The sequence below is a fragment of the Streptomyces malachitofuscus genome, from assembly GCF_055571035.1.
The window spans coordinates 1-115,343 of the sequence record NZ_JBVIGA010000014.1 but is presented as its reverse complement, the minus strand read 5'-3'; the positions used below and the strand labels follow the sequence as shown (position 1 = coordinate 115,343).

Sequence of the window (115,343 nt, the reverse complement as noted above, 5' to 3'; positions counted from 1 at the left end):
ACCGCAGGAGCGGGGCCCGCGGACCCGGGGGCGGCACGGCGGTCGGCCTGGCCGACGGACTCCACCACCGACGGCAGCGCGAACGCGCAGGCCGCCGCGAAGCCCGCGAGGACAAGCGGACGAGCTCTTCGGAAGGCCCGGGCGCGGTCCCCGGCATGACGCGGCATGCCCCGGGAAGATAGCCGCCCGGGACGGCCGGCCGGGCGCGGCACGCGCCGGCAGCCGCTACATCTCGGGCGCGCTCACACCCGTACGGGTGAGGGCCTCGACCACGGCGTCCACCACGGCCTCGACACCGGGCACCCAGGGTGTGGCCGAACCGGGCAGCGGCGCGCGCTCCCAGCGGACCCCGCCCTGTGCGGTCTCGGACGGGGGCAGGACGAGATAGCCGCCCTCGCCGTGGAAGCGCAGGGAGCCGGGGACGAAGTCCTTGGCGTAGAGCAGCTCGCCCAGCTGTTCCATGGAGTACGGCTGCACGAGGATCGACCAGCGGTCGGGGGAGGCGACGACCGGCCCGAGCCGCATGCCCCGGCGGTCGAGCGCGGCCAGGGCCTGGGCGGCCGGCACGGCGGGCAGCGAGACCGCGCACGGGGCCCTGCCTCCGGTGGCGAGGACGACGGGCGCCGTCGGCCGGTTGCTCCACCACCAGCGCACCATGCGGGCGTCGGTGGTGGCGGCGAGGAGCCCGGGGTCGAACGGGTGGGCGCCCGGCACTGTGCACTCGGGGTCGGGGCAGCCGCAGCGGGACCGGCCCTGTGGGTCGGCCGCCACGCCGGGGAGTACGGGCCACTGCCACTGCGCGGCGTAGGTCAGGGCCGCGCCCATCAGCTCAGGCCCTCCGTCGCCGCGTCGGGACAGGAGCCTGCGTCGCCTTCCGAGGATCTCGCGCATGAGCGCTCGTTCCTTTCCGTTGCACGCCTGGCAACACCGTGGTCCACATCACGTCATGTGTCGATCACTTCACTGTGCGTACCTGTTGGCGCATCACACCCCCGCGCCGGGCAGGGGGAACCCCTATGGGCCGAGCTTGGGCTGCCTCCGCGGCCGTTCCACCCATACTGCGTCTATCAGAAGTACGGCGTGGCGTGGGGGTGGCGAAGTCTGGCGTTTACCGTCGCGCGTGTTTCTCTCCGCCTCCGCCACGGGAGGATGGGGCACGGTCGTCGGTGGTTAAGACGCCCGGGTCCGTCGCCAGGTTCCCGAGCGGTTTCCCACCACCCCTGGCCTTCACCGAGTACGTACCCATCACGACCGCTGTGACGCTTCCGTCGAGCAAGGCCAGTCGACCGCAATATGCCTCCCCCTGAGGCAGTTTCAAGCCAACTTCGCTTTTCGGCAAGGGGTCTGCGGGGAGTTCCCTTCAGTCCCACGGACACCAGGAATCCCAGCAGGACAATGCTGGACATCTCCTCACGAGTACGTGTACATGTGGAGACACTGCCGGCGACGCAGAATGACATGGGGGTTTGCGATGCTTTTGAGCAGTACGTACCGGTCGGAAAGCCGGACGCCATGAACGCCCCGCACCCTCCGAAAGTGGCCGGAATCGATTCTACGGTTCCCGCACCGGCACACACTGTCGCGCCCGTCCCAGGTACCTCACCGGCCCCTGCGGCAAACCCCCACCACGCGCCGGGCGCACTGCTCCAGGACCGTCTCGCCGGCTGGGTCTCCGACCTGACCACCCTCCACGAACTCACCGAACGCCTGGTCCGCGCCGGCACGCTCGACGACGCACTCCAGGAACTGCTGCGCGCCGGCGCCGCACTGGTCGGCGCGCGGCGCGGCCTCGTCGCCCTGGAACCCGCCGACGGACTCGGCCCGGTCACCACCATCGGCCTGGGACTGGCCCGCTCGGACCTCGGCCACATGGAGACGGTGCCGCGAGCCTCCCTGCCGTACGGCAGGATCCTCGACGGGCTGCCCGGCGCCGACGACGGCATCGCCGAGCCCGATCTGCTCGCCGAGAAGGGACTCGACCCGCGCCACCGCGAGGTCGCCGCCCGCCTCGGCTACGCCGCCAGCTTCGCCCTCCCCCTCGCCACCGCGGCCGCCGACCGCCTGGGCGCCGCGGTGTGGCTCTACGACGAGCCCGCCGAACCGTCGGAGCGCCAACGCCACCTCATCGGTCTGTATGCGCGCCACGCCGCCGAGCACCTGGCCCGGCTCCTCGAACTCGAGCGCACCCGCACGCGCATGGCCACGATGGCCGAGGAACTGCTGCCCTCCCGGCTCCCCCGCGTCGCCGGCGTCCAGCTCGCCGCCCGGCACCGCACCTCCCCGCGCGGGGGCGGCGACTGGTACGACGCGCTGCCGCTGCCGGACGCCGCGCTCGGCCTCGCGGTCGGGTCCGTCACCGGGTCGGGGCCCAGCGCCGTCACCGCGATGGGGCGGCTGCGGGCGTCGCTGCGCGCGTACGCCGTGATGGAGGGCGAGGATCCGGTCGCCGTCCTGTCCGACCTGGAACTGCTGCTGCGGCTCACCGAGCCGGCCCGGTCGGCCACCGCCCTGTTCGGCTACTGCGAACCCGCGCTGCGCCGGATCACGCTCGCCGGGGCCGGGCACAGTCCGCCGCTGCTGCTCGGGGAGCACCGCACGGAGTTCGTCGAGACCTCGGTCTCCGCCCCGCTGGGCATGCTCGCCTGCTGGGAGGCGCCGAGCGTGGAGGTCCAGGCGGAGCCGGGGGAGACGGTGCTGCTCTACACCGACGGGCTGCTGCACCGTACGGGCGACCCGACGGACCGTGCCTTCGCGCGGCTGCACGCCGCGGCGGCCGGGGTGCCCAGGGCGCTGCGCCGCGACCCCGGCGCCATCGCCGACCACGTCCTGCGCGCGGTGCTGCCGGAGGGGGCGGACACCGGCGACTCCACGGAGGACGTGGTGCTGCTGGCGGCACGGTTCGAGTAGCCGCGCACGGCCGCGGTCCGCCCGGCTCCCCCACGGCCTCGGTAACAGGCCCTTCACCGGTTCGTCCGTTTCCGCCCGACCGTACGATGGGGGGTGGTCCAGTGCCGTATCGAGGAGGATGACCGTGGCGGAGGAGCTGCCGGAGACCCCGGAGACTGCCGAAGAGGAGCCCGTCAAGCAGCGCAAGAACGGCCTGTACCCGGGCGTGTCCGACGAGCTGGCCGAGAACATGAAGAGCGGCTGGGCCGACACCGAGCTGCGCGGTCTGGCGCCGGTCGCGCAGGCCGCCGAGGCCGCCGCACGCCGCGCGGCGCTGTCCGCCCGCTTCCCGGGCGAGCGTCTGGTCGTCCCCGCGGGCAACCTGAAGACCCGCTCCAACGACACCGAGTACTCCTTCCGCGCGTCGGTCGAGTACGCCTACCTCACCGGCAACCAGACGGAGGACGGCGTCCTCGTCCTGGAGCCCACGGCCGACGGTCACCGGGAGACGATCTACCTCCTGCCCCGGTCCAACCGCGAGAACGGCGAGTTCTGGCTGGACGGCCAGGGCGAGCTGTGGGTCGGCCGCAGGCACTCCCTCACCGAGGCCGAGAAGCTGTACGGCATCCCCGCCTCCGACGTGCGCGAGCTGGCCGGGGCGCTGCGCGAGGCCACCGGCCCGGTCCGGGTGGTACGCGGGTACGACGCCGGGATCGAGGCGGCGCTGACCGACAAGATCACCGCCGAGCGGGACGAGGAGCTGCGCGTCTTCCTCTCCGAGATGCGGCTGGTCAAGGACGACTTCGAGATCGGCGAGCTGCAGAAGGCCGTCGACTCCACCGTGCGCGGCTTCGAGGACGTGGTGAAGGTCCTCGACAAGGCCGAGGCGACCAGCGAGCGCTACATCGAGGGAACGTTCTTCCTGCGCGCCCGGGTGGAGGGCAACGACGTCGGCTACGGCTCCATCTGCGCCGCCGGCCCGCACGCCACCACCCTGCACTGGGTGCGCAACGACGGTCCGGTGCGCTCCGGCGACCTGCTGCTGCTCGACGCGGGCGTGGAGACGCACACGTACTACACGGCCGACGTCACGCGCACCCTGCCGGTCAACGGCCGCTACACCGAGCTGCAGAAGAAGATCTACGACGCCGTGTACGACGCCCAGGAGGCCGGCATCGCGGCGGTGAAGCCGGGCGCCAAGTACCGGGACTTCCACGACGCCGCCCAGCGTGTGCTGGCCGAGCGGCTCGTCGAGTGGGGCCTGGTCGAGGGGCCCGTGGAGCGGGTGCTGGAGCTGGGGCTGCAGCGCCGCTGGACGTTGCACGGCACCGGTCACATGCTCGGCATGGACGTCCACGACTGCGCCGCCGCGCGGACCGAGACCTACGTCGACGGCACGCTGGAGCCCGGCATGGTGCTCACCGTCGAGCCGGGCCTGTACTTCCAGGCCGACGACCTGACGGTGCCCGAGGAGTACCGGGGCATCGGCGTCCGCATCGAGGACGACATCCTCGTCACCGAGGACGGCAACCGGAACCTGTCCGCGGGACTGCCCCGGCGGTCGGACGAGGTCGAGGCGTGGATGGCGGGCCTGAAGGGCTGACGCACCGCACGACGACGGCCGGGCACGCGCGCGCGTGCCCGGCCGTCGCTACACCGCCACCAGCGGCGCGTCCTTGCGCCACTTCAGGATCTTGTCGAAGCTCACCACCGCGCCGCCCCGTCCCGGCTTGTTGCCGAAGTGCACGTGGTCGGCCAGCTCCTGGATGAGACACAGCCCCCGGCCGTGCTCCGCGTCCGACGCCGCGGGACGGGCCGGCGGACGGGCGGGCGCCCCTGCCGCGGCGGGGAAACCGGGACCCGCGTCGGCGACCTCGATACGGCACTTCTCCCCGTCGAGATAGGCGGTCACCCGGTACGCCTCCGAAGTGCCGCCGCACGCGGCGTTCCCGCCGTGCTCGACCGCGTTCGCGCACGCCTCGCTGAGGGCGACGGACAGGTCGTAGGAGATGTCGGGGTCGACACCCGCGGTCTCCATGGTGCCGAGCAGCAGGCGCCGGGCGAGCGGCACACTGGCGGCATCGCGCCGCAGATGGAGTGACCACCAGATGCTCATGCTCCAGCCTCCTGGCTGCGGCTCGACATACCGTTACGTATTGCCCTGAGTCGTCGCTCGTAAGCGTGGAGTTGACGTGACACCGCCCATATGGCGGGTGTGCGACGGATCCGATCCGTGTATGTGGGACACCCCGTGGCAGAGGTGATCTACCGGTCGTACCGCATCTTGCGGACCTGCCGTACGGCGGCCGGGCGGGCGGTGCGATGATGAGGCCGCCATGTCTGCCCCCCACCGGCGCACGATGCGCTCCGGACGAGGACTCCGGATTCTGCGGGCCGCGGTGTTCGCCGCGGTCTGCGTCGTGCTGGCCGGGGCAGGTCACACGCTCGCCTCCTGCGACGCCGTTCCGCTGTGGACGCTGGGCGCGGGATTCGCCGGGGCGGTCGCGGTCGCCGCACCCCTCGCGGGGCGCACCCGGTCGCTGCCGGGCATCGCGGCGACGCTGGCGTTCGGCCAGACGGCACTGCACACGCTTTTCGGCCTGGGACAGCACGGCGCGCCCGGCACGGGTTCGTCGTCCGCACTCTCCGATGCCGCGCTGGTCGAACAGGCGGCGCGGCTGCTGTGCGGGACCACCGCGGCGGGGATCAGCCCCGCACGGGCCGAGCGCATCCTCACCGACGCGCGGATCCACCCCGGCGGAGCGGACGCCCACGCGGCGGACGCCCTGTCGGCCGCCGGGGAGTCCCCGGCGGCCCTGCTGCCGTCGCTTCCGATGCTGCTCGGCCACCTCCTCGCGGCGACGGCCGCGGGGTGGCTGCTGCGCCGCGGCGACCTGGCCCTGCTGCGCCTGGCCGAACTGTCGGCGCACGGTGTCGCCGAAGGCACCCTCGTACGGTCCCTCCGCGCGGCGCTCGCCCTGGTGCGTGCCCTGCGCGCCGGGCTCCCGGGAGCACCCGACGGGATGCCGCGCGCGGCGCGTACCGCACTGCTCGCGCCCCCCGTGCCCCGGACTCCCGTCCTCCAGCACACGGTGATCCGCCGGGGCCCGCCCGCCGCCGTCACCGCACTCGCTCTCGCCGCCTGACGCGACCACCACTCCGCCACTGCCGGATCCCCGGGGGGAGGAGCGGGGCGCCGGCGTCGGCACGCGCGGGTGCGTTCCGTCGCCGGTGTGCGTCCGGGGCGTCCTTGTAAGGACCCCCTGCGGTCGCACACGAGGCGCTTCCCTCACCGTCAGTGAAACCACCATCGAAGCGGAGTGCTTCTGCCATGAAGGCTTCCCGTATCGCCGCCGCCGGTGCCGTCGCCGGTGTCGCCGTCCTCGCCGTGTCCTCCCCGGCCCTCGCCCACGTCAGCGTGCAGCCCGAGGGCCAGGCGGCGAAGGGCGGTTACGCGACCGTCGGCTTCAAGGTCCCCAACGAGCGGGACGACGCCTCGACCACCAAGCTCGAGATCACCTTCCCCACCGACCACCCGCTGACGTCGGTGATGCCCCAGCCGGTCGAGGGCTGGGACGTCAAGGTCACCACGTCCAAGCTGGACAAGCCGCTCGAGATGCACGGCAAGAAGATCAACGAGGCCGTCTCCAAGGTCACCTGGACCGCCAAGGGCGACGGCATCCGGCCCGGCTTCTTCCAGAAGTTCCCGGTGTCCGTGGGCACGCTGCCCGAGGACGCCGACGAACTGGTCTTCAAGGCCCTGCAGACGTATTCCAACAAGGAGGTCGTCCGCTGGATCGAGGTGCCGCAGGAGGGCCAGGAGGAGCCGGAGCACCCGGCTCCCGTGCTCGCCCTCTCCGAGGCCTCCGGGGACCACCACGGCGCCTCGGGCGACGACAAGGCCACCGACGACGCCGGGCAGGCCGAGAACGCCTCCGCCGAGACCACCGGCGCCTCCGACGAGGGCGACTCCGGCGGCACCGACACCACCGCCCGTGTCCTGGGTGTCGTCGGCATCGTGGTCGGCGCCGCGGGCGTCGCCTACGGCGTCCTCGCCGGGCGCCGGCGCACGACCGCCTGATCCTCCTCCTCTCGTTCAACGGCGCGCACCGGGGCCGTCCACGGCCACCGTGGCCCCCGGTGTGCGCCGGAGCACTCACCTTCAGGAACATCCATGCGCAAGAAGACCTTCGCGGCCGCGGCCCTGCTCGCCGTCGCCTCCCTCACCCTCTCCGCCTGCGGCAGCGGCAGCGGCGACAGCGGCAAGCCCGTATCCGTGGTGTCCGAGGAGGCAGGTTCGGACAAGGCGGCCACGGTTCTCGACAAGCCCTTCGAGAAGCCGGACCTCGTCCTCACCGACACCCGGGGCAAGAAGTACGACTTCCGCGAGGAGACCGCGGGCCGGCCCACGCTGATCTACTTCGGCTACACCCACTGCCCCGACGTCTGCCCGCTGACCATGAACAACATCGCGGTGGCCAAGAAGCAGCTGCCCCAGGACCAGCAGGACGAACTGCGGATCGTGTTCGTCACCACCGACCCGGAGCGGGACACGCCCGCCGCGCTCGGCAAGTGGATCAAGGGCATCGACTCCCAGGTCGTCGGCCTGACCGGTGACTTCGACACCATCCAGGCCGGGGCCCGCAGCATCGGCGTCTCGATCGATCCGCCGCGCAAGGACGACAACGGCAAGACCGTCTCCGACCACGGCACCCAGGTCATCGCCTTCTCCCCGAAGACCGACGGCGGCTACGTCCTCTACGGAGAGGACGCCACCGTGGACGACTACACCAAGGACCTTCCCAAGATCATCAAGGGGGAGAACCCGTGAGGCGTCTGGCGGCCGCGGCCGTGGCCGTCGCCGGAGCGCTGGCCCTCGCCGGATGCGGCGGCTCGGACGGCTCAAGCTCCGGCGACGGCACGGCGGACCTGTCCGTGGGCTCGGCGTACATGCCCCAGCCGGTGTCGGACATGGCCGCCGGCTTCCTCACGATCACCAACGACGGCGACGCCGCGGACCGGCTGACCTCGGTCAGCAGCGATGTCGCCGACCAGGTCACCGTGCACGAGACGGTCGACGGCGCCATGCAGGAGGTCGAGGCCCTCGACATCCCGGCCCACGGCAGCCTGGTGCTGGAGAGCGGCGGCAACCATCTGATGTTCGAGCAGCTGAAGAAGAAGCCGAAGCAGGGTCAGCACGTCTCGGTCGAGCTGCGCTTCGAACGGTCCGCCCCCGTCACGGTCGAGATTCCGGTGAAACCGGCCACCTACACCCCGAAGACCGGACACTGAGGGAGACACCCCTGTGACCCAGACCATCGCCCCCCGCGTGCGGACCCTGGTGCTGCTGTTCCTGGCCGTCACCGGCGCGCTCCTCGCCGGAGCCGCTCCCGTGTCCGCGCACGCCGCGCTGACCGGCAGCGACCCCGAGCGGGGTGCGGTGGTCGACACGGCACCCACCCAGGTCTCGCTCACCTTCTCCGAGCAGATCGCGGTCAGCGACGACGCCGTGCGGGTGCTCGACCCCAAGGGCAAACGGGTGGACAAGGGCGACCCCGCCAACCCGAGCGGCACCACCTACACCGTGGGGCTGGTCGGCGGGCTCCCCGACGGCACGTACACCGTGGCCTACCAGGTGGTGTCGGCGGACAGCCATCCCGTCGCCGGGGCCTTCACCTTCTCCATCGGCGCGCCGTCCGAGACGTCCGTCCCGGTCTCGGCGCAGGGCTCCGACGACGGCCTGGTCGGCCTGCTGTACGGCTTCGGCCGGTACGTCTCCTACGCCGGCTTCGTGGTCCTGGCCGGCGGGGCGGCGTTCGTGCTCGCCTGCTGGGGGCGTGGTTCCGGGGTCCGGGCGGTGCAGCGGCTCGTGGTCTCCGGATGGCTGGCGCTCACCGCGGCCACGCTGGGCCTGCTGCTCCTGCGGGGCTCCTACACCACGTCCGGGGAGGCCGGCGACATCTTCGACCTGTCGCTGCTCGGGGACGTGCTCCAGACCAAGACGGGCGCGGCACTGGTCTCCCGGCTGCTGCTGCTCGCCGCGGCGGCGCTGTTCATCGCGGTCCTGTTCGGCGCCTACGACAAGCGGGAGGACGAGGAGAAGCGGGACCTCTCCTTCGGGCTCGCGATCGGGGGCACGGTGGTGGCGGCCGGGCTCGCTGCGAGCTGGGCCATGTCCGAGCACGCCTCCCAGGGGCTCCAGCCGGGTGTCGCCATGCCCGTCGACGTGCTCCACCTGCTGGCCGTCGCCGCCTGGCTCGGCGGGCTCACCGCGCTGCTCGTCGCCCTCTTCCGGGCGCCCGCCGAGACGCCGGTCGGCCGGGACGCCGTCCAGCGGTTCTCGCGGCTCGCCTTCGGCAGCGTGGTCACCCTGGTCGTCACCGGGATCTACCAGAGCTGGCGGCAGCTGGGCTCCTGGTCGGCGTTCACCGACACCCGGTACGGGCAGCTGCTCCTCGTCAAGATCGGGCTGGTGGTGGTGCTGGTGGGGATCGCCTCCGTCTCACGGCGGTGGACCGCACGGCTGGCGGAGGCACCCGCGGATGCCGTGCCCGCGCAGGCCGCGGAACAGTCCGACGGGGGGATGTCCGAGGCGCGGGCGGGTGTCGCCGCCGCCGGGCGGACCGGGAAGACCGAGGGCGCGAAGGCGGAGTCCGGGGACGGTGAGGCTTCGGGAGCGGGCTCCGCGCGGGCCGCTCAGCTCGCCCGGCAGCGGGCCGCGATGGAGACCGCCCGGCAGAAGCGGCTGCGGGACGCCGACCCTCACCGCTCCGGTCTGCGGCGCTCCGTCCTCGCCGAGGCGGGCGTCGCCGTCGTCCTGCTCGCCGTCACGACCGTGCTGACGCAGACCGAGCCGGGACGCACGGAGCAGGAGGCCAAGGCGGCCGCCTCCTCCTCGTCCTCCGCGTCCGCCCCCACCGGCCAGGGCACCGGAGCGGTGACCCTGACCATGCCCTTCGACACCGGCGGCAAGAACGGCAAGGGTGTCGTCTCGATCGACCTCGAGCCCGCCCGGGTCGGCGACAACGTCATGCACGTCCATGTCGACGGCCCGGACGGCCGTCCCGTCGACATTCCCGAGGTGAAGGTCGCCTTCACCCTCTCCGCCAAGGACATCGGGCCGCTGCCCGTCGTCCCCGACCACATCACCACCGGGCACTGGTCGACGAGCGGAGTGCAGCTCCCCATGGCGGGTGACTGGACGATCGAGGTGACGGTGCGCACCTCCGACATCGACCAGGTGACCGTCTCGAAGAACGCGCAGATCGGCTGAACCACCATGGCTGACCAGTCCATTCCGCAGACCCGTACTCCGGCGGCGCTCCCGGAGGAGTCCGGCCGGACCGCCCGGGAAGGCATCTCCCGGCGCCGGCTGCTCGGCACGGCGGGCGCCACCGGGCTCGTCCTGGGGGCGGCGGGCGGAGCCGTGGGATACGCGTCGGCGCCCGCCGGAGCCACTCCGCTGACCTCGGTGGGCGAGGGCCAGGTGCCGTTTCACGTGAAACATCAGCCCGGCATCACTCAGCCGCTCCAAGCCCGGGGCCACCTCATCGCCTTCGACCTGGCGCCCGGCGCCGGCCGCAAGGAGGCGGCCGCACTGCTGCGCCGCTGGTCGGACACGGCCCGCCGGCTGATGGCGGGCGAGCCGAGTGCACAGGCGGACACCGGCGTGGCCCGCGACGCCGGTCCCTCCTCTCTGACCCTCACCTTCGGCTTCGGACACAGCTTCTTCGGACGCACCGGGCTGGAGAAGCAGCGCCCGGCCGCCCTGGATCCGCTGCCGGACTTCTCCTCCGACCACCTCGACAAGGCGCGGAGCAACGGCGACCTGTGGGTGCAGATCGGCGCTGATGACGCCCTTGTGGCCTTCCACGCCCTCCGCGCCGTCCAGAAGGACGCCGGCTCGGCCGCCAGGGTGCGCTGGCAGATGAACGGCTTCAACCGCTCGCCGGGAGCCACCGCTCACCCCATGACCGCCCGCAATCTGATGGGGCAGGTCGACGGCACCCGCAATCCCAAGCCCGCCGACTCCGACTTCGACCGGCGAATCTTCGTACCGGAGAAGGGCGAGCCCACCTGGATGGCGAACGGCTCCTACGTGGTCGTACGCCGTATCCGGATGCTGCTGGACGACTGGGAGAAGCTGTCCGTCAAGGAGCAGGAGGGCGTCATCGGGCGCCGCAAGTCCGACGGGGCTCCGCTGTCCGGGGGCACCGAGACGTCGGAGATGGACCTCGAGAAGACCGACGCCCAGGGCAATCTGGTCGTGCCCATCAACGCGCACGCGAGGATCACCCGGCCCGACCAGAACGGCGGGGCGGCGATGCTCCGCCGCCCGTTCTCGTACCACGACGGCATCGGCACGGACGGGGTGCCGGACGCGGGTCTGCTGTTCATCTGCTGGCAGGCCGATCCGCTGCGCGGCTTCGTGCCGGTGCAGCGCAAACTGGACCGCGGCGACGCCCTGACCCCGTTCGTCCGGCACGAGGCGAGCGGGCTGTTCGCGGTTCCGGGCGGCGCGGCGGAGGGAGATTATGTGGGCCAGGCGCTGCTGGAGGGGTGAGAACGGCCCGGAGTCACCCCTGAGGGCTTTCCGGGGGCTGCCCTCGGCGCGGGCCCATTAGGGTGAGGACATGCCAGCGAGCTATGCGTATCTCGGCCCTGAGGGCACCTTCACCGAAGTCGCCCTGCGCACGCTTCCCGAGGCGGCGACCCGTGAGCTGATCCCTTACGTGTCCGTGCAGTCCGCGCTCGACGCGGTGCGGGCGGGCGAGGCCGAGGCCGCTTTCGTCCCCATCGAGAACTCGGTCGAGGGCGGGATCACCACCACCCTCGACGAACTGGTCGCCGGCGCCCCGCTGATGATCTACCGCGAGGTGCTGCTGTCGATCACCTTCGCGCTGCTCGTCCGTCCGGGCACCAAGCTGTCGGACATCAAGACGGTCACCGCCCACCCGGCCGCGCAGCCGCAGGTGCGCAACTGGCTGAAGGCGCATCTCCCGGACGCGGTCTGGGAGTCGGCCGCCTCCAACGCGGACGGCGCGCGCCTGGTCCAGGAGGGCCGGTACGACGCCGCCTTCGCCGGTGAGTTCGCGGCGGCCCGGTACGGCCTGGAGGCGCTCGAGACGGAGATCCACGACGCGGAGAACGCCCAGACCCGGTTCGTCCTGGTGGGCCGCCCCGCCCGGCCGGCGGCACCGACCGGTGCCGACAAGACCTCCATCGTGCTGTGGCAGCGCGACGACCACCCCGGTGGGCTCCGCGATCTGCTGGGCGAGTTCGCCACGCGGGGCATCAACCTCATGCTGCTCCAGTCCCGGCCGACCGGTGCCGGAATCGGCAATTACTGCTTCTGCATCGACGCCGAGGGGCACATCTCGGACCGCCGGATGGCGGAGGCGTTGACGGGGCTCAAGCGGATCTGCCTCCAGGTGCGCTACCTCGGTTCCTATCCGCGTGCGGATGTGCGGCCGGGGGAGGTGCGGCCTCCGTTCCCCGGGACGTCGGACAAGGAGTTCGGGGATGCGGCGGACTGGGTGGCGCGTTGCCAGGACGGCCGGTTCTGAGGGAGAACGGTGTCCCAGGGCGCCCGGTCCTACCTGCCGATTGTCGTTATCCACAGGAGTTATCCACAGGTCCGCTTCTCGACCTGGGGACAAGTCGACACCGAAGCCTGATTCGGTCGACAAATCACCCTTCAGGCGATGATCACGCTCATCGCGCCGCACTTCCCCTTCGTCCATCCTTTTCCTTTGGTCAACCCTTTGGAGGGAACTCTTTCCACTCAAAAGTAGGGCTGGAGGGGGTTTGTGCTGGGAATCCTCGGCAGGTGACCGGTGTTTCGGAGTGATCAATTCCGAAGTCCACAGACCTTCCCCACACCCTGTGGATAACTTTCGCCAGGGTGGGGACTCCTGTGGACAAGCGGGCCCCAAGTCCCGCTCCGCACAAGGGATTCCAGTCAACCGGAAGCCCTGCGACTGACCCGTTCCAGGGGAGGGGCGTCCTTTATTGACCCCTGCGGACACAATGTGCATTTTTCCCATAACGGACCGTGAACCGTCTTCTGGCAATAGTCAGTCGTGGGTGGTCATCCCGCACCGGTAGCCTTGACCGCGTGATTGACCTTCGCCTGCTTCGTGAGGACCCCGACCGTGTGCGCGCTTCCCAGCGCGCCCGTGGAGAGGACGTCGCGCTCGTCGACGCCCTCCTGTCTGCCGACGAACGGCGCAGGTCGTCCGGCGTCCGCTTCGACGAGCTGCGCGCCGAGCAGAAGTCGCTCGGCAAGCTCATCCCCAAGGCGGCCGGTGACGAGAAGGCCGAGCTGCTGAAGAAGGCCGAACAGCTCAAGGCCGACGTGAAGGCCGCCGACGCCGACCGCGACGCCGCCGCCACCGAGACCCAGGACCTCCTGCTCAGGCTGAGCAACCTCGTCCACCCCGACGTGCCCGTCGGCGGCGAGGAGGACTTCGTCACGCTGGAGACGCACGGCACCGCACGCGACTTCGGCGCCGAGGGCTTCGAGCCCAAGGACCACCTGGAACTCGGCCAGATCCTCGGCGCCATCGACGTCGAGCGTGGCGCAAAGGTCTCCGGCTCGCGCTTCTACTTCCTGACCGGCGTCGGCGCGCTGCTCGAGCTCGCCCTGGTGAACGCCGCGATGGCGCAGGCCACCGCGGCCGGCTTCACGCCGATGCTGACCCCCGCGCTGGTCCGCCCCCAGTCCATGGCGGGCACCGGCTTCCTCGGCCAGGCCGCGCAGGACGTCTACCACCTCGAGAAGGACGACCTGTACCTGGTCGGCACGTCCGAGGTCGCGCTGGCCGCCTACCACAGCGACGAGATCATCGATGCCGACCGGCTGCCGCTGCGGTACGCGGGCTTCTCGCCGTGCTTCCGCCGCGAGGCCGGCTCGCACGGCAAGGACACCCGGGGCATCTTCCGCGTGCACCAGTTCGACAAGGTCGAGATGTTCTCGTACGTGGCCCCCGAGGACTCGCAGGCGGAGCACGAGCGGCTGCTGGAGTGGGAGAAGCAGTGGCTGACGTCGCTGGAGCTGCCGTTCCGCGTGATCGACGTCGCCTCGGGCGACCTGGGCTCCTCAGCCGCGCGTAAGTACGACTGCGAGGCGTGGATCCCCACCCAGGGCAAGTACCGCGAGCTGACCTCGACCTCGGACTGCACGGAGTTCCAGTCGCGCCGGCTGTCGATCCGGGTGCGCGAGGACAAGAAGGTGCGGCCGCTGGCCACGCTCAACGGCACGCTGTGCGCCGTACCGCGCACCATCGTGGCGATCCTGGAGAACCACCAGCAGGCCGACGGCTCGGTCCGCGTGCCGGAGGTCCTGCGTCCGTACCTGGGCGGCCGGGAGCTCCTGGAACCGGTCACCAAGTGAGCGCCGGCTTCCCCTACCGGCTCGTCGCGACCGATCTCGACGGCACGCTGCTGCGGGACGACCACTCGGTCTCCCGCCGCACCCGTGACGCGCTCGCCGCGGCCACCGCGGCGGGCGCGGCGCACATCGTCGTCACCGGCCGCGCGGTGCCCTGGACGCGCCCCATACTCGACGACCTCGGCTACACGGGTCTGGCCGTCTGCGGCCAGGGCGCCCAGGTGTACGACGCCGGAGCGCACCGGCTGCTGACCTCGGTGACGCTGGACCGCCAGCTGGCCGGGGTGGCGCTCGCCAAGATCGAGGCGGAGGTCGGACCGCTGCACCTGGCGGCCAGTCGCGACGGCCTGAACGGCGAGGTGCTGGTCGGCCCCGGTTACGAGGTCGTGGGCGCGCTGCCCGCCACACCGTTCACGGACGCGTCGGACCTGTGGGCGGCGCCCCTCAACAAGCTGTACATCCAGCACCCGGACCTGACCTCCGACGAGCTCGCCGAGGCCGCCACCCGCACCGCGGGCGGTTTCGTCACCGTCACCATGGCGGGCGAGGGCATCGTCGAGCTGCTCCCGCTGGGCCTGTCGAAGGCCACGGGGCTGTCACTGGCGGCCCGCCGGCTGGGCGTGAAGGCCACGGAAACGATCGCCTTCGGCGACATGCCCAACGATCTGCCGATGTTCGCCTGGTCCGCGTACGGCGTGGCCATGGCCAACGCCCACCCGGACCTGCGTGCGGTGGCCGACGAGGTGACGGCCTCCAACGAGGACGACGGGATCGCGGTGGTCGTGGAGCAGTTGCTGGGCTGACGCCCGGCGCTGTGCGGAGGATGCACGGATCGAACGCGCGCGGGCTGTGAACCCGACCACGGTTGAGCAAACCGGTGCCTTACCACTCGGCCAATCCTCCGGGTGGGCGGCCCGCGCGACACGAATGCGCGCGCTCGAAGCGGCCGCCCCGGGCAGCTCCCCGTGCGGGGCGGACTCGACGGAGCAGTAGGGATTACTCCGGAGTCCGCCGCGGGCTGCCCTGACGGGAGCCGGACGTACTGCCGTGCATGGACATCGTCCCGCTCCCTTCCCGGCACATGGTCACCGGACGTTCCCGGCGATGCGGACACCCTCACTCTGCCCGGCGGACCGTGCGAACGCCACCGAATAAACCGCAGGCGGCGCCGCTGTCAGCGACGCCGCCACCCGCGTCGGCGGGCCGTACGGAAACGGACGCCTTCACTCCTCGCCGGCGAGCGTCAGCGAGCGCAGCTTCTGACCGGCGTACCAGGTGGCCAGCACGGTGACCGAGGCGAGCAGGACCGTCGCGGTCGTCAGGCCCACGTCCGACGTGACCAGGTCGCCCCCGGAGACCTTCTGCGCCACCGCGAGCGACCACTGCTGGACGCTCAGCGTGCGCGCGCCGGGCACCAGGGAGCCGAACAGCGCCTCCCAGACCAGCGCGTAGACCAGACCGAAGACCACCGCGTGCCGCGAGACCGTGCCCAGCAGCAGGAAGAGCGCCGCGTACGCGATGGAGGCGACCAGCGCGGCCACCGTGTAGGCGACGGCGACCTGCTGGCCGTTGCCGTTCAGGACGAAGCCCGCGATCAGCGTGGGCACCGCCGAGAACACCATGGTGACGGCGATGGCGACGATCAGCTTGGTGAAGATGATCGTGGGCCGCTTGATCGGCTTGGACAGCAGGTACACGACCGAGCCGTCGTCGATCTCGGGGCCGATCGCCCCGGTGCCCGCGATGACACCGATGATCGGCACCATGGTGGCGAGCGCGAGTCCGCCGAGGACGTCGGCGGCGGTCTGGTCGTCGGCGCCGGCGAGGGCGCGCACCGCCAGGGCAATCGCGATCAGCAGCAGGGGCAGCGCGCCCAGGATGAGGGCCCGGCGACGGCCGAGCAGGGCCCGGTAGGTGAGCCGGGCGACTGTGGGGTCGTACATCAGGGGCCTCCTACGCCGCGACGAGATACGAGAAGACGGACTCGAGGGACTCGTCGGACGGCGAGACCGTGAGCAGCCGGATGCCGTGGTCGCGTGCGACCTTGGGCAGCAGGGACGTGAAACGGCCGAAGTCGACGGCCTGGATGCGCAGCGCGCCCTCCGCCACGTCCACCTCGATGCCGGACGTCGACGGGTCCGCGATCAGCGCGGCCGCGAGCGCGCGGTCGTCGCTGGAGCGCACCAGGTAGCGGTGCGGGCGGTCCGTCATCAGGCGGCGGATCCTGCGGAAGTCACCGCTGGCCGCGTGCCGGCCGGCGACGACGACCTCGATGTGCCAGGCGAGCTGCTCGACCTCTTCGAGGATGTGGGACGAGAACAGCACGGTGCGGCCCTCGTCGCCCATGCGCCGCAGCAGGTCCATCAGCTGCATGCGCTGGCGCGGGTCCATGCCGTTGAAGGGTTCGTCCAGCAGGAGCAGCGACGGGTCGTGGACCAGCGCGGAGGCCATCTTCACGCGCTGCCGCATGCCCTTGGAGTAGGTGGCGATCCTGCGGTCCTGCGCGTACTCCATCTCGACCGTGGCCAGCGCCTTCTGGGCGGCCTTGGCGCCCAGGCCGTGCAGTTCGGCGTTGGCGACGACGAACTCGCGGCCGGTGAGGAAGTCGTACATCGCCTCGCGCTCGGGGACGATGCCGATGTGCTGGTAGATGGCCTCGTTGCGCCACACCTGCTGTCCGTCGAGCGTGACGGTGCCGGTGGAGGGGGCGAGGAAACCGCCCATCATGTTGATGAGGGTGGACTTCCCGGCTCCGTTGGGGCCGAGCAGACCGGTGACCCCGGGGCCGATGGTCATGGTGATGTCGTTGACGGCGACCACGTTGCCGAACCAGCGGGAGACGTGGTCGATGCTGAGCGTGGTCACAGTCCCACCTTCTTGTAGCGGCGCATCAGGAGGCCGTAGCACGCGGCGATCAGACCGAGGCAGAAGAGGACGTAGACGACGCCCTCGGCGTTGGTCGGGCCCACTCCGCCCGGGAAGGCCGAGGTCGCGCCCAGGAAGGCCGACTGCACACCGTCGATGAGGGTGATCGGCGAGAACAGGCCGATCCAGGCGATGCCGTCGCCGCTGTTCTGGACCTCCGCGATCGCCTGGAGGGTGGAGACGGCGCCGTAGGAGATGGTCAGGACGGCGATCACGGCCGCGATGCCGAAGCCGCGGCGCGGGGTGACCGACGCGATGACCAGGCCGATGCCGGCGAAGAGCAGCGAGAGCAGTGCCACGGAGACGAGTCCCTGTGCGAATCCCTTGGTCTGGTCGGAGAAGTCGAGCTTGGCCAGCAGCGCGCCGATGTACAGGACCAGCAGGGGAGCGGCCGTGAGGATGAACAGCGCCGAGGCCAGCGCGGCGAACTTGGCGCGCACGTAGTCGGCGGTCTCGATGGGCCGCGAGAAGTACAGCGGTACGGTCTTGAAGCGCAGGTCGCGCGAGACGGACTGGGGCGCCTGCGAGGCGACGTACAGGCTGACGACGGCCTGCATGATGATCGCGTAGCGCGTGTAGTCGACGGGCAGGTCGCCCGCCTTGGTGGCGACGGCGACGGCCACCATGATGGCGGCGGGCACGCACATCACCACGAACAGCAGCATCGGCAGCACCTTGGACTTCACCGAGCGGCCGAGGCCGTAGGAGCCGCGCAGGGACTGCGTGTACAGCGACAGCCGGGCGTAACCGCGGCCCAGTCGGGGGCCGTCGTAGGAGCGGTAGCCGATGTTGTGGATACGGGTGTCACCCGGTGCAGTGGCTGGTGTCTGCATGGACTGCTCAGCTGCCATGGCCGACCGCCTCCTTCCGCGCCTCGTCACTGTTCTCGTCGCTGTTCGTGAAGACCTCGGAGATGTGGTGCCGGCGCTGCTCCATACGCACCAGGCCGAGGCCGAGGTCCGCGATCACGTCGCGGACCAGGTCGTACGTCTCCTCGCCCTGCGCGGTGAGCAGCAGGACGTGGCCGGCGCCCGGCAGCCCGCTGCCGTCCTCGACGTCCACCCCGCGCGCGTGGAGCGCCTCGCGCACCGCGCGGGTGCCGTCCGGGTGCTCGTCGGTGTCGGTGACCTCGATGGCGAGGGTCGTGGTGGTCTGGGTGAAGTCCGTGGTGGAGCTGGAGCGCAGCAGCTTGCCGCCGTCGATGACGACGACGTGGTCACAGGTGCGCTCCAGTTCTCCCAGCAGGTGGGAGGTGACCAGGACCGAGATGCCGAAGTCGGTGTGGATCCGGCGGATCAGGCCGAGCATCTCGTCGCGGCCGACCGGGTCGAGGCCGTTGGTCGGCTCGTCCAGGAAGACCAGCTGGGGGTCGTGCACGAGGGCCTGGGCGAGCTTGACGCGCTGCTTCATGCCGGTGGAGTAGCCGCCGATGGGACGGTAGCGCTCCTCGTACAGGCCGACATGGCGCAGGGTGTCCGCGGTGCGCTCCCGCGCGGCGGTGGGCGGCAGGCCGGACATGCGCGCCATGTGGACGACGAACTCGGTGGCCGAGACGTCCGGGGGCAGACAGTCGTGTTCCGGCATGTAGCCGACCCGCTCGCGGATGGCGGCGCCCTTGGTGGCGACGTCGAGGCCGAGCACTTCGGCGCGGCCCTCCGTGGCGGGGGACAGACCCAGAAGGATCTTGATCAGTGTGGACTTGCCGGCTCCATTGGCTCCGACGAGTCCGGTCACACCGGGCCCGACGTCCACGGAGAGCCGGTCAAGAGCGGTCACCCTGGGGAACCGCTTGCTCAGGCTTTCGGTCGCGATCACAGTCACGTCCATGACACTAGTGACCCGTGCCACTCCGGTCGTCAGACCGGAGAGCCGTCTTGGCGTCCCCCTGGAGTCGTACGGGCCCGTAGGGGAAGCCCTGCCCGAGAGTTATGCACAGGGATCGAGGCACTGTTGACGGGCTCTCTAACAACTGCCAGATTCGCCGGTGTGACGGGACTGAAGGGCGCGCGGGAGCGCCGGGTGCGTACGGGCGGGGTCGAACTGTGTGTGGCCGAGCTGGGCGACCCCGGGCGGCCGACGGTCGTCCTGGTGCACGGGTACCCGGACAGCAAGGAGGTGTGGTCCGAGGTCTTGCCCCGGCTCGCCGGCCGCTTCCATGTCGTGGCGTACGACGTCCGGGGCCACGGCCGGTCCACGGCACCGCGTCCGCTGCGCGGCGGGTTCACCCTGGAGAAGCTGACCGACGACTTCCTGGCCGTCGTGGACGCGGTCAGCCCGGACCGGCCGGTCCATCTGGTGGGGCACGACTGGGGGTCGGTGCAGTCCTGGGAGTTCGTCACCGTCGGGCGCACCGCGGGACGGATCGCCTCCTTCACGTCGGTGTCGGGCCCGTCGCTCGACCACTTCGGGCACTGGATCAACCGCCGGGTGAAGCGGCCGACCCCGCGCCGGGTCGGCCAGTTGCTGGGCCAGGGCGCCAAGTCCTGGTACGTGTACCTGCTGCACACGCCCGTGCTGCCGGAACTGGCCTGGCGCGGGCCGCTGGGCAGGGCCTGGCCGCGCATCCTGGAGCGCGTCGAGAAGACGCCCGGGGACGGGTATCCGACCGCGTCCCTGCGGTCGGACGCGGCCCACGGGGCCTGGCTCTACCGGGACAACGTGCGGCGCCGGCTGCGCAGCCCGCGCGCGGACGCCTACGCGCACGCACCCGTGCAGCTCGTCACGCCCCTGGACGACGCGTTCCTCTCGGAGCGGCTCTCCGAGGATCTGGAGCAGTGGGCTCCGAGGCTGACCCGGCGGACGCTGCCGGCCCGGCACTGGGTCCCCCGCAGCCGCCCTGATCAGCTGGCGGCATGGATCTCCGACTTCGTGACGTCCGTGGAGGCGGGCCGGCCAAGGGCGTCCACCACGGGCCGGTACGCCGACCGGTTCGGCGGGCAGCTGGTCCTGGTCACGGGGGCGGGCAGCGGCATCGGGCGGGCCACCGCGCTCGCGTTCGCGGAGGCGGGCGCGCGCGTGCTGGCGGTCGACCGGGACGCGGAGGCCGCGGCCCGCACCGCCGGGGAGGCCCGCCGTCGCGGCGCGGCGGCGGCCTGGGCGGAGACGGCGGACGTGTCCGACGAGCAGGCCATGGAGAAGCTGGCCGAGCGGGTGACCACCGAGCACGGGGTGGTGGACGTCCTGGTGAACAACGCCGGCATCGGGCTGGGCGGATCCTTCTTCGACACCACCACGGAGGACTGGAAGAAGGTCCTGGACGTCAATCTGTGGGGTGTGATCCACGGCTGCCGGCTCTTCGGCAGACGGATGGCGGAGCGCGGACAGGGCGGCCACATCGTGAACGTGGCCTCGGCGGCGGCGTTCCAGCCGTCCAGGGCGCTGCCCGCCTACGGCACGTCCAAGGCCGCGGTGCTGATGCTGAGCGAGTGCCTGCGTGCGGAACTGGCGGGGAGGGGGATCGGCGTGTCGGCGATATGCCCCGGGTTCGTGAACACCGCCATCACGTCCACCGCGCGGTTCGCGGGCGTGGACGCCGACGAGGAGCGGCGCCTGCAGCGGCGGGCGGCACGCCTGTACGGGTTGCGCGGCTACCCGCCGGAGAAGGTCGCGGCCGCGATCCTGCGGGCGGTGGTGCGCGACGCGCCGGTGGTGCCGGTCACCCCGGAGGCACGGACGGCGTATGCCCTGTCGCGGTGGATGCCGGGCGCCTTGCGGAGGATCGCGCGGATGAAACCGCCGCTGCGCTGACGCCGTTGGGACGGCGGTTGTCCACAGAGTCTCCAAATCCCCTGTGGATAAACGCACTTGGCTGTGGATCAAACCTCCGAAGCAAAATCGATCGCGTGATGCGCGTCTCTCCCGGCACTCTGAACGGATGGACGAAAGACGCACCGTCAAGGTGTCGAAGTACCTCGCCAAGCATCTGCGCCACCAGCCCGACAGGATCGGGCTCACTCTGGACGAGGGCGGATGGGTCGAGATCGATGCGCTGATCTCGGCGGCGTCCACGCACGGCTTCCGGTTCACCCGGGAGGAGCTGGACCATGTCGTCGCCACCAACGACAAGCGGCGCTTCGCCGTCGAGGGCACCCGGATCCGCGCCAGCCAGGGACACAGCGTGGAGGTCGACCTCGGACTGCCGACCGCCACCCCGCCGCCGTACCTCTACCACGGCACCGTCGCCCGGAACCTCGAGGCGATCCGCGCCGAGGGGCTGCGCCCCATGAACCGTCACGCCGTGCACCTCTCCGCCGACCGCGGGACGGCGACCCGCGTCGGGGCCCGCCGGGGCAACCCGGTCGTGCTGTCCGTTGACGCGGGTGCCATGCACCGCGACGGCCACGTCTTCCATGTCAGCGCGAACGGCGTATGGCTGACACAGGCCGTACCGAGCCGGTACCTGCGTTTCCCCGGCAGCCGCTGACGTACATGATCGGTGGTATGAACCACCTGCCCAGCACCGAGGCCGCCGTCACCGCCCTCCGCGCGCTCGCCGACACCTACGAGCGCGAGATCGAGGTCACTCATGACATCGGCGCGGACCAGACCTCACGCCGCACCGCGGCCGGCGTCGGCGTCAGCACGGACCCCGACGGCTCCCTCCCCCACGAGGCCTACGTCGAGTTCGGCGGCCTGCCCCGGGTGAGCGTACGGCTCTACCCCGAGGACGACGCACTGATCGAGGTCGAGGGCGTGGAGTGCCCCGACGTCCCCCGGGACGACGTGCCGGCATTCCTGCGCTCCTTGTTCGACGGACTGGCGTACGTCAGGGCACGGCGCTTCCCTCCGGGCTATTTCCTGATCGTGCCCATGCCGGGAGACCGGACGCACAAGGAGTTCATCCCCATGATCCTGCTCACCCCCTGGCTGAGCGCACGGGTACGCTGACGGACTCGCGCGCAGGTGTTTCACGTGAAACCTGCGGCGGCGCATAGGCTCGGTGGCATGAGCCTGCGCCTGAGCACCGTGATCCTCCCCTACCGCCGCTGGCACGAGGGCAGCCGTACGGCATGGATGCGCGCCGAGGAACTCGGCTTCCACACGGGCTACACCTACGACCATCTGTCCTGGCGCAGCTTCCGGGACGGCCCGTGGTTCGGCGCCGTCCCCACCCTGACCGCCGCCGCGGCCGTCACCGACCGGATGCGCCTGGGCACGCTCGTGACCTCGCCGAACTTCCGGCACCCGGTCACCCTCGCCAAGGAACTGATCTCCCTCGACGACATCTCCGGCGGCCGGGTCACGCTCGGGGTCGGCGCGGGCGGCACCGGTTTCGACGCCACCGCGCTCGGTCAGGAGCCCTGGACCCCGCGCGAGCGGGCCGACCGCTTCGCCGAGTTCGTGCCGCTGCTCGACCGGCTGCTCACCGAGGACTCGGTCTCCTACGAGGGTGACTTCTACGCGGCGCACGAGGCACGCAACATCCCAGGCTGTGTACAGCGGCCCCGGCTCCCCTTCGCGGTGGCGGCCACCGGACCACGCGGACTGCGGCTCGCGGCGCGCCACGGGCAGGCATGGGTGACCACGGGCGACCCCCGGCTGTACGAGAGCGGCACGCCCGAACAGTCGGTTCAGGCCATTCGCGGTCAGGCGGAGAGGCTGGCCGACGCCTGCGCCGAGCTCGGCCGGGACGTGACCGGGCTGGACAAGATCCTTCTCACCGGATTCACCCCGGACCGCAACCGTCCGCTGGAGTCCCTGGACGCCTTCGTCGACTTCGCGGGCCGCCACATCGAGCTGGGATTCACCGAGATCGTCGTCCACTGGCCCATCCCGGACACGGAGTTCACCGCGGACCAGAAGGTCTTCGAACACATCGCCATGGAAGCACCGGCACAGTTGCGGTGAGCCAGGACGGGGGACCGCCCCGCCGCACCAACGAGAAGACCACTGGTGACGGTGGTAACCACTCAGATGTGCGGAGTCCCGCACGGTCGTGCGGGCATATGCGGGACAATGACCGGGTGACCTCAGCGACCCGACAGCCCGAGACCCCGGCAGCCCTCACTCCACCGCGGCTCATCGCGACCGACCTCGACGGCACCCTGCTGCGCGACGACAAGTCGGTCTCCCCCCGCACGATCGCCGCCCTGGCCGCCGCCGAGGAGGCCGGCGTCGAGGTCTTCTTCGTCACCGGCCGCCCGGCCCGCTGGATGGACGTCGTCAGCGACCACGTCCACGGCCACGGCCTCGCCATCTGCGGAAACGGTGCGGCCGTCGTCGACCTGCACGGCGGCCCCGGCGCCCACCGGTTCGTGAAGGTCCGCGAGCTGCCCCGCAAGAACGCCCTGGACGCGGTGCAGTTGCTGCGTGACGCCGCCCCCGGCACCGTGTACGCCGTCGAGCAGACCTACGGCTTCAACCAGGAGCCCGACTACCCGAAGCTGCACATGGAGGTCCCGGACACCCTGGCCCCCGCCGAGGACCTGCTGGCCCCGGACTCCCACACCGCCGGCGAACCGGTGCTCAAGATCCTCGCCTACCACCCCGAGCTCGGTCCCGACGCCTTCCTCACCCTGGCCCGGCTCGCCATCGGCGACCGCGCCAACGTCACCCGCTCCAGCCCCAGCGCCCTCCTGGAGATCAGCGGCCCGGGGGTGTCCAAGGCCAGCACGCTGGCCCTGTGCTGCGCCGAGCGCGGCATCTCCCACGAGGAGGTCGTCGCCTTCGGCGACATGCCGAACGACGTCGAGATGCTGACCTGGGCCGGCCGCTCCTACGCGATGGGCAACGCCCACCCGGACGTGCTCGCCGCCGCCTCTGGCCACACCGTCGCCAACAACGACGACGGCGTGGCCGTGGTGATCGAGCGGCTGCTCAACGGGCGGGTGTAGCAGCTCAGAGCGGCACCCCGTGCCGGGCCAGCCACGGCACGGGGTTCACGGCCGACCCCATCTCGGGAGTGACCCGCACCTCGAAGTGCAGATGCGGCCCCGTGGAGTTGCCGCTGGTACCGGACTGCCCGATCCACTGCCCGGGCGTGACCCGGTCGCCCTGGTCGACGGCGACCGCGGCGAGATGGGCGTACTGGGTGTAGTAGCCGCCCGCGTGCTGGAGCACGATCTCGATGCCGAAGGCCCCTCCGCAGGACACCTTCACCACCCTGCCGGTCCCCACGGCCCGCACCGGCGTGCCGATCGGCACCGCGAAGTCCTGCCCGGTGTGCCGGTTCGCCCACCGCGCCCCACCGCTGCCGTACGACGCGGACAGCTCGTACGTCTCCACCGGCGCCACCCAGCTGCTGTCGAACCGCGTCTCCGGCTGGTCGAGGCGGACCGCGCCGCGGCAGGCGCCCGCCGCGACCGAGGCGTCCGCCTGCCCCTGCAGCTTCCACCGCGCGGTTTCGAGCTTCGCCTCGATGCGCTGCTTCAGGTCGGCCAGTTCCGAGTTCCGTTTCTCCAGCCTCCGCCACGCCGCCGCGGCCTTCGCCTCGTCCCGGACCAGCCGGGCCTCCGCCCGCTCGCTCTTGTCGATCGCCTTGTCCAGGGTCACCTCGGCTTGAGCGACTGCCCGCTGACCGCGCATCAGCTCCTCGGGGTCGTCCGCGAGCAGCATGTGCGCGGTGAGGGGAAGCCCTCCGCCGTCCCGGTACTGGGAGCTGGCGATACGGCCCAGACCCTCGCGCAGGCCGGCCATCTCCTGCCGCTCCCGGTCCAGCCGCTCCTCCAGCCGCTGCGCCCTGGCCCGCTGCTCCTCCGCCTCGCGGCGGCCGGCCTCGTACCGTTCCGTGGCCGTGGCCGCTTCCTCGTACAGCCGCGCCACCTCCGCGCCGATGCCGGAAGCGGAACCGTGACCGGGGACATGGGAGCCGTCGCCGTCGGTGGGCCGGGCGGCGAGCACGGCGAGCGCGCACAGCAACACGGTGACGAGCAGCGGATGGCGGCGGGTGAAGCGCATGACTGCGATCCTGGACCCCGCCCCGGCGCGCGGTCCTGTTCATGTCGTACACATGGGGGAGCGGTCACCCCGGACGGCCCATCAATACCGCCGAACAGCCGCTTGACGCCCTGTCACGCACGACGGAACTCCTTCTGCCGTCACCCCTGACGGGTCGCCACCAGCAGTTCCGACTCCTCCTCCCGCAGCGCCATCTCCCGCAACGGGCCGTCCACGGCGGCGAGTTCCGCGTACGGCCCGCGCTGGACCACCCGTCCCCCGTCCAGCACGACGACCTCGTCCACCGCCTCCAGACCGGCCAGCCGATGGGTGATGAGAAGGGTCGTGCGGCCTTCGGTTGCTCCGAGCAGATCGGCGGTGAGCGCGTCGGCGGTCCGCAGGTCGAGGTGTTCCGCCGGTTCGTCCAGCACCAGCACGGGGAAGTCGGCGAGCAGCGCCCGGGCGAGCGCCAGCCGCTGCCGCTGTCCGCCGGACAGCCGCGCCCCGTGCTCACCGACGAGCGTGTCGAGCCCTTCGGGCAGGCCGTCGGCCCACTGCAGCAGCCGGGCCCGGCCGAGCGCGTCGCGCAGCTCGTCCTCGGTGGCGTCCTTCCGGGCGAGCAGCAGGTTCTCCCGTATCGAGCTGTTGAAGAGGTGCGCGTCCTGAGCACACAGACCGACCAGCCGCCGCACGTCGTCGCCGTCGAGGGCGCACGCGTCCACACCGGCCAGCGTGTACGAGCCCGCGCCCGGGTCCAGGAACCGCAGCAGCACCTGGGCGAGCGTCGTCTTGCCCGCCCCGGAGGGTCCGACCACCGCGATGCGGCGGCCCCGTTCCAGGGTCAGGTCCAGCCCGGCGAGGGCGTCCCGGCCCTGCCCGGCGTGCCGCGCGGACAGCCCCTTGACGACGAGCGGGAACGGGGACACCGGCGCCTGCCTGGGCGTTTCCGGCTCCCGTACGGGCACCGGGGCGTCCAGTACCTCGTACACGCGCTCGGCGCTCCGGCGCACCCGCTGCCGGTACTGCACGGCGAGCGGCAGTCCGAGGACGGCCTCGAACGCGGCCAGCGGGGTGAGGATCACGACGGCCAGGGCCACACCGTCCAGCCGTCCGGTGGCCACGGCCCCGACGCCGGCGAGTGCGGCGGCGGCGACGGTCAGCCCCGAGATCAGTGCGGTGAGCCCGTCGCCGAGCGCTGTGGCGGTGGCCGCGCGCGAGGCGATCCGGGTGAGTGCTCCGTCGGCCCGGCGTGCCTCGGCGGTCCGCGCGGGCAGGGCGCCCGCGACGGTCAGCTCGGCGGTGCCGGTGAGCACATCGGTCACCCGGGTCGCGAGGACGCCCCGGGCCGGTGCCAGCCTGCGTTCCGCACGGCGGGCCACGGCACCGGTCAGCAGGGGCACACCGGCGCCCGCCGCGAGGAGCCCGGCCGCGAGTACGGCCCCGGCCTCGGGCAGCAGCCACGCGGTGAAGCCGACGGACAGGGCGGAGACGGCCACGGCCGCACCGGCCGGCAGCAGCCAGCGCAGCCAGTAGTCCTGGAGGGCGTCCACGTCGGAGACCAGACGGGAGAGCAGATCACCCCGGCGGGAACCGCGCAGCCCGGCGGGCGCCAGCCGCTCGAGCCGCCGGTAGACCGCGACCCGGGTGTCGGCCAGCATGCGCAGGACGGCATCGTGCGACACGAGCCGCTCGGCGTAGCGGAACACGGCCCGCCCGATGCCGAAGGCCCGGGTAGCCGTCACGGCGACCATCAGATACAGCACGGGCGGCTGCTCCGACGCCCGCGAGATGAGCCACCCGGACGTCGCCATGAGCCCGACGGCGCTGCCCAGGGCGAGGCTGCCGAGCAGCAGCGCGAGCGTGATCCGCCCCCGCCGGGCGCCGGACAGGGCGCGGACGCGGGCGAGGACACCGCCCGGCACCGGGTCGGCCTCGGCGGGCTCGCCGGGCGGTGGGTCCAGGGCGTGGACACCGTCCTCGGCCGGCTCCGCTCCCGGTTCCTCCGGGAGGCCGGCCACCGGGCGCAGGGGTTCTCCGCGGCCCTCGGCGGTGCCCTGTTCCGCCAGCCGGACCACCCGGTCGGCGACGGCGAGCAGAGCCGGCCGGTGCACCACGAGCAGCACCGTCCGGCCGGCCGCCAGCCGCCGTACCGCCGCCACGACCTCGGCCTCGGTGGCGCCGTCCAGCGCGGCCGTCGGCTCGTCGAGCAGCAGGACGGGCCGGTCCGCGAGGAACGCGCGGGCCAGCGCGAGCCGCTGCCGTTGCCCGGCCGACAGACCCGCTCCGTCCTCTCCGAGCACCGTGTCCGTGCCCTCGGGCAGCGCGTCCACGAACTCCAGCGCCCCCGCGTCCCGCAGGGCACGCCGTACGGCGTCGTCGCCCGCCCCGGGCCGGGCGAGCCGTACGTTCTCCGCGATCGTCCCGGCGTACAGGTGCGGCCGCTGCGGCACCCAGGCGACGCGGCTGTGCCATGCGGCGAGGTCGAGCCCGACCAGATCGGCTCCGCCGATCCGCACCCGCCCCTCGGCGGGCCGGACGAACCCCAGCAGTACGTTCAGCAGGGTCGACTTTCCCGCCCCGCTCGGCCCCACGAGCGCGACCGTCTCCCCGGGGGCGACGGCGAAGGACACGCCGGTCACGGCGTCCGTGTCCCGGCCGGGATGGCGGACCGTCACGTCCTCGAAGGAGACGGCGCCCGTCGGCACCGCACCCGTTGCGGGGTCGGGGGCGGGTGTCTCCAGTACGGCGAAGATCTCCTCGGCCGCCCCGAGCCCCTCCGCCGCCGCGTGGTACTGGGCGCCCACCTGCCGCAGCGGCAGATAGGCCTCCGGCGCCAGGATCAGGATGACCAGGCCCGTGTAGAGGTCCATTTCGCCGTACACGAGCCGCATGCCGATCGTCACGGCGACCAGTGCCACCGAGAGCGTGGCGAGCAGTTCGAGCGCGAAGGAGGAGATGAAGGCGATCCGCAGCGTCCGCATGGTGGCCCGCCGGTATGCGGCGGTGATCCGCCGGATCGACTCCGCCTGGGCCTTGGCCCGTCCGAACACCTTCAGCGTCGGCAGCCCGGCGACGACATCGAGGAAGTGGCCGGAGAGCCGGGACAGCAGCAGCCACTGACGGTCCATCCGCGACTGGGTGGCCCAGCCGATCAGCACCATGAAGAGCGGGATGAGCGGCAGGGTGCCGACGATGATTGCCGCCGAGACCCATTCCTCGGTGACAATCCGCGCCAGCACCGCCACCGGTACCACCACCGCGAGACCCAGCTGGGGGAGATAGCGGGAGAAGTAACCGTCGAGCGCGTCGACTCCACGCGTCGCCAGGGTGACCAGCGATCCGGTGCGCTGTCCGGCCAGCCACTCCGGTCCCAGAGCCGTCGCCCGGCTCAGCAGCCTCCCCCGCAGCTCCGACTTGACCGCCGCGCTCGCCCGGTGCGCGGCCAGTTCGGTCAGCCAGCCGACCAGACCTCGGCCGACCGCGACGGCGGCGAGCAGGAGCAGGGGAGTGCTGAGGTCGCCGGCGGACAGACCGTCCTCGAACGCGCCCACCACGATCTCGGCGATGAGCATGGCCTGGGCGATGACCAGCACCGCGCCGAGGACCCCCAGGCCGACGACCGCCGCCAGGAAGCCCCGGGTGGCACGCGCGTACCGGAGCAGTCGCGGGTCGATTGGTTTCACGTGAAACACACCTCAGTGCACGGGATCGGCGATGTGCTGGGTGCCGATCCGCTTGCGGAACACCCAGTACGTCCAGCCCTGGTAGAGCAGCACCACCGGTGTGGCGATCACCGCCAGCCAGGTCATGATCTTCAGGGTGTAGGGGCTGGAGGAGGCGTTGGTGACGGTGAGGCTCCAGTCCGCGTCGAGCGTGGACGGCATGACGTTCGGGAACAGCGTCAGGAAGAGCATCGCCACGGCGGCCACGATGGTGATGCCGGACAGGGCGAACGCCCACCCCTCGCGTCCGGCCCGGTTCGCCAGCAGGGCGGCGACCAGTGCGGCGACCGCCACGGCCAGCGCGATCAGGCTGGTGGCGTCGCCCTTGTCGGCCTGCGTCCACAGCAGGAAGGCCGACGCCAGTACGGCGGTGACGAGCCCCACCCGCCGGGCCAGCCTGCGCGCCCGTTCCCGGACCTCACCGACCGTCTTGAGCGCCGTGAACACCGTCCCGTGGAAGGTGAACAGCGTCAGGGTCACCAGGCCGCCCAGGAGGGCGTACGGGTTGAGCAGGTCCCAGACGCTGCCCACGTACTCGAACTCGGCGTCGATCTTCACCCCGCGCACGATGTTGCCGAAGGCCACACCCCACAGGAACGCCGGGATCAGCGAGGTCCAGAAGATCGCCGTCTCCCAGTTGCTCTGCCAGCTCTCCTCCGGCCGCTTCGCCCGGTACTCGAAGGCGACACCGCGGATGATCAGGCAGATCAGGATGACCAGCAGCGGGAGGTAGAAGCCGGAGAAGAGCGTGGCGTACCACTCGGGGAAGGCCGCGAACGTGGCGCCGCCTGCCGTGAGCAGCCACACCTCGTTCCCGTCCCAGACGGGACCGATGGTGTTGATCAGCACCCGCTTCTCGGCCCGGTTCCGGGCCAGCAGCCGGGTGAGGATCCCCACCCCGAAGTCGAAGCCTTCCAGGAAGAAGTAGCCGGTCCACAGGACGGCGATCAGAACGAACCAGACGTCGTGCAGTTCCATGACAGTACGGCTCCCTCGGCCTAGTACGAGAAGGCCATCGGCTTGTCGGCGTCACGGACGTCGCCGCCGAGCTTCGTGGGCGGATTGAGGTCGGCGTCGCTGAGTTCGGGCGGGCCGGCCTTGACGTACTTGGCGAGCAGCCTGACCTCGATGACGGCAAGGACGGCGTAGAGCAGGGTGAAGACGGACATCGAGGTGATGACCTCGGCGGTGGACACACCGGGGGAGACGGCGTCCTCGGTCCGCATGACGCCGTAGACCACCCACGGCTGACGGCCCATCTCGGTGAAGATCCAGCCCCAGGCGTTGGCGATGAGCGGGAACGCCATGGTCCACAGCGCCAGGAGCCAGTACAGCCGGGTGAGCCGCGAGCCGAGCGGCTTCTTCAGCAGCACGAGGTGCGGCACCTCGTCCTCCCCGGTGCGGTGGGCGGCCGGCAGCAGGAACTTCTTCCGGGTGAGCCACAAGCCGAGGAGGCCGAGTGAGAAGGAGGCCATGCCGAAGCCGATCATCCAGCGGAAGCCCCAGTAGGCGACGGGGACGATGGGCTTGTAGTCACCGGGGCCGAACTTCTCCTGGAGGACCTCGTTGGTGTCGTTGATACCGGGCACGTAGGACTCGAAGTCGCTGTGGGCGAGGAAGGACAGCAGGCCGGGGATCTCCAGGGCGACCTCGTTGTGTCCTTTGTCGACGTCCCCGTAGGCGAACACGGAGAAGGGTGCCGGTTCCTCGCCGTCCCACAGGGCCTCCGCGGCCGCCATCTTCATCGGCTGCTGCTCGTACATGACCTTGCCGAGGGTGTCGCCGCTGACCGCGGTGAACAGCCCGCCGACCGCCAGGGTGACGAGGCCGAGCCGGAGCGACGTGCGCATCACCGGGATGTGCTTCCTGCGCATCAGGTGGAAGGCGGCGATGCCCACCATGAAGGCGCCGCCGGTCAGGAAGGCGGCCGAGAAGCTGTGGAAGACCTGGTTGAGGGTGGTGTTCTGGGTGAGCACCAGCCAGAAGTCGGTGAGCTCCGCGCGGCCCTTCTCCTCGTTGATCCGGTAGCCGACCGGGTGCTGCATCCAGGAGTTGGCGGCGAGGATGAAGTACGCCGACAGCAGGGTGCCGATCGAGACCATCCAGATGCAGGCCAGATGGATCTTCTTGGGGAGTCGGTCCCAGCCGAAGATCCACAGGCCGATGAAGGTGGACTCGAAGAAGAAGGCGATCAGGGCCTCGAAGGCGAGCGGGGCTCCGAAGACATCACCGACGAACCGGGAGTAGTCGGACCAGTTCATGCCGAACTGGAACTCCTGCACGATGCCGGTGACCACACCCATGGCGATGTTGATCAGGAAGAGCTTGCCCCAGAACTTCGTCGCCCTGAGGTACTTCTCCTTCCCGGTGCGCACCCAGGCGGTCTGCAGCCCGGCAGTGAGAGCGGCCAGCGAGATCGTCAGGGGAACGAAGAGGAAGTGGTAGACGGTGGTGATACCGAACTGCCATCGCGCCAGGGTCTCCGGCGCCAGAGCAAGATCCACGTCGTCGCTCCTTACTCAGCGGTGGTCACAGCGACCGCTTGATCCCGTTCGTCCCCGCACATCTCGGGAAAACGGGATGCGCTTGTGAACGCGTTCACATTCACAAGCAATTATGACCTACTGCTTTTCAGACCCGGAAGGGGGGTCCCCTGTGACGTCAACCCCTTCGCGCGGCCTTCCGGAACAGCGGCCTCGCGGACATACGCGGGCGGCCGACGGATGCCCGCCGGCCGCCCGAACCCACGCCCTGGTCAGAACTCCTTGCGGAAGTCCTCCGTGACCTTCAGGAAGATGTCGTTCGCCTCGGTCTCGCCGATGGTGACCCGCACCCCTTCTCCAGGGAACGGCCGGATGACCACACCCGCCTGCTCGCACGCCTGCGCGAACGGCACCGTGCGCTCCCCCAGCCGCAGCCAGACGAAGTTGGCCTGGGTCTCGGGCACCGTCCAGCCCTGGGCGCGCAGCGCGTCCATCACCCGGTTGCGTTCGCACACCAGCGAGCCGACCCGGCCGATCAGCTCGTCCTCGGCCCGCAGCGACGCGATCGCCGCGTCCTGCGCGATCTGGCTCACCCCGAACGGCACCGCCGTCTTGCGCAGCGCCGCGGCCACCGGCTCGTGCGCGATGGCGAAACCGACGCGCAGCCCCGCCAGGCCGTACGCCTTGGAGAAGGTCCGCAGGACACAGACGTTGGACCGCTCCCGGTAGATCTCGACGCCGTCCGGCACCTCGGTGTCCCGGATGAACTCGCGGTAGGCCTCGTCGAGCACCACCAGGACGTCACCGGGCACCCGGTCGAGGAAACGTTCCAGTTCGGCCCGCCGCACCACCGTGCCGGTGGGGTTGTTCGGGTTGCAGACGAAAATGAGCCGGGTGCGGTCGGTGATCGCGTCGGCCATCGCGTCCAGGTCGTGCACATCGCCCGGGGTCAGCGGCACCTGGACCGCGGTGGCACCGCTGATCTGCGTGATGATCGGGTACGCCTCGAAGGACCGCCAGGCGTAGATCACCTCGTCGCCGGGGCCCGAGGTGGCCTGCAGCAGCTGCTGGGCGACGCCGACCGAGCCGGTGCCGGTGGCCACGTGGGACACCGGCACGCCGAAACGCTCGGACAGCTCGGCCGTCAGCGCCGTACAGGCCATGTCCGGGTAGCGGTTGAAGGAGGAGGCCGCGGCCGCCACGGTCTCCATCACGCCCGGCAGCGGCGGATAGGGGTTCTCGTTGGAGGACAGCTTGTACGCCACCGGTCCCCCGGCCGCAGCCGGCTTGCCCGGCTTGTACGTGGGAATCCCCTCCAGCTCGGCGCGCAGCTTGGGGCTCGTCTCGCTCACCGCAGTCCTCCTCGCGAAGACCGGCGGCCCATGACCGCCGCCGACATCCAATACTGCTCACCTTATGAGGATTCGGCGCCGCTGCGTATAGGCGCGGTGGTCGCTCCCGTCCGCCTCCTGCGTCACCGTGGCAACAGGGGCAACATCACCCGTAGGGGTACGAACGGCGCGCGGGGCAGGGGCGCGCCGCACATATATCTATGCGCCGGTGGCTCGCGCCGTGGCGCGCATCCCCCGTGCAGGTGAGTTGAGACCTCTTCGCAACATCGCACCGTCGGCAGGCCCGCATGCGCCCACACGTCAGGTCCTGCCATTGGAACGTTCAACTCCCTTTATTTCCCAGGGCATTGATCATTAATGATCATGCAGAAACGTGCCTGTCAACGCGTGCATATGCGTCCGCCCTACCCCACCGCATGAGCCCTACTATCGGCTCGCCATGACAGCAGCAGGGAAGCACCAGGTGAGCCGCGCGGAAACCTCACGCCGAGGCAGCCGGCCGGGTCGAGCGGGCATCAGGGACGTGGCCGCCGCCGCCGGAGTCTCCATCACGACCGTCTCCGACGCCCTCAACGGCAAGGGCCGGCTCCCGGACGCCACCCGGCGCCACGTCCGCGAGGTGGCCGACAGACTCGGGTACCGCCCCTCGGCCGCCGCCCGTACGCTCCGCACCGGGAAGTCCGGACTCATCGGCCTGACCGTGACGACATACGGGGATGAACCTTTCACCTTCACGGAGTTCGCGTACTTCGCCGAGATGGCGCGGGCCGCCACCTCCGCCGCGCTCGCCCGCGGCTACGCCCTCGTCATCCTGCCCGCGACCTCCCGCCACGACGTGTGGTCCAACGTCGCCCTGGACGGCACGGTCGTCATCGACCCCTCCGACCAGGACCCGGTCGTCAGCGAACTCGTCCGCCAGGGGTTACCGGTCGTCTCCGACGGCCGCCCGGCCGGCTCGCTGCCGGTCACGGCCTGGGTCGACAACGACCACGAGGCCGCCGTCCTCGGCATCCTCGACCACCTCGCCGACTCCGGCGCCCGCCGCATCGGCCTGCTCACCGGCACGTCCACCGACACCTACACCCACCTGTCGACCACCGCGTATCTGCGCTGGTGCGAGCGCGTGGGCCAGGACCCGGTGTACGAGGCCTACCCGGCGCACGATCCGTGCGCGGGCGCCGTCGCCGCCGACCGGCTGCTGGCCCGCCCCGACCGCCCCGACGCCGTCTACGGCCTGTTCGACCCCAACGGCACCGACCTGCTCGCCGCCGCACGCCGCTACGGTCTGCGCGTCCCGGACGACCTGCTGCTCGTCTGCTGCAGCGAGTCCACCGTCTACGCCAACACCGAGCCGCCCGTCACCACGCTGTCCCTGAAGCCGCGCCGCATCGGCACGGCGGTGGTCCAGCTGCTGATCGACGCCATCGAAGGGGTCGACTCCGACCAGCCGGTGGAGCAGGTCATACCGACCGAGCTGATCGTGCGCACCTCCTCACAGCGCCGTCCGCCGCGCACGACGGTCAGCCCGCCGAGGTCGCCGAGGTCGCCGAAGGGGAGGTGAGCCCGGGCCGCCGCCGGGTCGTACGGCGGGCCCGGAGCGTGGAGCTCCCGCTTCCGGCAGACCGGAACGCGGGCTTCCAGCGAGAAGAACGGGCCGGCCCCCAGGTGAAGGCGGACCGGCCACCGGCAGCGAGCGCGCGACAGGAACGGCCACAGGGCGGCCGTGGACCGCCCGAAACGGGACGAATGCCACGGCGAACCGGGGTCTCGCTCCGATTCACCACCCCTGGGTCATCACACAGCGCGATCCGCATTCCTATGATGGGCCCACGACACCGCGGGCCGCTGCGACCAGGCAGTCCGAAGCGGTGCAGATGCGGCGCGATGGTGGAGGGGTCGATGACTCAGGGGGCCGGTCAGGGACCCGAGGTGGAGCGGACGGCGACGTTGCGCGACTTCCGGGTGCCCGCTTACGTCCACGAGACCGGTCCGTATGCCCAGAGCACGCACCCCGGCGACACCGTCCCGCCCTCCGAGGAGACCTACCCGGAGGGGTACACGCCCACCCAGCGGGACCTCCCCGTCATCAATCGGGGCGACACCGTCCAGGTGACCGTCGACCCCGTGTCCGCACCCGCTCCGCAGGCCACCACCGGTCAGGGACCGCTGTACGTGGTCGGCGACGTCCACGGCTACCTCGACGAGCTGATCGCCGCCCTCCGCGAGCAGGGCCTCGTCGACTCGGCGGGGCAGTGGTGCGCCGGCACCGCGCGGCTGTGGTTCCTGGGCGACTTCACCGACCGCGGCCCGGACGGCATCGGCGTCATCGACCTCGTGATGCGGCTGTCCGCCGAGGCCGCCGCGGCCGGCGGCTACTGCAAGGCCCTCATGGGCAACCACGAACTGCTGCTGCTCGGCGCCAAACGGTTCGGCGACACGCCCGTCAACTCCGGGGCCGGCACCGCCACCTTCCAGGCGGCGTGGCTGCTCAACGGCGGTCAGAAGACCGACATGGACCGCCTCCAGGACCACCACCTCCAGTGGATGGCCCGCCTCGACGCCGTCGAGGAGGTCGACGGCCATCTGCTGCTCCACTCCGACACCACCGCCTACCTCGACTACGGCCGCTCCATCGAGGAGGTCAACGACACCGTCCGCGAGACACTCACCCGCAACGACGCGGACGAGGTCTGGGACCTGTTCCGCAAGTTCACCAAGCGGTTCTCCTTCCGCGACGAGGGCGGCGCCGACGCGGTGCGCTCGCTGCTGGACACGTACGGCGGCACCCGGGTCGTGCACGGCCACAGCCCGATCCCGTACCTGCTGGGCGAAGTCGGCTCCGAGGACGGCGAGGACGACAGCGGTCCCGTGGTCGCCGGCCCGCACGTCTACGCCGACGGACTCGCCATCGCGATGGACGGCGGCGTCACCATGGCCGGAAAGCTGCTGGTCCAGCAACTGCCGCTGGGCGTCTGAGCGTTCCCCGGGCCGCGTTCCGGCGGCCCGCGACCGCACCGCGAGAGCGGCAATTTCGGTAAACCCCCTGTCACCGCGCGCCGTCACCGCTCTACCATCGGCTTATCCGTAGCAGGCTCCCCTCCGTTTCTGCCCGACGGCTCGTCAGCATGCCGAGCCCCAAGCCCTACGGAGCATCGGGGGATGCACATGAACAGCGTTCCGCAGCACCTGCTGAGCGAGGACCGCCAGGAATACGAGCGGATTCTCGATGAGGCGCTGCGCTCCGCACCACACAACCCGGAACTGGCCGCTGTCGGACAGCGGCTCAACTCGGAACAACTGCGCACGATGGCGCTCAACGCCACCGCGATCGTCACGGCGGCCGCGGCGACCGAGTACCAGCACTATGTGAAGGTCCGCGAGGAACTGCGCCGGCCACCGGCGGCGTCCGCCGCGACCGGCCGCGAGTCCGGCTCCGCCGAGCCGGGCACGGGCGCGGCGGGGCTCGCCGCCACCATGGGAGAGGTCGCCGAGACCGCCGGGGCGGGCGTCGTGGCCGTCGTGGCCGTCCTGGCGCCGGTGCTCGCCGGGACCGCGGCCGCGATCTTCCTGCTCGTCGGCTACATCCTGCGGATGCTGGACCCCGAGGCGGCGTTCGCCCGGACCATGCTCACCACAGGGTGGGTGTTCGGCGCGGTGACGGCGGTCGCCATCCTCGTCGCCGCCGTGGGTCTGCTGCTCACCGCGCTGCGCAACAAGCCTTCGGCGTTCGGCGGCGCCTACCGCGAACTCGACGGGGAGGTGAAGCAGGCCAGGGACGCCTGGCGGGAGGCGCTGCTGGAGCGGGGGATCATCCCGTTCCTGAGCGACGCGCTCGCCGACCCGGCGGCGGCCGCCGCGCTGCAGCACACGGCACCGCCCGCGCCGACCAGTCGTATGCCGCACCTCGGGTACGACCGGCCGGGCTTCTCCAGTCCCGACGCCGGCTCGGCCCGTGGCACGCGTCCGAGCTACTCCAGTCCGGACTACTCGAGCCCGGACTTCGGCGGGCCGGAGCACCAGCCGGAGTAGCCGGCCCGGCCCGGCCGGCTGTCCGGTGGCCCGTCCGTCGGCTTGCGCTTCCCGCATCGGGGGCGCGAGCCGGGTGGATGGGGCCGGCACGCGTGCGGTCCTCGTCGGGCCGTCGTCCGGTCCTGATCCGGCCGTCAGAGGATGCCCGCGTGCCTCGCCGCTTTGATCCACAGCGGGAACTCGGACAGCAGACGGTCGTACAGCTCCGGGTCCGGTACGGTGCCGATGTCGTCGACGGCGAAGAAGCCGACGTTGTCGACGCGGCGCCCGGGCAGGGTGTCGAACCGCTCCAGCACGCCGTAGTTGGACCTGCCCAGCCCCACGAACTGCCAGAAGACGGGTTCCTCCACCGCCTCCCGAAGCTCGCGTTCGATCTCCTTGTTGCGGTAGACACCGCCGTCGGAGAAGAAGAGGACGAGGGTCGGGGCGGACGCCGGGTTGCTCCGGACGAACGCGCGGACCTCGGCGATGACCTTCTGCTCCTCGTTCTGGATGCCGACGTCCCGCATGTCGACCTGACTCGGCTCCAGTCCCTTCTTCCTGCCCCGCCGGAAGAGGCCCACCTCCCCCACGCGCACGTGCAGCCGCAGCCACTCGGGAAGCTCGCCCAGCCTCAGATCCGGCAGCCGCGCCGGGTTGGAGGCGAACGTCCAGGCCTGCATCTCACCGTCGTCGTCCAGTTGCGCCGCGACCGCGGCCATCCGCTCGACGACATCGGAGACGGTGCCCTTGGAGTAGAGGAAGGACATCGACCCCGAGGCGTCCAGTACGAGGATGACGCGCGCGGTGATCCCGGCCGCCCCGTGTTTGCGCAGACTGACCGCCACCTGCTCCTTGCGCAGGGAGAGCCGCTTGCGCATGTCGACGGGCAGCCGCTCCTCGCCCTTGGTGAGCCTGGGGGCTCCCTGGTCGGAGTGCGGGGCGGGGGCCGGGCCGGGTGCGGACGCGGGCGCGGGGGGCGGAGACGCCGGAGCCGGCGGAACCGGGGCGGGCGCGGGGGCGACCGCCGCGGGGGACGGGTCGTCCACGGTGATACCGAAGTCCGTGGCCAGCCCGGCGAGCCCGGAGGCGTACCCCTGCCCCACCGCCCGGAACTTCCACTTCTCCTGCCGCCGGTACAGCTCTCCGCCGATGAACGCGGTCTCGGTCCCCGCGGCCATGTCGAACCGGGCGACCTCGGTCCCGCTTCCGGCGTCGAGAAGCCTGAGGACCAGCCCCGGTACCTGGCCGAACGTCCCGCCGTCGGCCGACGCGCACAGCACGATCCGGTCGACGACCGGTTCGACCAGGCCCAGATTCACCTCCATGGTGTCGGTCGCGGCCCCGGTGGCACTCCGCTTCCCGAGATGCGTCACGGCGGCGGACGCGTGACGAGGCTGGTTGTAGAAGACGAAGTCCCCGTCGTCCCGCACCCGCCCGGCCTCCGTGAGAAGCAGCGCCGAGGCATCGATATCGGGGACCGTGGGCCCCGCCGCCCAGGCGAGCTCGACACGTACCACGGAGGCATCGACGGAAAGATTGGACCCCTTGCTCATCGAACTCGCTGTCATGGGGCCAGTCTGCCCACCGGCTCCGGCGAAGACGAGGGAAACCGCCCCACGGGAGCGGCACCCGCGACGGGCACCGCTCCCGTGTTCCGCGGCCGGACGCTCAGTCCGCGATCGGCAGGTACACGCGATTGCCCGCCGCCGCGAACTCCCGCGACTTCTTCGCCATGCCCTCCTCGATCTCGTCCCGACTGCCCCCGTGCTCCCGGCGAATGTCCTGGGAGATCTTCATCGAGCAGAACTTCGGGCCGCACATCGAGCAGAAGTGGGCCGTCTTGGCGGGTTCCGCCGGAAGGGTCTCGTCGTGGAACTCACGTGCCGTGTCCGGGTCGAGGGCGAGGTTGAACTGGTCCTCCCACCGGAACTCGAAACGGGCGTCGGACAGCGCGTCGTCCCATTCCTGGGCGCCGGGGTGCCCCTTGGCGAGGTCGGCCGCGTGCGCGGCGATCTTGTAGGTGATGACGCCGGTCTTGACGTCGTCGCGGTTGGGCAGGCCCAGGTGCTCCTTCGGGGTGACGTAGCAGAGCATGGCCGTGCCCCACCAGGCGATCATCGCGGCACCGATGCCGGAGGTGATGTGGTCGTACGCCGGCGCGACGTCGGTGGTCAGCGGGCCGAGCGTATAGAACGGAGCTTCATCGCAGATCTCCTGCTGAAGGTCGATGTTCTCCTTGATCTTGTGCATCGGGACATGGCCCGGGCCTTCGATCATGGTCTGTACGTGGAAACGCTTCGCGATCGTGTTGAGTTCCCCGAGCGTGCGCAACTCCGCGAACTGCGCCTCGTCGTTGGCGTCCGCGATGGAGCCGGGGCGCAGGCCGTCGCCGAGCGAGTACGTGACGTCGTACGCGGCGAGGATCTCGCAGAGCTCCTCGAAGTTCTCGTACAGGAACGACTCCTTGTGGTGCGCGAGGCACCACGCGGCCATGATCGAGCCGCCGCGGGAGACGATGCCGGTCTTGCGGTTCGCGGTGAGCGGCACATACGCCAGACGCACGCCCGCGTGGACCGTCATGTAGTCCACGCCCTGTTCAGCCTGCTCGATGACCGTGTCCTTGTAGATCTCCCAGGTCAGTTCCTCGGCCCGGCCGTCGACCTTCTCCAGGGCCTGGTAGAGCGGCACGGTGCCGATCGGGACGGGGGAGTTGCGCAGCACCCACTCGCGGGTGGTGTGGATGTTGCGGCCGGTGGAGAGGTCCATGACCGTGTCCGCGCCCCAACGGGTCGCCCAGGTCATCTTCTCCACTTCCTCCTCGATGGAGGACGTCACCGCCGAGTTGCCGATGTTGGCGTTGACCTTCACCAGGAACCGCTTGCCGATGATCATCGGTTCGATCTCCGGGTGGTTGACGTTGGCGGGCAGCACCGCCCGCCCCGCCGCGATCTCCTCCCGGACCACCTCCGGTGAGACGTTCTCGCGGATCGCCACGAACTCCATCTCGGGCGTGATCTCACCGCGGCGCGCGTACGCCAGCTGTGTGACCGCCTGACCCGGCCGGCCCTTGCGCGGCAGACGCGGCCTGCCGGGGAAGACGGCGTCCAGGTTGCGCAGGCCACCGCGCGGAGACGTGTGCTTGACTCCGTCGTCCTCGGGACGGACGGGACGGCCCGCGTACTCCTCCGTGTCACCGCGGGAGATGATCCAGTTCTCCCGCAGCGGAGTGAGTCCTCGGCGGACATCGGTGTCGACGAGCGGATCGGTGTACGGGCCCGAGGTGTCGTACAGCGTGACAGCCTGCCCGTTGGTGAGGTGCACCTGACGGACCGGCACCCGCAGGTCGGGGCGCGAGCCCTCGACGTACGCCTTGTGCCAGCCGATGGACTTCCCGGCCCCTGCGTCCACCGACGTCTCCGTCGGGTTCTGCGTGGAGGCAGGCGTGCGCGCGTCCTTGTTGGTCATGAGACCTACTCCCTACGCCGGCATTACCCGGTAACAGGTTCGGCGGTCGACGCAGCGGTTTCCGTCTGACGACATTCCGTGTGAAACATCACCCGACTTCGGTGATGTTTCATGTGAAACATCGCTGGGACGGAGGTCAGCGCCCTCTCAGCCCGGTGCTCCGAGCTCCCGCGTGTACAAAAGGTGCCTCCACGCTAGCGTCATTTCTGGCGCGGTGAACAGAGGGCCCCCTTCGTTCTTGCGATGATCGGGCGGTGACCCCGACTCAGCCTCCTCCGTATCCGCCGCCCGAACCACAGCACGGCCAAGGCGCCGGCAGCGGACACGGGCACGGACACAGCCACAGTCATGGCCCCGCGGCCCCCGTGTCCCGGCATCTGCGCAGAGTCATCGCGGCGATCCTGATCCCGTTCGCCGCCGCGGTGCTGGTCGGACTCGCCGTGCTGTGGCCGGGCGGCGCCCCGGCGCACGAGCGCACCGGTGTCGGTTTCGACCGGCAGACGCAGCAGGCCACGGTCACCAAGGTGGTGGAGGTGAGCTGCCAGTCCGTGAACGCCTCCGGAGGCGTCCCGACCGGCGACACCTCCACCGCCGAGGGTTCCTCCGCCCAGCAGCAGGCGGACGGTACCTGCAAGCGGGCGACGATCAGGGTCGACACCGGCGACGACAAGGGCCGTACGTTCGACGAGATCGTGCAGCCGGACCAGTCCCGGCAGCTGAGCGAGGGTCAGGAGGTCGTGGTCGCCTACGAGCCCTCCGCCCCCGAGGACCTGCAGTACTCGGTCACCGACGTGAACCGGCGCTTCCCCATGGCGCTGCTCGCCGGTATCTTCGCGCTCGCCGTCGTGGCCGTGGGACGGATGCGCGGCGTCATGGCGCTCGTCGCCCTGGCCGTCAGCTTCCTGGTGCTGAACTTCTTCATCCTGCCGGCCATCCTGCAAGGGTCGAACCCGCTGGTCGTGGCGGTGGTGGGCGCGAGTGCCATCATGCTGCTCGCCCTGTACCTCTGCCATGGGCCGTCGGCACGCACCTCGGTGGCGGTGCTCGGCACCCTCATCTCGTTGCTGCTGATCGGCATCCTGGGCTCGGTCTTCATCGGTTGGGCCGCGCTCACCGGCAACACCGACGACAACACCGGTCTGATCCACGGGCTGTATCCCGGGATCGACATGAGCGGTCTGCTGCTGGCCGGCGTGATCATCGGGTCGCTCGGTGTCCTCGACGACGTGACGGTCACGCAGACGTCCGCGGTCTGGGAGCTGCACGAGGCCAATCCCTCGACGGGCCGGCGCGGGCTGTACCGCGCGGGAATCCGTATCGGCCGCGATCACATCGCGTCCGTGGTCAACACGCTGGTCCTCGCCTATGCGGGCGCCGCGTTGCCGCTGCTGCTGCTGTTCTCGATCGCGCAGAGCGGTGTGGGGACGGTCGCCAACAGCGAGCTGGTCGCGGAGGAGATCGTGCGCACGCTGATCGGTTCGATCGGCCTGGTGGCCTCGGTGCCGGTCACCACGGCACTGGCCGCGCTGGTTGTCTCCGCCGACCGCCCGACGGCACGGGCACAGGGGCAGGGCCGGAGCCCCGGGCTGGGCCGCCCGCAGGTACCGGATGCCCGGTCGGCCGCGGGGTCCGGCGGGAGGGGCAGGCGCCGCAAGCGCTGATGCCCGCGGAGGGGGCAGAACGCGCTGAAGCGTTCCGTCACCGGCCCACCCGACTGGCGTAACGCTTCAGCCGGCGCTCTGCTCCGCCAGGATCCGGTCCAGGGCGTCGTCGAGGTGGGCGTCGAAGTCGGCGAGCGCCCCTTCCTGGCCCAGCGGCACCAGCTTGTCGGTGCGGTCGAGGAAGGCCACCAGCGGTGCGGTCGACGACCGGAACAGCGCTTGGTCGGTGCCGACCTGAAGCCGGATCAGCACCTCGCCCAGCAGGTCGCCGTCGACCGGCGAGACGCGCACATCCCCCTCGCCGCACGGCCGGCCCACGCCGTCGATCAGCAGTTCCCGGCCGAATGCCCAGGTCACCGGGGCATCCCCGGGCAGGTGGAAGGTGAGCCGCACGGCGTAGGGATCACAGGTGTCGTACCGCAGCTCCACCGGGATGCGGAAGGACAGCTCCTCCGACACGAGAAAGCTCATCATGACCTCTGCCTGTACGGATTCGCGCATCGCCTACCCCGTCATTCGCCGCGGACTGGCCGGGCATGGACCCTGGCACCAGAGGGAATCTTGCTGAACGTACACAGCAGATCACAAGGAGTGAGTTTTCAGATACTGATAGACAGCGTGAGCGACCCGAGCAGACGCCCCAACTCGGCCTGCAGATGGCGCGCCGCGGGGAGGAGCCGGTCGACCTGGTGTGCGGGCAGGGAGATGGCCATCGACGCCGCCGTGGTGCCGACGGTGATCGGGATGGCCGCGCAGACGGTCCCGAGGGCGTACTCCTGGCGCTCCGTGACCAGCTCCGCGCGCCGGTTGCGGTCGAGGCGCCTGAGCAGGCTGTGGTCGTCGCGCACGGTGTACGGCGTGACGGGACGCACGGGGTAGCGGTCCAGGTGGTCGCGGCGGGTCTCCTCGTCGAGCTGCGAGAGCAGGCACTGCCCGATGGCGTGGGCGTGGCAGGTCTCCCGGAAGTCGGCCCACTCCTCGACCGCGGGGTTGCCCGGGGTGTCGGAGACGCAGATGACGTCGATCTCGCCGTCGCGGTACACCGCGTAGTAGACGGGGACACCGATCACGTCGCGCCAGCGGGCAAGGGTCTCGACGACCTTGCTGCGACGTTTCTGCTCTGCTCCGCTGCTGCTCAGCCGATCGGCCGCCTCCCCCAGGAAGAACAGTCCCTTGTCGCGGCGCAGATAGCCCTCGTGCACCAGGGTGCGCAGCAGGTGGTAGGTGGTGGGGAGCGCCAGCCCGGTCTCGCGGGCCAGCTGCTTGGCGGGGGCCCCGTACTCGTGCCCGGCGACAGCCTCCAGCAGCCGCATGGCCCGCTGCACGGATCCGATGAGGGTCGCCGTGGGCGCCGCTGCGGCCGCCGGCGAACGGGGTTGTGAGGGGACTGCGGTCAGATGCGCGGAGGCGGTGCCAGTCGTGGCCAAGGGTCACTCCCGAAACGCGAGGGGGCGGCCCGTGTGAGGTACACGGGTCGGGGGGTCGCCGCTCGCGGGGATCGTCCACCCCGCGTCGAGTTCCGGACTCTAACGGGCTGTCACCGCGCTCAGACGGCCCGCCGGAGAAATGTCCCCCGCCCGAGGGAACCGGCGATTCCTGTTACCGCCTCACCGGTCCCCTTCGGCTCACCAGTCGTTGCGTGAGGAGGAACTCGACGTGAACTTGCGTACGACGTAGATCAGTCCGCCGATCAGCGCCACGAACACCAGCAGCTTGAAGAGCAGCCCGATCACGAAACCGACCACGCTCGCTATCAGCCCGCCGAACACCACCAGAGCGATGACCGGCACCGCGATCCACTTCACCCACCACGGCAGTCCCGCGAAGATCTCTCGCATCGCCCTCGTCCTTACCTCTCCGCCCGCAGCGTGCCGGGTCGCGTCCATCATGTCGTCCTGCACTCGATGCTAGGGCGGCGGGTGGTCCGGCGGGGGCGTCGGATCCCTTGTCCTCCCCTGACCGATCCCCTAGGGAACCCCGAACGCCCGGCTCAGCTCTCGGGCGGAGAGAACACCACCAGAACCCGCAGGTCCTCGCTGATGTGGTGGAACTTGTGGGCCACACCGGCCGGCACGTACACGACACTGCCGCGTGCCACCTGCGTGGTCTCCATGCCGACGGTGATCGACGCCCGGCCGCTGACGACGAAGTACACCTCGTCCTGGCTGTGCGGCTGCTGCGGGTCCTGGGCTCCGGCGTCCAGCGCATAGAGGCCGACCGACATGTTCCGCTCCCGCAGGAACTGCAGGTACGCCCCGTCGTTGGCGGCGCGTTCCGCCTCCAGTTCGTCCAGCCGGAATGCCTTCATCTCCTGGTCCCGCCCCTACCTCACTGCTCAAGCCCGATCGTGTCTGCCACGATCAGACACATGATGAATTTCCTAGTCAAGACGATCGCCAACGCGGGCGCACTCGCCGTCGCGGTCTGGCTGCTCGACAAGATCACCCTGACCGGCGACAGCACGGACAAGGAGATCAGCACCCTTATCCTGGTCGCCCTGATCTTCGGTCTGGTGAACTTCCTGGTCAAACCGCTCGTGCAGTTGCTGAGCCTCCCCCTGCTCATCCTGACGCTCGGACTGTTCACCCTGGTGGTGAACGCGCTGATGCTGCTGTTGACCTCCTGGATCGCCGACCAGCTCGACCTGAGCTTCCACGTGGACGGCTTCTGGACGGCCGTCCTGGGCGGTCTGATCATCTCCGTCGTCTCCTGGGCGCTGAACGTCGTCCTGCCGGACGGGGACTGAGCGCGATGGCCTACCGCGTCTGCTTCGTCTGCACGGGCAACATCTGCCGTTCCCCGATGGCCGCGTCCGTCTTCCGCGCGCGGGTGGCCGAGGCCGGGCTCGACGGCCTGGTCGAGGTGGACAGCGCCGGCACGGGCGGCTGGCACGAGGGCGACGACGCCGACCCGCGCACGGTGACCGTGCTGCGGGAGAACGGATACGGCGCCGAACACACCGCCCGTCAGTTCGACCGCTCCTGGTTCGCCCGGCTCGACCTCGTCGTCGCGCTCGATTCCGGCCACCTCAGAGCGCTGCGCCGGCTCGCCCCGACGGACCAGGACGCGGAGAAGGTCCGTCTGCTGCGTTCGTACGACCCCGCCGCCGGCGACGACCTCGACGTGCCCGACCCCTACTACGGGGACTCCGAGGGGTTCGACGAGTGCCTTGAGATGGTGGAGGCGGCGAGCACCGGACTGCTCGCCGCGGTACGCGCGCACGTGGAAGGACACGCGGCATGAACGATGCGACGACGGACGCCGGCAACGGCCGGACGGTCCCCGACGGCACGGGTGACGGCACCCGCGCGGTGCGGGCCGGACTGCCCGAGCCGGTCAAGCACGAGCCGACCCTGCCCGGCCCCGTGTTCGCCGCCCACTTCCACCTGCCCGGCGACCCCACCGGCCCGTACACCTACGGCCGGGACGAGAATCCGACCTGGACCTTGCTGGAACGCGCCGTCGCCGAACTGGAGGCACCGGGGCAGGACGGTGCCGAGGCCCTGGTATTCGCCTCGGGCATGGCCGCGATCTCCTCGGTGCTCTTCTCCCAGCTGCGCGCCGGGGACGCGGTCGTCCTGCCGGACGACGGCTACCAGGCGCTGCCCCTGGTGCGCGCCCAGCTGGAGACGTACGGCATCGAGGTGCGCACCGCGCCGACCGGCGGCGATGCCCAGCTGGAGGTCCTCGAGGGCGCGAAGCTGCTGTGGATCGAGACGCCCTCCAATCCGGGGCTCGACGTGTGCGACGTGCGGAGGCTCGCCGATGCGGCGCACACGCAGGGGGCACTGGTCGCCGTCGACAACACCCTCGCGACGCCGCTCGGCCAGCGACCGCTGGAACTCGGCGCCGATTTCGCCGTGGCCAGCGGCACCAAGCAGCTCACCGGGCACGGTGATGTACTGCTGGGCTACGTCACCGGCCGCAACGCCGAGGCCATGGCCGCCGTCCGGCGCTGGCGCAAGATCGTCGGTGCGATTCCCGGGCCCATGGAGGCCTGGCTCGCGCACCGCTCGATCGCCACGCTGCAGCTGCGCGTCGACCGGCAGAACGCCACCGCTCTCGCGCTCGCCCAGGCACTGCGGGAACGGCCGGAGGTGACGGGCCTGCGCTATCCCGGGCTGCCCGACGACCCGTCGCACAAGATCGCTTCGCAGCAGATGCGGCGCTACGGCTGCGTGGTGTCCTTCACGCTGCCCACGCGCGCGCATGCGGACCGTTTCCTCGACGCGCTGCGGCTCGTGGACGACGCGACCAGTTTCGGCGGCGTACGGTCCACGGCGGAGCGGCGCGGGCGCTGGGGCGGGGACGCGGTGCCGGAGGGCTTCATCCGCTTCTCCGTGGGCGCCGAGGACCCGGAGGACCTGGTGGCGGACGTGCTGCGCGCCCTGACCGCATCAGCCTCCTGACCAGCCGCCGTACGAGACGACCGGACAGCAGGAGTACTGCGGCGGACGGTCCGAGCCTCCCCCCTCGTGGCTCGGACCGTCCTCGGTTCCGCGCGCGAAGAACCGCGCGACCAAGGCTAGTTGACTCAGTGTCAGTGTCCAATCACAGTAGCGACAGCAACCTATCGACTTATTTATAGTTGGCCATATCCGGCCTGCAGCGGGGGGCTGACAAGGGAGGGTGCGCCGTGGATCTGGCCTTGCTGCGGACCTTTGTGACCGTGCACCGGGCCGGCTCCTTCACCCGTGCGGCAGCCCTGCTCGGCCTCTCCCAGCCCGCTGTCACCTCGCAGATAAGGACGCTGGAACGGCAGCTGGGGCGCCCGCTGTTCCTGCGCCAGGCGCGCGGTGTGACACCGACGAGCATCGGCGACGAGCTCGCCCACAAGGCCGCACCGCATCTCGACGCCCTGGTGGAGATAGCGGAGTCCGGGCTGGAGGAGGACTCCTCCTTACGGACCTTGCACCTGGCCGGACCCCCGGAGTTCACCGCCGAGCGTGCGCTGCCCGCGCTCACGGAGCTGGCCGGTGAGGACGGTCAGGGCTTCGCCCTGCGGGCCTCCTTCGGCACCGCCGAGGAAGCCCTGGAAGGGCTCGCCGCCGGACATCATGATCTGGCCATCAGCACGGCCCGTCCACGCGGCGCCCTCCTCACGGCGACTGCGCTCTGCGACGAGGAGCACATCCTGGTCGCCGCCCCACGCTGGGCCGAGCGGATCGGCGCCGACGCGGTCGGCCGCACCGGTCCGTCCGCTCTCGAGCAGGTCCCGGTGGTCGAGGTGCATGAGACGCTGCCGTTCGTCGCCCGCTACTGGGCGTCCGTCTTCGACTCCCACCCCGTCGCCCCAGGCACCGTCATCGTTCCGGATCTACGCGCGGTGCTGGCCTGCGCCACGGCGGGAGCGGGGATGGCGGTGCTGCCGCGGTACTTGTGCACGGGTGCACTCGAGCGGGGTGAGGTGGTGGCCCTGCACGAACCGACCGTGCCTCCGCTGCGCACGTACTTTCTGGTGGTCCGCACCGGCACGCTGGCGATGCCCCACATCGCACGGGCCCACGAGTGGCTGGAACGGGCCGCCACCGACTGGTGCTGACCCGCCGGCGCGCGTCACGTCGCGCGAAACCGGCCGGTGGGGCCGTGCGATGTTTCACGTGGAACCAGCCGGGCCACATTTCCCCCATGACCGTCCGACCCGTGGTCAAGCGCACCGCCCGAGCCGTTCTGCTCGACGGCGAGAACCTGATTCTGATCAAGCGCACCAAACCCGGCATGGATCCCTACTGGCTCACCCCGGGGGGCGGAGTCGAGCCGGAGGACCCGACCGTCGTGGACGCCTTGCACCGGGAGGTGTACGAGGAACTCGGCGCGAAGATCACCGATGTGGTGCCCTGTTTCGTCGACACCGTGGAGCACATCGGCGAGGACGGCGGCGCCACCGGCGTAAAGGTGCAGCACTTCTTCGTATGCCGCCTCGAATCGATGGACCCGTCCCTGCGGCACGGTCCCGAGGTCGAGGAACCCATCGGCGAGTACGAGATCGTCCGAGTGCCGTTCACCCGGGTCGGCATCGCCTCCGTCCACCTCGTGCCGCTGTCGCTGCGCCATTACCTGGACGGCAACATCGAGGGTGTGCGCGCCATGCACGCGCCCGACCTCGGCTGACCTCCAGCCCTCACGGGCATGGCCAAAAGGTCGCACGAGTCCATGGAAACCGGTGGACGCCGACGGCTCCTGTCGGACAGCCTGACCTGCGTGCCGACGCCTTCCCTTGACTCTCTGCCCATCCGCCGTCTGACGCTCCGCGATCTCACCGCCTGCGCCGACTTGTCCGAGGACCGGGGGTGGCCACGGGAGGAGCACAAGTGGGGACTCCTGCTGGCGTCCGGGAAGGGGTACGGCATCGACGACCCCGGCGGCGGTCTGGTGGCCGCCTGTGTCGTCACCGAGTACGGGCCGCAGGAGCACCCCGTACTCGCGGCCATCGGCATGGTCCTGGTCGCCGAGCGGCATGCGCGCCGGGGCGTGGGGCGCCGGTTGATGCGCCACGTCGTCGCGGAGGCGGGAACCACGCCTCTCACCCTGCACGCGACGCCCTCCGGCCGACCGCTCTACGAGGAACTCGGCTTCAAGGTCACCGGCCGGGCCGAGATGCTGCGGGGCCGATTCGTCGGTACCGGCATTCTGCCGGAGGTCGCCACCCGTGCCGCGACCGCCGAGGACCTCCCGGCGATCCTCCGGCTCGACGCGGAGGTGTTCGGGGCGGACCGGACGCATGTCGTCACCCGGCTGCCCGCCTTCGCCGATCAGTTCCGCGTCGCCGAGGAGGACGGACGGCTCATCGGCTACGCGGCCGCCTGGCCCAACATGGACACCCATGTCGTGGGCCCGTTGATCGCCCGCGACACCACGACGGCCAAGGCGCTCCTCGCTTCCCTCGCCGCCCACACCGTCCGGCCCCTGCGCACCGACATCGACGTGCGGCACGAAGAGCTGCTGGACTGGGCGAAGGCTCACGGCCTTGCGTCGGTCGCGTTCAACGCCGTGATGACGTACGGGACCACGGAGCTGCCCGGGGACCGGAGCCGGCGGTTCGCCCCGGTGACGGTCGCGGCGGGCTGACGGCGACGCCGCGGACAGAGCGACGCCGGTCCCCGCACGCTGGGGACCGGCGTCGTCGTCCGTCGCGAGGCACGTCGTCAGACGAGGGCCTCCACGGCGGCGGTGGCGAAGGCATGGTCCTGCTCCGGAGCACCACCGCCGACGCCGATCGCACCGATCAGCCGGCCGTCGCGCCGGACGGGCACGCCCCCGGCGATGAAGAGCAGCGGCCGGTCGAGGGCGGTGGGCAGGGTGTGGAAGGGGCCTCCGGGCTGCACGGCGTCCACCAGGTCGGCGGTGGGCGCGTTCAGCTGGAGGGCGGTGTACGCCTTGCGGGTGCTGGTCTCACCGGAGATCAGCACGGCGCGGTCGTCCCTGCGGAAGGTGAGCAGATGCCCGCCGGCATCGACCACGGTGACGCTGACCGTGACACCGGCCGCTTCGGCGGCCCGTCGTGCGGTGGTGACGAGGGTTTCGGCGTCCGCGGTGCTGAGCGGGGCGACGGCGGTGGTGCTCATGAGGGGTCTCCTTGCGGTACGGGGGGACATCGATGGTGCGGGTGTGGCATCGGCGGGCGAGGGGACGGCCCTGGCCCCGCGCCTGTCGGTGCCGTGGTCAGCGGGTGAGGGCGGTCGGCCGCTCGGCGGGTGCCGAGCCGGTGACCGGAGTGCCGGCCGCGGTCCGAGCGGCGCTCGAGGGCGGCCGAGACGAAGGCGAGCACCAGGGCGGCCGCGGCGAGGACGGCGCCGACCCAGTTGGGGGCGGTGTAGCCGAGGCCCGCCGCGATCACCAGGCCGCCGAGCCAGGCGGACAGGGCGTTGCCGAGGTTGAAGGCGCCGATGTTGAGGGCCGAGGCCAGGGTGGGGGCCCCGTGCGCGTGGTCGAGGACCCGCTTCTGCAGCGGCGGCACCGTGGCGAATCCCAGAGCGCCGATGAGGGCGATGGTGACGGCAGCGGCGATCTTGTTGTGCGCGGTCAGGGTGAAGAGCGCGAGCACGACGGCCAGGGCGCCCAGGGACACGTACAGCATCGGCATCAGGGCCCGGTCCGCGTACCGGCCTCCGACGAGGTTGCCGCCCACCATGCCGAGGCCGAAGAGGACCAGCAGCCAGGTGACGGAGCCGTCGGCGAACCCGGCGACGTGCGTCATCATCGGCGCGATGTAGGTGATCGCCGCGAAGACACCGCCGAAGCCGAGGACGGTCATCGCCATGGCGAGCAGGACCTGGGCGTTCTTCAGGGCGGCCAGCTCATGGCGCAGGCGTACGCCCTGAGGCTTGGGCATGTCGGGGACGAGCCTGGCGACACCGGCCAGGCCGACGACGCCGATGACGGCCACGACGGCGAAGGTGACGCGCCACCCGATGGACTGGCCGACGAGCGTGCCCAGGGGGACGCCGACGACGTTGGCGACGGTCAGCCCGGTGAACATCAGGGCGATGGCTCCGGCTTTCTTGTCGGGTGCGACCAGTTCGGCCGCGACCACGGAGCCGATACCGAAGAAGGCGCCGTGGGCCAGCGAGGCGATCACGCGTCCGGTCAGCATGAGGCCGAAGGTGGGGGCCAGCGCCGAGAGCAGGTTCCCGACGACGAACAGCCCCATCAGCAGCATCAGCATCCGCTTGCGGGAGATCTTGGTGCCGAGCACGGTCATCAGGGGTGCGCCGAGCATGACGCCCAGTGCGTAGCCGGTCACCAGATAGCCGGCGGTGGGGATGGAGACACCGAAGTCGCCCGCGACCTCGGGCAGCAAGCCCATGATCACGAACTCCGTGGTGCCGATTCCGAAGGCCCCGATCGCGAGGGCCAGAAGCGCGAGAGGCATGAGGGGAGAAACCTTCCGAAGGTTGCATGAGCGCTTTAGGTGCCACCACAATAGTTGCAAGCGCGCTTTACTTGCAAGCGCTGACTATTGCGTCCTTGCTCTACTCTTGTGTCAGGAGCTCCTGGACGGAGGAAACGCCCATGACAGCCACGGATCCCGCGCTCACCGCTCTCGCTCAGGGCTGGTGCGCACTCTCCCTGCTGCACGGGAGGATCGAGGCGCACATCGAGCGCGCCCTTCAGACCCGGCACGACCTGAGCGTGCGGGAGTACTCCCTGCTCGACGTCCTGAGCCGACAGCACGACGGCGACGGCGGCCATCTGCAGATGAAGCAGGTGGCCGACGCGGTCGTGCTCAGCCAGAGCGCCACCACCCGTCTGGTCACCCGGCTCGAGGACCGAGGGCTGCTGGAGCGCTATCTCTGCCCCACCGACCGGCGCGGCATCTACACCAACGTCACCGAGTCCGGCCTCGAGCTCCTGGAACAGGCGCGGCCGACCAATGACACCGCCCTGCGTGAGGCGCTCGACGAGGCGGCGAAGAACCCGGAGCTGGCCCCTCTGGTCCGGGCGGTGGAGACGCTGAAGGCGCCGGTGCCCGCATAGGGTGCCGACATGGAAGATCTTGAGATACGCGCCGCGGTCGCCGACGACCTCCCCGCGATCGTCGGCATGCTCGCGGACGACCCCCTGGGCGCGGAGCGCGAGTCACCCGACGACCTCAGCCCGTATCTGACCGCGTGGAAGCGGCTCGTCGCCGACTCCAACCAGCACCTGGTCGTCGCGGTACGCGAGCAGCGTGTCGTCGGCACGCTGCAGCTCACCATCGTTCCGGGACTGTCCCGCCGTGGCTCCACCAGGTCGATCATCGAAGGAGTCCGCATCCATGCGGACGAGCGCGGCAGCGGCCTGGGCAGCCGGCTCATCGAGTGGGCGATCGAGACATCCCGCCGGGAGGGCTGTCGACTGGTCCAGCTCACCTCGGACAACACGCGCACCGACGCCCACCGCTTCTACGAACGACTCGGCTTCACGGCCTCCCACGTCGGTTTCAAGCTTCCGCTGTGACGAAGCGCTCAGGGCCGTGTTTCACGTGAAACACGGCCCTGTCGAGGCTTCCGGCGGCCGTCGGCTAACCGATGCCCCTCCATCCCCCGGGGTCCACTCCACCCGGCACCGGAGCCTCTTCGTCATACGGCCGCCGCGTGAACACGAACGACCCCAGGTCGAGATGGCTCACCTGCCCGTCCGAGCGCCGGACAGGATTCAGCAGTTCTCCGGCGTAGTAGCCCTCCAGCCCCACCCAGGTGCCGTCCCCGTTCGAGCGGAAGCGTGAGCGCCGGCCGCTGCCGGACAGCGGCTCCAGCGAAATGAACCCGTCGGCCGAGAGCCGCAGAGCGCAGGCATGCGTACCCCAGTACCACTGCCCCACCAGCTCCAGCACCGCCGGATCCACCTCCCTCAGCGGCTTCCAGGGAGCGGGGATACGCGGCTCTGCCTGGGCGACGATCCGGACCAGGTCGGCCGCGACCGTGAACGGCGCCGGTCCGGAGGTGCAGTTGGCCAGGACCACCGCGCCCACGTCGTCCGCCACGCTGATGGTGAGGCAGGCGAGGAAGCCGGGAAGTGATCCGGTATGCCCGGCGAGAGTCCGCCCGTCCTGGTGACGGAGCTCCATCCCCAGGCAGTACGCATAGCCGTCGGCCACGTCCGCCGCCTCGACCGGTGTGGCCGGCGTCCTCATCTCCCGCACGGCGTCCGCGCTCAGCACCCGCTCGTCACCCTCGGCCAGAAAGGCTGCGAAACGCCCCAAGTCCGCAGCCGTGGACCATAGTTGTCCGGCGGGCGCCATCACTCCGAGGTCCTCCGGCGGCTCAGGCAGCATCACATCGGCCCACGGATGCACCGCCCAGCCGCCCGCATGTGGCGCCTCGGGCCGCACGCTCGTGCGGCGCAGGCCCAGCGGTTCGAGCACTTCCCCCCGGAGCGCTTCCTCCCACGGGGTGCCACGCAGCTTCTCGACCAGCGCTCCGAGCAGCGCGTAGCCCGGGTTCGAGTAGTGGAACCGCCTGCCCTTGGGGTGCAGCAGCGGCCGTTCGCCCAGCACGTCGGCGAGACCGGGCCGCAGCGTCCCCGGGGTTCGCTCCCACCAAGGGCCGGGCGTCTCAGCGGCCAGCCCGCCGCTGTGCGAGAGCAGTTCGGCGATGGTCACCTCGCCCGCACCGGTGTCCGGCAGGTGCTTCTCCAACGGGTCGGAGAGATCCAGCGCACCCTCCTCACGCAGCCGGAGCACCAGAACGGCGGTGAAGGTCTTGGTGATCGAACCGATCCGGTACTGCACGTTCTCGTCCGGGGCATGGCCCTCCACCGAGGTCCGTGCCCCTGTCCACACCGCCTTCCCACCCCGCACCACGACCGCGGACAGCGAAGGCGCACGCCCCTCGGTCTGGGCGACGGCGATCCGGTGCAGCAGAGCACGCCGCGTCCCGGGCAGCAGTTCTTCCTCTGATGTCGTCATGCCCCCAGTCCAGCACGGGCGGCCGGGTCAGGTCTGTGCCATGTCCACGAAGCGCGAGTAGTGCCCCTGGAAGGCGACCGTGATCGTCGCCGTCGGACCGTTTCGGTGCTTCGCCACGATCAGGTCGGCCTCACCCGCACGCGGCGACTCCTTCTCGTAGGCGTCCTCACGGTGCAGCAGGATGACCATGTCGGCGTCCTGCTCGATCGATCCGGACTCACGCAGGTCGGACACCATCGGCTTCTTGTCGGTGCGCTGCTCCGGTCCACGGTTGAGCTGGGAGAGCGCGATGACCGGGATCTCCAGCTCCTTGGCGAGCAGCTTGAGGTTACGGGACATGTCCGAAACCTCCTGCTGGCGGCTCTCGGCCCGCTTGGAACCGCCGGACTGCATCAGCTGAAGGTAGTCGATGACGACCAGCTTCAGATCGTTGCGCTGCTTCAGACGACGGCACTTGGCGCGGATCTCCATCATCGACAGGTTCGGGGAGTCGTCGATGTAGAGCGGCGCCGCGGAGACATCCGGCATCCGACGGGCCAGACGGGTCCAGTCCTCGTCGGTCATCGTGCCGGAACGCATGTGGTGCAGGGCGACGCGCGCCTCGGCGGACAGCAGACGCATCGCGATCTCGTTGCGCCCCATCTCCAGCGAGAAGATGACGCTGGGCAGATTGTTCTTGATGGACGCCGCCCGTGCGAAGTCCAGGGCGAGCGTCGACTTGCCCATCGCCGGACGCGCGGCGATGACGATCATCTGTCCCGGGTGAAGGCCGTTGGTGAGCGAGTCGAAGTCGGTGAACCCGGTGGGCACGCCGGTCATCTCGCCACTGCGCGACCCGATCGCCTCGATCTCGTCGAGGGCACCCTCCATGATGTCGCCGAGCGGCAGATAGTCCTCGCTCGTGCGCTGCTCGGTGACGGCGTAGATCTCCGCCTGCGCCCGGTTGACGATCTCGTCGACGTCGTCGTCGGCCGCGTATCCCATCTGCGTGATGCGCGTACCGGCCTCCACCAGACGCCGCAGCACGGCGCGCTCGTGCACGATCTCGGCGTAGTAGGCCGCATTGGCAGCAGTGGGAACCGTCTGAACGAGGTTGTGCAGGTAAGAGGCCCCGCCGACCTTGTTGATCTCACCGCGCTTGGTCAGCTCCGCGGCGATCGTGATGGGGTCTGCGGGCTCGCCCTTCGCATAGACGTCGAGGATGGCCGTGTAGACGGTCTCGTGGGCCGGCTTGTAGAAGTCGTGGCCCTTGAGGATCTCGACGACGTCGGCGATGGCGTCCTTGGACAGCAGCATGCCGCCCAGCACGGACTGCTCGGCGTCGAGGTCCTGGGGCGGCACCCGCTCGAACGCGGAGCCTCCGCCGTCCCACCCGCCGCTTTCCCTGCCACGGTCGTGCTGCTCGTCGCGGCCTCTGCCGTGGTCATCACGACGGCGGGAGGCGGGCAGACGATCACTGGGACCGCTGTCGGCCCACGGGTCGTCCAAGGGCTCGGAAATGCTCACCGAGCCACCTCCTCCCGTCCGCCGAGCGGACCTCGCCGTGCCTCTCTGTTCTACGGCACGGCACTGACAAATAAGAGGCCCAACTCCGGTTGTCGCGCGCCGGATTTGTGGCGTTTCTAAAACCGGCGGACGGAGCGGGCGCCGGACCACCGTAGGCCCGTCGGCAGCGTCAGCCAATCTGGTTATCCACAGGCCATGTGGACGACGGGCCCAATGCTGTGGAGAACTCCGGGAAACCTGTGCACGAGGCGGTGGACAGGCCTGTGAACAAGCCCGGCACTCCCACTTGGAAAACCCCGTGACCTGCAGATTTACCGTCCACCGGCTGTGCAGAAGAAAAACTTGCTCAGCAGGATCAAGATCGCTTCATGGGGTGTACGCAAGCCCACACCCTGCGCCACAAAGTAAGACCCGCAGATGCTTTGCATCTCTTACCTGTGGACGATTAGATTGGTGCACATGACACAGGCCCCCGCGCGCCCCAAAGCCGTCCGCCGGCAGCACGACCGAGAGATCGTCATGCTGGCAGTCCCGGCCTTCGGCGCTCTCGTCGCCGAGCCACTGTTCGTCATGGCCGACAGTGCCATCGTCGGCCATCTCGGAACGGCACAGCTCGCCGGCCTCGGAGTCGCCTCGGCGCTCCTGATGACCGCGGTCAGTGTCTTCGTTTTTCTGGCCTATGCCACCACGGCCGCCGTCGCCCGGCGGGTCGGCGCGGGCGACCTCCCGTCCGCCATCCGTCAGGGCATGGACGGAATCTGGCTGGCACTTCTCCTCGGCGCCACGGTCATGGCCGTCGTCCTGCCAACCGCGCCCGCCCTGGTGAGCCTCTTCGGCGCCTCTGACACGGCGACCCCCTACGCGACCACGTATCTGCGGATCTCCGCGCTCGGCATACCCGCCATGCTCGTCGTACTCGCCGCGACCGGTGTCCTGCGCGGACTGCAGAACACCAGGACACCGCTCTACGTCGCCATCGCCGGCTTCATCGCCAACGCCGTCCTCAATGTCGCCCTGGTCTACGGCGCCGGTCTCGGTATCGCGGGGTCGGCCTGGGGCACCGTGATCGCGCAATGGGGCATGGCCGCGGTCTATCTGATCGTGGTGCTTCGAGGAGCGCGCAGGCACGGGGCCTCACTACGCCCGGACGCCGCTGGGATCAGGGCCTCGGCCCAAGCAGGCGCCCCCCTGTTGGTGCGCACTCTCTCCCTGCGGGCCATCCTGATGATCGCGACAGCCGTCGCCGCCCGCCTCGGCGACTCCGACATAGCGGCGCACCAGATCATCCTGTCGCTGTGGAGCCTGCTCGCCTTCGCGCTGGACGCGATCGCCATTGCCGGACAGGCCATCATCGGGCGCTATCTGGGAGCCGGAGACGCCCAGGGAGCCCGCGAGGCATGCCGTCGCATGGTCGAGTGGGGAGTCGCGGTCGGTGTCCTCCTCGGCGTCATGGTGATACTTGCCCGGCCGGTGTTCCTCCCTCTGTTCACCAGCGACGCCACGGTGAAGGACGCGGCGTTGCCCGCGTTGGCGCTCGTGGCGCTGTCCCAGCCGATCTGCGGCATCGTCTTCGTCCTGGACGGAGTCCTGATGGGCGCGGGAGACGGACCGTACCTTGCCTGGGCGATGCTGCTGACTCTCGCGGTGTTCACTCCGGCCGCCCTGCTGGTCCCCGCACTCGGCGGCGGACTCACCGCACTGTGGGCCACGATGACGCTCATGATGACCGTCCGCATGCTGACCTTGTGGGTGCGTAGCCGCTCGGGCCGCTGGATCGTCACGGGCGCGGCGCGCTGACTGTTTCACGTGAAACATGACCATGGGGGCCACATCCCGAAGGATGCGGCCCCCATGCTCACTGCTTCAGCAAGCCCGGCACTCAGCCGGCGACGACCTCGATGCTGACCTTGGCGTCAACCTCGGGGTGCAGACGCACGGACGTCTCGTGAGAGCCCAGCGTCTTGATCGGCGCACCCAGCTCGATGCGGCGCTTGTCGACCTCGGGACCACCGGCGGCCTTGATCGCGGAAGCGATGTCGGCCGGGGTGACGGAACCGAAGAGACGACCGGCGTCGCCCGACCGGACGGCCAGGCGGACCTTGACGCCCTCGAGCTGGGCCTTCACCTGGTTGGCCTGCTCGATGGTCTGGATCTCGTGGATCTTGCGAGCACGACGGATCTGCTCGACGTCCTTCTCGCCACCCTTGGTCCAGCGGATCGCGAGCTTCCGCGGAACCAGGTAGTTGCGAGCGTAACCGTCCTTGACGTCGACGACGTCGCCCGCGGCACCGAGGCCGGAAACCTCGTGGGTGAGGATGATCTTCATGAGTCGGTCACCCTTCCCTTATCGCGCGGTGGAGGTGTAGGGCAGCAGCGCCATCTCACGGCTGTTCTTGACGGCCGTGGCGACGTCACGCTGGTGCTGCGTGCAGTTGCCGGTCACGCGGCGGGCACGGATCTTGCCGCGGTCGGAAATGAACTTCCGCAGCATGTTCGTGTCCTTGTAGTCCACGTACGTGACCTTGTCCTTGCAGAATGCGCAGACCTTCTTCTTCGGCTTGCGCACAGGCGGCTTCGCCATGATGTTTCTCCTGTGTGATCAAGAAGTGTGGGTACGGCCCCGCTTAGAAGGGGGGCTCGTCCGAGTAGCCGCCGCCACTGCTGCCGCCGGAGCCACCGCCCCAGCCGCCGCCACCGCCCTGCTGGCCGCCTGCGGGAGCACCGGTCGCCCACGGGTCGTCGGCGGGAGCGCCGCCGCCCTGCTGGCCGCCGCCGGGACCGCCGCCCCAGCCGCCGCCACCCTGGCCGCCGCCACCGCCGCCGTAGCCGCCCTGGCCACCGCGGCCGGTGGTCTTGGTGACCTTGGCCGTGGCGTTGCGCAGACTGGCGCCGACTTCCTCGACGTCCAGCTCGTAGACCGTGCGCTTGACGCCCTCACGGTCCTCGTAGGACCGCTGCTTCAGCCGGCCCTGCACAATGACGCGCATGCCTCGCTGGAGCGACTCGGCGACGTTCTCCGCCGCCTGACGCCAGACCGAGCAGGTCAGGAACAGGCTCTCGCCGTCCTTCCACTCGTTTGTCTGACGGTCGAAGGTGCGGGGGGTCGACGCGACACGGAACTTCGCGACGGCCGCACCGGACGGGGTGAAGCGCAGCTCGGGGTCGTCGACAAGATTGCCGACGACCGTGATGACGGTCTCGCCTGCCATGGGGGAACCTCTCGGCGGGTTTGCTGCTGGCTGCTTGTGCTGCTACTCGAGTCCCGAGATCAGCTGAGCGGAAGAGCTCAGTGGGTTTCGGGGCGGAGGACCTTGGTCCGGAGGACCGACTCGTTCAGGTTCATCTGGCGGTCGAGCTCCTTGACGACCGCAGGCTCGGCCTGCAGGTCGATGACCGAGTAGATGCCCTCGGGCTTCTTCTTGATCTCGTACGAGAGACGACGACGGCCCCAGGTGTCGACCTTCTCGACCTTTCCGCCGCCATCACGGACGACAGAAAGGAAGTTCTCGATCAGCGGGGAGACAGCGCGCTCCTCGAGATCGGGGTCGAGGATGACCATCACCTCGTAGTGACGCATGTGGAACCCACCTCCTTTGGACTCAGCGGCCACGGTCGTTCCGTGGCAGGAGGGTCGTGATGCGTTGCGCAACGATGCCTGTCAGTAAAACAGCCGCCACTGACAATCGAGGTCGGGCGGCGGTTCCGGGCCGGCCGGGACGGGCCGTGGCCCCTCCCTGTTCCTGCCTGGCTCTGTCCGGACAGACGCCGGTGCAGACGCTACAGAGTACCCGCACAGCGGCTTGCGGTTGAAATCCGGCTGCGAGGACCCCCAATCTGTACACATCGGGTGTGTACGGCGCTACGATCCGCCGCCTTTCGCAGGAGGTGCCCCATGGCACAGGCAATGCGACCCAACACCGCCGGAGGCCTTTTCGCCACGGACGGCAAGCCCCATCCCGTCCAGGACACGCTGCTCGCAGTGACCCTGGTGCTGGGGATCACGTCCTTCATCACGGCGATGTTCCACCATCTGCACCTGCTCAGCTCCTGGACCGGCCTGGTGGGAATCCTCACCGGCGCGTACGGCCAGTGGATCTCGGTGACGACGCGCGAGCGCTTCGGGCTCGTCCTGGGCCTCGGTGCGTCGGCGGTCGGGTTCTTCCTGGGCATGGCGCACGGCGGCCTCTTCGGCGGAGTCGGCTGACCGGCTCCGGACACCACTCCTTCCGCACATCGTCCAGCGCCCCGGCCGGCACCAAGGCCGGGGCGAAGGTCCCGTGCGCCCAACCGGGGCGCACCCAAGGCGCAGTAGGCTTCGCGCGAGAGCCGGAGCCCCTGACCCATGGGGACACACCAGCCCGAGGAGCGCCCCGAATGAGCCTGACCCTGAGGACCATCAGTCGAGAGCAGCATCTGGCCTACATCCAGAGCCTGCCGTCGGCGAGTCACATGCAGGTCCCGGCCTGGGCTGATGTCAAGGCGGAATGGCGCTCGGAGAACCTCGGCTGGTTCGACGACCGGACCGGCGAGCTGGTCGGTGCGGGTCTCGTCCTCTACCGGCAGCTGCCCAAGATCAAGCGCTACCTCGCCTATCTGCCCGAGGGCCCGGTCATCAACTGGTTCGCACCCAACCTTCAGGAGTGGATCGAGCCCATGCTCGCGCACCTGAAGCAGCAGGGCGCCTTCTCTGTGAAGATGGGTCCGCCGGTGATCATCCGGCGCTGGGAGGCCGCGACCATCAAGAAGGGCATCCAGGACCAGGACGTGAAGCGTCTGCGCGACTTGGAGGCCGACTTCATCGAGCCCCGCGCCTTCGAGGTCGCCGACAAGCTGCGCCGCATGGGCTGGCAGCAGGGCGAGGACGGCGGCGCCGGCTTCGGTGACGTCCAGCCCCGCTACGTCTACCAGGTGCCGCTGGCCAACCGCTCCCTGGAAGAGGTCCACAAGAATTTCAACCAGCTGTGGCGCCGCAACATCAAGAAGGCGGAGAAGGCCGGTGTCGAGGTCGTCCAGGGCGGCTACAACGACCTGCCCGAGTGGCAGCGGCTCTACGAGATCACGGCCGTGCGCGACCACTTCCGGCCCCGCCCTCTGTCGTACTTCCAGCGCATGTGGACGGCCCTCAACACCGAGGACCCCAACCGCATGCGGTTGTACTTCGCCCGGCACAACGGCGTGAATCTGTCCGCGGCGACGATGCTGATCGTCGGCGGCCACGTCTGGTACTCCTACGGCGCCTCCGACAACATCGGCCGTGAGGTCCGGCCCTCGAACGCGATGCAGTGGAGGATGCTGCGGGACGCCTACGCGCTCGGCGCCACCGTCTACGACCTGCGCGGCATCTCCGACTCGCTGGACGAGACAGACCACCTCTTCGGCCTGATCCAGTTCAAGGTGGGTACTGGCGGCCAGGCGGCCGAGTACCTCGGTGAGTGGGACTTCCCGCTGAACAAGCTGCTCCACAAGGCACTCGACATCTACATGTCGCGCCGCTGAGCGGCTCTTCGTCACGGTCTTCGTCTTCGTAGCCCCGCGGGCTTCGTTGGCTCCCATACCTTTGATACACCGCAGCCACGAGAAAGGTTCCAGGTCCGGCCATGGCGCTCACGCTCTACGTCGACACCGCGCGCTGGCGGGCGCATCACAAGCACGTGCAGGAGCAGTTCCCGGGGCTGGTCCCGGTCTGCAAGGGCAACGGCTACGGCTTCGGCCACGAGCGCCTCGCCGAGGAGGCCACCCGGCTGGGCTCCGATGTCCTCGCCGTCGGCACGACGTACGAGGCCGCCCGGATCAAGGACTGGTTCGGGGGTGACCTGCTGGTGCTGACGCCGTACCGGCGCGGCGAGGAGCCGGTGCCGCTGCCCGATCGGGTCATCCGCTCGGTGTCGTCGGTCGACGGCGTGTACGGCCTGGTGGGTGCCCGGGTGGTCATCGAGGTGATGTCCTCGATGAAGCGACACGGAATCAGCGAGCAGGACCTGTCCCAGCTGCACTCCGCGATAGAGAACGTCCGGCTGGAGGGCTTCGCCATCCATCTGCCGCTCGACCGTACCGACGGCTCGGACGCCGTCGAGGAGGTCATCGGCTGGATGGACCGCCTCCGGGCGGCCCGCCTCCCGCTGCACACGATGTTCGTGAGCCACCTCAAGGCCGACGAACTCGCCCGGCTCCAGCAGCAGTTCCCGCAGACCCGCTTCCGCGCCCGGATCGGCACCCGGCTGTGGCTCGGTGACCACGAGGCCACCGAGTACAGGGGCGCGGTCCTGGACGTCACGCGCGTCGCCAAGGGGGACCGGTTCGGCTACCGGCAGCAGAAGGCCGCCTCCGACGGCTATCTGGTGGTCGTGGCGGGCGGTACGTCGCACGGAGTGGGCCTGGAGGCCCCCAAGGCCCTGCACGGGGTCATGCCGCGCGCCAAGGGCGTCGCCCGCGCCGGCCTCGCCACGGTCAACCGGAACCTTTCGCCCTTCGTCTGGGGCGGCAAGCAACGCTGGTTCGCCGAGCCGCCGCACATGCAGGTGTCGATCCTGTTCGTGCCGGCCGACGCACCGGAGCCGAAGGTCGGCGAGGAGTTGGTGGCCCACCTCCGGCACACCACCACGCAGTTCGACCGGCTCGTCGACCGCTGACCCGACGGAAAGGGCCGGGCACGCAACTTCCGTGCCCGGCCCTTTCCGTGTGCAAGGCGCCCTGCCAGCGAGCTGTTCGCTCAGAGCAAACCGCCGGTTGCCCCCGTCCTGCCCCACTCGACCCGGGGGCCCTCGAAGTGGGCCGCGTGCCGGGCGGGACGGGCCGCGGGACCGAACACGAAGACATCCTCGGCCCCGTCGAGCACACCGCCCGAAGGGTCGTCGTCACCGGACCGGCGCACAGGATCCCGCTCCGGCATCAGGATGTCGCGCACGACCATGACACACAGGTAGAGCGTCCCCAGCAGATGCATGCCGATGACCCAGTGGTAGCCGTCGGTCGGCAGGCCCTTGTGGGCGTCGCCGCTGGTCGTGTACGCGAGATACATCCAGATGCCCAGGAAGTACGCCACCTCGCAGGCCTGCCAGATGAGGAAGTCCCGCCACTTCGGCCGGGCCAGGGCGGCGAGCGGCACCAGCCACAGGACGTACTGCGGCGAGTAGACCTTGTTGGTGAGGATGAACGCCGCGACGATCAGGAAGGCGAGCTGGGCGAAACGCGGACGGCGGGGAGCCGTGAGCGCGAGTGCCGCCACACCCGCGCAGCACAGCAGCATCAGCAGGGTGGCGAGCGTGTTGACCGTGTCGGTGCTCAGCGGGTCGTCCGAGTTCTGCGCCAGGATCAGCCAGAAGGACCCGAAGTCGACGCCTCGCTCCTGGCTGAACGTGTAGAACTTCGACCAGCCGTCGAACGCGAACAGCATCACGGGCCCGTTCACGACGAGCCACGCGACAGCCGCGCCCGCGAGGGCCGTTCCGTACTGCCGCCAGCGGCCCACGCGCCAGCACAGCACCAGGAGCGGCCCCAGCAGCAGTACGGGATAGAGCTTGGCGGCCGTCGCCAGGCCCAGGAGGACGCCGAAGGCGAGGGAACGCCCCCGTGACCACATCAGCATCGCGGCGGCAGTCAGAGCGACAGCCAGCAGATCCCAGTTGATGGTCGCGGTCAGCGCGAAGGCCGGTGCCAGGGCGACCAGCAGTCCGTCCCAGGGCCGCCGTGCGTGCGTGCGGGTCACACAGACGGCGATGACGGCCGCGCACGCCATGAGCATCCCGGCATTGACCATCCAGTACCACTGCTCCTGGTCCTGGATGCTGCCGCTGCCGGGGGTGAGCCAGGCGGCGACCTCCATGAACACGCCGGTCAGCACCGGGTACTCGAGGTACTGCATGTCCCCGGGAAGCTTGTCGAAGTAGGGCACCAGCCCGTCGGCGAAGCCGCGCCCCTGGTAGAGGTGAGGAATGTCCGAGTAGCAGGCGTGTGTGTACTGGGAGCTGGCGCCGAAGAACCAGGCACCGTTGTAGCAGGGCGCCTTCTGCACCAGGCCGAGGGTGAACATGCCGATCGCCACGAGCGCGATCACCCGCACCGGTGTCCACCAGGACCTGCCGGTCAGGGCGCGCCGTCCGAGCGGGCCGCCGATCAGCTCGCTGCCGGCCGAGGCGATCCGGTCCTCCTCGGTCGGCCGCACCGGCTCCGGCTCGTGGACGCTCGCTTGCGTCGATTCTCCACTGGGCATGCCGCACATCCTGCCGTACGAGGCCGGGGATACGCCGAGGGCCGCCGTACCCGTCGGGTACGGCGGCCCTCGTGTTTCACGTGAAACACCCCATCCGGGCGATGGTCGGACTAACCGGTCGAGCCTCCGAAGAGACCGCCACCGTTGCCGTTGCCCCGACTGGTCCCGGTGTCACCACTCTCTGTGGGATCGGGCGAGTTGGTCACGCCGCCGTCCGTACCGCCGGAGTCCGTCCCGCCCGGCCCGGTGCCGCCCGTCTCCTCTTCGTCGTCGTCATTGCAACGGAAGTCGAAGGGCGCACACGTTTCGGTCTCCGTGGGCGGCGGCGGGGTGGTCTCGGTCTCCGTGGGCGGGGGCGGCGTCGAGGGAGTCGACTCCTGGGTCTCCGTGGCGGTCGGGGTCGGGGACGGCGCGCCGACCCCGTCGGCGATCTCGCCGATCTTCTCTGCCTCGGGGAACCCGGGGTCGTCCTTGCCCTTCAGCGCGGCCTTCATGTACTCGGTCCAGATCTGCGTGGGGACGTCACCACCGTGGATGGAGTCCTCACCCGCCGTGCCGTTCATGGAGAGCAGCTTGTGGCTCTTGGGGTCCTCGCGGAACATCGCGACCGAGGTGGCGAGCTGCTGGGTGTAGCCGACCCACCAGGCCGACTTGTTCTCGTCCGTCGTACCCGTCTTGCCGGCGGCCCTGCGCCCCAGCTCCTGCGCGTGGTAGCCGGTACCGTTCTCGATCACGTTCTCGAGGGTCTTCGTGACGTTGTTCGCCACGTTCTCGGGCATCGCCTGCTTGACCCGCGGCTTGTCGAAGCCCGGCAGCTCCGAACCCTTGTGCTTGACGGCCGTCACCGAATACGGGTCGGCCTGCTTGCCGGATGCCGCGAACGTCGCATAGGCATCGGCCATGCGGATCGCGCTGGGGGTTGAGGTACCCAGGGCGAACGACGCGTTCAGGCCGGCGAAGCTTTCCTTCAGGATGCCGGACCTCTCCGCGACATCCGCCACGTTCTTCATCCCCACGTCCATGCCGAGTTGGACGAAGGGCGTGTTGACGGACTGCTCCATCGCCTTGTGCAGGGTGATGTAGCCCCACGGGTAGTTGCTCTCGTTCTTCTGGAAGAAGGGCGTGTTGTCCTTCTTGAGTACGTACGAGCCGTCGTTGTTCCTGATCTTCAGGTTGTCGTCACCGTTGTACTTGCTCTGCGGCGAGACGCCTTCACCGTTCGTCTTGTACGTTCCGTGCTGCATCGCGGCGGCCAGGACGAACGGCTTCCAGGTCGAACCGACGGGGATACCCGAAGTGTCCGCGTTGTTGTTGAAGTGGCCGTTCTCGAAGCCGGCGCCACCGTAGAGGGCCACGATCGCACCGTCGTTGGGCTTCACCGACGCCGCGCCGAACTGGACGTGCTGGTCCTCCTTGCGCTTCTTCGGGTCGATCTTCTCCTTCTCGACCCGCTTGACCGCCTTGGCCAGCGCGTCGACCTTGTCCTTCTCGAAGGTCGTGTAGATCTGGTAGCCGCCCTGGTCGAACTGCGCCTCCGTGATGTCGGAGTTCTTCAGGACGTACCGCTTCGCCGTGTCGACGAGGTAGCTGACCTGGCCGGTCATGCCCTTGGTCGCCTTGCGTCCCTGCGGCATGGGGTACTTCGCGGTCGCCTTCTGGTAGTCGGCGTCGGACAGGTGCCCGTCGTTGTGCATCTGCTCGAGGATCCAGCCCCAGCGCTCCTCGGAACGCGCGAGGTTGGCCTCGGCGGTGGCGGCCTTGTCGAGGTTCTCGTTGCCCGCCGGGTCGTAGTACGTCGGGCCCTTGAGCAGCGCGGCGAGGAAGGCGCACTCGCTCGGCTTGAGGTCGACCGCGTCCTTGCCGTAGTAGGTCTGGGCGGCGGCCTGGATGCCGTAGGCGCCGCGGCCGTAGTACGAGGTGTTCAGGTAGCCCTGAAGGATCTCGTCCTTGGTGAGCTTCGTGCCCACCTTGATCGAGATGAACATCTCCTTGAACTTCCGGGAGAGCGTCTGCTCCTGGCTCAGGTAGGTGTTCTTCACGAACTGCTGGGTGATCGTCGAGCCGCCCTGGGTGTCACCACCGGTGGCCATGTTGCCGAGCGCTCGGGCGATACCCATGGGATCGATACCCGAGTCCTCGTAGAAGCTCTTGTTCTCAGCCGAGATCACCGCCCGCTGCATGGCCTCGGGGATCCGGTCGATCGTCACGTTCTGCCGGTTCTGGCCGGCCCCGGTGGCGACCATCTGGCTGCCGTCCGCCCAGTAGTAGACGTTGTTCTCGGACAACGCCGCGGCGTTCTCCTCACTGGGGACGCTCACCATCGCGTACCCGATGCCCGCCACGGCGACCAGGCTGCCGAAGAAGGCGAGGAACAGGCCGGAGACGAGCTTCCAGGACGGCGCCCAGCGACGCCAGCCGTCCTTGTCGTAGCGCGGATAGTCGATGATCCGCTTCTTGTCGGGCGGGGCCGCACGCCCTCTGCCGCGGCCGGGCGCGGCGGAACCCGCACGACGGGCACCTCCCCGCTGAGCCGCGCGTCGCGCCTCGGCGCGGCTGCCGTACGTACGGTCCTCGACCCCCGAGCCGCGGGACCCCGACCCATAGGCATCGGACGGAGATCCGGTGGCGCCTCGCGGTGCCGCGCGGCGGCCGGAGGACGAGCCGGACTGGCCGCGTCGGGCCGCGGCACGTCCGCCTCCCTGCGGCTGCGGCGGTTTGCGACGGTGCTCGCTCATCGAACGACTACTCCTCGGGCAGGCGCACCCTTGCGCGCCTGGAAACGGCGGCTGGTTTCCGGTCCCCCCGAAGTACGGATGCGGCGCTTCCCGCATTCACCCGTACTGCACCGGGGACAGAGACGCCCCCAGGCGTCACTCGGTTCCCGGTGGTGTGCATGGCGCACAGACTACGCACCGCCAAAACCTGCCGAGCACAGAAGTTCACCTCAAATCAGGCAACTTGCTCGCAACGAATCGACGATGTGATCCCGTTCACCCTTGACCCCCTTGTCGCTTCCGGAAGGTCGTTCTATCGTCGTGATGTATCGAGTCGATACATCAGCTCGGCATAAGGGCGGCGATGAGCCGTACACGAGGCCGTCATGGCATGACCGCGGCAGAGGGGAGGCGACGATGAGCCGGCGTTCCGGGATCCTCGAGTTCGCCGTACTCGGCCTGCTCCGCGAATCTCCGATGCACGGCTATGAGCTGCGCAAACGACTCAATACGTCACTGGGTGTGTTCCGTGCCTTCAGCTACGGGACGCTCTACCCCTGCCTCAAGACGCTGGTCGCCAACGGCTGGTTGATCGAGGAGCCGGGGAACACCACCGAGGACGCCCTCGCCGCTCCGCTCGCGGGGCGCCGCGCCAAAATCGTCTACCGGTTGACGGCGGAGGGTAAGGAGCACTTCGAGCAGCTGCTCTCCCAGACGGGTCCGGACGCGTACGAGGACGAGACCTTCGCCGCGCGGTTCGCATTCTTCGGGCAGACGTCGCGCGACGTACGGATGCGCGTGCTCGAGGGCCGCCGCAGTCGGCTGGAGGAGCGCCTCGAGAAGATGCGCGCCTCCCTGGCCCGGACCCGGGAGCGCCTCGACGACTACACGCTTGAGCTCCAGCGCCACGGGATGGAGTCCGTGGAGCGCGAAGTGCGCTGGCTGAACGAGCTCATCGAGAGCGAGCGGGCCGGGCGGGACCTGAAGGGGTCCGCCACCGGGGGGCCCGCTCAGCAGGACACCACATCTGGAGCGCCGGGCGGCCTGCCCCGGCCGGGGGACGACCCCCGGCCGGATTCGCCCGACGACACCGCCACGTGAGACCCGCTCAGGGCCTCACTCGTACACACAGGGAGCAACCGGAATGGGTTCGGTTCGCGTAGCCATCGTCGGCGTGGGCAACTGCGCCGCATCGCTGGTGCAGGGAGTCGAGTACTACAAGGACGCCGACGCGGCGTCCAAGGTGCCGGGCCTGATGCACGTCCAGTTCGGCGACTACCACGTCGGTGACGTCGAGTTCGTCGCCGCCTTCGACGTGGACGCCAAGAAGGTCGGCCTCGACCTCGCGGACGCCATCGGCGCCTCCGAGAACAACACCATCAAGATCTGCGACGTCCCCAGCACCGGTGTGACGGTCCAGCGCGGCCACACCCTCGACGGTCTCGGCAAGTACTACCGCGAGACCATCGAGGAGTCCGCCGAGGAGCCGGTCGACGTCGTCCAGGTCCTCAAGGACAAGCAGGTCGACGTCCTCGTCTGCTACCTGCCCGTCGGCTCCGAGGACGCGGCGAAGTTCTACGCCCAGTGCGCCATCGACGCCAAGGTCGCCTTCGTCAACGCCCTCCCGGTCTTCATCGCCGGCACCAAGGAGTGGGCGGACAAGTTCACCGAGGCGGGCGTCCCGATCGTCGGTGACGACATCAAGTCCCAGGTCGGCGCCACCATCACGCACCGCGTCATGGCGAAGCTGTTCGAGGACCGGGGCGTCATCCTGGACCGCACGATGCAGCTGAACGTCGGCGGCAACATGGACTTCAAGAACATGCTCGAGCGCGACCGCCTCGAGTCGAAGAAGATCTCCAAGACGCAGGCCGTCACCTCGCAGATCCCCGACCGGGATCTCGGCGAGAAGAACGTCCACATCGGCCCGTCCGACTACGTCGCCTGGCTGGACGACCGCAAGTGGGCCTACGTCCGGCTCGAGGGCCGCGCCTTCGGTGACGTCCCGCTGAACCTGGAGTACAAGCTCGAGGTCTGGGACTCCCCGAACTCCGCCGGTGTCATCATCGACGCCCTGCGCGCCGCGAAGATCGCCAAGGACCGGGGCATCGGCGGCCCGATCCTCTCGGCGTCCTCGTACTTCATGAAGTCCCCGCCGGTGCAGTACTTCGACGACCAGGCCCGCGAGAACGTCGAGAAGTTCATCAAGGGCGAGGTCGAGCGCTGAGACCTCCCTGCTGTGGGCAGTTGAGGGTCTCCGGGTCGTATGTCCCGGAGACCCTCTTCGTATGTGAGGCTGTGCCCCATGGCCGTCGTCCGTGACCTGCGCGTTCTGCTGCGCTTCCAGGGCTTCCGACGCCTGCTCGCCGTCCGGCTGCTCTCCCAGGGCGCCGACGGGGTCTTCCAGGTCGCGCTCGCCTCGTACGTGGTCTTCTCACCGGAGAGGCAGACGTCGGCCGCGGCGATCGCCTCCGCGATGGCGGTCCTGCTCCTCCCGTACTCCGTGGTCGGGCCCTTCGCCGGGGTCCTGCTGGACCGCTGGCGCCGCCGTCAGGTCTTTCTGTACGGCAATCTGCTGCGCGCCCTGATGGCGGCCGTGACCGCCCTCCTCATCCTCGGCCGGGTGCCCGACTGGCTCCTCTTCGTCTCCGCCCTGTGCGTCACCGGCGTCAACCGCTTCGTTCTCGCTGGACTGTCCGCCGCGCTGCCCCGCGTGGTGGACGGCGAACGGCTGGTCATCGCCAACTCCCTGTCCCCGACCGCGGGCACGCTCGCCGCGACCGCGGGGGGCGGCCTCGCCTTCGTGGTCCGTCTGGTCGTCGCCGACTCCGACGCGGCCGTGGTGCTCGTGGGCAGCGTGCTGTATCTGAGCGCGGCCGTGGCCTCGCTGCGCATGGCAAAGGAACTGCTCGGTCCCGACCGGGCGTTGCTGCGCCCCCGCCTCACCGAGGCGCTCACCGGAACCGCTCGCGATCTGAGGGCGGGAATACGCCACCTCGCCGCGCCTCCGCGCCGGGAGGCGGCCTGGGCGCTGACGGCGATGTCCCTGATGCGGTTCTGCTACGGCGCCATGCTGGTGCTGCTGCTGATGCTGTGCCGGTACGCGCTGACCTCGACCACCGACGAGGGACTTGCCCTGCTGGGGCTCGCGTTGGGAGCTTCGGGCGCCGGATTCTTCGCGGCGGCCGTCATGACGCCCTGGACTGCAGGACGGCTCGGTGCCGGACGCTGGATCGTGGTGTGCGCCGCGTCGGCCGCGGTGCTGGTCCCCGCCTTCGGGCTGCCGTTCGCCACCGGCCCGCTTCTGGCCGGGGCATTCGTCCTGGGGCTGACCACACAGGGCGCCAAGATCGCCACGGACACCATCGTCCAGGCCGCCGTCGAGGACGGCTTCCGCGGACGAGTCTTCTCCCTGTACGACGTCCTGTTCAACGTGGCCTTCGTCGGCGCCGCCGCAGTGGCAGCCCTGATGCTCCCGCCGGACGGCCGATCGGTTCCGCTGGTCGTAACGATCGCCGTTATCTACGGAGCAGTAGCTGTGGCTTTGGCCCGTTTCGGGCGCCAGTAAGTGTCACATCAGCGCCACAGAGCCTTATAGGGCTACGAAGTTGTCAGCGCGGGCCGGTAGCTTACGTGCGTCTTATCAGCGCAGCTTTTGCGCCACACGCCTATGTTCTAGGGGGACCCCCAAGTGACCACTCCGCCGCCCCAGGGCAACCCGTTCGCACAGGGCCAGCAGCAGCCCTACGGCCAGCCCCAGGGCCAGGCCCCCTACCCGCCCCAGAGCGGCTTCCCGCAGCAGGCCGGCCAGCCGGGCTTCCCCCCGCCGGGGGCTCCCGTTCCGCCACAGCAGGGTCGCAAGCTGAGCTTCAAGACGATCAAGAACATCGTCATTGTTCTGATCGTCGCGGGTGTGGCGATCGGCGGCTACATCGCCAGCCAGGACGACGCCAACACCGCCGCCGTCGGCGACTGCATGCACCGCGGCAGCACGAACGACAACGACCCGGACCTCGAGGTCGTCGACTGCGGTGACACGAAGGCGCAGTACAAGGTGATGGCAAAGATAGAGGGCGACTTCTCCGGCCTCACCGCTCAGAGCAAGTGCGAGGCGGAAGCCAAGGGCTTCCAGTACGTGTACACGGAGACCAACGGCAGCAAGAGCTTCCTGCTCTGCCTGAAGGACAAGTAGGACAGGACGCCGAAGGGCGGTGTTTCACGTGAAACACCGCCCTCGTCATGTTCAGCGGGGTCATGTTTCACGTGAAACATGACCCGTTTCGCGCTGTCAGCCCTGCTGCGCGGCCCACCACTCCTTGAGTGCCGCCACCGCCGCATCGCGCTCCATCGGACCGTTCTCCAGCCGGAGCTCCAGCATGTGCTTGTAGGCCTGCCCGACGGCCGGGCCCGGCTTGATACCGAGAATGTCCATGATCTCGTTGCCGTCGAGGTCCGGACGGATCGCGTCCAGCTCCTCCTGATCCTGCAGCTGCGCGATCCGCTCCTCCAGGCCGTCATACGCACGGGAGAGCGCGGCGGCCTTGCGCCGATTACGCGTCGTGCAGTCCGAGCGGGTCAGCTTGTGCAGTCGGCTGAGCAGCGGTCCAGCATCGCGTACGTAGCGGCGGACGGCGGAGTCCGTCCACTCTCCTGTGCCGTAGCCGTGGAAACGCAGGTGAAGCTCGACGAGACGCGAGACGTCCCTCACCAGCTCGTTGGAGTACTTCAGCGCCGTCAGACGCTTCTTCGCCATCTTGGCCCCCACCACTTCATGGTGGTGGAAGGAGACACGGCCGTCCTTTTCGAACCGGCGCGTGCGGGGCTTGCCGATGTCGTGCAGCAGGGCGGCCAGCCGCAGGGTCAGATCGGCACCCTCCTCCTCCAGCGCCATCGCCTGCTCCAGGACGATCAGCGTGTGCTCGTAGACATCCTTGTGGCGGTGGTGCTCGTCCCTCTCCAGGTGCAGAGCCGGCAGCTCGGGCAGGACGTACTCAGCGATCCCGGTGTCCACGAGCAGTGACAGGCCCTTGCGGGGGTGCGCGGACACGATCAGCTTGTTCAGTTCGTCGCGTACCCGCTCGGCGGACACGATCTCGATGCGCGCGGCCATCTCCTTCATCGCCGCGACAACCTCGGGCGCCACCTCGAAGTCGAGCTGCGCAGCGAACCGGGCGGCCCGCATCATCCGCAGCGGGTCGTCGGAGAAGGACTCCTCAGGCGTACCTGGAGTGCGCAGCACATGCGCCGCGAGATCGTCGAGACCGCCGTGCGGATCGATGAACCGCTTCTCCGGCAGGGCGACGGCCATCGCGTTCACGGTGAAGTCGCGACGGACGAGATCCTGCTCGATGGAGTCGCCGTACGACACTTCCGGCTTGCGCGACGTGCGGTCGTACGCCTCCGACCGGTACGTGGTGACCTCGATCTGAAAGCTTCGGTCGACGCCTCCGACACGCGCGTTCTTCTGCGCACCCACCGTGCCGAAGGCGATCCCGACCTCCCACACGGCATCCGCCCAGGGCCGCACGATCTTCAGCACGTCCTGCGGACGGGCGTCCGTGGTGAAGTCCAGGTCATTGCCGAGGCGGCCGAGCAGCGCGTCCCGCACCGAGCCGCCGACCAGGGCGAGGGAGAACCCGGCCTCCTGGAAACGGCGGGCCAGGTCGTCGGCGACAGGGGCGACCCGGAGCAGTTCATTCACGGCGCGGTCCTGCACCTGGCTCAGGGCACTGGTTTCTTCTTTGGCGTTCGGCACAACAGAAGAGGGTACGTGGCTCGAACGGCCGGAAGCTCCTCCATTACATGCGCGCGGACACCCCCGGCGATACACGGACAAGGCCCACGTCCCCCGATCTTGTGCGCCGGTCCGCGGCACTTCCCCTCAGCGCGCATCGTTACCATGCCTGGACGCACATTCCGACGACCACTGACGACGACGAGGGACGGGCGAGCGCGTGGCCGAGGCGGCAGACTTCCAGGGGACGAGTCCCTCACCTGCCCGCCGCTGGCTGCGGCGCACCGGAGTCCTGCTCGCCGGAGCACCCCTGCTGGCAGGGCTCCTCCAGCTGCCGTCCGCATCGTCGGCGGACGCCGCCGCCACGGACGCGTCGCAGACCCCGACCGGAGCGGGCTCGGTCTCCGTGTCGGTCGACTCCCTGAGCCCCGGCGCACCGACTGACGGCGACACCGTGACCGTATCCGGAACGGTGACCAACAAGGGCAAGCAGACCGTCACCGACGCCCACGTGGGCCTGCGCCTCGGGCCCCTGCTGAACACCCGCTCGGGTATCGACTCCATCGCCAGGAACAGCGACGACGTCCAGGGCACCGTCGGTCCGGAGATCGACGACAAGTACTCCGACAAGTTCTCCGAGCTCACCCCGGGTGTCTCGCAGCCCTTCACCATCTCGGTGCCGGTGGACGAGCTGAACCTGGGGCAGGACGGCGTCTATCAGCTGGCCGTCTCACTCGCCGGGGAGACCTCGGCCCAGCCGTGGGAACAGACTCTCGGCGTCCGGCGGACCTTCCTCCCGTGGCAGCCCGAGGACGCCGGCACAAAGACGAAGACGACGTTCATGTGGCCTCTGATCTCCACCGTCCACATGACGGCGGAGACGGGATCGGACGAGCAGCAGACGCCGGTCTTCCACGACGACGACCTGGCCAAGGAGATCTCTCCGGGCGGCCGGCTGGACCGGATGGTGGCGCTGGGCAAGGACCTGGACGTCACCTGGGTGATCGATCCGGATCTGCTCGCGACCGTCGAGGCGATGACCGACCGGTACGAGATCCCGGGTGAGGGTGACGACAACCTCGTCGGCGCTCACCAGGAAGTCGCCAAGCGGTGGCTCACCGAGGTCCAGGAGGCGGTGGCGGACAAGGAAGTCGTCGCGCTCCCGTTCGGTGACCCCGACCTGGCCTCCCTCGCCCACAACGGCACGTCCGTCACCGGGTCGCTGAGCCACCTCAAGGAAGCCACCGACGTCGCCTCCAGCACCGTGCAGTCGATTCTCCACGTGACGCCCACCACGGACTTCGCCTGGCCCGTCAACGGCGCCGTCGATCCCTCGGTCGTCAGGGTCGCCACGTCCGCCGGAGCGGACAAGGTGATCGCCCGCAGCGACACCTTCGAGGAGAGCGGCCTGACGTACACGACCACCGCGCCCCGCCCCATCGGCGGCGGCACCACGGCCGTCGTCGCGGACGCACGCCTGTCCACCGCGTTCCAGGGCGACATGACCAAGGCCTCCACATCGACGCTCGCGGTGCAGCGGTTCCTGGCCCAGAGCCTGACCCTCGGCCTGCAGACCGACCGGCAACGCAGCGTCGTGGTCGCACCGCAGCGCACGCCTTCCGCGAGCCAGGCGCAGACGATGGCCGAGGCCTTCGGAATCCTCCAGGACGGCACCTGGTCCGAGTCCCAGAACCTCACGGCGGCCGCCAAGGCCAAACCGGATCCGGCAGCCGCCACCAAGGTCCCTCCGGCCTCCTCCTATCCCTCGTCACTGCGCAAGCAGGAGCTCCCGAAGTCGACGTTCGAGCAGATCGCCAGAACGCAGCACAAGCTCGACAAGTTCAAGGTGATCCTCTCCGACCCCTCCCGGGTGGTGACCCCGTTCGGACGCGCTCTGAACCGGGGCATGGCCGTGTCGTGGCGGGGCCGCGAGTCCGAGGCCGCGATCTACCGAAGCGGTGTCGAGTCCTATCTGGACGTGCTCATCAGCCAGGTGAGACTCATCGACAAGTCGGAGACGAAACTCTCCGGCCGGAGCGCCACGATCCCCGTGACGGTCCAGAACAACCTGGTGCAGGGCGTCGAGCACCTGGTGCTGCGGCTCACCTCCACCAACCCGACCCGCCTGGAGATCGGCGGGGACGCCTACGAGGAGCAGCCCGTCACCGTCTCCGGCGGCCACAGCCAGTCGGTGAAGTTCACCACGTCGGCCAACGCCAACGGCCGGGCAACGGTGGTCGCCCAGCTGTACACGCAGGACGGCCAGAAGTACGGCGCCCCCGTCACGTTCGACGTCAAGGTCACCGAGATCACCGCCACAGTGATGCTGGTCATCGGGGGCGGCGTGCTGCTGCTCGTTCTCGCCGGCTTCCGGATGTACACCCAGCGCAAGCGCGCCGCGGCCCGCGACGCCGAGGATCAGGACGGGGAAGGCGAGGCCGACGAGGACACCGACGGCCCACAGAACTCCGAGGCACCCGAGGCGCGTCTCCCCCAGGAGTCCGCGACGGAATCACGGAATGAGGACCCGGAGCAGCCGAGTGACCCGGCGCCGGACACCGCACCGGAAAGCGCCGACCCGTCCGGCACGGGTGAGAGAGTGGACCGTTGAGGATGTCGTGGCCGTGGGCCCGGGACGATGAGGTGGGGTAACCATGAACGCGCCGTACGACGGTGACCGCGGCCATGCCGCGGGCAACTCGGGCCATCCCGAGTCGGACCCCTCCCAGGGTCCGCCGCCCGGGCACGACCAGGTGCCGCAGCCACCCCCCGACGTGTACGTCCAGGACGCCTACGACCAGGATCCCTACCGGGCGCAGGACATCGCCGCCCAGGACCCGGTCGCTGAGGCGCTGTACGACCGCGCCGCGCACCCGCCGCCCCCACCGGGCACCTACCCCCCTCAGCAGCCGCTGTACGGGCAGCCTCCCCAATCGCCGTACGCTCCCGACCCGCGGGTGTGGGCCCCGACGCCCGCGCCCGAGCCGGACGGCCCGACGCAGTACCTTCCGTACGGCGACGACCCGCGCACGACCCAGTTCGTGGGCGTGGACGACCTGGTCGGCCAGGCCGGCGACCAGCGCCACGAACCGGATGCCTTCGCCCATCTCTTCCGCGACCAGCAACAGAGCGGTGCCTTCCCGGATCAGCACCAGGGCGGTGGACACCCCCCACAGCACGGTGGTGGCCACCCTCCCGTGCATGGCGGGCAGCACTACGCACCGGTGCCGGGTCCGGCGTCCCCGTCGCCCGGCCACTACGCGGGTGCCACCCCGCCGCCCGCGGCCGAAGCACCCGTCCCCGAGGCACCTCCCGCCGCGGCGCCGAAGAAGGGCGGCCGTGCCGGAGGACTGCTGAAGTCGAGCGCCGTGATGGCGGCGGGCACGATGGTGTCCCGCATCACGGGGTTCATCCGCTCCGCGATGATCGTCTCGGCGCTCGGCCTCGCTCTTCTGGGCGAGTCCTTCCAGATCGCCTACCAACTGCCGACGATGATCTACATCCTGACCGTCGGCGGCGGCCTCAACTCGGTGTTCGTGCCGCAGCTCGTGCGAGCGATGAAGGACGACGAGGACGGGGGCGAGGCGTACGCCAACCGCCTGCTGACACTCGTGATGGTGGCCCTTGCCGCGCTCACCGCCGTCGCGTGGCTGGCCGCCCCGCTCCTGGTGCGTGCGCTGTCGGTCCCGGTCGCCAGCGACCCCGCGGCCAATGACGTCGCTGTCAGCTTCACCCGTTTCTTCCTGCCCTCGATCTTCTTCATGGGCATTCACGTGGTGATGGGTCAGATCCTGAACGCCCGCGGCCGGTTCGGCGCGATGATGTGGACCCCGGTCCTGAACAACATCGTCATCATCGTCACCCTCGGCACGTTCATCTGGGTCTACGGCACCGCCGCGGACTCGGACATGAAGGTCACCAACATTCCGCCGGAGGGACTGCGGCTGCTCGGCGTCGGCGTCCTGCTCGGACTCGTCGTCCAGGCCCTGGCCATGATTCCGTACCTGCGCGAGACCGGATTCCGTATCCGTCTGCGCTTCGACTGGAAGGGCCACGGGCTCGGCAAGGCCGCCATGCTCGCCAAGTGGACCATCCTCTTCGTCCTCGCCAACCAGGCGGGCGCCCTCGTCGTCTCCCAGCTGGCCACCGCGTCGGTCAAGGACACGAACATCGCCGGCACGGGCTTCAGCGCCTACTCCAACGCCCAGCTGATCTGGGGCCTGCCCCAGGCCATCATCACGGTCTCCCTGATGGCCGCTCTCCTGCCCCGTATCTCGCGCTCGGCAGCCGACGACGACGCCGGTGCCGTCCGCGACGACATCTCCCAGGGACTGCGCACCACAGCCGTCGCCATCGTGCCGGTCGCCTTCGGCTTCGTCTCTCTCGGCATCCCGATGTGCACGCTGATGTTCGGCTCCTCCGGCACCGGCGCCGCCACCAACATGGGCTACATGCTGATGGCCTTCGGCCTCGGCCTGATCCCCTATTCGGTGCAGTACGTCGTGCTGCGTGCCTTCTACGCGTACGAGGACACCCGGACCCCCTTCTACAACACCGTCATCGTGGCCGCCGGCAACGCCGTCGCCTCGGGCATCTGCTTCATCGTGCTTCCGGCCCGCTGGGCCGTGGTCGGCATGTCCGCCTCCTACGGCCTGGCCTACGTGATCGGTGTGGGCGTCGCGTGGCGGCGGCTGCGCAAGCGCCTTGGCGGCGACCTGGACGGCGCCCGGGTGCTGCGGACCTACGCCCGGCTGTGCATCGCCTCCGTACCGGCCGCCCTGCTCAGCGGCGCGGCCTGCTACGGAATCAGCCGGGCACTGGGCCAGGGGGTCATGGGCTCGTTCGCCGCGCTGCTGGGCGGAGGGGCCGTCCTGCTCGGAATCTTCTACGTGGCGGCCCGGCGCATGCGTATCGACGAAGTCAACTCATTGGTCGGTATGGTGCGCGGACGCCTGGGACGCTGAGTCGGGGGGTAGGCGCACAACCATCAACAGCCCCTGTGTGTCGTGCATAGCGGCGGACTGTGGGCACAATTGGTCTCGGCGTCGGACGGGCGCGCAAGGCCGACGCGCAATGGATGGGGAGGCAGGGAACGACGGTGGCGGAACGGAGCACAGCTGCCGTCGACGTGGCAGACAACAGCGGCGAGCAGCCGCTGACCGCAGAGGCGGACCAGTCCACGGCCGACGGGGTGGCCAAGAACCGGGAGCGGGACACGGACAGCGACGAGGCACAGGAGAGCACCGGGGCCGACGGCTCCGAGAAGACCTCGCCGACCGAACTGCACAGCGGTCACAAGCTCGCCAGACGCTACCGCCTCGAAGAGTGCGTCACCCGTCTGGACGGATTCAGCAGTTGGCGTGCCGTGGACGAAATGCTCCGCCGCGCCGTCGGGGTGCACATCCTGCCCGCCGATCACTCGCGTGCCCGTTCCGTGCTGGCCGCGGCCCGCTCCTCCGCCCTGCTGGGCGACCCGCGCTTCGTCCAGGTGCTGGACGCCGTCGAGGAGAACGACGTCGTCTACGTCGTCCACGAGTGGCTTCCCGACGCCACCGAGCTGACCACGCTCCTGGCGGCCGGACCGCTGGAGGTGTACGACGCCTACCAGATGGTCAGTCAGGTCTCCGCCGCCATGGCCGCTGCGCACCGCGAAGGCCTCGCCCATCTGCGTCTCAACCCCAACGCGGTGCTCCGCACCTCGACCGGCCAGTGGCGCATCCGCGGCCTCGCCGTGAACGCGGCACTGCGCGGCGTCAGCTCCGACACCCCGCAGCGCACCGACACCGAGTCCATCGGCGCCCTGCTCTACGCGGCACTCACCCAGCGCTGGCCGTACGAGAGCGATGCCTACGGCATGTCGGGCCTGCCCAAGGACATCGGGCTGATTCCGCCCGACCAGGTGCGGGCCGGTGTTCACCGCGGCCTGTCCGAGCTGGCCATGCGCGCGCTCGCCAACGACGGCGCCACCGCGTCCCGCCACGAGTCGCCGTGCACCACACCGGAAGAACTGGTGAAGGCGATCGGCGAGATGCCTCGCATCCGCCCGCCGGAGCCGGCCTTCACCACGCCGCCCGACTACCAGCGCACCACGTACCAGCAGGGCACCTACGGCCGGCCGGCGCCGCGTCCCGGGGTCGCCCAGCCGACGGCGGTTCCGCCTCCGCCGCTGCAGAGCCGCACGGGCAAGGCGCTCAAGTGGGCCGTCTCGGCACTGCTGATCGCCGCGCTGGGGCTGGGCAGTTGGCAGCTCGCGGACGCGCTCATGGAGCAGGGCGGCAAGGCGGACGACACCAACAAGACCCAGACGACGGAGGGCGACGACAAGAGTCCCAAGAAGCCCGCCAGCAAGCCGATAGCGATCCAGGGCGCACAGGACTTCGACCCGTTCGGCAGCGACGGCTCAGAGAAGCCGGGCGACGTGGGCAAGGTTTACGACAGCGCGCCCGGTACGTACTGGCAGACGGACTACTACCTGAGCACGGACTTCGGACGGCTGAAGTCCGGTGTCGGTGTGATCCTCGATCTCGGCAAGAGCCAGAACGTCGGAAAAGTCACCGTCTCCTTCGTGGGGAACACCTCGGTCGAGTTGCGCGCCGCCTCCGGCGACACACAGCCCACATCCTTCGACGGTTACGCCAAGGTCGCCGAGGGATCCGGTTCCACTGTGGCCCTCAAGCCCCGGAAACCGGTCGAGTCCCGGTACCTTCTGGTGTGGCTGACCGAACTGCCGCAGACCAGTGACGGCAACTTCCGAGGCCGCGTCGTGGACGTCAAGGTGAGCAGCTAGGCCTTCTGCGACAAGGGGAGGACGGCCGATGGCGGACGGCGCCGCATTCGAAGGGGCGAGTGACCAGGAGCTGCTCACTCGCCACGTGGAGGGCGACCCTGATGCCTTCGGGGAGCTCGTGCGCCGGCACCGCGACCGGCTCTGGGCCGTGGCGCTGCGCACGCTGGGCGACCGCGAGGAAGCCGCTGACGCCGTCCAGGACGCCCTCGTCTCCGCCTACCGGGCCGCCCACACCTTCCGAGGCCAGTCGGCCGTCACGACGTGGCTGCACCGGATCACCGTGAACGCGTGTCTGGACCGTGCCCGGAAGGCCGCCTCCCGGAAGACCGCGCCGGTCGACGACACGGAGCGCCTGGAGCAGCTGCTCGAGCCCCACGAGTCCGCCTCGGCGCCCGCGGAACGCAACGATCTGCACCGCCAGCTCATCGAAGCGATGGGCACCCTCCCGCCCGATCAGCGGGCCGCGCTGGTTCTCGTGGACATGCAGGGCTACCCGGTCGCGGAAGCAGCCCGCATCCTCGATGTGCCCACCGGCACGGTGAAGAGCCGCTGCGCTCGCGGCAGAGCCAGACTCCTGCCCCTGCTCACTCATCTACGGCCGGACGGCACCGGTGAGGGCAAGAGAGCGGAGACACGGAACCGGACACCAACGACATCCGTCCCACCCGCAGCGGGCCCCCGGCGACCGGACCCGCAGGACGAAGGATCGAATGACCCGGCCACAGCGAAGGGCGGAGGTGGGCGAGCGTGACGTCGACGAAAGACATGGCGGAGCACCCGGACGTCGCGGAGATCTCCGACCTCACCGAGGGGCTGCTCCCGTCGGCCCGGAGCACGGATGTACGCCGGCATCTGGCGGCGTGCGAACTCTGCGCAGATGTCCATGCCTCACTCGAGGAGATCCGGGACCTGCTCGGCGCGGTACCGGGGCCGCCCCGTATGCCGGACGAGGTCGCGGGGCGTATCGACGCGGCTCTGGCCGCGGAGGCCCTGCTGCACGCCACCGCTCCCGAGCCCGAGACGGTCGGAGAGATCCCGGCCGCCTCTCCCACATCGCCCGACGCCGACCGCGCGCATGTTTCACGTGAAACATCGACGTCTTCGAGCCGACCGACCGGACGTCCTCGCCCCTCCACGACAGGCCCGGGCCGCAAGAACCGCCTCGCGGGCGGGCGCCGACGGATCGCGGTCCTGGGGACCGTGCTCACCGTTGCGGCGCTGGGACTCGGATCGGTGGTGCTGTCGTCCCTGAACGACGACACGGGACCCGACGACGCGCAACGGACGACGGCCTCGGACACCTTCTCCGAGGAGAAGCTGGAGAGGCAGGTCACCGATCTTCTGGCACGGGGCCAGGAGAAGGGCAACGGTTCCAGTTCCCCGCACACCTTCGGACTGGAATCGGAGTCCGGAGCGGCGAACTCCAGGGTTCTCAAGGCGCCCTCGGTGCCGGAGTGCGTCCGCGAGGGCATCGGCCGCAATGATGCCGCCCTCGCCACCGAACAGGGCATCTTCAGGGGAGAGCAAGCACTTCTCGTTGTGCTTCCCGATACGTCGGACGACACCCGCGTGACCGCGTACATCGTCGAGGCGACATGCGTGAGCAACCCGTCCTCGCCCGCTACGGCGAAGGTGCTGCTGAAGCACTCCTACACACGCTGACGATCGACGCTGGGTCCCCACCCTGCGTGGTAGCCCGTACGGTGTGGGCCCTCCCGTGCGAACAAGGGGTTGTAGCCGTGTGCCCGGTCACGGCGGGAATGCCTGCCCCTTAGGATCCGTTGGGTGGGGTGAGAGGTCCGACAACGAAGCTCCCCCGGTCGAACGACGCAGACCAGAGACGAGGAAACAAGCCGTGAGCGACGTCCGTAACGTGATCATCATCGGCTCGGGGCCCGCCGGCTATACGGCGGCGCTCTATACCGCCCGTGCGTCGCTGAAGCCCCTGGTGTTCGAGGGCGCTGTCACCGCCGGTGGTGCGCTGATGAACACCACCGAGGTCGAGAACTTCCCCGGCTTCCAGGACGGCATCATGGGCCCCGAGCTCATGGACAACATGCGCGCCCAGTCGGAGCGCTTCGGTGCCGAGCTCGTTCCGGACGACGTGGTCTCCGTCGATCTGACCGGTGAGATCAAGACCGTCACCGACACCGCCGGCACAGTCCACAGGGCGAAGGCCGTCATCGTCGCCACCGGCTCGCAGCACCGCAAGCTCGGGCTGCCGAACGAGGACGCCCTGTCGGGACGGGGTGTCTCGTGGTGCGCAACGTGTGACGGCTTCTTCTTCAAGGACCAGGACATCGCCGTGATCGGTGGCGGCGACACCGCGATGGAGGAGGCCACTTTCCTCTCCCGCTTCGCCAAGTCCGTGACGATCGTCCACCGCCGTGACACCCTGCGCGCCTCCAAGGCGATGCAGGAGCGTGCCTTCGCCGACCCGAAGATCTCGTTCGTCTGGGACAGCGAGGTCGCCGAGGTCCAGGGCGACCAGAAGCTCTCGGGTCTGAAGCTGCGCAACGTGAAGACCGGCGAGCTCTCCGACCTGGCGGTCACCGGCCTGTTCATCGCGATCGGTCACGACCCGCGCACCGAGCTCTTCAAGGGTCAGCTGGAGCTGGACGAGGAGGGCTACCTGAAGGTCGACGCACCGTCGACCCGCACGAACGTCACCGGTGTCTTCGCGGCCGGCGACGTGGTCGACCACACCTACCGCCAGGCGATCACCGCGGCCGGCACAGGCTGTTCCGCCGCCCTCGACGCCGAGCGCTTCCTCGCCGCCCTCGCGGACGAGGAGAAGCCCGAGCCCGAGAAGACCGCTGTCTGACCCCCACCCGCCCCACGCACCAACCAGTTAAGGAGCCCGCCGTGGCCGGCACCCTGAAGAACGTGACCGACGATTCCTTCGAGCAGGACGTCCTCAAGAGCGACAAGCCCGTCCTGGTGGACTTCTGGGCCGCCTGGTGCGGCCCGTGCCGTCAGATCGCTCCGTCCCTCGAGGCCATCGCCTCGGAGTACGGAGACAAGATCGAGGTCGTCAAGCTGAACATCGACGAGAACCCGGGTACGGCCGCCAAGTACGGCGTCATGTCCATCCCGACCCTGAACGTGTACCAGGGTGGCGAGGTCGCCAAGACCATCGTCGGTGCGAAGCCGAAGGCCGCGATCGTTCGCGATCTCGAGGACTTCATCGCCGAGTGACGGCTGTCCGCCCTCCGGCGGTACATGTTTCACGTGAAACACGAATGGGCCGGCCCTGGTGGGCCGGCCCATTCGCACGAAGTGCGGAGCGGCTAGGCGATGCGTCAGAGCGGGCGCAGTGCAGGCTCCTTCTGCACGGCTCCGAGCAGCCGGTCCAGCGCCATCTCCACGTCTTCCTTCCAGGAGAGTGTCGTCCTCAGCTCCAGCCTGAGCCGGGGGTATGTGGGGTGCTGGCGCACCGTCTTGAATCCCACGGCCAGGAGATGGTCGGCGGGTAGGACGCAGGCCGGTTCCTTCCAGCGTGCATCGCCGAAGGCTTCGATCGCCTTGAACCCGCGGCGCAGCAGGTCCTTCGCCACCGTCTGCACCATCACTCTCCCCAGACCCTGGCCCTGGTACCCCGGCAGGATGAACGCTGTCATCAGCTGCACGGCATCGGGCGACACAGGGCTGGTGGGGAACGCCATGGAGCGGGGCACATAGGCGGGTGGGGCATAGAGAACGAAGCCCACGGGGACGTCGTCGACATAGACGACCCTTCCACAGGATCCCCAGTCCAGCAGGACGGCTGAGATCCACGACTCCTTCTCGAGGGCGGCGGTTCCCGCCTTTACCGCTGCCTCGCCGCTGACGGGGTCACGCTCCCAGAAGACACACGAGCGGCAGCGCTGGGGGAGGTCCTGAAGGTTGTCCAGCGTGAGCGGTACGAGCCGACGGCCCATGAAGGCTGTTCCTCGCTTCCTTCGCCCGCTGCCTCGCGGGCGGCTGTCAAGGCGCTCCGTTCTCTGAGCAGGCTGCCGACGAAGCCGCTGACGGCGCCCACCCCCAGTCCCGCATACAGCAATCCGGTGCGGCTCGTCATTCGCATGGCCCCTGCCTTGGTCTCAGAGGTACTGCCGGGAGGATGCGCCATATCCGAACGCATCGTATCCATGAAGCGATTCCGCCGATACCGCCAAAAAGCAAAGGGCGGTCCGTGTCCGGTACACATCGGACACGGACCGCCCTCCTCAGCTGATCGGCTGGACCGCCGACGGCTCAGGACTCGGTCTCCACGGAGTCGTCGTCCACCAGACTCTTCTGCAGAACGGGCCCCTCACCCGGGGCGAGTGTGCCGAGGATGCGCTCCAGGTCCTCCATGGACGCGAACTCGACGGTGATCTTGCCCTTCCTCTGTCCCAGGTCGACCTTCACCCGGGTCTCGAAGCGATCCGAAAGACGCGTCGCCAGATCACTCAGTGCCGGGGACACCAGAGCGCCGGCACGCGGACCCTTGGAGCGTTGAGCCTTCTGGGGCCGTGAGCCCATCAGGGTCACGATCTCCTCGACTGCACGCACCGACAGGCCCTCGGCCACGATCCGGTGGGCCAACCGGTCCTGCTCCTCGGAGTCCTCGACGGACAGCAGGGCGCGTGCGTGTCCGGCGGACAGCACCCCTGCGGCAACCCGGCGCTGAACGGTCGGAGAAAGCTTCAGCAGACGCAACGTGTTCGACACCTGCGGACGAGACCGGCCGATGCGGTCCGCCAGCTGGTCGTGCGTGCAGTTGAAGTCCTTCAGCAACTGGTCGTAAGCGGCCGCTTCTTCCAGCGGATTCAGCTGAGCGCGGTGCAGGTTCTCCAGCAGCGCGTCCAGGAGGAGCTTCTCGTCGTCCGTCGCCCGCACGATGGCAGGGATGGCCTCCAGCCCCGCCTCGTGACAGGCCCGCCACCGCCGTTCACCCATGATGAGCTCGTAGCGCCCAGGCCCCACCTGCCGTACGACCACGGGCTGGAGGAGACCGACCTCCTTGATGGAGGTGATGAGCTCGGACAGAGCATCCTCGTCGAACACCTCGCGCGGCTGCCGCGGGTTCGGCGTGATGGCGTCGAGGGGAATTTCGGCGAAGTGAGCACCCATGGGCGGAGCTGGCACGGCCGCGGCACCCATCGCCGAGGACTCCTCTGTTTCACGTGAAACAGGGGGCAGCGTCGCCACCTTCGCTGCGGCCACCCCACGCTCGTTCGGCAGCACCGGGACCGCCGCAGGAGACGTGGAAGCCGTGCCCCCCAGCGAGGCCGGCGGCACCGTCTTCTCAGTCGGGGCAGCAGGGATCAGAGCACCGAGACCACGGCCCAGCCCTCTCCGTCGATCACTCACTGGACGCCCTCCACCATGCTCGGATCATTCTGCTGTGCGCCGATGTGCGCCTGCGCTGCGTCATACCTCACGCCGACACCGCGCAGCGCGATCTCTCGTGCCGCCTCGAAATAGGAGAGGGCACCGCTCGATCCAGGATCGTAGGTCAATACCGTCTGCCCGTAGCTAGGAGCCTCCGAGATACGGACGGACCGAGGGATGCTGGTCCGCAGGACCTCATCACCGAAGTGGGTGCGCACCTCGTCGGCGACCTGGGACGCGAGCCGCGTCCGGCCGTCGTACATGGTGAGCAGGATCGTCGATACGTGCAGGGCAGGGTTGAGGTGTCCCCGCACCAGGTCGACATTGCGCAGCAGCTGCCCCAGACCCTCCAGCGCGTAGTACTCGCACTGGATGGGAATCAGGACCTCCTGGCCGGCCACCAGGGCGTTGACCGTGAGCAGGCCGAGTGAGGGCGGGCAGTCGATGAGGATGTAGTCCAGCGGCTGTTCGTAGGCCTGGATGGCCCGCTGCAGCCGGCTCTCCCGCGCCACCAGTGACACCAGCTCGATCTCCGCACCGGCGAGATCGATGGTGGCGGGTGCGCAGAAGAGTCCCTCGACATCGGGGACCGGCTGGACGACCTCTGCCAGTGGTTTGCTCTCCACCAATACGTCGTAGATGGAGGGAACTTCAGCGTGATGGTCGATCCCCAGGGCTGTGGACGCGTTTCCCTGAGGGTCAAGGTCGATCACCAGGACACGGGCACCATGCAGGGCAAGTGACGCGGCAAGGTTGACCGTCGTCGTCGTCTTGCCGACCCCGCCCTTCTGGTTGGCAACCACGATGACGCGGGTCTGCTCGGGCCGCGGCAGGCCCTCACCGGCACGGCCCAGAGCCTCCACCGCCAGTTGGGCAGCACGACCGATGGGAGTGTCGTCCATCGGAGGCGGTGTTTCACGTGAAACATCCGCCCCCGTCGATTCGGTACGGGGACCGGGGACCGGGTCGGTCATCGGTCCCGCGATGTTGGCGTCGGACCGCAAGGATTCACTCTCCTCGACTTCAGGCTCGCAATGAACAGAGCCTCCCATGCCTTCGGGGTGGTGAACCAGTGAGGCCTGACGTTCTGTGGAGAAATCCACCTCTGTGGACAACTCCGTGCCCCTCGGGGAGGCCGATGTCTCATCGGGACCGGGGTCCTCTCCGAGCGAACCGAGAGGTTTCCGGTCACGGGGTTCGGCCGCAGCGCGGCCCCGACTGATGATGCCGTGCAGCAGTGAGCGACGTTTCACGTGAAACACGATGCACAGCAGCTGAGGCGGCACTGCCGCGACACTCCGGCATGCATGGGTTTGGCAGCTTGTGTGGAGTACGTCTGGCCCTCAGGGCAGGCCATGCTTTCACCGGACTGCCCCTCGTCGGACCCGCACCGCTCGCTATCCGCGCCGTCGGCGGGCCCGTCCCGTGCGGGCCGCCTTCGCACGCTTCGCGGCGAACCTCACACCACCAGGACTCTCACCGACCTCGACACGCACCACGGTGGACAGAGGGTCCACGACCCCCTCGCCCACATGCACGATCGATGTCGCCACGGCGCCGAGCTTGCTCAGTGCCGTGGATGCGCTCTTCAGCTCCTCCTCGGCAGCGTCACCCTTGAGTGCGAGCATCTCGCCGTATGGCCGCAGAAGAGGGATCCCCCAGGTGGCGAGACGGTCGAGCGGAGCCACGGCACGAGCGGTCACCACGTGTACCGACGGCAGCTTCCCCATGACCTCCTCGGCACGGCCGCGTACAACCGTCACATGATCCAGGCCGAGCAGCTCCACTACCTCGGTCAGAAAGTTGGTGCGCCGCAACAGCGGCTCCAGCAGAGTGATCTTGAGGTCCTCACGGACCAGCGCCAGAGGGATGCCCGGCAGACCTGCCCCGGAGCCGACATCGCACACCGTCACCCCCTCGGGTACGACCTCCGAGAGCACCGCACAGTTCAGCAGATGCCGCTCCCACAGGCGGGGTACCTCGCGCGGACCGATCAGGCCGCGCTGCACGCCCGCCTCGGCAAGCAGCTCCGCGTAGCGGACCGCGTCCGCGAAGCGATCACCGAACACCTCGCGGGCCTGCTCGGGCGCAGGGGGAAGCTCCGCTGCCTCCGTCACGGGGGACCGTCCTTCCGTACCGTGCCGGCACAGGGCGCCGACACCAGAACCAGAACTATCAGGCTGACAAAGTTCGGCCCCGTCTGCGCAACAGACGGGGCCGGTGAAGTGGGGGCCGATCAGGCGGGAAGCACGACGACGAAGCGCTGCGGCTCCTCGCCCTCGGACTCGCTGCGGAGGCCGGCCGCCTTGACCGCGTCGTGCACGACCTTGCGCTCGAACGGCGTCATCGGGTCGAGCTTCACGGGCCGGCCACTGCTCTTGGCCTCGGCGGCGGCCTTCGCGCCGATCTCGGACAGCTCGGTCCGCTTCCTGGCCCGGAAGCCCGCGATGTCGAGCATGAGGCGGCTACGGTCCCCGGTCTCCCGGTGCACGGCCAGACGCGTCAGCTCCTGAAGCGCTTCCAGCACCTCACCGTCACGGCCCACCAGCTTCTGCAGGTCACGGCTGCCCGTGTCGCTGATGATCGAGACTGAGGCGCGGTCGGCCTCGACGTCCATGTCGATGTCGCCGTCGAGATCGGCGATGTCGAGCAGACCCTCCAGGTAGTCCGCCGCGATCTCGCCCTCCTGCTCCAGGCGGGTCAGGGTGTCTGCGCCCTCGGCAGCAGCGGCGGTGGTGCCTTCCGTCACGGGATGGACTCCTTCTTACTTCTTGGACGGGGACTTGGGCCGCTGCGGACCCTTGCGCTGTCCGGACTGGGCCTTGCTGCGGGTACTGCCGGCGGGCTTGGCGTTGCCCTTCTTGGCGGCGGAGGCGGGCTTGGCGTCCTGGGGCTCGTCGGACTTGGTCAGCGAGGTGGGCTCACCCGCCGCCTTGGCCGCCCCGGACTGGCGCTGGGACTTGCTCTGCCTCTTGGGCTGCTGGCGCTTGGGAGCGGCACCGGTGCTGGTCGGCGTGCCGTCCTCGGCCTGGGCCGCGGCCGAGCTCTCGCTCTTGATCACCGCGCCGTCGGTCTGAGCTGCGAGACCCGCCTTGTTGAGGCCGTTGATGAACTTGCGCTCGTACTCGTTGCGGTCCCGGCCCTTGGCGACGATGGCCTTGACGATGGCGCGCTCACGGCGATTGCGGGTCTTGCCGTGCCGGGTGACGTGCTTGGACAGGCGTTCCAGGTAGGCGGCCTGAGCCTTGGAGCCCGGCGTGGGGTTGTTGTGGATGACGTACATCTGCTGGCCCATGGTCCACACGTTGGTGGTCAGCCAGTAGACGAGAACACCGACCGGGAAGTTGATGCCGAAGACCGCGAAGATGACGGGGAAGACGTACATCAGCATCTTCTGCTGCTGCATGAACGGCGTCTTCACCGAGGTGTCGACGTTCTTCGTCATCAGCTGGCGCTGCGTGTAGAACTGCGACAGCGACATCAGCACGATCATGATCGCCGTGACGACGCGGACGTCGGTCAGGGAGGAGTTGAGCGCCTCGACCTTTTCCGAGCTGTCCGTGAACTTCGCCGCGAGCGGGGCACCGAAGATGTGAGCCTTCTGCGCGCTCTCCAGCAGACGCTCGTTGATCACGCCGATGGTGTCGTTCGACGCGATGCTGTTGAGCACGTGGTACAGGGCGAAGAAGAACGGCGACTGGGCCAGGATGGGAAGACACGAGGAGAGCGGGTTGGTACCCGTCTCCTTGTAGAGCTTCATCATCTCTTCGGACTGGCGCTGCCGGTCGTTCTTGTAGCGCTCCTGGATCTTCTTCATCTCCGGCTGGAGCGTCTGCATCGCGCGTGTCGCCTTGATCTGCTTCACGAAGAGCGGGATCAGGCAGATACGGATCAGGATCACCAGGGACACGATGGACAGGCCCCAGGCCCATCCTGTGTCAGGGCCGAAGATGGCGCCGTACACGCTGTGGAACTGGACGATGACCCAGGAGACAGGTGTCGTGATGAAGCTGAAGAGGCTGGCAATCGTGTCCACTAATCATGCTCCTTGGGCATGGGACGAGGTCTCTGCGGCCGGGCTCGAAGGACTCGTCGGACTTGTGGGAGAAGCCTGTCCTTCGGTGGCCGGTTCGGCGGCGGAGGTCCCGCCCTTGCGTGCACGCCAGGCGTTACGCAGCATTTCGTGCCACCGCGGACGCTTGCGCGGCGGGACATGGTCCACACCGCCCAGCGACCACGGATTGCACCGCAGGATGCGCCAGGCCGTGAGTGCGGTGCCCTTGAGGGCACCGTGCCGGTCGATGGCCGTGTAGCCGTAGTGGGAACACGACGGGTAGTACTTGCACACCGGCCCCAGCAGTGGACTGATCGTCCACTGGTAGAGCTTGATCAGAGCCAGCAGCGGGTACTTCATCGCGCGCCCCCTCCCAGCAGCCGCTGCAGGGCGGCATCCAGGTCTCGGGCCAGCTGTGCATGGTCGGCGTCGCCCGCACCGGGCAGCGCTCGTACGACTACCAGGCTACCGGGGGGCAGCCGGTCGACTCGCTCGCGCATCAGGTGGCGAAGCCTGCGCTTCACCTTGTTGCGCACCACCGCGCCGCCCACGGCCTTGCTCACGACGAAACCCGCACGCGACGGGGGAGCGCTCTCCCCAGGCGCATGCGGGTCCGTTGCACCGCTACGAAGGTGGACGACGAGATGCTGGCGCCCGGCCCGGCGCCCTCGTCGTACCGCGGTCGCGAAGTCCTCGCGCCGCCTCAGCCGGTTCTCGGTGGGCAGCACGACGTCATGACCTGACCGGGATCAGGCGGACAGACGGGCGCGACCCTTGCTGCGGCGGGACGCGAGAATCGCGCGGCCGGCACGGGTGCGCATACGCAGCCGGAAGCCGTGGGTCTTGGCGCGGCGACGGTTGTTCGGCTGGAAGGTGCGCTTGCTCACTCGGGGGCTCCAGAAGAGATCGGTTCTTGCGGGGTGCCGTCCTGGCTGTCACCGTGCGCCCACGAGTAGCTCGCGTTACGCCCCAGTGCACCGCTGACCGATCACCTTGAGCGATCTGTGCCCATCGGAGGCAGGCGGCAGCAGCCATCGACAACTCGACCTCGTTACGGTACGCGCGGCTGCGTCATTCGGTCAAACCAACGGTCGCCAGGAGACACTTGTCCACAGCCTGGGGACAACAACTTGAACCGTACCGGCCGCGCTGACTACCGTGACTGGACTCCGATTCGTTCCCTTGACCCTCCACCACCCGATTTACATCCCGACCCGTCCTTCGCATCACACGATCGAGGGACCTGTGAGAGAGCGTGCCCTGTGGCTGACGTACCTGCCGATCTTGCCGCAGTGTGGCCACGCGTACTGGAACAGCTACTCGGCGAGGGCCGCGGACAAGGGGTCGAGGGCAAGGACGAGCACTGGATCCGACGCTGCCAGCCGCTGGCCCTGGTCGCCGACACCGCACTGCTCGCCGTACCGAACGAGTTCGCCAAGGGTGTCCTCGAGGGCCGGCTGGCCCCCATCGTCAGCGAGACCCTGACCCGCGAGTGCGGCCGCCCCATCCGGATCGCGATCACCGTCGACGAGACCGCCGGCGAACCTCCGGCCCCGCCGGCACCCCGCCCACAGCCGCGGTACGAGGAGCCGGAGCTCCCCGCCGTCCGCCAGGAACGCACCGACCGTCCCGACCGCTCCTCCGATCACCGCGAGAGGCCGGACCGCCAGGACCGTGAGTCGTACGAGGGGTACGAGGGGTACGAGGGATACGGCCGGCGCCGGGGCGACCGGCAGCCCGGCCCGTCCGGTGACCAGCTCCCCACCGCACGCCCCGCCTACCCCTCGGAGTACCAGCGCCCGGAGCCCGGGGCGTGGCCGCGGCCGTCGCAGGAGGAGTACGGCTGGCAGCAGCAGCGCCTCGGCTTCCCCGACCGGGACCCGTACGCCTCGCCACCGCAGGACACATACGGCTCACAGGACGCCTACGGCAGCCAGGACACTTACGGCTCACAGGACGGCTACGGCGGCTCGCCGGCGCAGGACTACCGCCCGCAGCCGATGGAGCGGCCGTCCTACGACCAGCAGCGCTCCGACTACGACGCGGCGCGCGGCGACTACGACCAGCGCGACGCCCGGCGCCGCGACCTGCCCGAACCGCCCGCCGGCTCGGGTCACGTCCACCGCGGCGGCCCCGTGGGCCCGAACCTGCCCACCACCGGGGCGCCCGGGCCTCTCGCGGCGCAGCCGGCCCCGGCACCCGGTCCCGGTGAGCCGACCGCCCGGCTGAACCCGAAGTACCTGTTCGACACGTTCGTCATCGGCGCCTCCAACCGATTCGCGCACGCGGCCGCGGTAGCCGTCGCAGAGGCACCGGCGAAGGCGTACAACCCCCTGTTCATCTACGGGGAGTCGGGCCTCGGCAAAACGCATCTGCTGCACGCGATCGGACACTATGCGCGGAGCCTCTACCCGGGCACGCGCGTGCGGTACGTGAGCTCGGAGGAGTTCACCAACGAGTTCATCAACTCCATCCGTGACGGCAAGGGCGACAGTTTCCGCAAGCGCTACCGCGAGATGGACATCCTGCTCGTCGACGACATCCAGTTCCTGGCGGACAAGGAGTCGACGCAGGAGGAGTTCTTCCACACCTTCAACACGCTCCACAACGCCAACAAGCAGATCGTGCTGTCCAGCGACCGGCCACCCAAGCAGCTGGTCACCCTGGAGGACCGGCTGCGGAACCGTTTCGAGTGGGGCCTGATCACGGACGTCCAGCCGCCGGAGCTCGAAACGCGCATCGCGATCCTGCGCAAGAAGGCGGTCCAGGAGCAGCTCAACGCCCCTCCGGAGGTCCTGGAGTTCATCGCGTCCCGGATCTCGCGGAACATCCGTGAGCTCGAGGGCGCGCTGATCCGGGTGACGGCGTTCGCCTCGCTCAACCGGCAGCCGGTGGACCTGGGGCTGACGGAGATCGTGCTGAAGGACCTGATGCCCGGGGGCGACGACTCCGCTCCGGAGATCACCTCCACCGCCATCATGGGGGCGACAGCCGACTACTTCGGGCTGACGGTCGAGGACCTGTGCGGAACCTCGCGAGGGCGCGCGCTGGTGACGGCGCGGCAGATCGCCATGTACCTGTGCCGGGAGCTGACCGACCTCTCGCTGCCGAAGATCGGCGCGTTGTTCGGCGGACGCGACCACACGACGGTGATGCACGCCGACCGGAAGATCCGCAATCTGATGGCCGAGCGGCGCTCCATCTACAACCAGGTCACGGAGCTCACCAACCGCATCAAGGCCGGCTGACGGCCCGCAGGACGGACGAGGGCGCCTCCGGAGGGATCCGGAGGCGCCCTTCTTCGTACGCCGGGCGCCGGGCGCTGTTCGATTCCGGAGCCGGGTTACGGCCGCCCTCCACAGATTCGGTGACTTTTTCCCGTCCACATCCTGGGGACCGGGAAGTTGTCCCGATCTTGTCCACAGCAAGGGCTGCGGAGAACCCATAGGGCCAGGTCAACCGCCTGTGGATTCGTGGACGAACGATCTCCACAGACTGTGGACGAAGCCGTGATCCACAACCTGTGCACCAAGTTGTCCACGGGCAACCCACAGGCTGAGGCCGGTTGTCCCCAGTGATCCGCCGCTTCTCCACATGACTGTCCACTGTTCGGCAACGCGACACGCCCTCTCACCGGGGCGAGTGAAAGGCGTCACATCAAGCTGCGGCAGGGGGCTGTGGGAAAGGCCCGCGAAGCTGGGGACGGAGCTGGGGAGAACTGGCCCCCGCCTGTGCACGGTGTGTGCAGAACTTTCTGTTCTCCACAGATACGCCTGGTTGTCCACCGGCCCCACCCACAGGGCCCGTGGACAAAAAACCCGCGCTGAGCTGGGAAAACAGGGTTATCCACGGTATCCACAGGCCCTACTACTACTCCCAACCAGAGAGAGCGAGGAATTCGTTTCGAAGGGGGTCCTGTGCACAACTCACCGTCTCGCCCCCGACTGCCACTCGTCACGACTTGACCCCGAGGGGCACCTACTGTCAGTGCGGTGCGTCAGACTGGTCCCCGGTGTCCTTCCCCTCACAGGGGCCGACGACACCGAGTCAGACGACGAAGCCAGGCAGGGCGAGAAGCGCCGGCAACAGCAGGAGGCGGCAACAGTGAAGATCCGGGTGGAACGCGACGTACTCGCGGAGGCAGTGGCCTGGGCGGCGCGCAGCCTCCCGGCCCGTCCGCCGGCCCCTGTCCTCGCCGGCCTGCTGCTGAAGGCCGAGAACGGCCAGCTGAGCCTGTCGAGCTTCGACTACGAGGTCTCCGCGCGGGTCTCGGTGGACGCGGAGGTCGAGGAGGAGGGCACAGTCCTGGTCTCCGGCCGGCTGCTGGCCGACATCTCCAAGGCCCTCCCCAACCGGCCGGTGGAGATTTCCACAGACGGTGTACGGGCGACGGTGGTGTGCGGCTCCTCGCGGTTCACCCTCCACACACTGCCTGTGGAGGAGTACCCGGCCCTGCCGCAGATGCCGAACGCGACAGGCACGGTCCCGGGCGAGGTCTTCGCCTCCGCCGTCCAGCAGGTCGCCATCGCGGCCGGCCGTGACGACACGCTGCCCGTCCTCACGGGTGTGCGCATCGAGATCGAGGGCGACACCGTCACGCTCGCCTCCACCGACCGCTACCGCTTCGCGGTCCGCGAGTTCCTGTGGAAGCCGGAGAACCCGGAGGTCTCCGCGGTCGCCCTGGTGCCCGCCAAGACGCTCCAGGACACCGCCAAGGCGCTGACCAGTGGTGACCAGGTCATCCTGGCACTGTCCGGCTCGGGTGCGGGCGAGGGCCTGATCGGCTTCGAGGGTGCCGGCCGCCGTACCACCACGCGGCTCCTGGAGGGCGACCTGCCGAAGTACCGCACGCTGTTCCCGACCGAGTTCAACAGCGTCGCCGTGATCGAGACCGCCCCCTTCGTGGAGGCCGTCAAGCGCGTGGCCCTGGTCGCCGAGCGCAACACCCCGGTGCGTCTGAGCTTCGAGCAGGGCGTGCTCATCCTGGAGGCCGGTTCCAGCGACGACGCACAGGCTGTGGAAAGGGTCGACGCCCAGCTGGAGGGCGATGACATCTCGATCGCCTTCAACCCCACGTTCCTGCTGGACGGCCTGAGCGCCATCGACTCCCCGGTGGCCCAGCTGTCGTTCACCACGTCCACCAAGCCCGCGCTGCTCAGCGGCCGCCCGGCGGTGGACGCGGAGGCGGACGAGGCCTACAAGTACCTGATCATGCCGGTGCGGCTCAGCGGCTGAGGTCCTCGGCCGCCGATCATCTGTGCGCGGAAAGCCGCAGGTGAGAGGCGATGCGTGTGAGCGCGTATGCCCACAGATGTGCGCGAGCGTCCGGGTTTAGGCTCGGACGCCGGCACGTACGTGCCGTCACGCCACGTCGCACACCTAAGGAACACAACTGATGGAGCTCGGTCTCGTCGGCCTCGGCAAGATGGGCGGCAACATGCGCGAGCGGATCCGCCGCGCAGGCCACACCGTCCACGGATACGACCGCAACCCGGACCTCGCCGATGTGCACAGCCTGCGGGAGCTTGTGGACAAGCTCAGCGGCCCGCGTGTGGTGTGGGTGATGGTCCCGGCCGGTGAGCCGACCCAGTCCACGATCGACGAGCTCGCCGGGCTCCTCGAGCCGGGCGACGTCGTCGTCGACGGCGGCAACTCCCGCTGGACGGACGACGAGAAGCACGCCGAGGAGCTGGCGGCCAAGGGCATCGGCTTCGTCGACTGCGGCGTCTCCGGCGGCGTCTGGGGCCTGGAGAACGGCTACGCGCTGATGTACGGCGGCGACAAGGAGAACGTCGCCAAGGTGCAGCCGATATTCGACGCCCTCAAGCCGGCGGGCGACTTCGGTTCGGTGCACGCCGGCAAGGTCGGCGCGGGGCACTTCGCGAAGATGGTCCACAACGGCATCGAGTACGCCATGATGCAGGCCTACGCCGAGGGCTGGGAGCTGCTCGAGAAGGTCGACTCGGTGACCGACGTCCGGGAGGTGTTCCGCTCCTGGCAGGAGGGCACCGTCATCCGCTCCTGGCTGCTGGACCTCGCGGTCGACGCCCTCGACGAGGATGAGCATCTGGAAGGCCTCCGGGGTTATGCACAGGACTCCGGTGAGGGACGCTGGACGGTGGAGGCCGCGATCGACCACGCGGTCCCGCTGCCGGCGATCACGGCCTCGCTGTTCGCGCGGTTCGCCTCCCGTCAGGAGGACTCGCCGCAGATGAAGATGATCGCGGCGCTGCGCAACCAGTTCGGCGGCCACGCGGTCGAGAAGAAGTAGTCCACAGAGCACGTAAGCAACCACAGGACCGCACGGCGGTCCACAACGCCGGGGGAGGTCGGCGAAACGACCATGCACGTCACGCATCTGTCGCTGGCCGACTTCCGCTCCTACCCCCGGGTCGAGGTCCCGCTCGACCCGGGGGTGACGGCCTTCGTCGGCCCCAACGGGCAGGGCAAGACGAACCTCGTCGAGGCGATCGGCTACCTCGCCACCCTCGGCAGCCACCGGGTTTCCTCCGATGCCCCGCTGGTCCGCATGGGGGCCGACCGCGCGGTCATCCGGGCCCAGGTCCGCCAGGGCGAGCGTCAGCAGCTGGTCGAGATGGAGCTCAACCCGGGCCGCGCCAACCGCGCCCGCATCAACAGGTCCTCGCAGGTGAGGCCCCGGGACGTGCTGGGGATCGTACGGACCGTGCTGTTCGCGCCCGAGGACCTGTCCCTGGTCAAGGGCGATCCCGGTGAGCGGCGCCGTTTCCTGGACGAGCTGATCACCGCGCGGGCGCCGCGCATGGCCGGTGTCCGCTCCGACTACGACCGCGTGCTCAAGCAGCGCAACACCCTGCTGAAGTCGGCCGCGCTGGCCCGCCGGCACGGCGGGCGCACTCTGGACCTGTCCACGCTCGACGTCTGGGACCAGCACCTTGCCCGTGCGGGCGCCGAGCTCCTGGCGCAGCGTCTGGACCTGATCGCCGCGATGCAGCCGCTGGCCGACAAGGCATATGAGCAGCTGGCACCCGGCGGCGGACCGGTGGCGCTGGAGTACAAGCCGTCCGCGCCCGGCGAGGCCCATACGCGCGAGGACCTGTTCGAGCAGCTGATGTCCGCCCTCGCGGAGGCCCGCAAGCAGGAGATCGAGCGGGGCGTCACCCTGGTCGGCCCGCACCGGGACGACGTGCTCCTCAAGCTGGGCCAGCTGCCCGCCAAGGGGTACGCCTCGCACGGCGAGTCCTGGTCCTACGCGCTGGCGCTGCGTCTGGCCTCGTACGACCTGCTGCGCGCCGAGGGCAATGAGCCGGTGCTGGTGCTGGACGACGTCTTCGCCGAGCTGGACACGCGCCGCCGGGAGCGTCTGGCCGAGCTGGTCGCGCCCGGTGAGCAGGTGCTGGTGACCGCCGCCGTGGACGACGACGTACCTCATGTGCTGGCGGGTACGCGGTTCGCCGTGGCCGAGGGGACGGTGGAGCGCGTATGAGCGGGCAGCAGCCACCCGCGGGCGGGGCCGGAAGGGCTCCCGAGCCCTCCGGTGTCGACCTGGCGCGCGTGGCGTTGCGCGCGGCCAGGGAGGCGGCACGCGCGCGGGGAGACGCGGCACAGCAGAAGAAGCAGGCGCGGCGCGGCGGACTGCGCTCCGGCGCGCGCGCCGACCGGCGCGACCCGATGGCGCTCGGGGCGGCGATCAACCGGCTGCTCACCGAACGCGGCTGGGAGGCCCCGGCCGCGGTGGGCGGGGTGATGGGGCGCTGGCCCGAGATCGTCGGCGAGGACGTGGCCAAGCACTGCGAGCCGGAGCGCTACGACGAGGACGAGCGGGTGCTGGTCGTGCGCTGTGACTCAACGGCCTGGGCGACCAATCTGCGGCTGCTCGCGCCGACCCTCGTGGCGCGGCTGAACGAGGACCTGGGACACGGCACGGTGCGGCTGATCAAGGTCGTCGGCCCCACCGGTCCCGCCCGTCGCTTCGGGCCCCTGCGGGCCCCCGGAAGCACCGGACCCGGTGACACGTACGGGTGACCGGGCGGCCTTTTCGACCCCTCACGCCACACGTGACTGACATCACATCAGGGCTTCTCAACGGTGCGTTCGTACCGCCGGTACCCGTTTCGCCCTCCGGCCGCACACGGTTGCGAATCGCCACCTGACTCCTAAGTAGCAAAGGGTTGACGGCCGGAAGCGCTGAGTGCCGTCGTGGGGCTCCTGGAGCCCCCATCCGCATATCGGGAGTCGGACGAGACCGGTTGAGGGCGGCACATGCGGACTCAGGTGCCCGCAAACCCCCATCGATGTCAGCGCTACCGGTAGAATGGAAGACAATCCCGCCCCGATCGTGGGGACCGCCCGGGAAAAGCTGAGCAACGCTGATCAAGGCTTACCAACGCAACATGCCGCAGCCGCTCCGGCAACCTGCCGACGAGCCCGGCTCGTGCTGTGCCAGAAAGGGCGCTTCGTGGCCGATTCCGGCAACCCCAACGAGAACATCCCGTCCACCGACACCGGCGTCAGTGAGGCGGCGAGCACCCCGGCCGGCGACGCCGGCACGTCGTACGACGCGACAGCCATCACCGTCCTCGAGGGCCTGGACGCGGTCCGCAAGCGACCCGGTATGTACATCGGGTCGACCGGCGAGCGGGGACTGCACCACCTGGTGCAGGAGGTCGTCGACAACTCGGTCGACGAGGCGCTGGCCGGCCATGCGGACACCATTGACGTCACGATCCTGGCGGACGGCGGCGTGCGCGTCGTCGACAACGGCCGCGGCATCCCGGTGGGCATCGTCCCCTCCGAGGGCAAGCCCGCCGTCGAGGTCGTACTGACCGTGCTGCACGCGGGCGGCAAGTTCGGCGGCGGCGGCTACGCGGTCTCCGGCGGTCTGCACGGCGTGGGCGTCTCCGTGGTCAACGCGCTGTCGACGCGGGTCGCCGTCGAGGTCAAGACCGACGGCCACCGCTGGACGCAGGACTACAAGCTGGGTGTCCCCACCGCGCCCCTTGCCAAGCACGAGGCCACCGAGGAGACCGGGACGTCGGTCACCTTCTGGGCCGACGGCGACATCTTCGAGACCACCGACTACTCCTTCGAGACGCTCTCCCGGCGCTTCCAGGAGATGGCGTTCCTCAACAAGGGCCTGCGGATCAACCTCACCGACGAGCGCGAGTCGGCCAAGGCCACCGCCGGTGCGGACGAGGCGGGCGAGGACGAGAAGCACGAGGTCAAGGCCGTCTCGTACCACTACGAGGGCGGCATCGTCGACTTCGTGAAGTACCTCAACTCCCGCAAGGGAGACGTGGTGCACCCCACCGTGATCGACCTGGAGGCCGAGGACAAGGACAGGCACCTGTCCCTCGAGGTCGCCATGCAGTGGAACGGCGGCTACACGGAGGGCGTGTACTCCTTCGCCAACATCATCCACACCCACGAGGGCGGTACGCACGAAGAGGGCTTCCGCGCGGCGCTCACCTCGCTGATCAACAAGTACGCGCGGGACAAGAAGCTGCTGCGCGACAAGGACGACAACCTCACGGGTGACGACATCCGCGAGGGTCTGACCGCGATCATCTCGGTCAAGCTGAGCGAGCCCCAGTTCGAGGGCCAGACCAAGACCAAGCTGGGCAACACCGAGGTGAAGACCTTCGTGCAGAAGGTCGTCTACGAGCACCTCAACGACTGGCTGGACCGCAACCCCAACGAGGCCGCGGACATCATCCGCAAGGGCATCGCGGCGGCCACCGCGCGCGTGGCGGCCCGCAAGGCGCGTGACCTGACCCGGCGCAAGGGGCTGCTGGAGTCGGCGTCCCTGCCCGGCAAGCTGTCCGACTGCCAGTCGAACGACCCCACCAAGTGCGAGATCTTCATCGTCGAGGGCGACTCCGCCGGCGGTTCGGCCAAGTCCGGCCGGAACCCCCAGTACCAGGCGATCCTGCCGATCCGCGGCAAGATCCTCAATGTCGAGAAGGCGCGCATCGACCGGATCCTGCAGAACCAGGAGATCCAGGCGATGATCTCCGCGTTCGGCACCGGGGTGCACGAGGACTTCGACATCGAGAAGCTCCGCTATCACAAGATCATCCTGATGGCGGACGCCGACGTCGACGGCCAGCACATCAACACCCTGCTGCTGACGTTCCTCTTCCGCTTCATGCGGCCGCTGGTCGAGGCCGGGCACGTGTTCCTCTCCCGTCCCCCGCTCTACAAGATCAAGTGGGGCAGGGACGACTTCGAGTACGCGTACTCCGACCGCGAGCGCGACGCGCTGATCGAGATGGGCCGTCAGGCCGGCAAGCGCATCCGTGAGGACTCCGTCCAGCGCTTCAAGGGTCTCGGCGAGATGAACGCCGAGGAACTGCGCATCACCACGATGGACCAGGAGCACCGCGTCCTCGGCCAGGTCACCCTCGACGACGCCGCGCAGGCCGACGACCTGTTCTCGGTCCTGATGGGTGAGGACGTCGAGGCCCGCCGCGCCTTTATCCAGCGCAACGCCAAGGACGTCCGCTTCCTCGACATCTGAGTCGGTCTCAGCTGACCGCACCAGGAAGGACCTTCACCAGCAATGACCGACGAGAACACTCCCGTCACGCCTCTCGAGGACCCGGACGCGGCCGGCATGCGCGTAGAGCCCGTCGGGCTCGAAACCGAGATGCAGCGCTCGTACCTCGACTACGCGATGTCCGTCATCGTGTCGCGTGCGCTGCCCGACGTCCGTGACGGCCTCAAGCCCGTCCACCGCCGCGTGCTGTACGCCATGTACGACGGCGGCTACCGCCCCGAGCGCGGCTTCTACAAGTGCGCCCGCGTCGTCGGCGACGTCATGGGCAACTACCACCCGCACGGCGACTCCTCGATCTACGACGCGCTGGTCCGCCTCGCGCAGCCGTGGTCGATGCGGATGCCGCTGGTGGACTCCAACGGCAACTTCGGCTCGCCGGGCAACGACCCGGCGGCGGCGATGCGCTACACCGAGTGCAAGATGGCGCCGCTGTCGATGGAGATGGTCCGGGACATCGACGAGGAGACCGTCGACTTCACGGACAACTACGACGGCCGCTCCCAGGAGCCGACCGTCCTGCCCGCGCGCTTCCCGAACCTGCTGATCAACGGCTCGGCCGGTATCGCGGTCGGCATGGCGACCAACATCCCGCCGCACAACCTGCGCGAGGTCGCCGCCGGCGCCCAGTGGTACCTGGAGAACCCCGAGGCGTCGCACGAGGAGCTCCTGGACGCGCTGATCGAGCGGATCAAGGGCCCCGACTTCCCGACCGGCGCCCTGGTGGTCGGCCGCAAGGGCATCGAGGAGGCGTACCGCACGGGCCGCGGCTCGATCACCATGCGCGCGGTGGTCGAGGTCGAGGAGATCCAGAACCGCCAGTGCCTGGTGGTCACGGAACTGCCGTACCAGACCAACCCCGACAACCTGGCGCAGAAGATCGCCGACCTGGTGAAGGACGGCAAGATCGGCGGCATCGCCGACGTGCGCGACGAGACGTCCTCCCGCACCGGCCAGCGCCTGGTCATCGTGCTGAAGCGGGACGCGGTCGCCAAGGTCGTCCTGAACAACCTCTACAAGCACACCGACCTGCAGACCAACTTCGGCGCCAACATGCTGGCCCTGGTCGACGGCGTTCCGCGCACCCTCTCCCTGGACGCGTTCATCCGCCACTGGGTGACGCACCAGATCGAGGTCATCGTCCGCCGTACGCGTTTCCGGCTGCGCAAGGCCGAGGAACGGGCGCACATCCTGCGCGGCCTGCTGAAGGCGCTGGACGCCATCGACGAGGTCATCGCGCTGATCCGGCGCAGTGAGACCGTCGAGATCGCGCGCGGCGGCCTGATGGACCTCCTCGACATCGACGACATCCAGGCCAACGCGATCCTGGAGATGCAGCTGCGCCGACTGGCCGCACTGGAGCGCCAGAAGATCGTCCAGGAGCACGACGAACTCCAGGCGAAGATCACCGAGTACAACGAGATCCTCGCCTCCCCCGTGCGTCAGCGCGGCATCGTCAGCCAGGAGCTGGCGGCGATCGTCGAGAAGTTCGGCGACGACCGCAAGACGAAGCTGATCCCCTACGAGGGCGACATGTCCATCGAGGACCTGATCGCCGAAGAGGACATCGTCGTCACGGTCACGCGCGGCGGCTACATCAAGCGCACCAAGACCGACGACTACCGGGCCCAGAAGCGCGGCGGCAAGGGCGTACGCGGCACGAAGCTCAAGGAAGACGACATCGTCAACCACTTCTTCGTGTCCACCACCCACCACTGGCTGCTGTTCTTCACCAACAAGGGCCGGGTCTACCGGGTGAAGGCCTACGAGCTCCCCGACGCCGGCCGGGACGCGCGCGGGCAGCATGTGGCCAACCTGCTGGCCTTCCAGCCGGACGAGACCATCGCGCAGATCCGCGCCATCCGCGACTACGAGGCGACGCCCTACCTGGTCCTGGCCACCAAGGCCGGCCTGGTGAAGAAGACGCCGCTGAAGGATTACGACTCGCCGCGCTCGGGCGGTGTCATCGCGATCAATCTGCGTGAGCAGGAGGACGGTTCCGACGACGAACTGATCGGCGCCGAGCTCGTCTCGGCCGATGACGATCTGCTGCTGATCAGCAAGAAGGCACAGTCGATCAGGTTCACGGCGACGGACGACACGCTGCGGCCCATGGGCCGTGCGACCTCGGGCGTCAAGGGCATGAGTTTCCGTGAGGGCGACGAGCTGCTCTCGATGAATGTTGTTCGACCCGGTACGTTCGTGTTCACTGCCACAGACGGCGGGTACGCGAAGCGGACCGCTGTCGACGAGTACCGCGTTCAGGGGCGCGGCGGCCTCGGTATCAAGGCCGCCAAGATCGTCGAGGACCGCGGCTCCCTCGTCGGCGCGCTGGTGGTCGAGGAGACCGACGAGATCCTCGCCATCACGCTGTCGGGTGGTGTGATTCGTACGCGAGTCAACGAGATCAGGGAAACCGGCCGTGACACCATGGGCGTCCAACTGATCAATCTGGGCAAGCGCGATGCCGTGGTCGGCATCGCTCGAAACGCCGAGGCTGGACGCGAGGCGGAGGAAGTCGACGGCGACGTGGCCGTGGACGAGACCACCGACGGGGACGCGACCACCGGCACGGACGAGGGTGAGGCGCCCTCGGCCGAGTAGCACGAGGAGTGAGTCAGCGTGAACGGAGCCACGGGCGCCGGACCGACCGGTACCAGTTCGGGAACGGGCGGCGGTGGCCGTGGCTCCGCCGCGCGGGCGGCGGATCCGCACACGACCAATCTCAAGGCGATCAAGTCGCCCGCCAAGGACGCCTCCTCGTCCGACAGACAGGGATCCCAGGGGGGAACCGTGACGGACACCCGAGGCCCGCAGGCCGCGCCGGACCAGGGCGCCGCCGCTCAGACGGCCTCACCGCTGCCGGGGGAACGGCAGCCGCAACAGCAGGCGGGCCCGTACCACCCGCCGCAGGCCTACCCGGCACAGGCCGGGACGGCAGCCGGCCAGACCGGCGCGGTGCGGCGCCCGCGCACCGGCGCGAGCACCACCCCGCGCGTGCGCAAGGCGCGCCTGCGCGTGGCCAAGGCCGACCCCTGGTCGGTGATGAAGGTCAGCTTCCTGCTCTCCATCGCCCTCGGCATCTGCACGATCGTCGCGTCCGCGGTGCTGTGGATGGTCATGGACGCCATGGGCGTGTTTTCGTCGGTCGGCGGCACGATCGCCGAGGCGACCGGCTCCAACGAGTCGAACGGCTTCGATCTCCAGTCGTTCCTGTCGCTGCCCAACGTCCTGATGTTCACGTCGATCATCGCGGTCATCGACGTCGTCCTGGCGACGGCTCTGGCGACGCTCGGCGCGTTCATCTACAACCTTTCCGCGGGCTTCGTGGGCGGCGTCGAGGTGACGCTGGCCGAGGACGAGTGACCTGCTCACGACGCTTTCCCCGCCTCCTCCGACGGTTCCCCGACAACCGATTTTGGGACTGCCCGGGTCGTGCGCTAATCTTCAGGAGTCAGCGCGCGGGACACACACCGCAGAGCGCGGCGGGGCTATAGCTCAGTTGGTTAGAGCGCATCCCTGATAAGGATGAGGCCACAGGTTCAAATCCTGTTAGCCCCACCAGCGAGAGGACCCCCAACCCGATAGTGGTTGGGGGTCTTCGCGTTCACGGCCGACCAGGGACGCCCGCCTTCGAAGGGCTCCGCCACGACCAGGACGCCGAGGGCGGCGATCGGTCCTGCCGACTTCGCAACGAGAAGACCCCCGTCGCATACCGACGGGGGTCTTCTTCCGGCGTCGAGGCTGTCACCAGCCGGGGAGTCTTCGTCGTGCCGTGGTGCTGTACGCAAGTTCGCCAGGACTTCGGGAAGCAGCGACGGCACGAGGAGGGCTCCGGAGCACCGCCGGGGGTCAGCGCTGGAGCGGGATGAGTCCGGTGACGGGTTCCGGCCGGGAGGACTCCGTGTCCTCGGAGCAGTCCGCCGAGCTGGATTCTTCGGTGTCCGCATGAGGGCTGTGCCTGCAGCCGGGGGACTTGCCGTGGGCCTCGGCGTGGATGCGCTGTTTCATCGTGGGGGGCAGGGCCCTGATCAATGACCAGGACCACAGGGGCGTGGCCGGTGCCGTCGTCCTGGACGTGCTGTCGCTGTTGCGCGTCTTCTCGGTCTGCGGTACGGCCGCGGAGGCGGTCGTGGTGATGAGTCCGAGCGCCGTGCACAGCGCGAGGAAGGCGGTGACGACGGCGTTCCACAGCTTCATGACCTTGTTCCGGGCCATGGCCCCTCACTTTCGGGTTGGGCGATTTGCGTACTTTCCTCATGATGTGTATGAGGGTCGCGAAGTGGTGGACCGACGCCCGTGGCGCGTGGATGTTCAGATGAACACCACCCGGATGGGGGCATAAGGGCGGAAAAGGTGGAGAGCGGGAGGTAAGGCGATAAAGTGACCGTCCATGGAGGTGTGATCACCCTCCGATCGGATCGCCGTACTCCGCTTCTCCTGCGCCCGACCCAAAGGCAGTTCAAGGGGTCGACGCAGGTCACCGATCGGTATCGACCGGTGTGTATAGTCGGGCGCCAGAGGTCCCCTACGTCAACGAAAGACGAGGTCGCGCGGTGAAGAAGCTTCTCCTGGTCGCACTGGCCGCCATCGGCGGGCTCCTCGTGTACCGCCAGATCCAGGCGGATCGCGCCGAGCAGGATCTGTGGACGGAGGCGACTGACTCCGTGCCCACGGGTTCGTGAGTACCGATATCCGACGCTGAACAGACCCCGGCCGCCCTTGCGGTCGGGGTTTTGTGTGGCCGGGCCTTGCGGACCGGGCTCCTCCACGGGGCAGGATGGGCGGCACGGTGCGACGTCCGGGCAGCGACGAGGGGTGGCGCGTGAGGGGACGGCAGTGGACGGCGCGGGGGCGGGCCGGAGCCGGGCTCGGCCGGCGTCCGGTCGCCGTGTGTGCGGGTGTGACGTTCGTTCTGGGGCTGGGGGGTCTTCCGCCGGGGCAGGCGGCGGTCGCCGCCGAGGCCGCCGGATCCGTCCGGTCCATCGGGGCTGCCGGTGACTACGGCTTCGCCGAGGGCGCGCGGAGGATCGACGGGGCCGTGAGCACCGCGGACGCCGTCGAACTGGCGCCGGGCCGGACCTACCGCAGCACCCTGCCGCCCACCGGCAAGGTCTACTACCGCCTCGAACTCGACGGCACCACGAACACCTACGCCTCCGCCACGGCCGCTCCGCCGGCCGGCCGCGACACCTCCGTCATCGACGGCCTCAAGATGTCCGTGCAGGACGGCGACGGCCGGTCCTGCGATGTCGGCACGGCGACCTTCGGTGCCGGCGGCAGCCCGCATCCGGTCGCCGTGTGGGCCGTGCGGGAGATCTCTCCCAGGAGATCACTGTGCAGGGACGCGGGTACGTACTACGTGACCGTCGAACGCGCCGACCCGGATGGGAAGAACTCCTCCCCGGTCCCCTGGGAGCTGGAGCTCACCACGGTGTCGGAGCCTGGGCTGGAGAACAGCGGTCCCACGAAGGCACCCGAGGAGTGGAACTCCGCTTCGCCCCAGCCTGTTGCGGGCGAGCCGGAAAAGCGCACGGGCGGTACGGGCTTCGCCCGGGCCACCTCCCTCGGCCATGGTGTGTGGCGGGACGACATACGCCCCGGCCAGACCCTCTTCTACAAGGTCCCCGTCGACTGGGGGCGGCAGCTGCACGCCACTGCTGAACTGGGCAGTGCGAGCTCGGCCGGCAGGGGCTACGTCGCCGCCGCACTGGACCTGGACCTCTACAACCCGGTCCGCGCCCACGTCGAGGACGTGGGCGTCGGCTACGACGGCGGCCAGAAGTCGAAGAGCCTGGCGCCCCTGCCGCCGGTGGCGTACGTCAATCGCCACGCCGCCGGACGGCAGGTCTCGACGATGCGGTTCGCCGGTTCCTACTACCTGGTCGCGCATCTCTCGGCGGAGGTCGCGGACGACTTCGGCGACGGGCCCGTTCCGCTGACCCTGAGGGTTGGGCTGAGCGGTGCGGCACAGGACGGGCCCGGCTACGCGGGGCGGCCCGTGCCGGCGGACGTCTTCACGGTCACGGGGGAGGACCGGGACACGGCCGCCCGGGGCGGCGGAACGGCCGGTGACGACGCCGCGTACCGGGCGCTCGCGGTGGGCGGCATCGGCACCGGCAGCGTGCTGCTGGCGGGGCTCGGCGTGTGGGTCCTGGCGGCTCGGCGGCGGGCCCGTCCGTAGGCGGTGGCGGATCAGATGCGGGTCAGGGCCCAGAACCCCACGGCGTAGCAGGCCAGGGCCAGGAGCAGGACCGGGACGGCCACCTTTGCGGGAGGGCCGGGCCGACGGCTGCGACGACGGTGGGACCGGGGCACCGTGCCGTGCCGCGAGATCGCCCCGCCCGGAGGCGGAACCCGCGGGCCTTGGGCGGTGTATTCAGCAGTAGAGGCGTCGGGAGGCGCGGTCGGCCGTGGCAGGGGGGAGCGCAGCGGATGAGTGGGGTCGTGGGGCGAGACGTGGGGCGCGGGGTGGGGCGCGGGGTGGGCCGGCTGGTACGGGCTGCCGTTCGGGGCCTCTTCCGGGGGCCGAGAGGTGCCCGGGGCGTGCACCGGAGGCGGCGGAGCGGGTACGGGGGAGGAGGTGATCGTGGACCGGGGCGGTGGGAGAGGGAAGCTGCCGGTGTCCGACATGCTGGGCGGCCGCGGGGAGCCTCCGGACGGCGTCGCAGGGGAGGCGGTGCTCCGACGGGGATCGCCGGGGTCGGCATCCCCGCCTCCGCCCGTGTCACGGTGCGTACCGAGAGGGCCCGGACCGGTTCCGGTCCCGGTGCCGGCCGAACTCTCGACCCCTTGGGTGGTGGCCGCGCCCCGGCGGGGCACGGCATCGTCTCCCCCGGCGGGCCCGGTGTCCGTGCCTCGCCTTGGGTCGGAGTCTCCGGTCCCCGGCCGGTGTTCCTTCCCGGGCTCGAACGCTTCGGTCGCCGTACCGCCCCGGCCGTCCGGTCGGACACCCGAGGCCCTCTTCAGCGGACCGTCGGCGGCGAAGCCCGGGGGAAGTGGGCCCAGTTGGTCGAAGACTTCGATCAGTTCGTCGTCGGGCCCCGGTTCCGGCAGCAGCTCCGCGGCCGCCGCGAGCGCCTTGCGTGCCCCCGTGGCCGTGCGGAACCGCGCCGACGGATCCGGCTCGAGCAGCGTGGCGACGACCTGCCACAGCGGCTCTGGAATGCCCTGGGGAGGGCCGGGGGTCCCGTGGTCGACGAAGTACTGGATGAGGGCCTTGGTGTCCGGCTTGGCGCCCTCGAGGAGATACAGGGCCACCAGCCCCACGGCGAACAGGTCGGCGGGGAAGTCCGGTTCGGAGCCCATCATCTGCTCCGGTGCGAGATAGCCCGGCGTGCCCACCACCAGGTTGGTCTCCGTCAGCCGGGGCTCGCCCAGCCGCATCGCGATACCGAAGTCGGACAGCCGCAGCCGTGGCCTGCCCGTACCGGTGGCCTCCAGGAGCACGTTGGCGGGCTTGATGTCCCGGTGCACCACGTCTTCCGCGTGCACCGCGGCGAGCCCCGCCAGCAGTTGGTCGAGCAGGGTGCAGACGTAGGGCGGCGGCAGGGGACCGTAGTCGCCGACCAGGTGGACCAGGGAACCACCGGCGACCAGGTCCATGGTGAAGAGGACCTTGTCGTCGTCGGCGGCCCAGCTGGTGGGAGCGAGGACATGGGGGTGATCGATCCGCAGAGCCTGCTCGCGGACGAAGCGGAGGAGGGAGTGGGCGTCGCTTTGCAGCAGGACCTTGGCGGCCACATAACGGCGGCGGCGATGATCCCAGGCGCGCCATACGGCACCGACGCCCCCGCGTCCGATCGGATCGACCAGTTCGTACCGGCCGGCGAAGACCTCACCCATGGCTGTACGTCGCTCCTCCCCCTGCGGTGTCCCCCAGTCCTTCCCCCTCGACGAGCGATACGACTCCCCCTGCGCCTCTGATCTCTCTCCTGTACCCGGCCGGCTCCGTGTCGCCGGTCTCCGGGCCGGCTTCCCCCGTACACCCGGCAGCCGCCGGGCGGAAGATCAGTTCTGGTGCGCCTGGTAGTGCGTGACCGCGTCGGAGGTGCGGCCGGCGCCGTAGACACGCAGGAACTCGGCCAGTTCGGGGTGGGTGGGAGCGAGGGTGTCGGCGGCGTCGATGATGTCGCCGGCAGCCGCCACCGAACGCAGCAGGGACTGGATCTCGCGGACCACCCGCTTGACCGTGGGAGCTCCCGAACTGCTCGTGGTCTGTGTGGTGTTGCTGAGCACGGAACCCCCCTGGGACTTCTTGATCTCCTCCATGCGCTCGGTCGCCTCGGCCGCGCTGACGCTGCCGTCGGCGACCTGTCCCGCCAGATCCTGCAGCAGCTGCACCCGCTGAACCACCGCAGGATTGCCGATCTTCGCCCGCTGCCCGCTCATCAGCTGCGAGAGCATCGGCGCGGACAGTCCCAGCACACCCGCGAGACGAGCCTGATTGAGGCCCAGGTCGTCTATGAGCCTACGGAAGAGCGCCCCCAGCGGCTCCCCATACCAATTCCGCTGCAGTTCCCGCGCTCTGGCGGTGGCTTCCTGCTGTGCGGCGTCCATTGCGTCTCCCCATCGCTTCCCCATGAACCGCGGTTCGCTGTAGCGAACCCCGCCGAGCATCTTACGGAGAGTGGTTGGTCACGGGGACCCCCAATCTTTTTGCGGAACCCCCCGGGGGACCCGGTACTCTGGTGTCGGGCGCCCACCGGGATGTGTTCTTCCAGGTGGACGCTTTCCTTCCGGGGCCTTAGCTCAGTTGGTAGAGCGCTGTCTTTGCATGGCAGATGTCAGGGGTTCGACTCCCCTAGGCTCCACACCTGGACCCCTCTCACCTGCGGAAACGTGGTGAGAGGGGTCCTGTTTCACGTGAAACGGCGCGGGGGGGGGGGGGGGACCCCACCCCCCCCCCCCCCCCCCCCCCCCCTTTCCCCCCCCCCCCCCCCCTCCCCCCCCCCCCTCCCCCCCCCCCCCCCCCCCCTCCCCCCCCCCCCCCCCCGCCGTTGGTGCCGTGCGCCTCTTAGGGCTCGTCGCGCCTGGCGGCCTCCTCCGCGGCCTCCTTGGCTTCGACCTCAGGGTCGAGCGCGCTCAGGTCGCTGCCGTCCACCGACGTCAGCTTGGTCGAGCCCGACACATCCGTCGCGGCCGGCGGCTCCACCAGCCAGTCCGGGTTGGCCTGCTTGTCCCACCACTTCCAGGCGGCGAAGGCGCCGCCTGCCACGGCTCCCATGATCAGAACCATGCGCGCGGCACGGCCGGCCTTCGCCCGGCGCTGCTGCCTGCGGACGATCTTCTGGATCTGCCGGGCCGACACCTGGCCGCGCAGAGCGGCCAGCGCGGCGGCGCTGCGGGCCGCGGCCTCCTCCCTCGCGGGACCGGCGGCGGCCACCGCCTGCTCGATCATCGGCCGGGAGTAGTCCGCCGCCTGCCGAGCGGCCATGCGGGTGCGGACGGCGGCCTGCTGGGCGGCCATGTCGACCTTCGGCGGCACATGCGTCCGGGCCTGTTCCAGATACGGCTGCACATGGGCGCCGTACTGGACGCGGGCATGCCCGGCGGCCTGTGTCACCTTGGGCGCCAGCCGTACGCGGGCCTCCTGTGCGTAGTGCGCGGCCCTGACCTTGGCCGTGTCGGCGTAGGGCGCCACCACTTCCGCGGCGTGCAGCACGCTGTCCTTCGCCGAACCGGTCGCGGCGCGCACGCTGTCGATGCGGGTCACGGGTTCCTCCTCCTCGGTGGCGTACGGTATTTCGACTTTCCACCCTTTTACGGATCATGCCTGCCGGGACGCCGTGGGGCATGCGCGGACGGGCATACGGGTGCCGGTGTGCTTGATCGATAGTGATATCGAGTGTGATAGCGGATGAATCCGGTGCAACGGGAGCTTGTCGCCGACAATGCCACGGATCGCCGTCATGCGCCCCCGCCACGGGAGTACCGGCCCCGTTTTCCGCAAGCCGGACGGCCCTGTTGCCCACCAGTGAACGCAGGTCGGGCGACTGGGCGCCCCGTCCGTGCGAGGATCAGGGAGTCACGGAAAGACAACGGAAGGCACATCGTGGCTGAGCAGCTCTACGCCACCCTGAAGACCAATCACGGCGACATCGAGGTCCGGCTCTTCCCGAACCACGCGCCGATCACGGTCAAGAACTTCGTCGAGCTCGCCAAGGGCGAGCGGGAGTGGACCCACCCCCAGACCGGTGCGAAGTCCACGGACAAGCTCTACGACGGCACGGTCTTCCACCGGGTGATCAGTGGCTTCATGATCCAGGGCGGGGACCCGCTGGGCAACGGCACCGGTGGGCCCGGCTACCAGTTCGAGGACGAGTTCCACCCGGACCTGCGCTTCGACAAGCCCTACCTGCTGGCGATGGCCAACGCCGGTCCGGGCACCAACGGCTCGCAGTTCTTCATCACCGTCTCCCCGACGGCGTGGCTGAACCGCAAGCACACCATCTTCGGTGAGGTCACCGACGCGGCGAGCCAGAAGGTCATCGACACGATCGCGTCCACGCAGACCAACCCGCGCACCGACCGTCCGCTGAAGGACGTGGTGATCGAGTCGGTCGAGATCCGCGAGGGCTGAGCACCTCGTCCCCCGGAGCGCGAAAGCGCTCGAAGGGAACCAATCGCCCCGCTCATCCGTAAGGATGGGCGGGGCGGGCCTTTTTTCCACACGACCTAGGGGATCCCATGGACGACCAGGCTGCCGGCAGCCCGCAGGGCGCCCAGCGCGTCCCTGTCTGCTATCGCCATCCGGACCGCGAGACCGGTATCCGCTGCACCCGGTGCGAGCGCCCGATCTGCCCGGAGTGCATGGTCAGCGCCTCGGTCGGTTTCCAGTGCCCGGAGTGTGTCCGCGGAGGGTCGGGCACCGGTCACTCGCCCTCGGCCTCCAGGCCCCGCACGATCGCCGGTGGAACCGTCGCCGCCGATCCCCGGCTGCTGACCAAGATCCTTCTCGGGATCAATCTCGCGGTGTTCCTCGCCGTGCAGATCCGGCCGTCGCTGCTCGACCCGCTCGTGCTGGTCGGTGTCTGGCCGCCGGAGCCCTTCCTGCCCACCGAGGGTGTGGCGGAGGGCGAGTGGTATCGCCTGGTCACCTCGATGTTCACGCATGAGGCGATCTGGCACTTCGGCTTCAACATGCTCGGTCTGTGGTGGCTCGGCGGCCCGCTGGAGGAGGCCCTGGGCCGCGCCCGCTATCTCGCGCTCTATTTGATCTCGGGGCTGGCCGGCAGTGCGCTGACCTATCTGCTGGCATCGGGGACCACGGCCTCGCTCGGTGCCTCGGGAGCGATCTTCGGCCTGTTCGGTGCGATTGCCGTCCTGATGCGCCGGCTCAACCAGGACATGCGTCCGATCATCGCCCTGCTGGTCATCAACGTGATCATCACCTTCGGCTGGGGCAACATCGCCTGGCAGGCCCACCTGGGCGGGTTCGTCGCCGGAGTCGTGATCGGGTACGCCATGGTCCACGCCCCGCGGGAACGGCGGGCGCTGGTGCAGTACGGCACCTGTGCGCTGGTGCTGGCCGTGGCCGTGCTGATGACCGTGCTGAGGACGGCGCAGCTCACCTGAGCGCCAAGGGTTGTCCACAGATCGTGGCGGATCTTGTGCACAGGGTGCGGAGGAGTCGAGCTTCTCGCTGACCGACCCGTATTTTCGCAGGTCAGGCAGTTTGCGAACATGCTTTCGGTTGCCGGTGTTTCTGTCACACCAGCGTCAACCGCCGGAGGGTTATCCACAGATCGGGTTGCCTATCCACATGTGGACAAGGGCTGTGGATAACTCAGGGAATAGTCCTGCCCAGAGCTGTGGGGACAGCTCTGGGCAGAGCAGCGCTCACCGTGAGGGACGCGCTACTTCCACTGCGTGGAGACGCCGAATCCGGCGGCGATGAACCCGAAGCCCACCACGATGTTCCAGTTGCCCAGGGCATCGATGGGCAGGGTGCCGTCGGTGACGTAAAAGACGACGATCCAGGCCAGGCCGATGAGGAACAGCGCCAGCATCACGGGCGCGACCCAGGCGCGGTTGGTCAGCTTGAGGGCGGTCGCCTGCTTCGCCGGCGGCGGCGTGTAGTCGGCCTTCTTGCGGATACGTGACTTCGGCACGAGGGTCTCTCCTGTCGATGCGCTGCGTGGCCGCGCAGGGAACTGGGTCGGGCTCGGAGCAGCGTACAAGGGGACTCCGATCGCTCCCCCGGGCGTCCGTTAGCGTAGTGCTTCCGCGGCGCCGAAGGAGATAAGGGTACGTTGAGCAATTCTGCCGACTTCCCCGGACCGGAATCCAGTCCTGCCCGCCGACGCCGTGTCCGGCCCGTGCGGATCCTCACCGCGGGCGTCTTCGCCCTGGCGGGCCTCATCTTCTTCACCAGCTTCGACACGGCCAAGGGCACCGACATCCGCACGGACGCCTCGCTGCTGAAGCTGTCCGACCTGATTCACGAGCGCAGCCGCGAGAACGGGAAGCTCGACGAGTCCAACGGCGCGTTGCGCGAGGACATCGAGTCGCTCGCCGAGCGGGACGACGGCAGCACCGAGGCCGAGGACGAGAAGCTCGCCGACCTGGAGAAGCACGCCGGCACCCAGAAGCTCACGGGCGAGGCGATCACGGTCACCCTCAACGACGCCCCGCCTGACGCCACCGCCAAGCTGCCCGGCTACCCCGAGCCGCAGCCCGACTATCTGGTCATCCACCAGCAGGACCTCCAGGCCGTGGTGAACGCGATGTGGCAGGGCGGCGCCGAGGGCATCAAGGTCATGGACCAGCGGCTGATCTCCACCAGCGCGGTGCGCTGCGTGGGCAACACCCTGATCCTCCAAGGGCGCGTCTACTCACCGCCGTACAAGATCACGGCGGTCGGGGACCCGGAGAAGCTGAGGAAGGCGCTCGCGTCCTCGCCGGCGATCCAGAACTACATGGTGTACGTCAACGTCTACGGACTCGGCTGGAAGGTCGAGGACAACGGAACGGTGACCCTGCCCGGCTACTCGGGCACCGTGGACCTGCACTACGCGCAGCCGGTGGAGTAGCGGCCCTTCTGCGGTGGAGGCGTCCCCGGTCGATGTTTCACGTGGAACATGGCCGGACATCGAGGCGTTCCGCCCCGCGCCACGTACATACGGGTACACGCGGCGGGACTCGTACGGAGTTCGCACACCCCGTGGAGGCCGGGAAAACGGAGGGGTCGCGCCGTTAGTCTGTTGGCGTACGGCGTGGGTCTGGTGCCGTGGTACGACGGAAGGGACGGCATGTACAGCTGGATCTGGCGGCATCTGCCGGGCAACGGATGGGTGCGGGCACTCATCTCACTGGTGCTGATCGTCGCCGTGGTCTACGTCCTCTTCCAATACGTCTTCCCGTGGGCCGAGCCGCTGCTGCCCTTCAACGATGTGACGGTGGACAACCAGTGAGCGCGCGCATTCTCGTCGTCGACAACTACGACAGCTTCGTCTTCAACCTGGTCCAGTACCTGTACCAACTGGGCGCCGAGTGCGAGGTCCTGCGCAACGACGAGGTGTCGACGGAGCACGCCCAGGACGGTTTCGACGGGGTGCTGCTGTCCCCGGGTCCCGGCACTCCCGAGGAGGCCGGCGTCTGCGTGGACATGGTGCGGCACTGCGCGTCGACCGGGGTGCCGGTCTTCGGTGTCTGTCTCGGCATGCAGTCGATGCAGGTGGCGTACGGCGGCGTGGTGGACCGGGCGCCCGAGCTGCTGCACGGCAAGACCTCGCCGGTGACGCACGAGGGCAAGGGTGTCTTCGCCGGCCTGCCCTCCCCGTTCACGGCGACCCGCTACCACTCGCTGGCCGCCGAACCGGCCACGGTACCGGCGGAGCTGGAGGTCACGGCCCGGACGCCGGACGGCATAGTGATGGGCCTGAGGCATCGTGAACTGCTCGTCGAGGGCGTGCAGTTCCACCCCGAGTCGGTGCTGACCGAGCACGGCCACCGCATGCTGGCCAACTGGCTGGTGGAGTGCGGGGACCAGGGCGCGGTGGCGAGGTCGGCGGGGCTCGCCCCGGTGGTGGGCAGGTCCACGGCGTGACGGCGCTGCGCCCCGAGCGCGAGTCCGGCGCCTACGGTGCCGGCGACCAGGGCACCTCGTACGGCGGGCAGCCGTACGGGGCGCCGGGTGCGTACGGAGCGCCGGGTGCGTACGGGGACGGCTGGTACGACAGCGCGCAGCCCGAGGCCTACGGCGGCGTTGCCGACGGCACCGCCCCTCTGCCGCCGGTCGACGAGGAGACCGTGGCGCTGCGGATCCCGGAGCCGCCTGTGCGGGCGGAGCGGGCGGCGCGCACGGAAGCCGCACCGGCACCGGGCGGGCGGGCGGCCCGCAGGAAGGCAGCCAGAAAGCGCCAGGGACGCCGTGGAGGCTCCCGCAAGGCCGGAGAGACCCAGGGAGTCGCCGGAGGCGGGGAAGGGGCGTCAGAGGGCTCTGAGGAGGCCTCACGGGCGCCCCTGTCCCGTGTGGAGGCGCGTCGGCGGGCACGGGCGCGCAAGGCGAGTCCGGCGGTCGTCGCCAGCCGGGCCATCGGTGAGGTGTTCATCACCTGCGGTGTGCTGATGCTGCTGTTCGTCACCTACCAGCTGTGGTGGACGAACGTGCGGGCCCAGGCGCAGGCCGGCAAGGAGGTCAGCGACCTCCAGGACGACTGGGCGAACGGCAAGCGCCAGCCGGGCGCCTTCGAGCCGGGGCAGGGCTTCGCGCTGCTGCACATCCCACGGCTCGACGTGGTGGTGCCGATCGCGGAGGGCATCAGCAGCAAGAAGGTGCTGGACCGGGGCATGGTGGGCCACTACGCGGAGGGCGCGCTGAAGACGGCGATGCCGGACGCGAAGACCGGCAACTTCGGGCTCGCGGGCCACCGCAACACGCACGGGGAGCCGTTCCGGTACATCAACCGGCTGGAGCCGGGCGACCCGATCGTCGTGGAGACACAGGACGACTACTTCGTCTACAAGATGGCGTCGATACTGCCGGTCACCTCGCCGAGCAATGTGAGCGTCCTCGATCCGGTTCCGAAGGGATCGGGCTTCACCGGACCGGGCCGCTACATCACGCTGACCACGTGCACCCCGGAGTTCACCAGCAAGTACCGCTTGATCGTCTGGGGCAAGATGGTCGAGGAACGGCCGCGCAGCAAGGGCAAGCCGGATGCGCTCGTCAGTTAAGGGCAGAGGAAACGTGGCAGCGACCGCCGACGACACCGCACAGCACTCCGACCCGCCCGCGTCCTCGCCGACGCGTCGCCGCCGCCGCATGGGGCCGGTGGCGATGGTGGTCAGCTTCTTCGGGGAACTCCTCATCACCGCGGGCCTGGTGCTGGGTCTGTTCGTCGTCTACTCGCTGTGGTGGACGAACGTGGTCGCGGACCGCGCGGCGGACAAGCAGGCGGACAAGGTCCGCGACGCCTGGGCGCAGGAGTCCGACGAGGGCGGCAGCAGTGGCGGGCCCGCCTCCTACGACAGCAAGAACGGGGTCGGCTTCCTGCACGTGCCCGCGATGACCGGTGACGAGATCCTCGTCGAGAAGGGCACCTCGATGAAGGTCCTCAACGACGGTGTCGCCGGTTACTACACCGACCCCGTGAAGGCGACGCTGCCGACGTCCGGCAAGAAGGGCAACTTCTCCCTGGCGGCCCACCGGGACGGCCACGGCGCGAAGTTCCACGGCATCCACAAGATCGAGAAGGGCGACTCGATCGTCTTCGAGACGAAGGACACGTGGTACGTCTACAAGACCTACGCGATCCTCCCGGAGACGTCGAAGTACAACGTCGACGTCCTCGGGAAGATCCCGAAGGAGTCCGGCAGGAAGAAGGCCGGCCACTACATCACGCTGACCACCTGCACGCCGGTGTACACCAGCAAGTACCGCTACATCGTCTGGGGCGAACTGGTCCGCACGGAGAAGGTCGACCGGGACCGCACCCCGCCGGCGGAACTGCGCTGACGTCCCGCGGGGTGACCCGCGCAGGCAAGGAGCCCCGGCCCTCTCGATGGAGGGCCGGGGCTCCTGTCGTGCGGGGGCTCGGGTCAGTCCTCGTTGCCGCCGGTGAGGCCGCCGAAGATGCCGCCGTTGTTGCCTCCGTTGTTACCGCCCTGGTCCGCGGTGAACAGGGTGACCGCCGACCCCTTCTGCACCTGGGTGCCCTGAGGCGGGTTGGAGCCGAAGACGCGGGAGTTGGGGTCCTGCGAGCCGGCGACGTTGCCGACCGCGAGCCCGGCCTCCTGGAGCATCCTCTGGGCGTCCTTGAGGGTCTGGCCATTCACGTTCGGCACGGCGACCTGCTCGTTCTGCTTCGCCTTGCCGACGACGATCTGGACCTGGGAGTTCTTGTCGACCTGGGTGTTCGCTCCCGGCGTGGTGCTGATGACCTTGCCGACCTGGTTCGGGTCTTCGGTCTCCTGCTCGGTGCAGTTGCCGGTGAGGTTGTTCGCCGTCATCTGCGCCTTGGCCTCGTCACAGGACTTGCCGAGGACGTCCGGGACCGTCGACTTGGCCTCTTCCTTGGCGACGGTGAGGGTGATGGTGGTGCCCTTCTCCACCTCTTCGCCGAGACCCGGGTCCTGTTCGAGGACCGTGCCCGGCTCCTGGGCGTCCACCTTCTCCTCGACCTCGACGACGAACTCGTACTTGTCGCCCTCGAGCTCCGCCCTGGCGTCGTCGAGCTTGTCGCCGACGACGCTCGGCACCGCGACCTTCGGCGCCCCCGTGGAGACGACCAGGTTGACGGTGGAGTCCTTGTCGACCTTCGTGCCGGCCGCCGGGTCCTGCGAGCAGATCTTGCCCTTGCTCTGGTTCTCGCAGGGCTTGTCCTCGAAGCTGAGCTTCAAGTCGCCGTTGACGGCGAGTTTCTCGGCGCCGGCTTTCGTCTCGCCGACGAAGTTCGGGGTCGCGACGGTGTCGTTGCCCACGCCTCCGCTGCCGCTGATGGCCCAGCGGCCGATCAGGATCGCGCCGATGAGGACCAGGACACCCGCCACGACCAGCAATATCGTCGAGGTGTTGTTCTTCTTCGGCGGGCGCCGACGGCTCTGGCGGTCGTCATAGCCGAAGCCGCCGTCATCCGGGTTCATGGGCGGCAGCATCGAGGTCGCGGCACCCGGGCCCGCGTCCGAGCGCAGCGCCGTGGTCGGCTGGTCGTCCGGGTAGCCGCCGTAGCCGACCGCGCCCAGTGCCGCGGTGGCGGCGACGGGCTGGCCGTCGAGGCAGGCCTCGATGTCGGCCCGCATCTCGTCGGCCGACTGGTACCGGTAGTCGGGGTCCTTGACCAG

General features: G+C 69.6%; 104 protein-coding genes and 3 tRNA genes (1 of these 107 running past the window's edge). 62 read left to right on the top strand and 45 right to left on the bottom strand.

All coding sequences use genetic code 11. From position 1 onward, the window contains the following. Both ACZ44S_RS21315 and ACZ44S_RS21310 read right to left on the bottom strand, forming a co-directional pair. Window positions 1-167, bottom strand: partial view of a hypothetical protein gene (locus tag ACZ44S_RS21315; RefSeq protein ID WP_466931340.1) — the 5' portion only. 403 nt of this gene lie to the left of the window's left edge; the window shows 167 of its 570 coding nt (coding positions 1-167); its start codon is at window positions 165-167; its stop codon lies beyond the left edge, outside the window. 58 nt (window positions 168-225) lie between these two features. Beyond that, window positions 226-891: a bifunctional DNA primase/polymerase gene (locus tag ACZ44S_RS21310; protein ID WP_466931338.1), complete on the bottom strand. Its 666-nt coding sequence runs from the start codon at window positions 889-891 to the stop codon at window positions 226-228. A 504-nt stretch (window positions 892-1,395) separates the two neighbouring features. On the opposite strand from ACZ44S_RS21310, the gene ACZ44S_RS21305 reads away from it, so the two are divergent. Both ACZ44S_RS21305 and ACZ44S_RS21300 read left to right on the top strand, forming a co-directional pair. Continuing rightward, a complete protein-coding gene (locus ACZ44S_RS21305) occupies window positions 1,396-2,907 on the top strand; it encodes a PP2C family protein-serine/threonine phosphatase (RefSeq protein WP_466931336.1) in 1,512 nt (503 codons plus the stop codon). Between the two features lie 124 nt (window positions 2,908-3,031). After that, window positions 3,032-4,489 carry an aminopeptidase P family protein gene (locus tag ACZ44S_RS21300; RefSeq protein WP_466931335.1) on the top strand — a complete coding sequence of 486 codons (1,458 nt, stop codon included), beginning with the start codon at window positions 3,032-3,034 and terminating at the stop codon, window positions 4,487-4,489. A gap of 48 nt (window positions 4,490-4,537) precedes the next feature. Here ACZ44S_RS21300 and ACZ44S_RS21295 read toward each other — a convergent pair whose 3' ends face one another. Next, window positions 4,538-5,002 carry an ATP-binding protein gene (locus tag ACZ44S_RS21295; RefSeq protein ID WP_466931333.1) on the bottom strand — a complete coding sequence of 155 codons (465 nt, stop codon included), beginning with the start codon at window positions 5,000-5,002 and terminating at the stop codon, window positions 4,538-4,540. 220 nt (window positions 5,003-5,222) lie between these two features. On the opposite strand from ACZ44S_RS21295, the gene ACZ44S_RS21290 reads away from it, so the two are divergent. From ACZ44S_RS21290 to ACZ44S_RS21250, 9 genes are all read left to right on the top strand, one after another. Further along, on the top strand, window positions 5,223-6,032 hold the full coding sequence (locus ACZ44S_RS21290; RefSeq protein WP_466931331.1) for a hypothetical protein: 810 nt from the start codon (window positions 5,223-5,225) through the stop codon (window positions 6,030-6,032). Window positions 6,033-6,217: 185 nt separating this feature from the next. Further along, window positions 6,218-6,967 carry a YcnI family copper-binding membrane protein gene (locus tag ACZ44S_RS21285; RefSeq protein WP_466931329.1) on the top strand — a complete coding sequence of 250 codons (750 nt, stop codon included), beginning with the start codon at window positions 6,218-6,220 and terminating at the stop codon, window positions 6,965-6,967. Between the two features lie 93 nt (window positions 6,968-7,060). After that, entirely contained in the window at window positions 7,061-7,717 is a 657-nt protein-coding gene (locus ACZ44S_RS21280) for an SCO family protein (RefSeq protein WP_466931327.1), read from the top strand. Further along, window positions 7,714-8,178, top strand: a complete 465-nt coding sequence (locus ACZ44S_RS21275) for a copper chaperone PCu(A)C (RefSeq protein WP_466931326.1) — start codon at window positions 7,714-7,716, stop codon at window positions 8,176-8,178. The genes ACZ44S_RS21280 and ACZ44S_RS21275 overlap by 4 nt, the downstream gene beginning before the upstream one ends. Window positions 8,179-8,191: 13 nt before the next feature. Beyond that, window positions 8,192-10,159 (top strand): copper resistance protein CopC, encoded by a 1,968-nt coding sequence (locus ACZ44S_RS21270; RefSeq protein WP_466931324.1) that lies wholly within the window; start codon window positions 8,192-8,194, stop codon window positions 10,157-10,159. Window positions 10,160-10,165: 6 nt separating this feature from the next. Next, window positions 10,166-11,449 (top strand): iron uptake transporter deferrochelatase/peroxidase subunit, encoded by a 1,284-nt coding sequence (gene efeB, locus ACZ44S_RS21265; RefSeq protein ID WP_466931322.1) that lies wholly within the window; start codon window positions 10,166-10,168, stop codon window positions 11,447-11,449. A 70-nt stretch (window positions 11,450-11,519) separates the two neighbouring features. Continuing rightward, window positions 11,520-12,452, top strand: coding sequence for a prephenate dehydratase (pheA, locus tag ACZ44S_RS21260; protein WP_466931320.1), 933 nt, complete (start codon window positions 11,520-11,522; stop codon window positions 12,450-12,452). A 551-nt stretch (window positions 12,453-13,003) separates the two neighbouring features. Further along, on the top strand, window positions 13,004-14,281 hold the full coding sequence (gene serS, locus ACZ44S_RS21255; RefSeq protein ID WP_466931318.1) for a serine--tRNA ligase: 1,278 nt from the start codon (window positions 13,004-13,006) through the stop codon (window positions 14,279-14,281). Then, window positions 14,278-15,081 (top strand): HAD family hydrolase, encoded by an 804-nt coding sequence (locus ACZ44S_RS21250; protein WP_466931316.1) that lies wholly within the window; start codon window positions 14,278-14,280, stop codon window positions 15,079-15,081. Before serS ends, ACZ44S_RS21250 begins: the two co-directional genes overlap by 4 nt. 14 nt (window positions 15,082-15,095) lie before the next feature. Here ACZ44S_RS21250 and ACZ44S_RS21245 read toward each other — a convergent pair. The 5 genes from ACZ44S_RS21245 to ACZ44S_RS21225 form a co-directional block, all read right to left on the bottom strand. Beyond that, a tRNA-Ser gene (locus ACZ44S_RS21245) sits at window positions 15,096-15,181 on the bottom strand. 320 nt (window positions 15,182-15,501) lie between these two features. Further along, on the bottom strand, window positions 15,502-16,221 hold the full coding sequence (locus tag ACZ44S_RS21240) for an ABC transporter permease subunit (RefSeq protein WP_466931314.1): 720 nt from the start codon (window positions 16,219-16,221) through the stop codon (window positions 15,502-15,504). A 10-nt stretch (window positions 16,222-16,231) separates the two neighbouring features. Beyond that, the gene (locus tag ACZ44S_RS21235) at window positions 16,232-17,143 is read right to left on the bottom strand and encodes an ABC transporter ATP-binding protein (RefSeq protein WP_190164551.1); all 912 of its coding nucleotides are present in this window, start codon (window positions 17,141-17,143) and stop codon (window positions 16,232-16,234) included. After that, window positions 17,140-18,054, bottom strand: coding sequence for an ABC transporter permease subunit (locus ACZ44S_RS21230; protein WP_466931312.1), 915 nt, complete (start codon window positions 18,052-18,054; stop codon window positions 17,140-17,142). The genes ACZ44S_RS21235 and ACZ44S_RS21230 overlap by 4 nt, the downstream gene beginning before the upstream one ends. Continuing rightward, window positions 18,044-19,030 carry an ABC transporter ATP-binding protein gene (locus ACZ44S_RS21225; RefSeq protein ID WP_466931310.1) on the bottom strand — a complete coding sequence of 329 codons (987 nt, stop codon included), beginning with the start codon at window positions 19,028-19,030 and terminating at the stop codon, window positions 18,044-18,046. The genes ACZ44S_RS21230 and ACZ44S_RS21225 overlap by 11 nt, the downstream gene beginning before the upstream one ends. Before the next feature lie 159 nt (window positions 19,031-19,189). Here ACZ44S_RS21225 and ACZ44S_RS21220 point away from each other — a divergent pair, with 159 nt between their 5' ends. From ACZ44S_RS21220 to ACZ44S_RS21200, 5 genes are all read left to right on the top strand, one after another. Continuing rightward, on the top strand, window positions 19,190-20,950 hold the full coding sequence (locus ACZ44S_RS21220; RefSeq protein ID WP_466931308.1) for an SDR family oxidoreductase: 1,761 nt from the start codon (window positions 19,190-19,192) through the stop codon (window positions 20,948-20,950). 127 nt (window positions 20,951-21,077) lie between these two features. Beyond that, window positions 21,078-21,626, top strand: coding sequence for an RNA 2'-phosphotransferase (locus ACZ44S_RS21215; RefSeq protein ID WP_466931306.1), 549 nt, complete (start codon window positions 21,078-21,080; stop codon window positions 21,624-21,626). Between the two features lie 17 nt (window positions 21,627-21,643). Beyond that, the gene (locus ACZ44S_RS21210; RefSeq protein WP_466931305.1) at window positions 21,644-22,090 is read left to right on the top strand and encodes a hypothetical protein; all 447 of its coding nucleotides are present in this window, start codon (window positions 21,644-21,646) and stop codon (window positions 22,088-22,090) included. 57 nt (window positions 22,091-22,147) lie between these two features. Next, a complete protein-coding gene (locus ACZ44S_RS21205) occupies window positions 22,148-23,050 on the top strand; it encodes an LLM class flavin-dependent oxidoreductase (RefSeq protein WP_466931303.1) in 903 nt (300 codons plus the stop codon). 98 nt (window positions 23,051-23,148) lie between these two features. After that, window positions 23,149-24,036: an HAD family hydrolase gene (locus ACZ44S_RS21200; protein ID WP_466931301.1), complete on the top strand. Its 888-nt coding sequence runs from the start codon at window positions 23,149-23,151 to the stop codon at window positions 24,034-24,036. A gap of 4 nt (window positions 24,037-24,040) precedes the next feature. Here the strand turns inward: ACZ44S_RS21200 and ACZ44S_RS21195 are convergent, their stop codons facing one another. The 5 genes from ACZ44S_RS21195 to hisC form a co-directional block, all read right to left on the bottom strand. After that, window positions 24,041-25,099 (bottom strand): M23 family metallopeptidase, encoded by a 1,059-nt coding sequence (locus tag ACZ44S_RS21195; RefSeq protein WP_466931299.1) that lies wholly within the window; start codon window positions 25,097-25,099, stop codon window positions 24,041-24,043. A 140-nt stretch (window positions 25,100-25,239) separates the two neighbouring features. Further along, window positions 25,240-28,761, bottom strand: a complete 3,522-nt coding sequence (gene cydD, locus ACZ44S_RS21190; RefSeq protein ID WP_466931297.1) for a thiol reductant ABC exporter subunit CydD — start codon at window positions 28,759-28,761, stop codon at window positions 25,240-25,242. 12 nt (window positions 28,762-28,773) lie between these two features. After that, window positions 28,774-29,778 (bottom strand): cytochrome d ubiquinol oxidase subunit II, encoded by a 1,005-nt coding sequence (gene cydB, locus ACZ44S_RS21185; protein WP_466931295.1) that lies wholly within the window; start codon window positions 29,776-29,778, stop codon window positions 28,774-28,776. Between the two features lie 20 nt (window positions 29,779-29,798). Next, window positions 29,799-31,304 carry a cytochrome ubiquinol oxidase subunit I gene (locus ACZ44S_RS21180; RefSeq protein WP_466931293.1) on the bottom strand — a complete coding sequence of 502 codons (1,506 nt, stop codon included), beginning with the start codon at window positions 31,302-31,304 and terminating at the stop codon, window positions 29,799-29,801. A 251-nt stretch (window positions 31,305-31,555) separates the two neighbouring features. After that, window positions 31,556-32,635 carry a histidinol-phosphate transaminase gene (gene hisC, locus ACZ44S_RS21175; RefSeq protein ID WP_466931291.1) on the bottom strand — a complete coding sequence of 360 codons (1,080 nt, stop codon included), beginning with the start codon at window positions 32,633-32,635 and terminating at the stop codon, window positions 31,556-31,558. Between the two features lie 439 nt (window positions 32,636-33,074). Between hisC and ACZ44S_RS21170 the strand changes: the two genes are divergently transcribed. The 3 genes from ACZ44S_RS21170 (at window position 33,075) to ACZ44S_RS21160 (ending at window position 36,664) form a co-directional block, all read left to right on the top strand. Further along, on the top strand, window positions 33,075-34,196 hold the full coding sequence (locus ACZ44S_RS21170) for a LacI family DNA-binding transcriptional regulator (protein ID WP_466931288.1): 1,122 nt from the start codon (window positions 33,075-33,077) through the stop codon (window positions 34,194-34,196). Window positions 34,197-34,519: 323 nt separating this feature from the next. Beyond that, a complete protein-coding gene (locus ACZ44S_RS21165; protein WP_466931287.1) occupies window positions 34,520-35,611 on the top strand; it encodes a metallophosphoesterase in 1,092 nt (363 codons plus the stop codon). Window positions 35,612-35,794: 183 nt separating this feature from the next. After that, window positions 35,795-36,664, top strand: coding sequence for a hypothetical protein (locus ACZ44S_RS21160; protein ID WP_466931285.1), 870 nt, complete (start codon window positions 35,795-35,797; stop codon window positions 36,662-36,664). Between the two features lie 134 nt (window positions 36,665-36,798). On the opposite strand, the gene ACZ44S_RS21155 is transcribed toward ACZ44S_RS21160, so the two are convergent. Further along, a complete protein-coding gene (locus ACZ44S_RS21155; RefSeq protein ID WP_466931284.1) occupies window positions 36,799-38,214 on the bottom strand; it encodes a VWA domain-containing protein in 1,416 nt (471 codons plus the stop codon). A 100-nt stretch (window positions 38,215-38,314) separates the two neighbouring features. After that, window positions 38,315-40,111, bottom strand: a complete 1,797-nt coding sequence (gene thiC, locus ACZ44S_RS21150) for a phosphomethylpyrimidine synthase ThiC (RefSeq protein ID WP_466931282.1) — start codon at window positions 40,109-40,111, stop codon at window positions 38,315-38,317. 254 nt (window positions 40,112-40,365) lie between these two features. On the opposite strand from thiC, the gene ACZ44S_RS21145 reads away from it, so the two are divergent. Next, window positions 40,366-41,772: a YibE/F family protein gene (locus ACZ44S_RS21145; protein ID WP_466931280.1), complete on the top strand. Its 1,407-nt coding sequence runs from the start codon at window positions 40,366-40,368 to the stop codon at window positions 41,770-41,772. Window positions 41,773-41,838: 66 nt separating this feature from the next. Here the strand turns inward: ACZ44S_RS21145 and ACZ44S_RS21140 are convergent, their stop codons facing one another. The 4 genes from ACZ44S_RS21140 to ACZ44S_RS21125 all read right to left on the bottom strand — a co-directional run bounded on the left by ACZ44S_RS21140 (window position 41,839) and on the right by ACZ44S_RS21125 (window position 44,080). Further along, window positions 41,839-42,273, bottom strand: a complete 435-nt coding sequence (locus ACZ44S_RS21140; RefSeq protein ID WP_466931278.1) for an SsgA family sporulation/cell division regulator — start codon at window positions 42,271-42,273, stop codon at window positions 41,839-41,841. A 98-nt stretch (window positions 42,274-42,371) separates the two neighbouring features. Continuing rightward, a complete protein-coding gene (locus tag ACZ44S_RS21135) occupies window positions 42,372-43,097 on the bottom strand; it encodes an IclR family transcriptional regulator (RefSeq protein ID WP_466931487.1) in 726 nt (241 codons plus the stop codon). A gap of 300 nt (window positions 43,098-43,397) precedes the next feature. Further along, window positions 43,398-43,610 (bottom strand): DUF5326 family protein, encoded by a 213-nt coding sequence (locus ACZ44S_RS21130; protein ID WP_466931277.1) that lies wholly within the window; start codon window positions 43,608-43,610, stop codon window positions 43,398-43,400. A 152-nt stretch (window positions 43,611-43,762) separates the two neighbouring features. Further along, the gene (locus tag ACZ44S_RS21125; RefSeq protein WP_176117699.1) at window positions 43,763-44,080 is read right to left on the bottom strand and encodes a cupin domain-containing protein; all 318 of its coding nucleotides are present in this window, start codon (window positions 44,078-44,080) and stop codon (window positions 43,763-43,765) included. Between the two features lie 60 nt (window positions 44,081-44,140). On the opposite strand from ACZ44S_RS21125, the gene ACZ44S_RS21120 reads away from it, so the two are divergent. From ACZ44S_RS21120 to ACZ44S_RS21095, 6 genes are all read left to right on the top strand, one after another. After that, on the top strand, window positions 44,141-44,518 hold the full coding sequence (locus ACZ44S_RS21120; protein ID WP_466931275.1) for a phage holin family protein: 378 nt from the start codon (window positions 44,141-44,143) through the stop codon (window positions 44,516-44,518). A 5-nt stretch (window positions 44,519-44,523) separates the two neighbouring features. Beyond that, complete coding sequence (locus ACZ44S_RS21115) at window positions 44,524-45,015, top strand: low molecular weight protein-tyrosine-phosphatase (RefSeq protein WP_466931273.1); 492 nt, start codon at window positions 44,524-44,526, stop codon at window positions 45,013-45,015. Beyond that, window positions 45,012-46,181 (top strand): cystathionine gamma-lyase, encoded by a 1,170-nt coding sequence (locus tag ACZ44S_RS21110; RefSeq protein WP_466931271.1) that lies wholly within the window; start codon window positions 45,012-45,014, stop codon window positions 46,179-46,181. The genes ACZ44S_RS21115 and ACZ44S_RS21110 overlap by 4 nt, the downstream gene beginning before the upstream one ends. A gap of 227 nt (window positions 46,182-46,408) precedes the next feature. Then, window positions 46,409-47,314: a LysR family transcriptional regulator gene (locus ACZ44S_RS21105; RefSeq protein ID WP_466931269.1), complete on the top strand. Its 906-nt coding sequence runs from the start codon at window positions 46,409-46,411 to the stop codon at window positions 47,312-47,314. Window positions 47,315-47,400: 86 nt separating this feature from the next. Then, window positions 47,401-47,883 (top strand): NUDIX domain-containing protein, encoded by a 483-nt coding sequence (locus ACZ44S_RS21100; RefSeq protein ID WP_466931267.1) that lies wholly within the window; start codon window positions 47,401-47,403, stop codon window positions 47,881-47,883. A 90-nt stretch (window positions 47,884-47,973) separates the two neighbouring features. Beyond that, complete coding sequence (locus ACZ44S_RS21095) at window positions 47,974-48,840, top strand: GNAT family N-acetyltransferase (RefSeq protein WP_466931266.1); 867 nt, start codon at window positions 47,974-47,976, stop codon at window positions 48,838-48,840. Window positions 48,841-48,917: 77 nt separating this feature from the next. On the opposite strand, the gene ACZ44S_RS21090 is transcribed toward ACZ44S_RS21095, so the two are convergent. Beyond that, window positions 48,918-49,337 (bottom strand): GlcG/HbpS family heme-binding protein, encoded by a 420-nt coding sequence (locus tag ACZ44S_RS21090; protein WP_466931264.1) that lies wholly within the window; start codon window positions 49,335-49,337, stop codon window positions 48,918-48,920. Beyond that, entirely contained in the window at window positions 49,334-50,644 is a 1,311-nt protein-coding gene (locus tag ACZ44S_RS21085) for an MFS transporter (protein ID WP_466931262.1), read from the bottom strand. Before ACZ44S_RS21085 ends, ACZ44S_RS21090 begins: the two co-directional genes overlap by 4 nt. A 140-nt stretch (window positions 50,645-50,784) precedes the next feature. Between ACZ44S_RS21085 and ACZ44S_RS21080 the strand changes: the two genes are divergently transcribed. Together ACZ44S_RS21080 and ACZ44S_RS21075 are read left to right on the top strand one after the other, a co-directional pair. Continuing rightward, on the top strand, window positions 50,785-51,249 hold the full coding sequence (locus ACZ44S_RS21080; RefSeq protein ID WP_466931261.1) for a MarR family winged helix-turn-helix transcriptional regulator: 465 nt from the start codon (window positions 50,785-50,787) through the stop codon (window positions 51,247-51,249). Window positions 51,250-51,258: 9 nt separating this feature from the next. After that, on the top strand, window positions 51,259-51,711 hold the full coding sequence (locus ACZ44S_RS21075) for a GNAT family N-acetyltransferase (protein WP_466931259.1): 453 nt from the start codon (window positions 51,259-51,261) through the stop codon (window positions 51,709-51,711). A gap of 64 nt (window positions 51,712-51,775) precedes the next feature. On the opposite strand, the gene ACZ44S_RS21070 is transcribed toward ACZ44S_RS21075, so the two are convergent. Together ACZ44S_RS21070 and dnaB are read right to left on the bottom strand one after the other, a co-directional pair. Next, window positions 51,776-53,161 carry a serine hydrolase domain-containing protein gene (locus ACZ44S_RS21070; RefSeq protein ID WP_466931257.1) on the bottom strand — a complete coding sequence of 462 codons (1,386 nt, stop codon included), beginning with the start codon at window positions 53,159-53,161 and terminating at the stop codon, window positions 51,776-51,778. Window positions 53,162-53,188: 27 nt separating this feature from the next. Next, window positions 53,189-54,667: a replicative DNA helicase gene (gene dnaB / locus ACZ44S_RS21065; protein ID WP_466931255.1), complete on the bottom strand. Its 1,479-nt coding sequence runs from the start codon at window positions 54,665-54,667 to the stop codon at window positions 53,189-53,191. Window positions 54,668-55,126: 459 nt separating this feature from the next. Here dnaB and ACZ44S_RS21060 point away from each other — a divergent pair, with 459 nt between their 5' ends. Further along, the gene (locus ACZ44S_RS21060; RefSeq protein WP_466931253.1) at window positions 55,127-56,464 is read left to right on the top strand and encodes an MATE family efflux transporter; all 1,338 of its coding nucleotides are present in this window, start codon (window positions 55,127-55,129) and stop codon (window positions 56,462-56,464) included. An 82-nt stretch (window positions 56,465-56,546) separates the two neighbouring features. Here the strand turns inward: ACZ44S_RS21060 and rplI are convergent, their stop codons facing one another. The 4 genes from rplI to rpsF all read right to left on the bottom strand — a co-directional run bounded on the left by rplI (window position 56,547) and on the right by rpsF (window position 58,244). Further along, window positions 56,547-56,993 carry a 50S ribosomal protein L9 gene (rplI, locus tag ACZ44S_RS21055; protein ID WP_466931252.1) on the bottom strand — a complete coding sequence of 149 codons (447 nt, stop codon included), beginning with the start codon at window positions 56,991-56,993 and terminating at the stop codon, window positions 56,547-56,549. A gap of 18 nt (window positions 56,994-57,011) precedes the next feature. After that, entirely contained in the window at window positions 57,012-57,248 is a 237-nt protein-coding gene (gene rpsR, locus ACZ44S_RS21050) for a 30S ribosomal protein S18 (protein WP_003949403.1), read from the bottom strand. Between the two features lie 43 nt (window positions 57,249-57,291). Beyond that, window positions 57,292-57,876, bottom strand: a complete 585-nt coding sequence (locus tag ACZ44S_RS21045) for a single-stranded DNA-binding protein (RefSeq protein ID WP_466931250.1) — start codon at window positions 57,874-57,876, stop codon at window positions 57,292-57,294. A gap of 77 nt (window positions 57,877-57,953) precedes the next feature. Then, complete coding sequence (gene rpsF, locus ACZ44S_RS21040; RefSeq protein WP_004985983.1) at window positions 57,954-58,244, bottom strand: 30S ribosomal protein S6; 291 nt, start codon at window positions 58,242-58,244, stop codon at window positions 57,954-57,956. A gap of 315 nt (window positions 58,245-58,559) precedes the next feature. On the opposite strand from rpsF, the gene ACZ44S_RS21035 reads away from it, so the two are divergent. From ACZ44S_RS21035 to ACZ44S_RS21025, 3 genes are all read left to right on the top strand, one after another. After that, window positions 58,560-58,871 (top strand): hypothetical protein, encoded by a 312-nt coding sequence (locus tag ACZ44S_RS21035; protein WP_466931248.1) that lies wholly within the window; start codon window positions 58,560-58,562, stop codon window positions 58,869-58,871. Window positions 58,872-59,041: 170 nt separating this feature from the next. After that, window positions 59,042-60,163 (top strand): peptidoglycan bridge formation glycyltransferase FemX, encoded by a 1,122-nt coding sequence (gene femX, locus ACZ44S_RS21030; protein ID WP_466931246.1) that lies wholly within the window; start codon window positions 59,042-59,044, stop codon window positions 60,161-60,163. Between the two features lie 101 nt (window positions 60,164-60,264). After that, window positions 60,265-61,296 (top strand): alanine racemase, encoded by a 1,032-nt coding sequence (locus tag ACZ44S_RS21025; protein ID WP_466931244.1) that lies wholly within the window; start codon window positions 60,265-60,267, stop codon window positions 61,294-61,296. 80 nt (window positions 61,297-61,376) lie between these two features. Here ACZ44S_RS21025 and ACZ44S_RS21020 read toward each other — a convergent pair whose 3' ends face one another. Together ACZ44S_RS21020 and ACZ44S_RS21015 are read right to left on the bottom strand one after the other, a co-directional pair. After that, window positions 61,377-62,885 carry a glycosyltransferase family 87 protein gene (locus ACZ44S_RS21020; protein ID WP_466931242.1) on the bottom strand — a complete coding sequence of 503 codons (1,509 nt, stop codon included), beginning with the start codon at window positions 62,883-62,885 and terminating at the stop codon, window positions 61,377-61,379. Between the two features lie 101 nt (window positions 62,886-62,986). Beyond that, window positions 62,987-65,611 (bottom strand): transglycosylase domain-containing protein, encoded by a 2,625-nt coding sequence (locus tag ACZ44S_RS21015; protein ID WP_466931240.1) that lies wholly within the window; start codon window positions 65,609-65,611, stop codon window positions 62,987-62,989. Window positions 65,612-66,007: 396 nt separating this feature from the next. Here ACZ44S_RS21015 and ACZ44S_RS21010 point away from each other — a divergent pair, with 396 nt between their 5' ends. The 4 genes from ACZ44S_RS21010 (at window position 66,008) to ACZ44S_RS20995 (ending at window position 69,782) form a co-directional block, all read left to right on the top strand. Then, window positions 66,008-66,691 (top strand): PadR family transcriptional regulator, encoded by a 684-nt coding sequence (locus ACZ44S_RS21010; protein ID WP_190164588.1) that lies wholly within the window; start codon window positions 66,008-66,010, stop codon window positions 66,689-66,691. Between the two features lie 43 nt (window positions 66,692-66,734). Next, window positions 66,735-67,817 (top strand): inositol-3-phosphate synthase, encoded by a 1,083-nt coding sequence (locus ACZ44S_RS21005; RefSeq protein ID WP_466931238.1) that lies wholly within the window; start codon window positions 66,735-66,737, stop codon window positions 67,815-67,817. Between the two features lie 78 nt (window positions 67,818-67,895). After that, complete coding sequence (locus ACZ44S_RS21000) at window positions 67,896-69,158, top strand: MFS transporter (protein WP_466931236.1); 1,263 nt, start codon at window positions 67,896-67,898, stop codon at window positions 69,156-69,158. Between the two features lie 123 nt (window positions 69,159-69,281). Next, window positions 69,282-69,782, top strand: coding sequence for an LppU/SCO3897 family protein (locus ACZ44S_RS20995; RefSeq protein WP_466931234.1), 501 nt, complete (start codon window positions 69,282-69,284; stop codon window positions 69,780-69,782). Window positions 69,783-69,878: 96 nt separating this feature from the next. Here the strand turns inward: ACZ44S_RS20995 and ACZ44S_RS20990 are convergent, their stop codons facing one another. Continuing rightward, window positions 69,879-71,345: a CCA tRNA nucleotidyltransferase gene (locus tag ACZ44S_RS20990; RefSeq protein WP_466931232.1), complete on the bottom strand. Its 1,467-nt coding sequence runs from the start codon at window positions 71,343-71,345 to the stop codon at window positions 69,879-69,881. A 199-nt stretch (window positions 71,346-71,544) separates the two neighbouring features. Between ACZ44S_RS20990 and ACZ44S_RS20985 the strand changes: the two genes are divergently transcribed. From ACZ44S_RS20985 to trxA, 7 genes are all read left to right on the top strand, one after another. Next, window positions 71,545-73,935 (top strand): DUF6049 family protein, encoded by a 2,391-nt coding sequence (locus tag ACZ44S_RS20985; protein WP_466931230.1) that lies wholly within the window; start codon window positions 71,545-71,547, stop codon window positions 73,933-73,935. Between the two features lie 43 nt (window positions 73,936-73,978). Beyond that, the gene (gene murJ / locus ACZ44S_RS20980; protein ID WP_466931228.1) at window positions 73,979-76,288 is read left to right on the top strand and encodes a murein biosynthesis integral membrane protein MurJ; all 2,310 of its coding nucleotides are present in this window, start codon (window positions 73,979-73,981) and stop codon (window positions 76,286-76,288) included. A 134-nt stretch (window positions 76,289-76,422) separates the two neighbouring features. Continuing rightward, window positions 76,423-78,111, top strand: a complete 1,689-nt coding sequence (locus ACZ44S_RS20975) for a protein kinase family protein (RefSeq protein WP_466931227.1) — start codon at window positions 76,423-76,425, stop codon at window positions 78,109-78,111. A gap of 28 nt (window positions 78,112-78,139) precedes the next feature. Then, window positions 78,140-78,862 (top strand): RNA polymerase sigma factor SigM, encoded by a 723-nt coding sequence (sigM, locus tag ACZ44S_RS20970; protein ID WP_466931226.1) that lies wholly within the window; start codon window positions 78,140-78,142, stop codon window positions 78,860-78,862. Then, complete coding sequence (locus ACZ44S_RS20965; RefSeq protein WP_466931225.1) at window positions 78,859-79,773, top strand: anti-sigma factor family protein; 915 nt, start codon at window positions 78,859-78,861, stop codon at window positions 79,771-79,773. The genes sigM and ACZ44S_RS20965 overlap by 4 nt, the downstream gene beginning before the upstream one ends. A 193-nt stretch (window positions 79,774-79,966) precedes the next feature. After that, window positions 79,967-80,935, top strand: a complete 969-nt coding sequence (trxB, locus tag ACZ44S_RS20960) for a thioredoxin-disulfide reductase (RefSeq protein WP_466931223.1) — start codon at window positions 79,967-79,969, stop codon at window positions 80,933-80,935. A gap of 41 nt (window positions 80,936-80,976) precedes the next feature. Continuing rightward, window positions 80,977-81,309 (top strand): thioredoxin, encoded by a 333-nt coding sequence (gene trxA, locus ACZ44S_RS20955; RefSeq protein WP_103545205.1) that lies wholly within the window; start codon window positions 80,977-80,979, stop codon window positions 81,307-81,309. A 104-nt stretch (window positions 81,310-81,413) separates the two neighbouring features. Here trxA and ACZ44S_RS20950 read toward each other — a convergent pair whose 3' ends face one another. The 9 genes from ACZ44S_RS20950 to rpmH all read right to left on the bottom strand — a co-directional run bounded on the left by ACZ44S_RS20950 (window position 81,414) and on the right by rpmH (window position 88,410). Then, window positions 81,414-82,031: a GNAT family N-acetyltransferase gene (locus tag ACZ44S_RS20950; protein ID WP_466931221.1), complete on the bottom strand. Its 618-nt coding sequence runs from the start codon at window positions 82,029-82,031 to the stop codon at window positions 81,414-81,416. 316 nt (window positions 82,032-82,347) lie between these two features. Next, window positions 82,348-83,448: a ParB/RepB/Spo0J family partition protein gene (locus tag ACZ44S_RS20945; protein WP_466931219.1), complete on the bottom strand. Its 1,101-nt coding sequence runs from the start codon at window positions 83,446-83,448 to the stop codon at window positions 82,348-82,350. Then, a complete protein-coding gene (locus ACZ44S_RS20940; RefSeq protein ID WP_190164822.1) occupies window positions 83,445-84,521 on the bottom strand; it encodes a ParA family protein in 1,077 nt (358 codons plus the stop codon). Before ACZ44S_RS20940 ends, ACZ44S_RS20945 begins: the two co-directional genes overlap by 4 nt. Before the next feature lie 345 nt (window positions 84,522-84,866). Continuing rightward, on the bottom strand, window positions 84,867-85,586 hold the full coding sequence (gene rsmG, locus ACZ44S_RS20935) for a 16S rRNA (guanine(527)-N(7))-methyltransferase RsmG (protein WP_466931217.1): 720 nt from the start codon (window positions 85,584-85,586) through the stop codon (window positions 84,867-84,869). Window positions 85,587-85,705: 119 nt separating this feature from the next. Then, a complete protein-coding gene (locus ACZ44S_RS20930) occupies window positions 85,706-86,218 on the bottom strand; it encodes a Jag family protein (RefSeq protein WP_125505341.1) in 513 nt (170 codons plus the stop codon). 15 nt (window positions 86,219-86,233) lie between these two features. Beyond that, complete coding sequence (gene yidC, locus ACZ44S_RS20925; RefSeq protein WP_466931215.1) at window positions 86,234-87,505, bottom strand: membrane protein insertase YidC; 1,272 nt, start codon at window positions 87,503-87,505, stop codon at window positions 86,234-86,236. A gap of 3 nt (window positions 87,506-87,508) precedes the next feature. Next, complete coding sequence (yidD, locus tag ACZ44S_RS20920; RefSeq protein ID WP_466931213.1) at window positions 87,509-87,883, bottom strand: membrane protein insertion efficiency factor YidD; 375 nt, start codon at window positions 87,881-87,883, stop codon at window positions 87,509-87,511. Further along, window positions 87,880-88,251 carry a ribonuclease P protein component gene (rnpA, locus tag ACZ44S_RS20915; protein WP_149547926.1) on the bottom strand — a complete coding sequence of 124 codons (372 nt, stop codon included), beginning with the start codon at window positions 88,249-88,251 and terminating at the stop codon, window positions 87,880-87,882. The genes yidD and rnpA overlap by 4 nt, the downstream gene beginning before the upstream one ends. Before the next feature lie 21 nt (window positions 88,252-88,272). Next, entirely contained in the window at window positions 88,273-88,410 is a 138-nt protein-coding gene (rpmH, locus tag ACZ44S_RS20910; RefSeq protein ID WP_003956500.1) for a 50S ribosomal protein L34, read from the bottom strand. Window positions 88,411-88,785: 375 nt separating this feature from the next. On the opposite strand from rpmH, the gene dnaA reads away from it, so the two are divergent. The 9 genes from dnaA to ACZ44S_RS20865 all read left to right on the top strand — a co-directional run bounded on the left by dnaA (window position 88,786) and on the right by ACZ44S_RS20865 (window position 101,621). After that, window positions 88,786-90,771, top strand: coding sequence for a chromosomal replication initiator protein DnaA (gene dnaA / locus ACZ44S_RS20905; protein WP_466931211.1), 1,986 nt, complete (start codon window positions 88,786-88,788; stop codon window positions 90,769-90,771). An 856-nt stretch (window positions 90,772-91,627) separates the two neighbouring features. Further along, on the top strand, window positions 91,628-92,758 hold the full coding sequence (dnaN, locus tag ACZ44S_RS20900; protein WP_466931209.1) for a DNA polymerase III subunit beta: 1,131 nt from the start codon (window positions 91,628-91,630) through the stop codon (window positions 92,756-92,758). A gap of 160 nt (window positions 92,759-92,918) precedes the next feature. After that, the gene (gene gnd, locus ACZ44S_RS20895; RefSeq protein ID WP_466931207.1) at window positions 92,919-93,794 is read left to right on the top strand and encodes a phosphogluconate dehydrogenase (NAD(+)-dependent, decarboxylating); all 876 of its coding nucleotides are present in this window, start codon (window positions 92,919-92,921) and stop codon (window positions 93,792-93,794) included. Between the two features lie 72 nt (window positions 93,795-93,866). Further along, on the top strand, window positions 93,867-94,988 hold the full coding sequence (gene recF / locus ACZ44S_RS20890; RefSeq protein ID WP_466931205.1) for a DNA replication/repair protein RecF: 1,122 nt from the start codon (window positions 93,867-93,869) through the stop codon (window positions 94,986-94,988). Next, window positions 94,985-95,527, top strand: coding sequence for a DciA family protein (locus ACZ44S_RS20885; RefSeq protein ID WP_466931203.1), 543 nt, complete (start codon window positions 94,985-94,987; stop codon window positions 95,525-95,527). The genes recF and ACZ44S_RS20885 overlap by 4 nt, the downstream gene beginning before the upstream one ends. Before the next feature lie 433 nt (window positions 95,528-95,960). Then, a complete protein-coding gene (gene gyrB, locus ACZ44S_RS20880; RefSeq protein ID WP_466931201.1) occupies window positions 95,961-98,021 on the top strand; it encodes a DNA topoisomerase (ATP-hydrolyzing) subunit B in 2,061 nt (686 codons plus the stop codon). 42 nt (window positions 98,022-98,063) lie between these two features. Further along, entirely contained in the window at window positions 98,064-100,661 is a 2,598-nt protein-coding gene (gene gyrA, locus ACZ44S_RS20875; RefSeq protein WP_466931199.1) for a DNA gyrase subunit A, read from the top strand. Window positions 100,662-100,679: 18 nt separating this feature from the next. Further along, entirely contained in the window at window positions 100,680-101,423 is a 744-nt protein-coding gene (locus tag ACZ44S_RS20870) for a DUF3566 domain-containing protein (RefSeq protein ID WP_466931197.1), read from the top strand. Between the two features lie 121 nt (window positions 101,424-101,544). Beyond that, window positions 101,545-101,621, top strand: a tRNA-Ile gene (locus ACZ44S_RS20865). A 288-nt stretch (window positions 101,622-101,909) separates the two neighbouring features. Here ACZ44S_RS20865 and ACZ44S_RS20860 read toward each other — a convergent pair. Next, window positions 101,910-102,275 (bottom strand): DUF6344 domain-containing protein, encoded by a 366-nt coding sequence (locus ACZ44S_RS20860; RefSeq protein WP_466931196.1) that lies wholly within the window; start codon window positions 102,273-102,275, stop codon window positions 101,910-101,912. 338 nt (window positions 102,276-102,613) lie between these two features. On the opposite strand from ACZ44S_RS20860, the gene ACZ44S_RS20855 reads away from it, so the two are divergent. Together ACZ44S_RS20855 and ACZ44S_RS20850 are read left to right on the top strand one after the other, a co-directional pair. Further along, window positions 102,614-102,742 carry a DLW-39 family protein gene (locus tag ACZ44S_RS20855; protein WP_003999697.1) on the top strand — a complete coding sequence of 43 codons (129 nt, stop codon included), beginning with the start codon at window positions 102,614-102,616 and terminating at the stop codon, window positions 102,740-102,742. Window positions 102,743-102,882: 140 nt separating this feature from the next. Continuing rightward, entirely contained in the window at window positions 102,883-104,241 is a 1,359-nt protein-coding gene (locus ACZ44S_RS20850; RefSeq protein ID WP_466931194.1) for a hypothetical protein, read from the top strand. Window positions 104,242-104,252: 11 nt separating this feature from the next. On the opposite strand, the gene ACZ44S_RS20845 is transcribed toward ACZ44S_RS20850, so the two are convergent. Continuing rightward, entirely contained in the window at window positions 104,253-105,902 is a 1,650-nt protein-coding gene (locus ACZ44S_RS20845) for a serine/threonine-protein kinase (RefSeq protein WP_466931192.1), read from the bottom strand. Window positions 105,903-106,067: 165 nt separating this feature from the next. Then, window positions 106,068-106,616 carry a helix-turn-helix domain-containing protein gene (locus tag ACZ44S_RS20840; protein ID WP_190164615.1) on the bottom strand — a complete coding sequence of 183 codons (549 nt, stop codon included), beginning with the start codon at window positions 106,614-106,616 and terminating at the stop codon, window positions 106,068-106,070. A 181-nt stretch (window positions 106,617-106,797) separates the two neighbouring features. Between ACZ44S_RS20840 and ACZ44S_RS20835 the strand changes: the two genes are divergently transcribed. Then, window positions 106,798-106,870 (top strand) — tRNA-Ala (locus ACZ44S_RS20835). Window positions 106,871-107,073: 203 nt separating this feature from the next. Here the strand turns inward: ACZ44S_RS20835 and ACZ44S_RS20830 are convergent. Continuing rightward, on the bottom strand, window positions 107,074-107,772 hold the full coding sequence (locus ACZ44S_RS20830) for a DUF5324 family protein (RefSeq protein WP_466931189.1): 699 nt from the start codon (window positions 107,770-107,772) through the stop codon (window positions 107,074-107,076). Window positions 107,773-108,111: 339 nt separating this feature from the next. On the opposite strand from ACZ44S_RS20830, the gene ACZ44S_RS20825 reads away from it, so the two are divergent. Both ACZ44S_RS20825 and ACZ44S_RS20820 read left to right on the top strand, forming a co-directional pair. Continuing rightward, the gene (locus tag ACZ44S_RS20825; protein ID WP_466931188.1) at window positions 108,112-108,639 is read left to right on the top strand and encodes a peptidylprolyl isomerase; all 528 of its coding nucleotides are present in this window, start codon (window positions 108,112-108,114) and stop codon (window positions 108,637-108,639) included. Between the two features lie 107 nt (window positions 108,640-108,746). Beyond that, entirely contained in the window at window positions 108,747-109,634 is an 888-nt protein-coding gene (locus tag ACZ44S_RS20820; RefSeq protein ID WP_466931186.1) for a rhomboid family intramembrane serine protease, read from the top strand. Between the two features lie 281 nt (window positions 109,635-109,915). On the opposite strand, the gene crgA is transcribed toward ACZ44S_RS20820, so the two are convergent. Beyond that, on the bottom strand, window positions 109,916-110,170 hold the full coding sequence (gene crgA / locus ACZ44S_RS20815; protein ID WP_190164619.1) for a cell division protein CrgA: 255 nt from the start codon (window positions 110,168-110,170) through the stop codon (window positions 109,916-109,918). Between the two features lie 141 nt (window positions 110,171-110,311). On the opposite strand from crgA, the gene ACZ44S_RS20810 reads away from it, so the two are divergent. The 5 genes from ACZ44S_RS20810 (at window position 110,312) to ACZ44S_RS20790 (ending at window position 114,018) form a co-directional block, all read left to right on the top strand. Beyond that, the gene (locus ACZ44S_RS20810) at window positions 110,312-111,091 is read left to right on the top strand and encodes a DUF881 domain-containing protein (RefSeq protein ID WP_466931184.1); all 780 of its coding nucleotides are present in this window, start codon (window positions 110,312-110,314) and stop codon (window positions 111,089-111,091) included. Window positions 111,092-111,310: 219 nt separating this feature from the next. Continuing rightward, window positions 111,311-111,472: a hypothetical protein gene (locus ACZ44S_RS20805; RefSeq protein ID WP_185931086.1), complete on the top strand. Its 162-nt coding sequence runs from the start codon at window positions 111,311-111,313 to the stop codon at window positions 111,470-111,472. Then, a complete protein-coding gene (locus ACZ44S_RS20800) occupies window positions 111,469-112,107 on the top strand; it encodes an aminodeoxychorismate/anthranilate synthase component II (protein ID WP_466931182.1) in 639 nt (212 codons plus the stop codon). Before ACZ44S_RS20805 ends, ACZ44S_RS20800 begins: the two co-directional genes overlap by 4 nt. Continuing rightward, window positions 112,104-113,237 (top strand): class E sortase, encoded by a 1,134-nt coding sequence (locus tag ACZ44S_RS20795; RefSeq protein WP_466931180.1) that lies wholly within the window; start codon window positions 112,104-112,106, stop codon window positions 113,235-113,237. The genes ACZ44S_RS20800 and ACZ44S_RS20795 overlap by 4 nt, the downstream gene beginning before the upstream one ends. Before the next feature lie 13 nt (window positions 113,238-113,250). Further along, complete coding sequence (locus ACZ44S_RS20790; RefSeq protein ID WP_466931178.1) at window positions 113,251-114,018, top strand: class E sortase; 768 nt, start codon at window positions 113,251-113,253, stop codon at window positions 114,016-114,018. A gap of 83 nt (window positions 114,019-114,101) precedes the next feature. Here ACZ44S_RS20790 and ACZ44S_RS20785 read toward each other — a convergent pair. Then, the coding region (locus ACZ44S_RS20785) for a Stk1 family PASTA domain-containing Ser/Thr kinase (protein WP_466931176.1) at window positions 114,102-115,343 on the bottom strand (1,242 nt) is incomplete at its 5' end.

Coding starts and splice junctions, on each gene's coding strand:
- ACZ44S_RS21010 (WP_190164588.1), top strand. CDS start 66,008: ATGAGCCGGCGTTCCGGGATCCTCGAGTTCGCCGTACTCGGCCTGCTC.
- ACZ44S_RS21015 (WP_466931240.1), bottom strand. CDS start 65,611: ATGAGCGAGCACCGTCGCAAACCGCCGCAGCCGCAGGGAGGCGGACGT.
- ACZ44S_RS21165 (WP_466931287.1), top strand. CDS start 34,520: ATGGTGGAGGGGTCGATGACTCAGGGGGCCGGTCAGGGACCCGAGGTG.
- ACZ44S_RS20845 (WP_466931192.1), bottom strand. CDS start 105,902: ATGGGTGAGGTCTTCGCCGGCCGGTACGAACTGGTCGATCCGATCGGA.
- ACZ44S_RS21035 (WP_466931248.1), top strand. CDS start 58,560: ATGGCACAGGCAATGCGACCCAACACCGCCGGAGGCCTTTTCGCCACG.
- rplI (WP_466931252.1), bottom strand. CDS start 56,993: ATGAAGATCATCCTCACCCACGAGGTTTCCGGCCTCGGTGCCGCGGGC.
- femX (WP_466931246.1), top strand. CDS start 59,042: ATGAGCCTGACCCTGAGGACCATCAGTCGAGAGCAGCATCTGGCCTAC.
- ACZ44S_RS21240 (WP_466931314.1), bottom strand. CDS start 16,221: ATGTACGACCCCACAGTCGCCCGGCTCACCTACCGGGCCCTGCTCGGC.
- cydB (WP_466931295.1), bottom strand. CDS start 29,778: ATGGAACTGCACGACGTCTGGTTCGTTCTGATCGCCGTCCTGTGGACC.
- ACZ44S_RS21280 (WP_466931327.1), top strand. CDS start 7,061: ATGCGCAAGAAGACCTTCGCGGCCGCGGCCCTGCTCGCCGTCGCCTCC.
- ACZ44S_RS21285 (WP_466931329.1), top strand. CDS start 6,218: ATGAAGGCTTCCCGTATCGCCGCCGCCGGTGCCGTCGCCGGTGTCGCC.
- ACZ44S_RS21090 (WP_466931264.1), bottom strand. CDS start 49,337: ATGAGCACCACCGCCGTCGCCCCGCTCAGCACCGCGGACGCCGAAACC.
- ACZ44S_RS21130 (WP_466931277.1), bottom strand. CDS start 43,610: ATGCGAGAGATCTTCGCGGGACTGCCGTGGTGGGTGAAGTGGATCGCG.
- ACZ44S_RS21045 (WP_466931250.1), bottom strand. CDS start 57,876: ATGGCAGGCGAGACCGTCATCACGGTCGTCGGCAATCTTGTCGACGAC.
- ACZ44S_RS21210 (WP_466931305.1), top strand. CDS start 21,644: ATGAACCACCTGCCCAGCACCGAGGCCGCCGTCACCGCCCTCCGCGCG.
- ACZ44S_RS21195 (WP_466931299.1), bottom strand. CDS start 25,099: ATGCGCTTCACCCGCCGCCATCCGCTGCTCGTCACCGTGTTGCTGTGC.
- ACZ44S_RS21230 (WP_466931312.1), bottom strand. CDS start 18,054: ATGGCAGCTGAGCAGTCCATGCAGACACCAGCCACTGCACCGGGTGAC.
- ACZ44S_RS20940 (WP_190164822.1), bottom strand. CDS start 84,521: ATGGGAGGCTCTGTTCATTGCGAGCCTGAAGTCGAGGAGAGTGAATCC.
- thiC (WP_466931282.1), bottom strand. CDS start 40,111: ATGACCAACAAGGACGCGCGCACGCCTGCCTCCACGCAGAACCCGACG.
- ACZ44S_RS21080 (WP_466931261.1), top strand. CDS start 50,785: ATGACAGCCACGGATCCCGCGCTCACCGCTCTCGCTCAGGGCTGGTGC.
- ACZ44S_RS20860 (WP_466931196.1), bottom strand. CDS start 102,275: ATGGCCCGGAACAAGGTCATGAAGCTGTGGAACGCCGTCGTCACCGCC.
- ACZ44S_RS21310 (WP_466931338.1), bottom strand. CDS start 891: ATGCGCGAGATCCTCGGAAGGCGACGCAGGCTCCTGTCCCGACGCGGC.
- ACZ44S_RS21025 (WP_466931244.1), top strand. CDS start 60,265: ATGGCGCTCACGCTCTACGTCGACACCGCGCGCTGGCGGGCGCATCAC.
- ACZ44S_RS20885 (WP_466931203.1), top strand. CDS start 94,985: ATGAGCGGGCAGCAGCCACCCGCGGGCGGGGCCGGAAGGGCTCCCGAG.
- rpsR (WP_003949403.1), bottom strand. CDS start 57,248: ATGGCGAAGCCGCCTGTGCGCAAGCCGAAGAAGAAGGTCTGCGCATTC.
- ACZ44S_RS21200 (WP_466931301.1), top strand. CDS start 23,149: ATGCGGGACAATGACCGGGTGACCTCAGCGACCCGACAGCCCGAGACC.
- murJ (WP_466931228.1), top strand. CDS start 73,979: ATGAACGCGCCGTACGACGGTGACCGCGGCCATGCCGCGGGCAACTCG.
- efeB (WP_466931322.1), top strand. CDS start 10,166: ATGGCTGACCAGTCCATTCCGCAGACCCGTACTCCGGCGGCGCTCCCG.
- ACZ44S_RS21110 (WP_466931271.1), top strand. CDS start 45,012: ATGAACGATGCGACGACGGACGCCGGCAACGGCCGGACGGTCCCCGAC.
- rpsF (WP_004985983.1), bottom strand. CDS start 58,244: ATGCGTCACTACGAGGTGATGGTCATCCTCGACCCCGATCTCGAGGAG.
- ACZ44S_RS21140 (WP_466931278.1), bottom strand. CDS start 42,273: ATGCGCGAATCCGTACAGGCAGAGGTCATGATGAGCTTTCTCGTGTCG.
- ACZ44S_RS21205 (WP_466931303.1), top strand. CDS start 22,148: ATGAGCCTGCGCCTGAGCACCGTGATCCTCCCCTACCGCCGCTGGCAC.
- ACZ44S_RS21295 (WP_466931333.1), bottom strand. CDS start 5,002: ATGAGCATCTGGTGGTCACTCCATCTGCGGCGCGATGCCGCCAGTGTG.
- ACZ44S_RS21120 (WP_466931275.1), top strand. CDS start 44,141: ATGATGAATTTCCTAGTCAAGACGATCGCCAACGCGGGCGCACTCGCC.
- ACZ44S_RS21000 (WP_466931236.1), top strand. CDS start 67,896: ATGGCCGTCGTCCGTGACCTGCGCGTTCTGCTGCGCTTCCAGGGCTTC.
- ACZ44S_RS21215 (WP_466931306.1), top strand. CDS start 21,078: ATGGACGAAAGACGCACCGTCAAGGTGTCGAAGTACCTCGCCAAGCAT.
- ACZ44S_RS20840 (WP_190164615.1), bottom strand. CDS start 106,616: ATGGACGCCGCACAGCAGGAAGCCACCGCCAGAGCGCGGGAACTGCAG.
- ACZ44S_RS20950 (WP_466931221.1), bottom strand. CDS start 82,031: ATGGGCCGTCGGCTCGTACCGCTCACGCTGGACAACCTTCAGGACCTC.
- ACZ44S_RS21290 (WP_466931331.1), top strand. CDS start 5,223: ATGTCTGCCCCCCACCGGCGCACGATGCGCTCCGGACGAGGACTCCGG.
- gyrA (WP_466931199.1), top strand. CDS start 98,064: ATGACCGACGAGAACACTCCCGTCACGCCTCTCGAGGACCCGGACGCG.
- ACZ44S_RS21125 (WP_176117699.1), bottom strand. CDS start 44,080: ATGAAGGCATTCCGGCTGGACGAACTGGAGGCGGAACGCGCCGCCAAC.
- ACZ44S_RS21060 (WP_466931253.1), top strand. CDS start 55,127: ATGACACAGGCCCCCGCGCGCCCCAAAGCCGTCCGCCGGCAGCACGAC.
- ACZ44S_RS21115 (WP_466931273.1), top strand. CDS start 44,524: ATGGCCTACCGCGTCTGCTTCGTCTGCACGGGCAACATCTGCCGTTCC.
- ACZ44S_RS21305 (WP_466931336.1), top strand. CDS start 1,396: ATGCTGGACATCTCCTCACGAGTACGTGTACATGTGGAGACACTGCCG.
- ACZ44S_RS21155 (WP_466931284.1), bottom strand. CDS start 38,214: ATGACAGCGAGTTCGATGAGCAAGGGGTCCAATCTTTCCGTCGATGCC.
- ACZ44S_RS21160 (WP_466931285.1), top strand. CDS start 35,795: ATGCACATGAACAGCGTTCCGCAGCACCTGCTGAGCGAGGACCGCCAG.
- ACZ44S_RS21085 (WP_466931262.1), bottom strand. CDS start 50,644: ATGCCTCTCGCGCTTCTGGCCCTCGCGATCGGGGCCTTCGGAATCGGC.
- ACZ44S_RS20820 (WP_466931186.1), top strand. CDS start 108,747: ATGGACGACCAGGCTGCCGGCAGCCCGCAGGGCGCCCAGCGCGTCCCT.
- sigM (WP_466931226.1), top strand. CDS start 78,140: ATGGCGGACGGCGCCGCATTCGAAGGGGCGAGTGACCAGGAGCTGCTC.
- ACZ44S_RS21020 (WP_466931242.1), bottom strand. CDS start 62,885: ATGTGCGGCATGCCCAGTGGAGAATCGACGCAAGCGAGCGTCCACGAG.
- pheA (WP_466931320.1), top strand. CDS start 11,520: ATGCCAGCGAGCTATGCGTATCTCGGCCCTGAGGGCACCTTCACCGAA.
- ACZ44S_RS21100 (WP_466931267.1), top strand. CDS start 47,401: ATGACCGTCCGACCCGTGGTCAAGCGCACCGCCCGAGCCGTTCTGCTC.
- recF (WP_466931205.1), top strand. CDS start 93,867: ATGCACGTCACGCATCTGTCGCTGGCCGACTTCCGCTCCTACCCCCGG.
- ACZ44S_RS21075 (WP_466931259.1), top strand. CDS start 51,259: ATGGAAGATCTTGAGATACGCGCCGCGGTCGCCGACGACCTCCCCGCG.
- ACZ44S_RS21170 (WP_466931288.1), top strand. CDS start 33,075: ATGACAGCAGCAGGGAAGCACCAGGTGAGCCGCGCGGAAACCTCACGC.
- ACZ44S_RS20805 (WP_185931086.1), top strand. CDS start 111,311: ATGTACAGCTGGATCTGGCGGCATCTGCCGGGCAACGGATGGGTGCGG.
- ACZ44S_RS21005 (WP_466931238.1), top strand. CDS start 66,735: ATGGGTTCGGTTCGCGTAGCCATCGTCGGCGTGGGCAACTGCGCCGCA.
- ACZ44S_RS21070 (WP_466931257.1), bottom strand. CDS start 53,161: ATGACGACATCAGAGGAAGAACTGCTGCCCGGGACGCGGCGTGCTCTG.
- yidD (WP_466931213.1), bottom strand. CDS start 87,883: ATGAAGTACCCGCTGCTGGCTCTGATCAAGCTCTACCAGTGGACGATC.
- gnd (WP_466931207.1), top strand. CDS start 92,919: ATGGAGCTCGGTCTCGTCGGCCTCGGCAAGATGGGCGGCAACATGCGC.
- ACZ44S_RS21225 (WP_466931310.1), bottom strand. CDS start 19,030: ATGGACGTGACTGTGATCGCGACCGAAAGCCTGAGCAAGCGGTTCCCC.